Source organism: Cupriavidus consociatus (genome assembly GCF_017814975.1).
GTDB classification, from domain to species: domain Bacteria; phylum Pseudomonadota; class Gammaproteobacteria; order Burkholderiales; family Burkholderiaceae; genus Cupriavidus; species Cupriavidus consociatus.
In genome coordinates this window covers 1-112,040 of the sequence record NZ_JAGIQA010000012.1, presented here as the reverse complement: position 1 = coordinate 112,040, position 112,040 = coordinate 1, and the positions used below count along the sequence as shown (strand labels likewise).

Below are 112,040 nucleotides of genomic sequence, written 5' to 3'. Positions count from 1 at the left end.
CGCTTCGACGCGCGCAGGGCCATTGTCGAGGACCTGGATAAGCGGGGCCTGCTGGCCGAGGTCAAGAAGCACAAGCTGATGACCCCGCGCAGCGAGCGCACCGGCAGCGCGATCGAGCCGATGCTGACCGACCAGTGGTTCGTCGCCATGAGCAAGCCAGCGCCGGAAGGGACCTTCTACCCCGGCCGCTCCATCGCCGAGGTGGCGCTGGAAGCCGTGCAGAGTGGCGAGATCAAGCTGGTGCCCGAGAACTGGATCAGCACCTACAACCAGTGGCTGGGCAATATCCAGGACTGGTGTATTTCGCGCCAGCTGTGGTGGGGCCACCAGATCCCGGCGTGGTACGACGATGCCGGCAACTGCTTCGTCGGCCGCACCGAAGAGGAAGCGCTCGCCAAGGCGAAGGCCGCCGGCAGCACCGGCGCGCTGCGCCGCGAGGAAGACGTGCTCGACACCTGGTTCTCGTCGGCGCTGGTGCCCTTCTCCTCGCTGGGCTGGCCCGAGGAAACCCCGGAACTGAAGCACTTCCTGCCGTCGTCGGTGCTGGTCACCGGCTACGACATCATCTTCTTCTGGGTGGCGCGCATGGTCATGATGACCAAGCACTTCACCGGCAAGGTGCCCTTCCATACCGTCTACGTGCACGGCCTGGTGCGCGATTCGGAAGGCAAGAAGATGAGCAAGTCCGAGGGCAACACGCTCGACCCGGTGGACCTGATCGACGGCATCGACCTCGACACGCTGCTGAAAAAGCGCACCACCGGCCTGCGCCGCCCCAAGGACGCGCCCAAGATCGAGAAGAAGACGAAGAAGGAATTCCCGGAAGGCATTCCCGCCTTCGGCGCCGACGCGCTGCGCTTCACCTTCGCCTCGCTGGCGACGCTGGGCCGCAACATCAACTTCGACACTGGCCGCTGCGAGGGCTACCGCAACTTCTGCAACAAGCTGTGGAATGCGACCCGCTTCGTGCTGATGAATACCGAGGGCCATGACTGCGGCATGGGCCCGTGCAGCAACGACTGCGGCCCGGACGGCTACCTGCATTTCTCGCAGGCCGACCGCTGGATCGTGTCGCTGCTGCAGCGCGTGGAGGCCGACGTCGAAAAGGGCTTTGCCGAGTACCGCTTCGACAATATCGCCAACGCGATCTACAAGTTCGTCTGGGACGAGTACTGCGACTGGTACCTGGAACTGGCCAAGGTGCAGATCCAGACCGGCACCGAAGCCCAGCAGCGCGCGACCCGCCGCACGCTGCTGCGCGTGCTCGAGACCGTGCTGCGCCTGGCGCACCCGATCATCCCGTTTATCACCGAAGAGCTGTGGCAGAAGGTGGCCCCGCTGGCCGGCCGCGCCAACGGCGACGGCAGCGAGACCATCTCGCTGCAGTCCTACCCTCTGCCGGCCGTCGCCAAGATCGACGAGGACGCCGAGCAATGGGTCGCGCGCCTGAAGGAAGTGGTCGACGCATGCCGCAACCTGCGTGGCGAGATGAACATCTCGCCGGCCCAGCGCATCCCGCTCTATGCCGAAGGCGACAGCGAATTCCTGAAGGCGGCCAGCGCACATATCCAGGCGCTTGCGAAACTTTCCGAGGTGCGCGTCTTCGAAGACGAGAGCGCCCTGCAAGCCGAAGGCGCCGGCGCGCCGGTGGCCATCGCTGGCGGCAATCACCTGCTGCTGAAGATCGAGATCGACGTCGCCGCCGAGCGCGTGCGCCTGTCCAAGGAGATCGAGCGCATCGGGGGCGAGATCGGCAAGTGCCGCGGCAAGCTGTCCAACGAGAGCTTTGTCGCCAAGGCGCCGCCCGCGGTGGTGGCGCAGGAGACACAACGCCTCGCCGATTTCGAGCAAACGCTGGCCAAGCTGCAGGGCCAGCTGCAACGGTTGCCGGCCTGACCGGCAGCCGATGACGCCCCTGCCAGTCTGGTTTCCGTCCGGCGGCGTCGGACGAAACCGGACAGACGGCGCCGGTAATGGCTGGCAGGGTTATGAACCAGAATCTGAGAGGTACACCTGATATGGAAAATCGCGTCACCAAGGCCGTCTTCCCGGTCGCGGGCCTGGGCACCCGCTTCCTGCCAGCCACCAAGGCCAGCCCGAAGGAAATGCTGCCGGTGGTGGACAAGCCGCTGATCCAGTACGCCGTGGAAGAAGCCATGGCCGCCGGCATTACCGAGATGATTTTCGTCACCGGCCGCTCCAAGCGCGCCATCGAGGACCATTTCGACAAGGCCTTCGAGCTGGAAGTCGAGCTGGAAGCCAAGAACAAGCAGGCGCTGCTGGACGTGGTGCGCTCGATCAAGCCCGCCAACGTGGAGTGCTACTACGTGCGCCAGCCCGAGGCACTGGGCCTGGGCCACGCGGTGCTGTGCGCCGCCAAGCTGGTCGGCGACACCCCGTTCGCGGTCATGCTGGCCGACGACCTGATCGACGGCAACCCGCCGGTGATGAAGCAGATGGTGGATACCTACAACCACTACAACTGCTCGGTGCTGGGCGTCGAGGAAATCTCGCCGGAACAGAGCCGTTCCTACGGCGTGGTCGATGGCCGCGAGTGGGAGCCGGGCGTGATCAAGGTGTCGAGCATCGTCGAGAAGCCGGCGCCGGAAGACGCCCCGTCCAACCTGGGCGTGGTCGGCCGCTACATCCTGACGCCGCGCATCTTCGACCACCTGCGCGAGCTGAAGCCCGGCGCCGGCGGCGAGTTCCAGCTGACCGACGCGATCCAGTCGCTGCTCAATCAGGAACAGGTACTGGCGTACCGCTATCAGGGCCGCCGCTATGACTGCGGCAGCAAGCTGGGCTACCTGAAGGCGACCGTCGAGTTTGCGCTGAAGCACCCGGAAGTGGGCGCGGAGTTCAGCGCGTACCTGGAGTCGCGCGAACACCTGACGCGACCGAACAGCTGAGCGTTCGCTCCGCCCAAAACGAAAAAAAGCCGCTTAGTAGAGCGGCTTTTTCTTTGTTTTTCTTCGATCAGCGGCGGCGCATGTAGAACACGAACACCTTGTCGACTTCCGAATGCGACAGCAGCTCGTTGCCGGTCTGCTTGGCAAAGGCCTGGAAATCGCGCGTGGCACCGGGATCGGTCGCCAGCACTTTCAGCACTTCGCCGCTGACCATGTCGGCCAGCGCCTTCTTGGTGCGCAGGATCGGCAGCGGGCAGTTCAGGCCGCGCGCATCCACTTCTTTCTGGAACTCCATTCGTCTCTTCCTTCGGTTTCTGAGGCTGTTACCAGCGGTATTGTAGCGAAGCCCCGACCTGGCTGAAGTCATGCGGGCGGCGCGGGTCCGGAATATCCTCACCGGTCTGCCGGTCGAAGAAGCGCACCGGGTAGCCGCGCGCGGCCAGCCAGTCGGCCACGGCAAAGCCGGTGCCTGCCGACCACACGCGCACGTCCTCGGGCGCCACCAGCTTGTATTCGGCCAGCTCCTCGGACAGTTGGACGGTGCCGGTCGCCTTGACGTGATAGGCGATGATCAGCTCGTTCTTGCGCATGAACTCGTAGACGCCGATCAGCGAAACCGACTCGGTATCGAGGTTGGTTTCTTCCTTCAGTTCGCGCGCCACGCCCAGCTCGGGCGGCTCGTCGCGCTCCAGGAACCCCGTCACCAGCGCAAACATCTGCTGCGGCCAGGCGGCGTTGCGCGCCAGCAGCAGCTTGTCCTGGTACTCCACCACCGCGGCCAGCACAGGCAGCGGGTTGTTCCAGTGCACGAAGCCGCATTCATGCTGCACGCAGGCGTGGCGTTCGCGCCCGGACAGCGGCAGCACCTCGAGCGGCGCGCCGCACTGGGGGCAGAATCGGTATTGCATTTGGGGGCTCCTGTAGGTGTCTCGTTATCAGTATGATCGCGCTGCCGCGTTCAGGCACCCGTCGAGGCATCACATGCCGCGCGCATGTCGGCGGCGAGCGCCTCCACCGTCTGCGGCTGCAGGTCCCAGGAACACATGAAGCGGCAGCCACCGGCGCCGATGAAGGTATAGAAGCGCCAACCCTTTGCGCGCAGCGCCTCGATCGCCGGCAGCGGCAGCTCGGCGAAGACGGCGTTGGACTGCGTCGGGAACATGATGCGCACGCCGGGGATATCGGCAATGCACTGCTGCAGCCGTTGCGCCATCGCATTGGCGTGGCGCGCGTTGGCCAGCCAGACATCGTTCTCGAGCAGGCCCAGCCAGGGCGCCGAGATAAACCGCATCTTCGACGCCAGCTGCCCGGCCTGCTTGACGCGGTAGGCAAAATCCTCGGCGAGGCGGCGGTCGAAGAACACCACTGCCTCGCCCACCGGCAAGCCGTTCTTGGTGCCGCCAAAGCACAGCACGTCGACGCCGGCGCGCCAGGTGATCTCGGACGGATGCACGCCCAGCGACGCCACCGCATTGGCAAAGCGCGCGCCGTCCATATGCACGCGCAGTTGCCGGCGCTTGGCGATGGCGGCGATCGCGCGCACCTCCTCGACGGTGTAGACGGTGCCGACCTCGGTCGACTGCGTCAGCGACACCACCTTGGGCTTGGGGTAGTGGATGTCGGAGCGGCGCGTGACCAGTGCCTCGACCGCATCGGGCGTGAGCTTGCCGTTCTCGCCCGGCGCGGTCAGCAGCTTGGAACCGTTGGAAAAGAACTCCGGGCCGCCGCACTCGTCGGTCTCGATATGCGCCAGCTCGTGGCAGATCACCGAGTGGTACGACTGGCACAGCGCCGACAGCGCCAGCGAGTTGGCCGCCGTGCCGTTGAACACGAAGAAGACCTCGCAATCGGTCTGGAACAGGTCGCGGATGCGGTCGCACACCTTCTGCGTCCAGCTGTCGTCGCCATAGGCCTGCTCGTGGCCGCTGGCGTTGGCTTCCAGGAAATACTTGAGCGATTCCGGGCAGAAGCCGGCGTAGTTGTCGGAGGCGAAGTGCTGCATGGTGTTCAGTCGGGACGGCAAGGTGAGAACGCCGGGGGAGGACTCGGCGGATTACTTCTTGTCGGCCCAGAGTTCGCCGCCGGTGGCCCAGTTCTCGCGCTTGACGTCGGTGATGATGATGTCGACGGCCGAGGCCGAGCAGCCCAGCGTCTCGCAGGTGACGCGCGTCACTTCCTCGACGAACTTGCGCTTCTGATCGATGGTACGGCCCTCAAACATTTCGACGTGGAAAGTCGGCATGCAATGCTCCTTGTGATGATTGGTGTTCTGGAAAACCGCCACGGGACGTGGCAGTCAGTCCCGGTAGGAAGGATCGATTCTATCGAGTTTGCGCAGCAGCGCGGGCCACTCCATCACGCCCTCGACCGCGCCGTTGTCGAACAGTTGCTCGGATGTCTTGTGCGCGACCGCCTCATCCGGCTGCACCAGCGCGCCGCCTGCCTGCGCGGCGATCTGGATCTCGCAGGCCTTGATCAGCGTCGCCATCAGCACGTAGGCTTCGGCCACCGTGCGGCCCACGGTCAGCGTGCCATGGTTGCGCAGCAGCATGGCGGGGTGCTCGCCTAACGACGCGGTCAGCCGCCCGCCTTCGGCCGGGCTGAACGCCAGGCCCTCGTAGTCGTGACAGGCGATGCGGCCGTAAAAGCGCATCGCGTGCTGCGACAGCGGCAGCAGGCCGGCGGCCTGCGCCGACACCGCAATGCCTGCGGTGTTATGCAGGTGCATCACGCACATCGCGTCGGGCCGGGCCGCGTGCACGGCGGCATGCAGCGCGAAGCCGGTAACGTTGACCGGGTGCACTGTCTCGCCCACCACCTCGCCGCGGCCATTGATCTTGACCAGGTCGCCGGCGCGGATCTCGTCGAAGGCAAAGCCGAACGGGTTGATCAGGAAATGATCGGGCTCACCAGGCACGGTGGCCGAGATATGGGTGTAGATCAGGTCATCCCAGCCCTCGCGCGCGGCCAGCCGGTAGGCCGCGGCAAGGTCGACGCGCACGCGCTGCTCTTCGGCGGAGACAGGCTGCGGGGAGACGCCCGCGGCACGCGCGGGCTGCAAGGCAAAAGACATGGGGCTCGCTCCTGCGCCGCCCGGTCTCGCGTGCCGGGATCGATCCCGGCCTTCTGTGCTGCGCCACGGGCTGCGGCGCACGCGCGGCAGCCGCGATGCGTGGCGCGTCAGGCGGCAAAGGCGATATCGTAGCGCACCTTCACGATCCGCTCCGCGCGGGCGCCAGCGGCCAGGCGCGGCGCATCCAGGCGAACATCAGCGCGCCCACCAGCAGCGACGCCGCCGCGCATGCCAGCGAGCTGGCGAAGCCGCCCGTGCGCGCCACCAGCGCGGTCGCCAGCGGCGGACCGGCGATCTGGCCGAGGCCATACGACGCGGTCATCAGCCCCATCAGCCGCGGGGCGTGCGGCCCCCACAGGCGCCGGGCCTCGCGCATGGCGAAGGCCACCAGCGCGGTGAACGGCAGGCCGGCCAGCAGGCTGCTCAGCGCAAAGCCCGCCACCGTCGGCCATAGCACCGCGATCGCGACGCCGAGCGCCTGCATGCCGTAGGAGACCGTCAGCAGCGTGCGGCTGTCGTGCGCCATGCTCACCCGCGTCGCCAGCACCGCGCCGACCGCCACGCCGGCGCCGAAGATCGGCCAGAACAGGTCGGCCCAGACCGTGCCCGGCAGCGCTTCGCGCGCGATCACCGGCAGGAAGGTGGCGGTGATGATGTAGCCAAAGCCAGCCAGGCCGTAGGCCAGCGTCAGGGCCCAGGTCTGGGCGTCGAGCCGCGCGGCGGCACCGGCTGGCGGCGCGGCGTCAGGTGCTGGTTGCTGGCCGGCGTCTCCGGCGATCGGCGTGGCCACGAAAATGCGCCACACCAAAGCCACAAGCACCGCGGCCAGGACGGTGAAGGCCAGCCAGCCATGGTCGGCATGCCAGCCCGCGCCGACCATGCCGAAGGCGCCCAGGCCCGTGGCAACGATGCCAAGCCCCGGCCCGCAGAAGATCAATCCGCCCAGTTGCGGCTTGCCGAGTTCGGCGAGCCGCTGCAGGCACCAGCCGGCGGTATAGACCAGCACCACCGCGCTGGCCACGCCGGCGGCGAAGCGCCACAGCGACCATGCCGGCATGCCGCCCGGCAGCGCCATGCCCAGCGTCAGCAGCACCGTCGCCACCAGCCCCCAGCGCACCATGCGCAGGGCGTCCGGGCGGATAAACATGCACAGCGCGGCGCCGAGGAAATAGCCGATGTAGTTGACCGTCGCCAGCCAGCCGCCCTGATGCAGGTCGACGATGCCGTCGTGCAGCATCATCGGCAGCAAAGGCGTAAAGGCGAAACGGCCGATTCCCATCACCACCGCCAGCGACACCAGGCCGGCCATCGCCACCGCCCCCGCACCGGCGTGACGCGGCTGCACCGCCGCTATCGGGCTGGCGGCGCCGGCGGCGGCGTGGTCGGGGTCGAGACTGTGGAGCTTGGGCATGGCTGTGGCCGTGGCGGCAGCAGTTGCATTGCAGTCCCTGTATGCTACGCTGCGCAAACCATCCCGAAAAATGAATTATCAAGATGCAATGCATCCCGCGTCGAGATGGATGTCGGATTCACGCACCGGAGCCGCTGGCCATGGACCTTGCCGCACTTGAAATCTTCCGTGCCGTCGTCGAAGCCGGCGGTATCACCCGCGCGGCCGAGCGGCTGCACCGCGTGCAGTCAAACGTCACCACCCGCATCCGCCAGCTTGAGCAGTCGCTCGGTGTCGAGCTGTTCGTGCGCGATGGCCGGCGCATGGTGCTGACGCCGGCGGGACAGACCTTGTTCGACTACGCCTGCCGCATCCTGCAGCTGACCGAGGAAGCACGCCAGGCGGTGCTGCCGGCGCGTCCCAGCGGCCGCCTGCGCATCGCCTCGATGGAAAGCACCGCGGCCAGCCGGCTGCCCAATGTGCTGGCGGCGTACCACCAGGCATGGCCGGAAGTACAGCTGGAGCTGGTAACGCTGGCGACACGGCAGGCGCTCGATGCGCTGGCGCGCTTCGAGGTCGATTGCGCTTTTGTCGCCGAGCCGCTTTCCGAGCCCGGACTGGCGGCCATTCCTGCCTTCGAGGAAGAGCTGGTGGTGATCGCGCGTGCGGGCCATCGCCCGATCCACGCCTCCTCCGACCTGGAAGTGCCGACGCTGCTGGCGTTCGAGCCCGGCTGCAACTACCGCGCGCGGGTCGAGGCCTGGTATGCCGGCGGCGAAGCCGCGCCGCCGCCGCGCGTGCTGGAGCTGGGCTCCTACCATGCCATCGTCGCCTGTGCCGCGGCCGGCATCGGCGCCGCGATCGTGCCGCGTTCGGTGCTCAGCCTGTACCGGGACCTGCCCGCCATCAGCCAGCACAGCCTGGGGCGCGCCGGCCGCGTGCGCACCATGCTGGCCTGGCATCCGGCCATGGCCGGCGCCGCGCTGCATGCGCTGGTCGATATGCTGCGGGCGCACGCGCCCGGGCCGCGGGGCGAGGCCGAACTGGCCGCCTGAGCGGTCGGGCCGGCACACCGGCAGCATCGCCGCCATACAAGATGTGCCCGGTGGCCTACACTGAAAGTGGCGCCACCCCGGCACCCTGCGTGCCCCGCCCTTGCGATGAAACCTGTCACCGCGCCCATGTGGGCGATTCGGCTGCTGGCCGCCCTGGTGGTGGCATGCAGCGCTGCACTGGCCGTCGGCTTCGCCGCCCTGCTTGCGCGGGCCGCACCCGCCTCCGCTCCTGCGCCCGCCGCCACGGCCACCGCGCCGGTCTACGTGATCCCGCTCAAAGGCGCGGTCAGCCCGGCCAGCGCGAGCTTTATCCTGCGCGGCATGGCGCGCGCCCGCGAGGCTGGCGCGCAGCTGGTGGTACTGCAGATGGACACGCCGGGCGGGCTCGATGCCTCGATGCGCGAGATCATCCAGGCGGTCCTGGCGTCACCGGTGCCGGTGGCCAGCTACGTCTATCCGGGCGGCGCACGCGCGGCCAGCGCGGGCACCTACATCCTCTACGCCAGCCACATCGCGGCCATGGCGCCGGGCACCAACCTGGGCGCGGCCAGCCCGGTGCAGATCGGCATCGGCGGGCCGCAGAAGCCGGACGCCCTGCCGGGCGCGACGCCCGCCTCGGCGCCCTCCAGCGAACCTGCCGCGGCCGACACCATGGCCCGCAAGCAGATGCACGATGCCTCGGCCTATATCCGCGGCCTGGCCCAGTTGCGCGGGCGCAATGTCGAATGGGCCGAGCGCGCCGTGCGCGAAGCCGTCAGCCTGTCGGCCGACGAAGCACTGGCGCAGAAAGTGATCGACGTGGTCGCGCCAGACCTGCCGGCGCTGCTGCGCCAGGTCGAAGGCCGCAAGCTGGCCACCGCCGGCGGCAAGGCCAGCGAACTACGCACGCGCGATGCGCCGGTGGTGACGCTGGAACCTGACTGGCGCAACCGCTTCCTGGCCGTCATCACCGAGCCCAGCGTGGCGCTGATGCTGATGATGATCGGCATCTACGCGCTGATCTTCGAGTTCTCCACGCCGGGCATGGTGGTGCCCGGCATCGTCGGCGCGATCTGCCTGCTGCTGGCGCTGTTCGCGCTGCACATGCTGCCGGTCAACTATGCCGGGCTGGCGCTGGTGGTGCTCGGCATCGGCTGCATGGTCGCCGAGCTGTTCCTGCCGACCTTCGGCGCGCTGGGCGTCGGCGGCATCATCGCCTTTGCCTTCGGCGCGGTGATGCTGATCGACACCGACATGCCGGGCTTCGGCGTGCCGCTGTCGATGGTGGCGGCGCTGTCGGCGATGTCAGCGGTGTTCGTGTTCGGCATGTCGGCGCTGCTGCTGCGCTCGCGCAGGCGGCCGGTGGTCAGCGGCGCCGACACGCTGGTCGGCAGCTGCGGCGAACTGCTCGACGACGTGCCTGACGCACCCGGCCAGGAAGGCTGGGCCTCGGTGCGCGGCGAACGCTGGCGCGTGCGCAGCGCGAGTCCGCTGGCGCGCGGCACGCCGGTGGTGGTTACCGCGCGGCACGGGCTGGTGCTCGAAGTGGTTGCCGCGCCCTCTGCTGCTCAACCGACTCCAAAAAAGGGAGCGTGAACATGGCATTCGGATTCAGCTTCGGCGGATTGATCTTCCTGGTGGCGCTGCTCATCATCACGTCGTTCCGCGTGCTGCGCGAGTACGAACGCGGCGTGGTCTTCATGCTCGGCCGCTTCTGGAAGGTGAAGGGTCCGGGCCTGGTGCTGATCATTCCCGCCGTGCAGCAGATGGTGCGGGTGGACCTGCGCACGGTGGTGATGGACGTGCCGCCGCAGGACGTGATCTCGCACGACAACGTGTCGGTCAAGGTGAACGCGGTGGTGTATTTCCGCGTGGTTGATCCGGAGCTGGCGATCATCCAGGTGGCGAACTTCCTGGAGGCCACCAGCCAGCTTGCACAGACCACACTGCGTGCGGTGCTCGGCAAGCACGAACTGGACGAGATGCTGGCCGAACGGGAAAAGCTCAACCTCGATATCCAGAAGGTGCTGGATGCGCAGACCGATGCGTGGGGGATCAAGGTCTCGAACGTCGAGATCAAGCACGTCGACCTGAACGAGTCGATGGTGCGCGCGATCGCGCGGCAGGCCGAAGCCGAGCGCGAGCGGCGCGCCAAGGTGATCCACGCCGAGGGCGAGCTGCAGGCATCCGAGAAACTGCTGGAAGCGGCACAGATGCTGGCGCGGCAGCCGCAGGCGATGCAGCTGCGCTATATGCAGACGCTGACGCAGATCGCCGGGGACAAGAGCTCGACGATCGTGTTTCCGTTGCCGATGGATTTGTTGACGACGCTGCGGAGTGCCACGGGCAACACCGAGAAGTAGGAAAGCAGAAGGGGCGCCACTGGCGCCCCTCTTCATCGGCTTGCGGTACGGTCAGGCCATCAGACCTTCGCCGCCACCCACTCGCTGACACCCGCCAGCGCCTGCGGCAGCTTGGCCGGGTCGGTGCCGCCAGCCTGCGCCATGTCCGGACGGCCGCCGCCCTTGCCGCCTACCTGCTGGGCGACAAAGTTGACCAGCTCGCCGGCCTTGACCTTGCCGGTCGCATCGGCGGTGACGCCGGCGATCAGGCTGACCTTGCCGTCGGCCACGGCCGCCAGCACGATCGCCGCGCTCTGCAGCTTGTCCTTGAGCTTGTCCATGGTCTCGCGCAGCGTCTTGACGTCGGCGCCGTCGAGCTGGGCAGCCAGCACTTTCAGGCCCTTGATGTCGACGGCCTGCGCCGCCAGCTCATCGCCCTGCGAAGCCGCCAGCTTGCTCTTCAGGCGCTCCAGTTCCTTCTCCAGCGCGCGCACCTGGTCCTGCACCTGGCCGATACGCGGCACCAGCTCCGAAGGCTGGGCCTTCAGCACGGCGGCGGCTTCGTTCAGCCTGGCATCCAGGTTCTGCAGGTAGTGCAGCGCGTTGTCGCCGGTGATCGCTTCCACGCGGCGGATGCCGGCGGCCACGCCGCCTTCCACCACGATCTTGAACAGGCCGATGTCGCCGGTGCGGTGCACGTGGGTGCCGCCGCACAGTTCCTTCGAGGTGCCGATCGACAGCACGCGCACGTCGTCGGCGTACTTCTCGCCGAACAGTGCCATCGCGCCGCTCTTGACGGCATCGTCGAACGGCATGATCTCTGCGTGCGTATCGTCGTTGCGCAGGATCTCGGCGTTGACGATCTCTTCGACCCGGCGGATCTGGTCTTCGGTCAGCGCGGCGTTGTGCGAGAAGTCGAAGCGGGTCTTGTCCGCATCCACCAGCGAGCCCTTCTGCTGCACGTGCGAGCCCAGCACCTCGCGCAGGGCCTTGTGCATCAGGTGGGTGGCCGAGTGGTTGCGCACGGTGCGCGCGCGGCGCAGCGCGTCGACCTGAGGCTGCACGGTGTCGCCCACCTTCAGCGCGCCGCCTGCCAGCGTGCCCTGGTGACCGAACACGTCGGCCTGGACCTTGGTGGTGTCGGCCACGGCAAACACGGCACCATTGCCATTCGCGGCCTTCAGCACGCCCTGGTCGCCGGCCTGGCCGCCGGATTCCGCATAGAACGGGGTGTTGTCAAGCACCACCACGCCGGTCTGGCCCGGCTGCATGGCGTCTACGGCGGCGCCATCCACATACAGCGCGGTGACCGTTGCCTGCGGCAGTTCCAGCTTTTCATAGCCATGGAACACGGTCTTGTCGCCCGTGTACTCCAGGCCGGCAGCCATCTTGAACTTGCCGGCGGCACGCGCCTGCTCGCGCTGGCGGCTCATGGCGGCGTCGAAGGCGGCTTCATCCACGCCGATTTCCTGCTCGCGGCACACGTCCTGCGTCAGGTCCAGCGGGAAGCCGAAGGTGTCGTGCAGCTTGAAGGCCAGTTCGCCATCCAGCGTCTTGCCGCCCTTGAGCTTCAGCTCGGCCAGCGCAGCATCCAGGATCGACATGCCGTTCTCGATGGTCTCGAAGAAGCGCTCTTCTTCGGCCTTCAGCACTTCGGTCACGCGCGACTGCGCTTCGGCCAGTTCCGGATAGGCCTCGCCCATCTGCGCGACCAGGTCCGGCACCAGCTTGTGGAAGAACGGGGTCTTCTGGCCCAGCTTGTAGCCGTGGCGGATGGCGCGGCGCACGATGCGGCGCAGCACGTAGCCGCGGCCTTCGTTGCCGGGGATCACGCCGTCGACGATCAGGAACGAGCACGCGCGGATATGGTCGGCAATGACCTTCAGCGAGTTCTGGTTCAGGTTGTCGATATGCGTTTCGCGCGCAGCGGCCTTGATCAGCGCCTGGAACAGGTCGATCTCATAGTTGCTGTGCACGTGCTGCAGCACCGCGGCGATGCGCTCCAGGCCCATGCCGGTGTCCACGCACGGCTTGGGCAGCGGCGTCATGTTGCCCTGCTCGTCACGGTTGAACTGCATGAACACCAGGTTCCAGATCTCGATGTAGCGGTCGCCGTCTTCCTCCGGCGATCCCGGCGGGCCGCCCCACACGTCCGGGCCGTGGTCGTAGAAGATTTCCGAGCACGGGCCGCACGGGCCGGTGTCGGCCATCTGCCAGAAGTTGTCCGACGCGTAGCGCGCGCCCTTGTTGTCGCCGATGCGCACGATGCGCTCGGTCGGCACGCCCACTTCCCTGGCCCAGATGTCGTAGGCCTCGTCGTCTTCCGCGTAGACCGTCACCCACAGCTTCTCCGCCGGCAGCTGGTAGGTCTTGGTCAGCAGTTCCCAGGCGTACTGGATGGCTTCGCGCTTGAAGTAGTCACCAAACGAGAAATTGCCCAGCATCTCGAAGAACGTGTGGTGGCGCGCGGTGTAGCCCACGTTCTCCAGGTCGTTGTGCTTGCCGCCGGCGCGTACCGAACGCTGCGACGAGGTCGCGCGGGTGTACGGGCGCTTGTCGGTGCCCAGGAACACGTCCTTGAACTGCACCATGCCGGAATTGGTGAACAGCAGCGTCGGGTCGTTCGCCGGCACCAGGCTGGACGAGCGGACCACGGTATGGCCCTTCGATTCGAAGAACTGGAGGAACTTGCTGCGAATGTCTGAGACTTTCATGGGATGGCGGACGCTGCTGCGGCTGGGCCGGGCGCGACGAGTCAGTTTTGGATTTGCAAACCGTTGATTATACGGGCAAGCCAGTCCCAACAGGACATGCCGGGCAGTGCAGGCGCCACGCCCCGGCAGCGGCCGGCTATCGCCCAAATCAAATATCAAGAAGTGGCCTTAGCATCACCCTGCGGCTTGCCTCGCCGGGCCCGGGTGATACAGTGCAGGCACCCCGCGCCGGCCCCCCGCGGCGCCGGCAGCCGGTTTTCCGATCCTTCCCCGCACCACCTCAGAATTTCTTCTATCGCCATGGGAGCTTTAAGCCATCTCCGCGTGCTCGACCTGACCCGCGTCCTCGCCGGTCCCTGGTGCGCCCAGAACCTTGCCGACTTCGGCGCCGATGTGATCAAGATCGAGCGCCCCGGCGCCGGCGACGACACCCGCACCTGGGGCCCGCCCTGGCTCAAGGACGAAGACGGCCGCGACACCGCCGAGGCCGCCTACTACCTGGCCGCCAACCGCAACAAGCGCTCTGTCACCTGCGACATCAGCACGCCCGAGGGCCAGCAGATCGTGCGCGACCTGGCCGCGCAGAGCGACGTGGTGCTGGAGAACTACAAGGTCGGGCAGCTGAAGAAATATGGCCTGGACTACGACTCCCTCAGGCAGGTCAGGCCCGACCTGATCTACTGCTCGGTCACCGGCTTCGGCCAGACCGGCCCGTACGCCGCGCGCCCCGGCTATGACTTCATCATCCAGGGCATGGGCGGCTTCATGAGCCTGACCGGCGAGCGCGACGACCTGCCCGGCGGCGGCCCGCAGAAGGCCGGCGTGGCGATTTCCGACCTGATGACGGGCCAGTACGCCACCATCGCCGTGCTGGCGGCGCTGGCGCACCGCGACCGCACCGGCGAGGGCCAGTACATCGACATGGCGCTGCTCGACGTACAGGTGGCCATGCTCGCCAACATGAACACCAACTACCTGGCCAGCGGCGAGGCACCGCGCCGCTGGGGCAATGCGCACCCCAATATCGTGCCCTACCAGACCTTCCAGGCCGCCGACGGCTGGATCATCGTCGCGGTGGGCAACGACGGGCAGTTCCGCAAGTTCGTCACCGACGGCGGCCGGCCCGAGCTGGCCGATGACCCGCGCTTCGCCAGGAACCCGCAGCGCGTGGCCAACCGCGACATCCTGGTGCCGATCCTGGCCGAGATGGTGCGCCCGCGCACCCGCGCGCAATGGATCCGCGACCTGGAGGCAGCGGGCGTGCCGTGCGGCCCCATCAACACGCTCGACGACGTGTTCGAGGACGACCAGGTCAAGGCGCGCGGCCTGCGCGTGGACCTGCCGCACCCGAGCGCCGGCGAGGTCAAGCTGGTCGGCAGCCCGATCAAGATGAGCGCGACGCCGCCGCAGGCGCTGCGGCATCCGCCACTGCTGGGCGAGCACACCGACACGGTGCTGGCGGACACCCTGGGATACAGCGCCGGGCAGATCGCCGCACTTCGTGCAAAAGGTGTGCTGTAAGATTCTCCTCCTGCCTGCGGCAGGCCAGATGGTCCAGGCGCGGCGCAGGTGCTTTCCGGAAGTTCAGTCCCCACTGAAGTACTTTCCCCGGGGCCGCGCCACCCGCGCGGGCCCGGCGCAAAGCAAAGGAGAACCCATGCTGACCGACGCCATCCTGGCCTTCCTGCATTTCCTTGCGATCTTTGTCCTGATCACGCTGATGGCCGCCGAGGCCGTGGCGCTGCGCCCGGACCTCAGCCCGGCCACCGTGCGGCGCCTGTCGCTGTACGACCTGTTCTATTTCCTGTCGGCGATGCTGGCGCTGGCGACCGGCCTGCTGCGCCTGTTCTACGGCGCCAAGGGCGTCGACTTCTACCTGCACAACCCGTGGTTCCACGCCAAGATGGGCGTGTTCGTGCTGATCGCGCTGTGCTCGCTGCCGCCGACCTTTGCCATCGCGCGCTGGCGCAAGCAGGCGCGCAGGCTGCCCGATTACGTGCCGCCGCCGTCCGAGATCAAGGCGGCGCGGCGCTGGGTCATGATCGAATCGCACCTGGTGATCCTGCTGCCGCTGTGCGCCGTGATGATGGCGCGCGGCATCGGGGCCCGCTAAGAATCCCAATCCCTCTGTCATCCGCAACATGCTGAAGAAACTGCTTGCCGCCGCGCTGACCGCGGCGCTGATGCCCGCCGCCGCCGGCGCGGCCACCAACGCCTACCCCACCAAGCCCGTCCGCTTCGTGGTGCCCTATCCCGCCGGCGGCCCGCTCGACACCGTGGCGCGCGCCATCGGCGACAAGCTGCGCGACAGCCTGGGCCAGCCCGTGGTGGTGGAAAACAAGCCGGGCGCCGGCGGCAACCTGGGCGCGGACTACGTCGCCAAGCAGCCGGCCGACGGCTACACCATCGTCATGGGCGCGGTGGCCACGCATGCCATCAACCCGACGCTGTTCAGCAAGATGCCGTATGACCCGGTCAAGGACTTCGCGCCGATCACGCTGGTCGCCGACGTGCCCAACGTGCTGGTGATGCACCCCGGCAAGGCCGCCGAGCTGCGCATCGACAATGTGCGCGACCTGGTTGCCTACGCACGCAAGAATCCGGGCAAGCTTGACTATGCCTCGGGCGGCAACGGCAGCGCCGGGCACCTGTCGGGCGAGCTGTTCAAGAGCATGGCGAAGATCAGCATGGTCCATATCCCCTACAACGGCGCGTCGCCCGCGCAGCTGTCGGTGCTGTCGGGCCAGACCGACCTGATCTTCGACAACCTCGCTTCGGCGTCGGCCAATATCAAGGCAGGCAAGCTCAAGGCCTTCGCCGTGACCACCGCCGGCCGCGCGGCGGCATTCCCCGAACTGCCGACCATTGCCGAGGCCGGCAAGGGGCTGGGGCTGGAAGGCTTCGATATCTCGACCTGGTTCGGCGTGTTCGCGCCGGCCAATACGCCGCGCGACATTGTGGAGAAGCTGAACCACGAGATCGTGGCGATCCTGAAGACGGACGACATGAAGGCGCGCCTGGCCCGCATCGGCGCACAGCCGGCGCCGACCACGCCGGAGCAGTTCGCGGCGCTGATCCAGAAGGAACTGAAGAAGTATGCCCAGATCGTGAAGGTATCGGGGGCCAAGGTCGACTAAGGACAAGCACTCGCGGCGCCAACGGTTTGGGGTGCTCCCAGGCCGATCGAGCTGGCCCAAGCAAGGTGTTCTCCCTCTCCCCTAAGGGGAGAGGGTTGGGGTGAGGGGCGGTTCAGCTAGGAACCACATCCAGCAAGGCCAACGGCTTTAACCCACCGCCCTCAGCCTTTGACCCTCCTGCCCTCACCCCCTGCCCCTCTCCCGCACGCGGGAGAGGGGAGCAAACTGGCGCGGTCAAACGCGCTCGCGGCGCGCTTCCTCCCTGCGCCGCCGCACCCACAGCTTCCCGCCGGAATCCCCCTCCAGCCGCGGCAGCAGCAACCCCACCTGCACGATCTCCGCGCCCTCCATCCGCGTTACCGTCAGCGGCAGCCCCGCGATCTCGACGCTGTCGCCCTCCACCGGCGGCGACGTGAACACGCGCTGCATCGCCTTTTCCAGCGTCAGCGGCTCTTCCTCCGGTGTCAGCTCGCGCATGCCATAGAGCGCGGCCACGTCGCGCAGCGGTGCATCGCCCGATAGCAGGAAATCGTGCGACACCTCCTCCCAGGTGGGCGCCCGGCCCGGCGTCTGGAACAGCGCCGACAGCATCGGCAATGAAATGGTCGGCCCCAGCACGCAGACGGAGTCGCCAGCGCGCAATACGGTCTGGCCCGGCTCAGCCAGCGCGTCGTCGCGCGCCACCGTCAGCAGGCGGCTGCGCGGCGGCAGCTCGAGCTGGTCGGCGCGCACGTTTTCCACGGGCGCATTCGGCCCCACGCAGAACTGCATCACCTCCAGGATCGGCGCGCGCGTACCGCGCAACCGCGAACGCGCCACCGGCTCCGGATAGCCGGGCCGGCGCACGCGCGCCAGCCGCGCCGCGACCGACACGGTGGTGCCCTGGAACAGCAGGCTGGTCAGCACCACGGCAAAAGCGATGCGGAACAGCAAGCCGGCCTCGGGCGCCTGGCGCAGCAGCGGGAACAGCGCCAGCACGATCGGCACCGCGCCGCGCAGGCCCATCCACGCGATAAAGCCCATCTCGCGCGCATTGAAGCGGAACGGCAGCAGCGCCACCCATACCGCCACCGGGCGCGCCACCAACATCAGGAACGCGGCGACCGCCACCGCGGGCCCGGCCACTTCCAGGATCCGGTGCGGCGCCACCAGCAGGCCCAGCAGCAGGAACATCGCCGACTGCGCCAGCCAGGCCATGCCGTCCATTGCGCGCATGACGTCGGCGGTGACGGCGCGCTCGCGGTTGCCGATCAGCATGCCGGTCAGGTACACCGCCAGAAAGCCGCTGCCGCCGGCGGTCTGCACCAGCGCGAACACCATGGCCCCGCCTGCGCACAGCAGAATCGCCTGCAGGCCTTCGGCCACGTGGATGCGCTCCAGCACATGCGCCAGGCAATATCCCAGCGCCAACCCGAGCGCACCGCCCACGCCGAACTGCACCAGCAGCCTCGTCACCAGACCCAGCGGCGTCAGCCCCCCGGGTGCGGTGATCCATTCGATCAGCGTCAGCGTCAGGAAAATCGCCATCGGGTCGTTGATGCCCGACTCGATCTCCAGCACGCTCGCGACCCGGTCCTTGAGGCGGATGCCGCTGCTGTGCAGCATCGAGAAAACCGCCGCCGCATCGGTCGAGCCAACAATGGCGCCGAGCAGCAGCCCGAGCCGCCAGTCAATACCGAGCAGCCACGCCGCGAACACGCCCACCAGTCCCGCCGTCACCAGCACGCCAACGGTCGCCAGCGACAGCGACGGCTTGAGCGCAACGCGGAAGGTGGCGAAGCGCGTGCGCAGGCCGCCGTCGAGCAGGATCACCGCCAGCGCCAGGTTGCCGACCAGGAAGCTGAGCCAGGTGTCGTTGAAGCGGATGCCGCCCGGGCCGTCCACGCCGGCCAGCATGCCGACCGCCAGGAACACCAGCAGGAACGGCACGCCGAAGCGTGCCGAGAACGCCCCCAGCACGATGCCCAGCGACATCACGATGCCGCCGATCAGGATGACGTGGTCGATGCTTTCCAAACGGCTCCTTGCGTCAAGTTGAGGCTCCTGCCGCAACCTTTCAAACCTTACAAGGCTCTCAGGCCGGTGCTGCGCGAAAAGCCATTGTGCGTAGGCGCGGGCTGCTCCAGATGATAGCGCAGCACTCCTGCCGCCTCGCCCGCCAGCCCGCCTCCAGACTGGCTTTGCGGAACGCGCCAGTGCCCTTTTAGGCGCCATCTCACTAGGGGATACCCGAACCATGACCCAGTTTGCAGACATCTGAAAGGTAGCTGAAAGGTCGCCCCCTTAACTTCCACCCTGCCCGCAGGAGGGCCCTTCGCTGCAGACCGCATTGATGCGATGCAACAAAGGGTCAACCGCAGATTTCAAGCGTCTTTTCGAGGAGATTCACTTTGCGCATACGTAGCCAAAAGGACTTCGCCTCCGGCCTGATGTTCATCCTGGTCGGATTCGGCTTTTCCTGGGTCGCACGCGGCTATTCCATGGGAACCGCCGCAAAAATGGGACCGGGATACTTCCCGTTCTGGCTCGGTATCGTGCTCGCCCTGCTGGGCGTGCTGGTGCTGTGGGGTTCGCTGTCTTCCAAGATGGAAGAGGATCAGCTGGCCCGCTGGGACATCAAGACGTTGCTGTGGATCCTCGGTGCGGTGGTGCTGTTCGGCCTGCTGCTGAAGCCGCTGGGCATGGTGCTGTCGGTGCTGGTGCTGGTGCTGGTGTCGTCGATGGCCAGCCACGAGTTCAGCTGGAAGGGCGCCATCCTCAACTCGATCATCCTGGTCATCATCAGCCTGGGTGCGTTCGTGTACGGCATCAACCTGCAGATGCCGGTGTGGCCGGCTTTCCTGGCAAGCTAAGGAGGCCGCCAACATGGAACTACTCACTAACCTGGGCCTGGGCTTCTCCACCGCCCTGACCTTCCAGAACCTGGCCTACGCCTTCCTGGGCTGCGTGCTGGGTACCCTGATCGGCGTGCTGCCGGGCCTGGGGCCGCTGGCCACCATCGCCATGCTGCTGCCGGTGACCTACACGCTGCCCCCGGTGGCCGCGCTGATCATGCTGGCCGGCATCTACTACGGCGCCCAGTACGGCGGTTCGACCACCGCCATCCTGGTGAACCTGCCGGGTGAATCGTCGTCGGTGGTGACAACCATCGATGGCTACCAGATGGCAAGACGAGGGCGAGCGGGGGTGGCGCTGGCGACAGCGGGCCTGGGCTCGTTCTTCGCCGGCTGCGTGGCCACCCTGATCCTGGCCGCCTTCGCCGCGCCGCTGTCGGAACTGGCGTTCAAGTTCGGCCCCGCCGAGTACTTCTCGCTGATGGTGCTGGGCCTGATCGGCGCCGTGGTGCTGGCTTCGGGTTCGCTGGTCAAGGCGATCGCCATGATCGTGCTGGGCCTGCTGCTGGGCCTGGTGGGTACCGACGTCAACTCGGGCGCCGCGCGCTTCTCGTTCGACGTGCCGGAACTGACCGACGGCCTGAACTTCGTCTCGGTGGCAATGGGCATCTTCGGCTTTGCTGAAATCATCGCCAACCTGGAGCAGAAGGAAGCCCGCGAGACCTTCACCGACCACATCACCAACCTGTTCCCGACCAAGGCTGACTTCAAGCGCATGATCCCCGCCGTGCTGCGTGGCACCGTGCTGGGTTCGGCGCTGGGCATCCTGCCGGGCGGCGGCGCTTCGCTGGCCTCGTTCGCTGCGTACTCGCTGGAGAAGAAGACCTCCAAGTACCCGCAGGAATTCGGCAAGGGCGCGATCGAAGGCGTGGCCGGTCCGGAATCGGCCAACAACGCCGCGGCGCAGACCTCGTTCATCCCGCTGCTGACGCTGGGCATTCCGCCCAACGCGGTGATGGCGCTGATGGTGGGTGCGATGACCATCCACAACATCCAGCCCGGCCCGCAGGTGATGTCGAGCAACCCGGCGCTGTTCTGGGGCCTGATCGCCTCGATGTGGATCGGCAACTTCATGCTGATCGTGCTGAACCTGCCGCTGATCGGCATCTGGGTGAAGCTGCTGAAGGTGCCTTACCGCTACCTGTATCCGGCCATCCTGACCTTCTGCTGCATCGGCGTGTACTCGGTCCAGAACACCACCTTCGACGTGTTCCAGACCGCGGCCTTCGGCGTGGTCGGCTACCTGTTCCTGAAGCTGCGCTGCGAACCGGCACCGCTGCTGCTGGGCTTCGTGCTGGGGCCGATGATGGAAGAGAACTTCCGCCGCTCGCTGCTGCTGTCGCGTGGTGACTTCAGCGTGTTCGTGACGCGTCCGCTGTCGATGGGCCTGCTGATCGCCGCCGCCGTGCTGGTGGCCATCGTGGCGATGCCGTCGATCAAGGCCAAGCGCGAAGAAGCGTTCCAGGAAGAATAAGCAGGACTTGCCGCCAGCCTGCGGGCTGGCACGCAATGCAACACTGAGGGCACCGCAAGGTGCCCTTTTTTTGTTGCCGGGAATGGACACGTCGACACGCCTCCACCCGGCCCGCAGCGACCTATAGTATTAGCACCCGGACAACTGTCGCGATGAGCGCGTCGGAGGTTTGAGATCATGACCATGGCTAATACGCTGGCGAAATGCCTGAGCACCAAGCACAGCCAGTTCGACACCGTTCGGCACCCTTACAGCCTGAGCAGCATGGCCACTGCACACGCTGCACACATTCCCGGAGACCGTCTGGCCAAGACAGTCCTGCTGGAAGACGACAGCGGCTATGTCGCTGCGGTGATTCCTTCCACGCACCACCTGAGACTGGCGGAGATCCGCGAGCAGACCGGACGCAACCTGTCGCTGGCGCACGAGGATGGCGTGCGCGAAGTGTTCAGGGACTGCGACCACGGCGCGATCCCGCCGGTCGCCATGGCGTATGGCACGCAGACCTGGCTGGACGACAGCCTGCTGACGCATGCGGACGTCTATTTCGAAGCTGGCGACCACCAGGAACTGGTGCACATGAGCACCGACCAGTTCATGGAACTGATGGCCGATGCAAAGCGCGGACACTTCGCGCACAGGATGATGTAGGGCAAAGCTGCACCGTGGCGGCCGGCGCATGCCGGCCGTCTTTTTTTGCGCTGCCCGTTGATGACGGCGCGCATGCTCGGGCCCCCGCCACGGCATCGCACCGTAACGGGGTTCCGCGCTGCCGCTCAGGCAACAGGGGTCAATCCAGCAGGTCGAAGCGGTCGAGGTTCATCACCTTGGCCCAGGCCGCGACGAAATCCCTGACGAATTTTTCCTGCGCATCCTCGCTGGCGTAGACCTCGCAAAGCGCGCGCAACTGCGAGTGCGAACCGAACACCAGGTCGACACGCGTGGCGGTCCACTTCTTGTCGCCGGTCTTGCGGTCGCGCCCTTCGAACAGCTCGCGCTCGTCCGACAGCGGCTTCCATTCCAGACGCATGTCGAGCAGGTTGCGGAAGTAGTCGTTGGTCAGCGTTTCCGGCCGGTCGGTGAACACGCCATGTGCATCGGGCCCGGTATGGACGTTCAGCACGCGCAGGCCACCGATCAGCGCCGTCATCTCGGGCGCCGTCAGCGTCAGCAGTTGCGCCTTGTCGATCAGCAGGTGCTCCGGCGGGATGCTGTACTTCGCCTTGACGAAGTTGCGGAAACCGTCCGCCTTCGGCTCGAGCGCGGCCATCACGTCCACGTCGGTCTGTTCCTGCGACGCATCGGTGCGGCCCGGCGAGAACGGCACGGTAACCTTGTGGCCAGCTTTCTGCGCCGCCTGCTCGATGGCCGCGCCGCCTGCCAGCACGATCAGGTCCGCCAGCGAGATTTTCTTGCCGCCGGATTGCGCGCCATTGAATTCCGCCTGGATGCCTTCGAGGAGCTTGAGCACCTTGCCCAGTTGTTCCGGCTCATTCGCGGCCCAGTCCTTCTGCGGCGCCAGCCGGATGCGCGCGCCATTGGCGCCGCCCCGCTTGTCCGAACCGCGGAAGCTCGATGCCGACGCCCACGCGGTCTGCACCAGCTGCGACAGCGGCAGGCCTGACGCCAGCACCTTTTGCTTCAGCGCGGCAACATCCTGATCATTGACCAGCGGATGGTCGACCTCCGGCACCGGGTCTTGCCACAGCAGTTCTTCCTTCGGAACTTCCGGGCCGAGATAGCGCGCGCGCGGTCCCATGTCGCGGTGGGTCAGCTTGAACCAGGCGCGGGCGAAGGCCTCAGTGAGCTGGTCGGGATGCTCGAGGAAACGCCGCGAGATCTTCTCGTACACGGGGTCGAAGCGCAGCGACAGGTCCGTGGTCAGCATCGTCGGACGCAGCTTCTTCGACGGATCGAACGCATGCGGGATGGTTTCGCCGCCATTCTTGGCCACCCACTGGTTGGCGCCCGCAGGGCTCTTGGTCGGCTCCCAGTCATGGCCGAACAGGTTTTCCAGGTAGCTGTTGCCCCACTGCGTCGGCGTCTTGCTCCAGGTGACCTCAAGCCCGCTGGTGATGCTATCGGCGCCCTTGCCGGTCTGGAAGCTGCTAGACCAGCCCAGGCCCTGTTGTTCGAGATCCGCGCCTTCCGGTTCGGCCCCGACATTGTCCGCCGGTCCGGCACCGTGCGTCTTGCCGAAGGCATGCCCGCCGGCGATCAGCGCGACGGTTTCCTCGTCGTCCATGGCCATGCGCGCGAAGGTCTCGCGGATGTCGTGCGCCGCGGCAAGCGGGTCCGGGTTGCCTTCCGGTCCTTCCGGGTTCACGTAGATCAGGCCCATCTGCACGGCGGCCAGCGGGTTTTCCAGGTGGCGGCCGTGGTCAGTGCGGCTGGCCTCGGCGCCATGCATGTCCTCGTCGGCAACCAGCACGCCGGCGTCGTCGTACTTGCCCGCGGCACCCTTGCCGTAGCGCACGTCGCCGCCGAGCCAGGTTTTTTCATCGCCCCAGTACACGTCGCCGTCAGGTTCCCAGGTGTCTTCGCGGCCACCACCGAAGCCAAAGGTCTTGAAACCCATGGTCTCCAGTGCAACGTTGCCGGTCAGCACCAGCAGGTCGGCCCACGAGATGTTCTGGCCGTACTTCTGCTTGATCGGCCATAGCAGCCGGCGCGCCTTGTCCAGGCTGACGTTGTCCGGCCAGCTGTTGAGCGGCGCGAAACGCTGCTGGCCACGCCCGGCGCCGCCGCGGCCATCGCCGATGCGATAGGTGCCGGCGGCGTGCCACGCCATGCGGATAAACAGTGGCCCATAGTGGCCGAAGTCGGCCGGCCACCAGTCCTGCGAGTCGGTCATCAGCGCCGCGAGATCCTTCTTCACCGCGGCCAGGTCAAGATCCCTGAACGCTTTGCGGTAGTTGAAGTCCGGGCCCAGCGGGTTGGACTTGCCGGAATGCTGGCTGAGCAGGTCGAGCCGCAACTGCTTTGGCCACCACTCGCGATTGGTTGTACCGCCGCCGGCGGTATGCGTGAAGGGACACTTTGCTTCGTTGGACATACGTTCTCTCCTTATGGGGACGTACTGCATACGCCTGCCGCGACGGCGTCAGCGGTCGCTCGATTGCGTGTTATTGCCCGACAGCTGCCTGACTTCGAAGATCCCGCTCCGGCACTACCCCGCCGGATTTTCGTGCAACGCAAGCCGGCTGGTTGCTGCCGGTGCGCGGACGCGCGCGAGTGCGCACCGGCGTGACGATCCGGGCGCGCGCAGGGCGAAGCCGCGCTGTCTGACCTCCGCGGCGGGTGTCCGCAACCAAAATATATGCACAGCCCGGCCCGAGGAGAATGCGATTCTGTCTATCTGGCCGATAGACCGCGCTTATAGCGCTGGCGCGACCTGCATCAGGCGCCAAACAATTCGCTGCACGCCGCCCGCACCGCTGCCGTCACCTGCCCGCGCCCGTGGTCGCGCCGCTCCAGCATGCCGATGTGGCGCATGACCGGCTCGCCGTTGACCAGCAGCGGCAGGATGCGCAGCGCCTCGTCGTCGTGCCAGCGCGCGCGCCGCAGCAGTGGCACCACGGTCACGCCCACCTCCTGGCGCACCAGCTCGACCAGCGCCTCGATGGCGTTCAGCTCCAGAAACTCGTTGACCTTCACGTGCGCGCGGCGTAGCGCGCGCTCGATCAGCACGCCGGTGCGCTGGCTGCGGTCGAAGCGCAGGTAGGGATTCTGGGCAAGCGCCTCGCGCGCGTCACGGCCGGGACTGCCGCGCGCCGCGATCGCCACCAGCGGCTCCTGGTACAGCGGCGTCCAGCGCAGCGTGCCGGGGATTCGCGAGGCACCTTCCACCAGGATCGCCGCATCGAGTTCGCCGGCCTCGACCTGTGCCGCCAGCTCGATCGACTTGGCGCCGACGAGGCGCACGTCGAGTGCCGGGTAGGTGCGCTTCATGCGGGCCACCGCGTGCGACAGGCCGCCCATCACCGACACCACCGCGCCCACGGCCACGGCGCCAGCCATGGCCTGGTCCGATGCCAGCGGCAGTCGCATCTCGTCGTACAGCGCGAGCAGGCGCCGCGCCTGCGGCAGCAGCGCCCGGCCATCGGCATTGAGCACCGCGACCCGGCCGTTGCGGTCGAACAGTTCGCGCCGCAGCTCGCTTTCCAGCGCGCGCATCTGCAGGCTGACAGCCGCCTGGGTCAGCGCCACCTGGCCGGCGGCTGCGGCGAAGGAGCCTTGTTCGGCAACGGCAACGAAGGTACGGAAGAATCGGATAGTGCTCATCGCCGCACGTACGGATAGGTTGCAGGGCCGCGCCGATACTTAAATTTTTCTTGTGTCATCGGCAAGAAATATTAGCTTTCTTTGTGACCGGCGGCACGGAATAATTAAGCGGGCTCATCAATCCGATCAATTCCTTGCCCGCCTTTCGCCTGACTCCGGAGACAAGCATGAAATCCTGGCTGCGCCTTGCCGGCATCGCCGCTGCCTGCGGCATGTTCCTGGCCGCCACGCCCGCACTGGCCGACAACTATCCCGGCAAGCCGATCCGCCTGATCGTGCCCTTCCCGGCAAGCGGCGCGACCGACCTGCTGGCGCGCGCCATCGCGCAGAAGGTCGGCACCGACATCGGGCAGCAGATCGTGGTGGACAACCGCCCGGGCGCCGGCGGCGCGATCGGCTCCGACATGGCGGCCAAGGCCGCGCCGGACGGCTACACGCTGCTGATCGCGACCACCAGCACGCACTCGATCGGCCCGTACATCAACACCCGCCTGCCGTACAACACCGAGACCGACTTCACCCCGGTCGGCCAGGTGGCGATCGCCACCAACGTGCTGGTGGTGCCTAACAGTTTGCCGGTCAAGAACGTGCGCGAGCTCGTCGACTACGCCAAGAAGCACCCCGGCGAGCTCAACTACGCCTCCAGCGGCAATGGCACCGTGGTGCACCTGACGGCCGAGGCGTTCAAGGCACAGGCCGGCGTGTTCATCACCCATATCCCGTACCGCGGCACCGCGCTGGCCGTGCCCGACCTGATCTCGGGCAAGGTGCAGGTGCTGTTCGACAGCATCGTCTCGGGCCTGCCGCATGTGAAGGACGGCAAGCTCAAGGCGCTGGCGGTGACCAGCGCGAAGCGCTCGCCGCTGGCACCGGAGATCCCCACGGCCGGCGAATCGGGGCTGCCCGGCTTTGAGTCCGATACGTGGTTCGGCATCTACGGGCCCAAGGGGATGCCAGCGGATATCGTCAATCGCCTGAATGCCGAGTTCAACAAGGCCATCCAGTCGCCCGAGGTCAAGGAACGCCTGGGCAAGCTGGGCGCCGAGCCGGTCGGCGGCACGCCGGCGCAGTTTGCCGCCATGGTGAAAAAGGACAGTGCGCGCTGGGGCAAGCTGATCAAGGATCGCAAGATCACGGCAGAATAACCGGCAGAACAACGGCGTCGCGAGCGCCAATGTGGCCGGCGCCGACAGGCGCCCGGCCGCTTCCCGAAACGACAGACAAAGCCATGCAGAATTTCAACTGGACCAACCCCTACCCCTCCGTGCGCATCCCGCTGTTTGCGCGCAACGTGGTGTCCACCTCGCACCCGCTGGCCGCTCAGGCCGGCCTGCGCATGCTGCTCAAGGGCGGCAATGCCGTCGATGCCGCCATCGCCGCGGCGGCCGCCATCACCATCGTCGAGCCGGTATCGTGCGGCCTGGGCAGCGATGCCTTCGCCATCCTGTGGGACGGCAAGGAACTGCACGGCCTGAACTCCTCCGGCGTGGCCCCGGCCGCCTGGAACCCGGAGTACTTCAAGAACAAGTACGGCACCGACGCCAACGGGCTGGCCAACCGCCCGATCCGCGGCTGGGATTCGGTCACCGTGCCCGGCGTGATCGCGGGCTGGGCGGCGATGCATGAGCGCTTCGGCAAGCTGCCCTTCGCCGACCTGATGGAACCGGCCATCGAGATCGCCGAGCGCGGCTACGCGGTGCCGCCAGTGGTGGCGCACAAGTGGGCCGCCGCGGTGCCCGAGCTGAAGGACCAGCCGGGCTATGCCGAGACCTTCATGCCCAAAGGCCGCGCGCCGCTGGTCGGCGAGAAGTTCACGATGAAGGCCGCCGCCGAGACGCTGCGCAAGATCGGCGAGACGCGCGGCCGCGCCTACTACGAAGGCGAAATCGCCGAGAAGATCGCCGCGTTCAGCAAGCAGTGCGGCGGCGCGATGACGCTGGACGACCTGCGCAACTACCGTCCCGACTGGGTCAAGCCGATCAGCAAGAGCTACCGCGGCTACGAGTTGCACGAGATCCCGCCCAACGGCCAGGGCATTGCCGCGCTGGTTGCGCTGGGCATCCTCGGCCAGTTCGACATGGCCTCGATCCCGGTCGACTCCGTTGATTCGCAGCACCTGCAGATCGAAGCGATGAAGCTGGCCTTCGCCGACCTGTACCGCTACGTGGCCGACCCGCGCAGCATGGAGGTCACGCCGGAACAAATGCTGGATGATGCCTACCTGAAATCGCGCGCCAAACTCATCGACATGCAGCGCGCCACGCATTTCAACTTCGGCATGCCCAAGGTGGGCGGCACCATCTACCTGACCGCCGCCGACGAGAACGGCATGATGGTCTCGTTCATCCAGTCGAACTACATGGGCTTCGGCTCGGGCGTGGTGGTGCCGGGTACCGGCATCAGCCTGCAGAACCGCGGCGTCGGCTTCTCGATGGATCCCAGGTCGGCCAACGTGGTGGCCGGCGGCAAGCGCCCGTTCCACACCATCATCCCGGCCTTCCTGACCAAGGACGGCCATCCGGTGATGAGCTTCGGCGTGATGGGCGGCGACATGCAGCCGCAGGGCCACCTGCAAACGGTGGTGCGCATGCTGGACTACAACCAGCAGCCGCAGGCCGCATGCTGCGCGCCGCGCTGGAAGGTCAACCGCGATTTCACGCTGGACGTGGAAGGCACGATGGATCCGGCCACGGTCGAGGGGCTGAAGGCGCGCGGGCACCAGTTGAAGTCGGTGGACGATCCTTACATGGACTTTGGCTCGGGCCAGTTCATCTGGCGCCTGTCGGACGATCCGGAGCAAGGGTACGTAGCGGCCAGCGACAGCCGGCGCGACGGGCAGGCGGTGGGGTTCTGAACCTGCCGGCCTGAGCTGCCAACGACATGCAGAACGCCCCGAAAGGGGCGTTTTTGCTATCGCCTCCGCATCGCGCAACTGGCCCGCTCGCGATCGGGGCAACTGTGCATGGCGCCAGCGCGACGGCTCCGTACACTGGCACCAACAAGTCTCCGGAGCCCGCACCATGCCCACCTACGCCTTCCGCCTGCTCAACGTCTTTGCCGAATCCACCTTCGGCGGCAATCCCCTGTGCGTGTTCGAGGACGCGCGCGGCCTGGACGAGGCCACCATGCAGGCGCTGGCGCTGCAGTTCAACCTGTCGGAGACCACCTTTATCTTGCCGTCCGACAACGCCAGCGCAAAGGTTCGCATCTTCACCCCCGGCTATGAGATGCGTTTCGCCGGCCATCCCACGCTGGGCACCGCGCACGTGGTCCGCGAACTGGCCGGCACCGGCGATGCGCTGACACTGGAATTCCTCGCCGGCGTGGTGCCCGTGACGGCGCAGGACGATGTCTGGACCTTCACCGCACCGCACAGCGGCGAGCCGAAGGTCGCGCCGGCCGGCCTCCCCGATGCCGACATGGCCGCCCTGCTCGGCCTGCACGAAAGCGACCTGCTGATTTCGCCGATGTGGGTCGACACCGGCGCCGACCAGCTGCTGGTGGCCGTGCGCAGCACCGATGCCGTGCGGCGCGCCAATCCCGACAGCGCGCGGCTCGACATCTGGCCGCAGAGCAGCCTCGGCCGCAAGACCGCGTACGTGTTCGCCCTCGATCCCGAGCAGCCGGGCGGCATACTGTCGCGCTATTTCTTCACCAAGCAGGGCGGCGGCGTGGCCGAGGATCCCGGCACGGGCTCGGCCTGCGCCAACCTGGGTGGCTGGCTGCTCGCCACCAGCCGCGCGCTGCCGGCGGAATACATTATCGACCAGGGCGAGGCCGTCGGCCGCCCGTGCCGGCTGCGCCTGTCGGTCGGCTCGGACGGCGCGATCCGCGTGGGCGGGCGCGTGCTCGAGATCGGCCGCGGCACCGTGACACTCTGAGGGCCCTGCGCAGCCCTGCCGGCTGCGCTACATTGTCGGCTTGCCCCGCCAATCTCCCCGCACATCGCCCCGATCCGCCATGTCCTCGCACGCCATCACCTCCCTGGCCGAACTGGAAGCGCTCTACGCCCAGCCCGCGGCGCCGTCGCTGTCAAAGGAAATCGACTACCTGCACCCGCACTACCGCGCCTTTATCGAGGCCGCACCGTTCTGCCTGCTGTCGACCGTCGCCGCCGACTGGGCCGAATGCTCGCCGCGGGGCGACACGCCCGGTTTCGTGCAGGTGCTGGACGAGCGTACGCTGCTGCTGCCCGACCGGCGCGGCAACAACCGCATCGACAGCCTGCGCAATATCGTGGCCGATCCGCGCGTGGGCCTGCTGTTCGTGATCCCCGGGGTCAACGAGACCATCCGCGTCAACGGCACCGCGCGGATCAGCGTCGACCCTGCGCTGATCGCGCGCTGTGTGGTCGACGGCAAGGCGCCGACCACGGTGCTGGTGGTCACGGTGCAGTCGGTGTTCTTCCAGTGCGCCCGCGCGCTGATCCGCTCGCGCCTGTGGGCCGAGGATGCGCAGGTGGCGCGGCAGACGCTGCCGAGCAACGGCGAGATCCTGGCCACGCTGAGCGAGAACGCCATCGACGGCGCCGCCTACGACCGCGAACTGCCCGAGCGGCAGCGCAACACGCTTTACTAACGCGGCAGCCACTCCGGCGCGTGGGTGCCGAGCGGCTCGGACGGCAGCGTCCAGCGCGCCGGCGTCTCGGACAGCTGCGCCGCGTGGCGCACCACGGTCAGCATGCCGAAGCCGGACGGCACGGCTTCGAGCCGGTCAGCGACATCGTCGATCTTCTGCTCGGGCGCCTTCAGCCCTTCCGGCATCCGCCCCAGCCCGCGCAGCCACTGCCCCACCTGCGCCAGCGACACGCGCACGTGCCAGCTGCCGCCTTCCACCGCGCGCCGGTGCAGCGCGGCCATCGCACCGAATGCCAGCAGGTAGCCCGCGGCATGGTCCAGCACCTGTGCCGGCAACGGGCGCGGCGTGTCGCTGCCGGCCGCTTCGGCCTCGGCCTGGTTGAAGCCGGTGGCGGTCTGCACCAGCGAATCGAAGCCGCGCTTGTGTGCCCACGGTCCGACGTGGCCATACGCGCTCAGCGACACATAGACGATGCCCGGACGCGCCCGCGCCGCGGCTTCCGGGCCCACGCCCAGCTCGGCCAGGCCGCCGGGCCGGTAGCCCTGCACTATCACGTCCGCACCGTGCAGCAGCTTGTGCAGCGTGCGCTTGTCGTCGGGGTCGCGCAGGTCGAGCTGGCAGCTGCGCTTGCCGCGCCCGGTGTCGATCACCAGCGGCGCGATCGACGGCAGGTGCGCGGCGGTGACAAGCAGCACGTCTGCACCATGCGCGGCCAGCGTGCGCCCGGCGACAGGGCCGGCGATGATGCGGGTGAAGTCGAGCACGCGCACGCCAGACAGCGGCCGCGCATCGGCGGATGCGGACGGTGCGGGCGGTGATAATGGCTGTGGCGGCGCATCGCCGATGCGTTCCAGCGTCACCGGCGGCAGGCCGCGCAGCGCAGCGGCCTGCGGATGGCGGTCCCATTCGTCGAAGCTGCGCAGGGCGGCAACCACCAGGCCGGCGTCGGACGCGGCGGTTTCGAAAGTCTCGGCCTCCCATTTTTCCAGCGCCGCCTGCACCGCCGCCTTGTCATAGGCACAGCCCAGCAAGCGCAGCACGCCGTCCCGGTGATGCGGGAAATTGGTGTGCAGCCGGACCCAGCGTCCGTCGCCGCAGCGGTAGACGCCGGCGATCTTGTCCCACAGCTCCGGCGCGGGACCGCCGTCTACACGCAGGTAGCGCTCGCTGCGAAACTCGGTGATCGCGTGGCGCATGTCGACGCTGACGTCCTGCCAGCGGCCGCTGCGGCATTGCCACAGCGTGGCGGCGGCCAGCGCGGAAGCGGCCAGGCTGGCCTGCGCCGCGGTCCCCACGGCAAAGCTTGAAGGCAGCACCGGCTCGGCGCCGTCCAGGCGCAGGTGAGCCAGTGCCTCGTCGGGCAGGCCGGCATCGCGCCACAGCGCGGCAACGACATCGTGGGGCATGGGCGGCACTTGTGCCGCATCGGTATGGGCGTTCATGGGCGTTCCTGCTGCGATGAAGGACTGGCGGCCGTGGCCGGCCGGCACGGGTCTCCATGCTACTCCGACACGTCACTTTCGGTGCGGCCAACCTTCACTCGCAATGGACCAGACCAGAAATGAGCCGATGCTCACCGCGTGCGGCGCCGCCGGCACGGTAAAATCCCGGTATTGGCATTCCGCCACGCAATCTGACGACCCGTCCGGCCACCGTATCGATCCATTCCGTCGATCCATCCGGCCGGCCAACCGGCGCCACCATGAGCCACGACAACAAGCCTACCGACAGCACCCCAGCCGCCTCCAACTTCCTGCGGAGCATCATCGACCAGGACCTCGCCGCCGGCACCTACGCCGGCCGCCAGGACAAGCAAGGCGAGCCGCTGCCGACCGTCATCACCCGCTTCCCGCCGGAGCCCAACGGCTACCTGCATATCGGCCATGCCAAGAGCATCTGCCTGAACTTCGGGCTGGCGCGCGACTATGGCGGCCGCTGCCACCTGCGCTTCGACGACACCAACCCGGTCAAGGAAGACACCGAATACGTCGATTCGATCATCGACGCCGTGCACTGGCTCGGCTTTTCCTGGGACAGCGAAGGCAAGGACGGCCAGAAGCAGCCGCACCTGTACTACGCCAGCGACTACTTCGATCAGCTCTACGCCTTTGCCGAGACGCTGATCGAGCGTGGCGCCGCCTACGTGGACAGCCAGTCAGCCGAGCAGATCGCCGCCAGCCGCGGCAACTTCTCCGAGCCGGGCAAGCCCTCGCCCTACCGCAACCGCACTGTCGAGGAAAACCTGCAGCTGTTCCGCGACATGCGGGCGGACAAGTACGGCGACGGCGAGCACGTGCTGCGCGCGAAGATCGACATGACCGCCCCCAACATCGTGATGCGCGATCCCGTGCTCTACCGCATCCGCCACGCGCATCACCACCGCACGGGCGACAAGTGGTGCATCTATCCGATGTACGACTTCACCCACTGCATCTCGGATGCGCTGGAGAACATCTCGCACTCGCTGTGCACGCTGGAGTTCGAAAACAACCGCCCGCTCTATGACTGGGTGCTGGAGCACCTGCGTGACGCCGGCGTGTTCCGCGACCCGCTGCCGCACCAGTATGAGTTCGCGCGGCTGAACCTCACCTACGCCATCACCAGCAAGCGCCGGCTCAAGCAGCTGGTCGACGAGAACCGTGTCGATGGCTGGGACGACCCGCGCATGCCCACGCTGGTCGGCGTGCGCCGCCGCGGCTATACGCCGGAATCGATCCAGCTGTTCTGCGACCGCGTCGGCGTGGCCAAGGCCGACAGCTGGATCGACATGAGCACGCTCGAAGGCTCGGTGCGCGACGACCTGGACGGCCGGGCCGCGCGTGGCGTGGCCGTGCTGGACCCGCTCAAGCTGATCATCGACAACTACCCCGAGGGCCAGAGCGAGGAGTGCTCGGCCCCGGTCCATCCGAAGAAGCCGGAACTGGGCAAGCGTGTGTTCCCGCTGTCACGCGAGCTGTGGATCGAGCGCGAGGACTTCAACGAGACCCCGCCCAAGGGCTATTTCCGCCTGTTCCCGGGCAACAGGGTGCGGCTGAAGTACGGCTACGTGATCGAATGCACCAGCGTGGACAAGGACGCTGACGGCAACGTCATCGCCGTGCGTGCCAACTACCTGCCCGATACCAAGAGCGGCACGCCGGGCGCCGACAGCGTCAAGGTCAAGGGCGTGATCCACTGGGTCAGCGCCGCGCATGGCTACGAGGCCGAGGTGCGCCTGTACGACCGCCTGTTCAACGACCCCAACCCGGACGCCGGCGGCAAGAACTTCCTGGATGCGCTCAACCCCGATTCCAAGAAGGTGGTCACCGCCTACCTGGAGCCGGGCCTGCGCGAGGCGCAGCCGGAAGACCGCTTCCAGTTCGAACGCCACGGCTACTTCGTCGCGGACCGCAATGACTCACAGCCGGGCAAGCCGGTCTTCAACCGCATCGTCGGGTTGAAGGACAGCTGGGGCAAGTGATGGGCAAATCAACTCCGGTACAGACCATCACCTTCCCGCTAGAGGGCGAATTCATTGCCCTCAACGACCTGCTCAAGCTGGCTGGCGTGTGCGACAGCGGCGGCGCCGGCAAGGCGCTGGTCGCCGCCGGCGAAGTCTCGGTGGACGGCGCGCATGAATCGCGCAAGACTGCGAAGATTCGCGCCGGGCAGGTGGTAGGCCTGGCGGGCATCGAGATACGCGTGGTCGCCGCCTGATCGCGCTACGGCCGTGGCGGCCGACCCGGCTGCTGCGGCACTGCAACGGAAAGGACCGAAACCATGCCGATCGCGTTCTGGTGCGTCTTGCTCGCCGGCGTGCTGCCGCTGGCCACGGTAGCCATCGCCAAGCGCAGCGGGCCGGGTTTCGATAACCATGACCCGCGCGGCTGGCTCGACCGGCAGTCTGGCCGGGCGCGCCGCGCCGACATGGCGCATCGCAATCACTTCGAGGCCTTCCCGTTCTTTGCCGCGGCGGTGCTCACCGCCAGCTACCTGCAGGCGCCGCAGGCGCGCATCGACGAGCTGTCGATGGTCTTCATCCTCACCCGCCTCCTCTACACCGTGTGCTACCTGACCGATCGGGCCACGCTGCGCTCGCTGTGCTGGACCATCGGATACCTGTCGGTAGTGGGGATCTTCCTGCTGCCGGTGTTCGTGCACTGAGCCATGGCGGCACCCGCCCCACTCCTGGCCGCTGTTGCGGTCGCACTGCTTGGCAGCGCCGGCGTCAGGGCTGCGCCGGTCGAGTATGTCCTCGACCCCGTCCACACCTCGGTCTATTTCGGCGCCAGCCATTTCGAGCGCAGCTCGGTGCGCGGGCGCTTCGGCAAGATCGACGGCCGCATCGTCTACGACGCCGACAGCGGCGCCGGCGCGGTCGACGTGACCGTCGACCTGGCCTCGGTCGATACCGGCAACCGCACGCTCGACGGCGTGCTGCGTTCGGCACAATTCTTCGATATCGCGCAATTTCCGCTGGCGCGGCTGCGTGCCGATCGCTTTATCAGCGACGGCGGCCGGCTCGTGGCGGTGGAAGGCGAGCTGAGCCTGCACGGCGTCACCCGTCCGGTCCGGCTGCAGGCCGAGCGCTTCCGTTGCGGCGAAGTCACGGTGTTCGGCGTGACGCGGCAGGTGTGCGGCGGCGACTTCCGTGCCGAAGTGCCGCGCAGTGCCTTTGGCATGACCCGCTTCGTGCCCGACGCGGGCGACATCGTGACGCTCCATGTGGCGATCGAGGCATCGCCGGCGAGCAGTCCCGCGCGCTAGCCTAACGCGTCACCTGCCGGACAGATTTCTCTTGTAGAATCAGCGCTTTGCCAAATCCCTGCCACGCCGCCGCGTGTGCGGCAACGCGAGACAGAGACCATGTTCGAGATCCATTCCGGCGACATCGTCGCGGCCGCCCTGGCCGCCGCTGGCGCCTGCGTGCTGTGCAGCATTCCGGGCGAATTCCTGCGCCGCTTCCCGCTGTGGGCGGTGCGCACCTATGGCCGCGGCGCCCTGCTGATGCCGTTCCTGGCCATGATGGTCGGCACCTGGCTGTTCCGCCTCGGCGTGGCCGGCCAGCTCGATACCGACGCCGGCCAGGCGCTGGTGGTGGCAGCCGGCTTTCTGACCACCCTGCTGCTGTCGGCGCTGCTGCGCTTCTACCTGAAGGAATACCGCAAGCGCTGAGGCGTCCCCGGCCGGCCGTTTGTGCCGGCTGGCCCACCTTGTCCTGCCCACGCGCGTACGGCGGCGCCGCCGAATCGCGTATGATGCGGCCTTTCGCGTTCCGCGCCGCCGGCCGGACGCAGCCGCACACCTCACTTCATGGCGCTCAAGTCCACCATCTTCAAAGCCGAGCTGGCCGTCTCCGACATGGACCGCCCCTACTACGGCAGCCACAGCCTCACTATCGCCCAGCATCCGTCCGAGAATGACGCGCGCATGATGGTGCGCGTGCTCGCCTTCGCCTGCGAAGCCACCGAGACGCTGGCCTTTACCCGCGGCCTGGACGAGCCCGACGAGCCCGACCTGTGGGACAAGCGCCTGACCGGCGACATCGCCCACTGGGTCGAGCTGGGCCAGCCCGACGAAGCGCGCCTGAAGCGCGCCGCCGCCCGCGCCGAGCGCGTGACCGTCTACACGTACAGCGGCGCCAGCGCGCGCGAGTGGTGGAAGGGCATGGCGGGCAAGGCCGGCAAGCTGCGCAACGTCACCGTCTACAATGTCCCGACGGAAGCGGTCGACGCGCTCGCCGCGCTGGCACAGCGCGCGATGCGCCTGTCGGTCACGATCCAGGATGGCGATATCTGGGTCGCCGACGACGACCGCAACGTGCAACTGCAACTGGACGTGCTGCAGCGCGCCCAGGATTGAACGAGGCGGCCACCGCCGCGCTCCCGATTCACCTCGACTGGTCCCTGCCAGTTTTCATCGGAAGGAAATCACCATGCAAACCACGCCCTCTGGCCTGCAATACGAAGACACCACCGTCGGCTCCGGCGCCGAAGCCACCGCCGGCAAGCACGTCACCGTGCACTACACCGGCTGGCTGTACGAGAACGGCCAGGCCGGCCGCAAGTTCGATTCGAGCAAGGACCGCAACGACCCGTTCGTGTTCCCGCTGGGCGCCGGCCACGTGATCCGCGGCTGGGACGAAGGCGTGCAGGGCATGAAGGTGGGCGGCGTGCGCCGCCTGGTGATCCCGGCCGACCTCGGCTACGGTGCGCGCGGCGCCGGCGGCGTGATCCCGCCGAACGCGACGCTGCTGTTTGAAGTGGAACTGCTGGCGGTCTGATCGCCGCCGCGTCGCTCCCGCGTGGGCGGGAGCGACAATAAGGGGCGCGCGCCGCGCGCCTCGGTACCGGACTCAGAAACCGATGGCGGCGTTGCCGACATCGACGCGGACCTTGTCGCGGTCCAGCAGCCGCGCCGCATGGCGCGCATAGTCCTGGGCCCAGGCAGGATCGCCGGAGAAGCGCGATTCTCCGGAAAACTTGGCGACGTTCAGGATCTTGTCGATCACCAGCACCTTGCCGACCGGGCTCGACGCCTGGCAATCCAGCTCGGTGTACTCCCGGTCGAACCAGCGCCACGCCGCATCCTCGCCGACCGCGGCCAGCTCGTCCGTGCCGATCGTGAACTCATACTCCTTGCCGCTGCCGAACACCACCGTAAGCGTACGCGCCATCGCAGCTTCCTCCTGGTTGGATTGAGGCTCCCATTGTAAAGACTGCCCGCCACCGCGGGCCAGCAAAACGCCCCGGGCTGACCGAGGACAAGCATGCGCGGGCGCGCATCGGTCCCGCCATCACGCCGGGTGGCAAGGCCGCTACGCGGCGGCGACCGTTGCCTAACGCCCACACCGATGCCGCCGACTCAGGCATTTCCGGGAAAAACTGGCACTTATGTCATTTCCCGCACCTGCCCGGGACGCTGCTTTGATTTATGCTTGCAGCATGGCCATTACGCGACAGGACCTCGAATCCGACCGGCTGCGCACCTCGCTGTGCAGTACCCCGGTCGCGTCCTCGCTGTTGCCCGAGCACGTGCTGGAGCAGTCCCTCTGCGACGCGCTGGCATGCAAGCCCGAAGATCCCGCCCTCGGTGGCGATGTCTGGGTATTCGGCTATGGCTCGCTGATCTGGAACCCGATGGTGGTGCACACCGAGCGCCGGCGCGCGACCGTGCATGGCTACCACCGTGGCTTCTATCTCTACTCCCGCATCAACCGCGGCACCTGGGACAACCCGGGGCTGGTACTGGGCCTGGATCGCGGTGGCTGCTGCCACGGCATGGTGTTCCGCATCCCCAGCCACGTGGTCGAACAGGAATTCCGCGTGCTGTGGCGCCGCGAAATGCTGACCGGGGCCTACCACCCGCGCTGGCTGCGCATCCGCACCGGCGCCGGTGGCCATGGTGAGGGAGATTGGGAGCCTGAGCAACGCGCCCTGGCCTTTGTCATGAACCGCGCGCACGAGTCCTACGCCGGCCGGCTGCCTGACACCAGCGTGGTCGAGCGGCTACGCCACGCCGCCGGGCTGTACGGCCCGGCGCGCGAATACCTGCAGCAAACCCTGCTGGGGCTGGCCACCAACGGCGTCGATGACCCCTATCTGGGCCGGCTGTGGCGCCAGCTCCAGGCGGACGATGCCGCCGATGCCGAAAGCGCTGCCGGCAGGGCGGGCACCGCCGGCACCCGCACGGACGACACTCCGCCCTTGCCGGCCCGGCCTCGCGAAACCGTCTGAGCCCAGGAGTTCCCGCCATGACGCCCCCCGCCGCCCGCAGCCGCAGACAGGTACTCAACGAGATGCTGGGCCTGATGGGCTTGCTGGTCGGGGGCAGCCTGCTGGCGGCACAGGGCGGCCAGACTCTGGCGGCACGACCCGGGGCCGGCGCCGCGAGCCAGCCCGGCGCCGCGCGGCAGCGCGGCACGGCGCGCGCACCGCTGCGCAACGATGGCCTGAGCGCACTCGACCGCAACCTGATCACCGCCGCCGGCATCGGCGACCAGGACATGGTGGCGCGCCTGCTGGCCGCGGGCGCCACCGCGCGCGCCGCCGACGAACGCGGACGCAGCGCGCTGCTGGCCGCCGTGCAAAGCCGCCACGTCGAAGTCGCGCGGATGCTGATGCTGGCCGGCGCGGACGTGAACCACAAGGACGCCGACGCCAACAGCCCCTTCCTGCTCGCCGCCGCCAGTGGCCAGGCCGAGATCGTACGGCTGGCGCTGGCGCATGGCGCGGACCTGGCCAGCACCGACCGCTACGACGGCACCGCGCTGATCGGCGCGAGCCAGCAGGGCCATGTGGAAGTGGTGAAGCTACTGCTGAAAGCAGGCATTGCCGTCGACCACGTCAACAATCTTGGCTGGACGGCTCTGCTTGAGGCGGTGGTGCTGGGCGATGGCAGCACGCGCTACGAGGAAACGGTGCAGCTGCTGCTGGATGCCGGCGCCGACGCCAACCTGGCCGACCGCGAAGGCGTGACGCCGACCCGCCACGCCCGCGAGCGGGGGTACAAGACGATGGTGAAGATGCTGATGCGGGTGCGGGGACATTGAGCCTTGCCCGGAGCGGTCGCATGCCAATTGGGTGCTCCCTCTCCCGCGCGCGGGAGAGGGTTGGGGTGAGGGCCGGGGGCCGGGGGCCGGCCGGAGCCACCATGCTGGAGAAAACCGTTGGCCTTGCTTTTTTTGGTTCCTCGCTAATCCCCCCCTCACCCCGACCCTCTCCCCGTGAGGGGAGAGGGAGAACACCTTGCTGAGGCTAGTTCGAGCGGCTTTGGTGGACCCGAAACCGTTGGCTTCGTTTTTCGTCCTAGACGCCAGCCCGCGCGTTCTCGCTCTCCTGCAGTTGCCGCCACATCACCTTGCCCGTTCCCGACTTGGGCAGCGCATCCACGAACTCCACTACCCGCGGATATTTGTACGCGGCCATGTTTTCCTTGGCCCAATCGATGATCTCATCCGGCGTGGTCTTGCCCCTGGCATGGGCGCGCAGCACCACCACCGCCTTGACGGTCTCGCCGCGATATGGGTCGCGTGTGCCGATGATGCAGGCCTCCTGCACGTCGGGATGCTTGTACAGCAGGTTCTCCACCTCGGCCGGCCATACCTTGAAGCCCGACGCGTTGATCATGCGCTTGAGGCGGTCGGTGATGAAGTAGTAGCCCTCCTCGTCCATGCGCCCGAGGTCGCCAGTGCGGAAAAAGGTCTTGCCCTCGAATTCGATGAAGGCCTCGCGCGTGGCGTCTTCCTTGCCCCAGTAGCCCTTAAACACCTGCGGGCCGCTGACGATGATCTCGCCGATCTCGTTGGGCGGCAGTTCCTTGAGCGTGACGGGGTCGATCACGCGCGCGTCGGTGTTGAAGGTCGGCACGCCCAGGCACTGCAGCTTGGGCCGGTCCGACGGGTTGCTGTGCGTCGGCGCCATGGTCTCGGACAGGCCGTAGCCTTCCAGGTAGTGCAGCCCGAACTGCTCGCGCAGGCGCTCGGCCACGGCCTGCGGCATGGCCGCGCCGCCGCCGCCGATATAGCGCAGGCTCGACAGGTCGAACTGGGCCAGGTTGGGGCTGGCCAGGAAGTCGATCACCATGGTCGGGATATTGGTCCAGTGCGTGACCTGGTAGCGCGAGATCAGGCGGCCGGCCACCTCGCGGTCCCAGCGCGGCAGCATCACCACGGTGGCGCCGCTGTAGATCGGGCCGTTCATGCCGTACTGCATGCCGGTGACATGGAACAGCGGCAGCACCGACAGGATCACCGACTCGGCGCCCGAGCCCGACCAGGTCGCGCCGCCGACGATGTTGTGCATGACCGAGCGATGCGTATGGATGCAGCCCTTGGGGAAGCCGGTGGTGCCGGAGGTGTAAGGCATCACCGCCATATCGTCAGGCCCGGCGGTATGCGGCCCCGGCTGCAGGCCGGCGCCCAGCGCCTCGGCCCATGCGGTCGCGCCGGCGGGCAGCGCGTGCGGCGTGGTCAGCCACGCGGGGGGCGCGTCTTCAGGATGCTCGTGCGTGGGCGGCAGCGCGTCGGCGTACTGCGTCACCAGCAGGTGCTGCAGGCGCTCGGCCGGCGCCAGTTCCGCCACGGCCTGGTCCACGCCGGCGGCCAGGTCGGCCGTGCAGATTGCCACGCGCGCCTGCGCGTCGGTGACGTAGTGCTTGAATTCCTCGGCGCGGTTCATCGGGTTGACCGGCACCACTACGGCGTCGGCGCGCAGGATCGCGTAGTAGCTGACGATGAACTGCGGGCAGTTCTGCATGTACAGCAGCACCCGTTCGCCCTTCTTCACGCCCGCCTTCTGCTGCAGCCAGCCGGCCAGCGCGGTGGCCTGCGCTTCCAGTTCACGGAAGGTGATGGCGTTGCTGAAATAGCGGACCGCCGCCTTGTCGGCATAGCGCAGCGCCGACACTTCCAGGTTGTACCAGAGCGACGTCTCGGGCAGCACGATGGCGGTCGGCAGGCGCTTTGGCCAGAACTGGAAATGCGGGCGGGCTGGGTTCTGCATGAAACGTCTCCTGTGCGTCGGTCTTCGGACCGGGTCTGTCGGTATGGCCAAGGACTATAACTGAACGATCGTTCTATTTTCAACCGCTGACTTTCCCGAACGCCGGCGAGCAGCTACGCAGGGCGACTATGGGCAGCCGTTGTATTTGGCGCCTTCGCCCTCACAATAGAGGGATCTCCGCCTCTTTCCAGGATTGTTCATGAGCGACGTCAACCTGCAGAATTTCGAGACCGAAGTGATCGATGCATCGCACCAGGCGCCGGTGCTGGTCGATTTCTGGGCACCCTGGTGCGGCCCCTGCCGCACGCTGGGCCCGATGCTGGAACGGCTGGAGGCGGAAGCTGAAGGCAGCTGGAAACTGGTGAAGGTCAATGTCGACGAGAACCAGGAACTGGCCGCGCATTTCGGCGTGCGCAGCATTCCCCATGTGGTGGCGATCGCCGACGGCCAGGCCGTAGACCAGTTCATCGGCGTGCTGCCGGAATCGGGACTGCGCGAGTTCCTGGGCCGGCTGGCGCCGGGCCAGGCCAGGTCGCCGCTGGCGGAGGCGCAGGAACTGGCCGCCGCCGGCAACCGCGACGGCGCCGAGACGCTGTTCGCCGAAGCGATTGGCGCGGATCCGGAATCCGATACTGCGCGGCTGGCCTATATCGGCTTCTTGCTGGACGGCAATGCCGTCGACCGGGCCCGGGCTGAATTCGCCGGGCTGTCGCCGCGTGCCGAGCAGGAAGACGGCTACGGCGCACTGCGCACGCGCATCGAAGCCATGGAGAACGCCGCCGGCCTGCCCGACGAGGCCACCCTTGCCGGCCGCATCGACGCCGATCCGCGCGACCTCGCGGCGCGGCTGGACTTGGCGCGGCTGATGATCGCGCGCCAGCAATACGAGCCGGCGCTGGAGCAACTGCTGGCAATCGTGCGCACCGACCGCGGCTTCGAGGACGATATCGGCCGCAAGACCATGCTGTCGGTATTCGAGATGCTGGCCGACCGGCCCGAAGTGGTGTCGCGCTGGCGCCGCCAGCTGAGCACGTCGCTGAACTGAACGGGGAGCCGATCGCCATGTCCACACCCCTCCTGGTCGATTTCAGGACCGAACGCGCCCCGACCCACGATCGTCCGCGGCCCGACCGGCTGGTGTCGGGCAATCCCGACCGCACCACATGGACGCACTACAGCGCCGAACACGGCGATTTCGATTGCGGCATCTGGGCCTGCGAGCCCGGCGCGTGGCGCATCGCCTTCCCGGCGGGCAAGGAAGAGTTCTTCCATGTGATCAGCGGGCGCATCCGCATCAGCGACGAATCCGGCCAGGCCAGCGAGTTCGGCCCGGGCGATGCCTGCGTGATCCCGGCGGGCTTTACCGGCCTGTTCCAGGTGCTGGAGCCGGTGCGCAAGTATTTCGTGGTGATCGACCGCGACGCGGCGCGGCCTGCCTGAGCCCAGGCGGGGTTCAGGCCGCCGCGGCCGGCCCTTCCACCAGCGTGAAGCCGTTCTCGCGCATATGCTCGACCATCATCGCGTCCATCGACTTGACGTGATGGTCGAACCAGCCTGACAGCTCGGACACCAGCCGGCGGCCCAGCCCGAATTCGCCGTCGGTATGAACCTTGTCGCGCACGGCGACGGCCACGGCCAGCACCTGCTGGTGCTCGCCCGCGTGGCAATGGCGCGGGCCGAAGCCCATCGCCTCCATCCACTGTTCTTCCTGCGCGAAATGGTGGCGCGTATGGTCGATCCACTCGTCCATCGCGGCCAGGAAGCCGGCATCCTCCGCACTGGCCACCGCGGCCAGCAATTGCACGAACTCGGCGTGGGTGGCATCGGTGACCGGTTCGCCGAGATGGAGGTCTTCGGGCAGGCCGGCGGAGGAGAGCTGGTCTTTGGCGTCCATGGGAAGCGACCTCAATCGAGAGGGAAATCTTTTGGGAAACGGCAAGGATACCGAATCGCCGCGGCCTGGACCTGATCTTGCGCAAGCCGGGCGGGTATGCTGTGGGGTATGCGCCCCGCCAGCCACCTGAATCGCCCATGCCACGACTGATCTTCTTCTGCGGCCACGCCGGCACCGGCAAGACCAGCCTCGCTCACCGCCTGATCGGCCCGCTGATGCAGGCCACCGGTGAGCCCTTCTGCCTGCTCGACAAGGACACGCTGTACGGCCGCTACAGTGCCGCGGCCATGGCCGCCATCACCGGTGATCCCAACGACCGCGACAGCCCGGCCTACCTCGACAACCTGCGCGACCCCGAATACCAGGGCCTGCTCGATACCGCGCGGGAAAACCTGGCGCTGGGCATCAGCGTACTGGTGATCGGCCCGCTGTCGCGCGAGATCCGCGCCCACCTGCTGAACGATCCGGAATGGCTGCAGGTGCCGCAAGCCACCACCGTCCGCATCGTCTGGGTACATCTGCCCGAGGACGAGGCGCACGCGCGCATCATCCGGCGCGGCAACCCCAACGACGCCTACAAGCTGCAGCACTGGGACACTTACCGCACGCGGCGCTTCATGCCGACCGCGGACGAATATCCCGAACTGATCTTCTTCGACAACCTGGCCCCGGGCGAGGCCGAGGTCGACGGCCTGCTGCGCGCATTGAGCGCCTGAACGTTGCGCACCTGATCGTTGTGCAACCTTAGCCGCGCGCAATCGCGCCGATCGCTGCCGACGCCGCCACGAAGCCGAACACGGCCGTCACCGCCACCGACGAGCCGAAGCCCGCACAGGCCAGTCCCTGCGGCCCGCTCGCAACCGGATGGCCGGCGTGTCCATCGTGCGGCGGCGCCTCGTCGATCTCGCAGGCCTGCTGCTCGGGCTCCGGATACTGCAGCGGCTCGTCGGAATAGACCGCGGCAATGCCGAACTTCTTCTTGGGGTCGCGGGTGAAGCCCCACTGCTTGCGCAGCCCCGCGCGCACCTTGGACAGCAGCGGATCCTGGATCGTGCGCGCCAGGTCGTCGATGCGCACGCGCGTCGGATCGAGCTGGCCGCCGGCGCCGCCGCAGGTGATCACCGGCACGCCTTGGCGGCGCGCCCAGCCCAGCATTTCGGTCTTGACGCGCACGGCGTCGATCGCGTCGATCACATAGTCATAGCCGGCGCCGAGCAGCTCGGGCACGTTGTCCGTGGTGACGAAGTCGTCGACCTGCGTCACCCGGCAGCGCGGATTGATGGCGACGATGCGCTCGGCCATGGCCTCGACCTTGGCGCGCCCGTAGGCATCGCCCAGCGCGTGGATCTGCCGGTTGGTATTGGAAAGCGCGATATGGTCGAGGTCGATCAGCGTGATGCCGCCGACCGCGTTGCGCGCCAGTGCCTCGGCGGCCCAGCTGCCTACGCCGCCGATTCCGACCACGCACACATGGGCGGCTTCCAGCCGCGCCAGCCCCGCAGCGCCATACAGCCGCGCCACCCCGCCGAAGCGGCGGTGATAGTCGTCGTCGGCCGGGCTTTCATGGGTCAGCGGCTCGGGCAGGCCAGGCAGATGGCCGGGGAGGTCGCCGGGCAAGGGGTGTGCGGCATCGTTCATGCTGGGGGCTCGGAGCGTGGGGACGAGGCGGCCGCGGCCGCGAGCTGCGCCGGTGGAAAAATCCGGCATTATCCGGCGGCGATGTCAGCCAATCCCCGACAAAGACGGGAAGCGCGCAACTATACAATAGACCTGCAGTGGTCCGTTCGCCGCCCCACGCAAGCCCAGGGAAGCCCAGGGAAGCCCAGGGAAGCCTTTGAGGGCCGGCCGGTACCAGCGGACCTGCCCCGCCATAGAGGAGCCCGCCTCATGCCCGTGCGCCGCAAGGTCGTCCTGTGGAGTGTGCTGACGCCGCTCGCGTTGATCGCGCTGCTGGTGATCCTGTTCCTGACCTTCGACTGGAACCGCGTCAAGCCCTGGCTCAACGACAAGGTTTCCGAGGCCATCGGCCGTCCCTTTGCCATCAACGGCGACCTTACCGTGACCTGGCGCCGCGGCGAGGGCGAGACCGGCTGGCATACGCTGGTGCCGTGGCCGCGCCTGTCGGCTCGCGACATCACCATCGCCAATACCGACTGGGCCAGCCAACCCAACCTCGCCACCGTACGCGAACTGATCTTCGTACTGCGCCCAATCCCGCTGCTGGCTCACCAGATCGCCGTGCCCACCATCGTCGTCGACAGCCCGGCGGTATGGCTGGAGCGGCTGGCCGATTCGCGCAACAACTGGACACTCGAGTTCGGCCCCAAGAAAGGCCCGTCGAAATGGGAACTGGATATCGGCGAGATAGTGCTGGCGCGCGGCAACCTGGCGCTGTCCGACCAGTTCAAGAAGATCGAGTTGCAGGCCCAGCTCGACACCATCGGCGACAACCCGCTTTATGAGAAGGCGCGCGACGGCGCACTGGTCGGACCGCAGGCGTCCGCGGTGCCGCCCGGGCCGCCCGCCAGCGGGGCGGCGGCATCCGCGCCATCCCCGCGATCCGCGTCGGCTCCGTCCGTGTCGGGGCCGTCCGCGTCGGCCCCGTCCGCATCGGGACCACCAGCCTCGGCCACCGCCGGCAACGACCGCTACGGCTTGCGCTGGAAAGCCACCGGCCGCTACAACGACGCCACCATCAATGCCAGCGGCAAGGCAGGGACCGTGCTGAGCCTGCGCAATACCGATGTGCCCTTCCCCTTCCTGGCCGATGTGCGCGTGGGCACCACGCGCGCGCTCATAGAAGGCACCGTGACCAATCCCGCCCACCTGGCCGCGGTCGACGTCCACCTCACGCTGGCGGGCGACAGCATGGCCAAGCTGTACGCGCTCACCGGCGTGGTGCTGCCGTCGACGCCGCCTTATGAAACCCGCGGCCGCCTGATGGCCACGCTGCGCAAGGAAGGCTCGATCTACGAGTACCAGAAGTTCACCGGCCGTGTCGGCGGCAGCGACCTGTCCGGCACGCTGACCTTCACCAAGCGCGAGCCGCGTCCGCTGCTGGCCGGGACCCTGCAGTCGAACCAGCTGCGCTTTGTCGACCTGGCGCCGCTGATCGGCGCCGACGCCGAGCCCGGGCGCCCGGCCAAGGACAGTCCGGTTCGGCAGCCGCCTGACAAGGCACTCCCGGTGGCGCCGTTCCGCACCGAGCGCTGGGACAAGATCGATGCCGACGTGCACTTTACCGGCAAGCGCATCATCCGCGACGCGGAGCTGCCCATCACCAACCTGGTCACCCGCCTGAAGCTGCAGGATGGGGTGCTGCGGCTCGATCCGCTCAACTTCGGCGTGGCGGGCGGCAACCTGGTGTCGACCGTGCGCCTGGACGGCAAGCGCGAGCCGATGGGCGCGGTGATCGACATGACCGCGCGCCACATGAAGCTCAAGCAGCTGTTTCCCACCATCGACCTGATGCGCGCCAGCATCGGTGAACTGAACGGCAGCGCCAAGCTGACGGCCACCGGCAATTCGGTCGGGGCACTGCTGGGCTCGTCCAATGGCGAGGCCAAGCTGCTGGTGGAGAACGGCACGGTCAGCAAGTTCATCCTGGAAGCGATCGGCCTGAATGTGGGCAGCCTGGTGGTCAACAAGCTGTTCGGCGACAGGCCGGTGCAGATCAACTGCGGCGTCAGCGACTTTGCCTTTACCAATGGCATCGCACGCGCGCGCACCTTCGTGCTCGATACCGACGATGCCGTCATCGTGACCACCGGCGGCATCGACCTGCGCAACGAGCGGCTGGCGCTGACGATCCATCCGGACTCCAAGGGCGTGCGCATCTTTTCGCTGCGTTCGCCGCTATACGTGGGCGGGACCCTGAAGAAGCCGACCGTCAGCCCCGACATCGGCGTGCTGGCGCTGCGCGCAGGCGGCGCGCTGTCGCTGGCGCTGCTGGCGCCGGTCGCCACCGCGGTGCTGCCGCTGGTGGACTTGTCGCCCGGCGGCGACAGCAGCAAATGCGGCGCGCTGCTGGCTGACCTGCGCAAGCGCCCGGTCGCGCCGCCACCCGGCAAGACCTATAGGGATCCGAAGGCAGGCGGCACCGCGGGCATGACCGCCGGCAAGCCGATTCCGCCGGAAACGCCTGGCACCGCCGCACAGGCCGAGGCGCAGGCCGGCCGCCCCGCACGCGTGGAGCGGCCGCCCGAGCGCGAAGCGCGCAAGCCATTGCGCCCGGACAACGACGCGGCGCTGTACAAGGGCGGTTAAGCCGCCCGGCACCCCCGGCGCCTCGCCGGGATTGTCGCCGCCCGGCGACATGTCTGCAGTTGTCTGAAGCGAAACCGCAACACTTCCGCTCGCTGCGACTTCCTGTCGCAGATTGCCGTTGTAACTCGCCCACGCGCGGCGCATAATTAAACGGCCATTTACAAGAAGTTTAAGCATGGCAAGCATCGGATGCGATGCGGTTCGTCCGTTTGCATCCTTCGGAAGGCGCGGCTGTGGCCGCCCTTTGTTTCCGCTTGTTTTCGTTTTGTTATCCGCCTCGGCACGGCCCCGGCCACGCATGAGCGCGGTTCCACGACACCACTCGCCCGCCCCCATGTCGCTGCCGCACGCTGCCGTCCCGCCGATCACCTGGCTGATCGCGCTGACGGTGTGCAACCACGTGGCATTCAACGCCAGCCGCGTGGTGGTGTCGCTGTTCGCGATTTCCCTCAAGGCTTCCACCGTCACGCTCGGCGTGCTGATGTCGCTGTATGCGCTGCTGCCGATGCTGCTGGCCATCCGCGCCGGCAAGCGCATCGACGAGATCGGCCCGCGCAAGCCGATGACCGCCGGCTCGCTGATGGTAGTGGCCGGCACGCTGCTGCCCGCGGTGTGGCATGAACTGGATGCGCTGTACCTGTCGTGCGCGCTGATCGGCGTGGGCTTCATGCTGGTCCAGGTGGCAATGCAGCTGCTGATCGGCCAGGTCTCGACCAACGACACGCGGCTGCGCAACTACACCTGGCATGCGCTCGGGCTGTCGGTGTCGGGTACGCTGGGGCCGGTGGCGATGGGCTACGTCATCGAGCATGCCGGTTTCCGCCCCGCCTTTGCCGTGCTGGTCGCGGTGGCGCTGGTCGGCCAGGCCGGCCTGCAGTGGGTGCGCCCGCGCCTGCCGGCGCAGGGTGGCAATGCCAGCCGCATTGCCATCGAGGACGGCAGCCGCCGTTCGACCCTTGACCTGCTGCAGTATCCCGAGCTGCGCGCCGTCTTTATTGCCAGCGCGGTGCTGTCGGCGGCATGGGACCTGCATGCCTTCCTGATCCCGATCCAGGGCTCGCGCATCGGGCTGTCGCCGTCATCGATCGGCTGGGTGCTGGGCGCCTTTGCCATGGCGACCCTGATCATCCGCGTGGCGATGCCGATCGTGTCGCGCCGCCTGTCGGAGTGGAAGATCATCCGCACCGCGCTGCTGGTGGGGGCGCTGGCCTACCTGGTCTACCCGTTCGTCACGCACTTCTGGCTGATGTGCGGGCTGGCCTTCGTGCTCGGGCTGGCGCTGGGCAGCGCGCAGCCCAATGTCATGAACATCCTGCACACGGTATCGCCGCACGGCCGCGCCGGCGAGGCGCTGGGGCTGCGCTCGGCGGTGCTCAATACCAGCCAGGTGGTATGGCCGCTGACCTTCGGCGTGGTCGGCACGGCGCTGGGCATGCTGCCGATCTTCCTGTCGATGGCCGGCGCCATGGGCGCGGCCGGATACTACTCGCGGCGCCAGGGACGCAGGACGCTGCCACCGGCGTGAACCCCTACCTGTTGTGACGCCGCCGGCACGCCTTGCCGACGCGCAAATGCGGCCCGCGAAGCATTCGCTATACTCGAATCAGCCGGACCTGCGCCCTCGCCCCCGGGCTCGCCGCGCATCCCGACCGATTCTCCGATGATTGCGACATGACTCAACTCGCCGACCTCCGCCGTACCTATGTCCTGGGCTCGCTGTCCGAAACCGACGTGGCCCCCGATCCGATGAGCCAGTTCAAGCGCTGGTTCGACGAGGCGGTCACGGCCAAGCTGCCCGAACCCAATGCCATGACGCTGGCCACCGTCAGCGGCGATGGCCAGCCCTCGGCACGCATCGTGCTGCTCAAGGGCATTGACGACCGCGGTTTCACCTTCTTCACCAACTACGAGAGCCGCAAAGGGCTGGACCTGGCGGCAAACCCGCGCGCCGCGCTGCTGTTCCACTGGGTGCAGCTGGAGCGCCAGGTGCGCGTGGAAGGCATTGTTGAAAAAGTTGCCGACGACGAGAGCGACGTCTATTTCGCCTCGCGCCCCCTCGGCTCGCGCGTGGGCGCGTGGGCTTCCGAACAAAGCCGCGAAGTGCCCGGCCGCGACGTGCTGGAGCAGCGCGAGCAGGAATACCGCAGCAAGTTCGGCGACAACCCGCCGCGCCCGCCGCACTGGGGCGGCTACCGGCTGGTGCCGACCGCACTGGAGTTCTGGCAGGGGCGTCCGTCGCGCCTGCATGACCGCATCGTCTATCGCGTCCACCCAGGCGGAGCCTGGCAGATCGTGCGCCTGTCGCCCTGACGCGCTGGCCACCGGAGGTCCGAACGGGTCTGTCCCGGGGGCTTCCCGAGGGTGCGCTGCACTGCCCGCGGAATTCGACTAAAGTGGGACTGGCGTCGCTTGGTGAATTTTACGCAAGCGCTCGCGACGGACTCGGGTCAAGGCTCGGGGCAGTACCTGCCTTGTCCGGAGGATCGGTCGAGCGCGTGCCGCAACCATCGGGAGGTAAAGCGCATGTTTTTCAAGCAAGCCCTGGAAAAGCAACTCGACAGCTGGATCGCCGACCTGCGTGACAATGCCAACCTGCCGGTCTGCTTGCGCCTGTGGAATGGCACCGAATATGCCCTTGGCCATTTCGACAAGCCGCAGGTCACGCTGACCGTGCGCGAGGCCGCGGCACTGCCGCTGCTGCTGACGCCGAGCCTCGACAACCTGGGCGAGGCCTACGTGCAGGGCAAGATCGATTTCGACGGGCGGCTGGCCGACATCATCAAGGTGGGCTACGGCATGTCGGCGGCCGCCAGGCGGCGGGCCGGCGGCGCGCTGGCCAGGGTGGCGCAGCATTTCTCGCACACCAAGCAGGAAGACAGGGAATCGATCCAGTATCACTACGATGTCTCCAACGACTTCTACAAGCTCTGGCTCGATCCCAACATGGTGTATTCGTGCGCCTATTTCGAGAACGGCGACGAGGACCTGGCCACTGCGCAGCTCAAGAAGATCGACCATATCCTGACCAAGATCCAGCTGCAGCCGGGGCAGACGCTGCTGGATATCGGTTGCGGCTGGGGCGCGCTGGTGCTGCGCGCCGCGCAGAAATACGGGGCGCGCTGCGTGGGCATCACGCTGTCGCAGAACCAGTTCGAGCTGGCCACCGAGCGCGTCAAGGCGGCAGGACTGTCCGACCGCATCGAGATCCGGCTGCAGGATTACCGCGACACCACCGGCGCCTTCGACCGCATCACCAGCGTCGGCATGTTCGAGCATGTGGGCAAGGAAAACCTGCCCGGGTACTTCCGCCGCATGCGCGAACTGCTGGCCGATGACGGCTACGCGATGAACCACGGCATCACCTCGCCCGATCCCGACAACGGCCAGACGCCGATGGACGGCGCTGAGTTCATGGACCGCTACGTGTTCCCGCAAGGAGAACTGCCGCACATCGGGCTGGTACTGAAGACACTGGAGCAAGGCGGCCTGGAAGCGTTCGACGTGGAACTGCTGCGCCGCCACTACGCGCAGACGCTGCGCCACTGGGCCGATAATTTCGAGGCGAAGGGCGAAACCATCCGTGATATGGTTGGCGAGAAGAAGTACCGCATCTGGCGCGTCTACCTGGCCGGCTGCTCGCATGCCTTCGAGACCGACAAGATGTCGATCTACCAGGTGGTCTGCCACAAGGCCGGGCTGTCGTCGGGCACGGTGCCGTGGTCGCGCCGCTATATCTATGGGCAGCCCATCGGGCGCAACGACTGAACGATACCAAACCGATTGACCGATTGACCGAAGACCTGTTTAGCGGGCTGCCCGTGCCCGCCCCGCAACAAGCCCCCGCCCCTCCCGCTAAGTCTGTCCGCACCCAGGGCGTGCAACCCGCGCCGGTGGACGAGGCACTGCGCGCACTGTCGGCGCGCCTGCCCGCCAACCTTTATTTGGGCACCTCGTCGTGGGCATACCCCGGCTGGAACAAGCTGGTCTATGACGGCGAGTACGGCGACAGCATGCTGTCGCGCAAGGGGCTGGCCGCGTACTCGCGCCATCCGCTGCTGCGCGCGGCCGGGATCGATCGCGGCTTCTACGGGCCGATCCCGCTGGCGGACTACCTCTCCTACGCGGCGCAAGTGCCGGACGGCTTCCGTTTCGTGGTCAAGGCGCCAGCCAGCGTCTGCGACGCCTGGCTGCGCGGTACGGACGGCGCCGGCCGGCTCGCCAATGCGGCATTCCTGGATGCGGAGATCGCGGTGCGCGACTTCATCGCCCCGGCGACCGCCGGCCTCGGCGGCAAATGCGGGCCGCTGCTGTTCCAGCTGTCGCCGATGGGCAGGCTGGCGGACAGCGGCGTATTCCTGGAGCGGCTCGACGCGTTCCTGCGTGCGCTGCCGCCGCTGGACCCGTCCATCACGCCGCATGCCTGCTATGCCGTCGAGCTGCGCGACCCTGCGCTGCTGACACCGCGCTACATCAAGCTGCTGCGACGCCACGGCGCGCGCTTCTGCCTGTCGGCGCGCGACCGGCTGCCGGCGGTGCCGCGCCAGGCGGCTGCGCAGGCCTTGATGGACGAAGCCGGCCCCGGGCCGCTGCTGCTGCGCTGGATGCTGCATGCGGGCCGGCCGTACGCGTATGCCGAGAAGCTTTACACGCCGTTCGACCGCACCGTCGATGACGATCCGGGCACGCGCGACGCCATCGCTGACGTCGTGGCGCCTACCCTGCGCGCCGGCCAGCCTGCCATCGTCATCGTCAGCAACAATGCCGAGGGCTGCGCGCCGCTGAGCATCGTGCGGCTGGCCGAGGCCATCGCCGCACGGCTGTAGGCGTCCGCTACACCCGCAGCTTGGCGGCGAACTGCTTGCGGAACTTGGCCAGCTTGGGCGAGATCACGAAGGCGCAGTAGCCCTGGCTCGGGTGGTCCTGGAAGTAGTTCTGGTGGCCCTCTTCCGCGCGCCAGTATGGCTGCTCGGGCTCGACCTGGGTGACGATCGGCGCGTCGAAGACCTTGGCCGCGGCCAGCTCGCGCATCACGTACTCGGCGACGGCGCGCTGCGCTTCCGAGTGCGTGAAGATCACCGAGCGGTACTGCGGCCCGACGTCGTTGCCCTGCCGGTCCGGCGTGGTCGGATCGTGGATGGCAAAGAAGATCTCGACGATCTCGCGGAAAGTGATCACGGAGGGGTCGAAAGTGACGCGCACCACTTCGGCATGGCCGGTATCGCCTTCGCACACCTGCTGGTAGGTCGGGTGATCCACATGGCCGCCGGTATAGCCCGACTCCACCGCGACTACCCCCTTGACCTGCTGGTAGACCGCCTCCAGGCACCAGAAGCACCCGCCGCCCAGCGTGGCCGTATCCAATCGATGTTCCATGTGCGCCGCTCCCTTGCCTGATGTATGCCTATGTAATTGGTTGTCCGGTGTCACGGACCTCAAGCATAAGCGCAGACGGGCGCGCGCGCATCGGCCATGCGGCCGGACTGCCGTGTCAGCCGGATTGGCGTTGCGATTCCAGCAGCGCCCGCAGCTGGGGCTTCATCACCTTGCCCAGCGCGCTGCGCGGCAGGTCATCGAGCAGCACCACCTCCCGCGGCAGCTTGAAGCGGGCGATACGGGCGGCCAGCGCCTCGCGTACTGGCGCCTGGGCCAGCGGCGCGCGGTCGGCGCCCGGCGCCGGCACGATCACCGCCACCGGCACCTCGCCCCAGCGCCCATCGGTTACCCCCACCACCGCGCACTCCTGCACCCCGGGCAGGCCGAGCAGCACGTTTTCAATCTCTGCCGGATAGATGTTTTCGCCGCCGGAAATGATCATGTCCTTGCTCCGGCCAACCACCTCGATGCAGCCGTCGGCATCGCGGTGGGCCAGGTCGCCGGAGCGGAACCAGCCGCCAGGCAGGCCATCGTCGGGCTCGTTCCAGTATCCGGCCATGACGTTGGCGCCCCGCACCCACAATTCGCCGACTTCGCCCTGCGCCACCTCGGCGCCATCGGGGCCAGCCAGCCGCACTGTCACCTCCGGCACCGGCCAGCCGGCATGGCCGGGCCGCGCCATGGCGTGTTCCAGCTTCAGCACCACCGACACCGGCCCGGTCTCGGTCGCGCCATAGACCTGGCCGAGCGGCACGCCACGCGCGTGGAACGCGTCGATATACGACCGGGGGATCGTCGAGGAACCGGCCATCACGCCGCGCAGCGTCGACAGGTCGGCGCCATCCCAGCCGGGATGCTCCAGCACCGCGCGCAGCGTGGCCGGCACCATCAGCGACAGGCTCGGGCGCGCTTGCGCGACCGACGCCAGCCACGCGCCGGGCGCGAAGCGGTCATGCAGCGTCACCTGCGCACCGGCCAGCAGCGCCGGCAGCGTCTGGATGCACAGGCCGCCGACATGGAACGCCGGCAACACCGACAGCACGTGGTCGGCCTGCGTCATGCCGTGCGCCCACCAGCTGGCCCGCGCATTGGCCAGCAGCCCGGCCTGGGTATGCACGGCGCCCTTGGGCTTGCCGGTGGTGCCCGAGGTATAGGCCAGCAACAGGGGCGCGTCGCCGGCAACGTGCGGAAAGCTGGCGACGGCCGGCGCCGGGTGGCCGATGATCCGTTCCAGATGCGCCAGCCGGCACAGGCCGTCGGCTGCTTCCAGCGCCAGCGCGGCATGCGCGTCATCGTGAAACAGCAGCGCCAGCCGCGCATGGCCGACGATGGCGCGCAGCTCGGCCGCGGCGAGCCGGTAGTTCAGCGGCACGAACATTGCCCCGACCCGCGCGCAGGCGAACAGCAGCACCAGCTGCAATTCATGGTTCAGGCACAGCGTGCCGACGCGGTCGCCCGGGCGGATGCTCCATGTCGCCACCAGGTGGGCGCTGGCGCGCTCCATGCGGCGCCACAGCTTGCCGTAGCTGAAGGTGCGGCCGAGGTAATGCAGCGCGAGCCGCTGCGGCGCCGCTTCGGCGTGCGCCCACAGCATGGCCGGCAGCGCGCCGAGTCCGGCGGCACCGGGACGCGAGGGCCCAAGGCGGGCGCCGCTCATTCGTCGCGCTCGCCGGATTCGTACAGCGTTTCGCGGCCCATGCGGTCCAGGATCAGCTCGGCGGTCCACGGCAGCATCAGCGCGCCGCAGCGCGAATCGCGGTACAGGCGCTCCAGCGGCAGGTCCTTGAGCATCGACTGCCCGCCGCAGGTACGGATCGCCAGCCGCGCGATATCGTTGGCGCCTTCCATCACGGTGTAGTGCGCGGCGTACAGGCGCAGGCGCTCGTCCTTGGACGGGTTGGGCCTGGCCTCGTGGATCACGCGCCAGAAGATCGAGCGCATGCTCTCCAGCTGGATGCGCATCTGCGCCACTGCGATCTGCTTGGTCGGGTACATGCGGCGCTTGACCGGCGGCTGGCCCGGCACCTCGCCGCGCAGGTACTGCACGGTGAAGTCATAGGCGGCCTGCGCCACGCCGAGATAGGTCGGCGACAGCGTGAAGAACATCGCTGGCCAGGTCTGCGCGGCGCGGTAGTAGACGCCGCGCGGCATCAGCTGCTCCTGGTCGGGCACGAACACGTCCTTGAGCAGCAGCGTGCGCGAGACCGTGCCGCGCATGCCCATCGGGTCCCATTCCCCGGTGACGGTGAGGCCGTCGGCCTTGCCCGGCACGGCGATATAGAGGGTATCGCGCATGTCGGGATGCTGGTCGCCGCGATCCTCGGTGCAGAGGATGCCGTAGTAGTCGGCGGCGCCAGACAGCGAGGCGAAGATCTTGCGGCCGTTCAGCACCCAGCCGCCTTCGACCTTGCGCGCGGTGGTGCCGAACGGCGCCTTGCCGGCGGCCGCGGCCGAGCCTTCGGAGAAAGGCTGCGCGTAGACCGCGCCGTCGCGCACCACGCGCGCGAAATGCAGGGCGCGGCGGGTCTCGTGCTCGGCGCGCTGTCCGGGCGTCATCTCGATGCCATCGGACAGCGTGCCGGTCCACATGGTCGAGCAGATATGCATGTTGTACGTCAGCGCCGTCGCGCCGCAGAAGCGGCCGATCTCGGCGCCCACCATGCAATAGGTGGCGAAGTCCGCGCCTTCGCCGCCGAACGCTTCCGGCACGCATAGCGCCAGCAGGCCGGTTTCGCGCAGATCATCGTAGTTGGCGAAAGGAAAGCTGGCTTCGCGGTCCCAGGTGGCGGCGCGCGCGGCGAAGCGTTCGCGGCCCAGGCGGTTGGCCAGCGCCAGCAGGCGCGCCTGGCGCGGGGTGAAATCCGCCGTACCGACGGCAGGAATGAAGTCGAGCTGGCCGGAAGGCATGTCGCGGTCTCCTTGGCGCCGGTCGATTTGACCCGGGCCGTTGATTCTGGTTTTCAGGGACTTCAGGACCGGCATGCGCGTCAGCGCACCGGGAAATGCCGCTGGAGGAAAGCGAGTACGGGAGCGTTGAAGGCCGCCGGCCGCTCCATGCAGGCCAGATGGCCGACATCGGGCAGGCAGTGGTATTCGGCGCCGGGGATGCGCTGCGCCATGCGCTGCATGACTTCGGGCGAGGCGTTGGTGTCGTGCTGGCCGGCCAGCGCCAGCACCGGCACGGCGATGTGCGGCAGTGCGTCGCGCAGGTTGAAGCGCACCAGCGCACCCAGCGCGGCGCGGTAGGTGGGCGCGGACACGGCCGCCATCACGCTCGTAGCGTTGGCCACCGCGGGCGCCTCGGCATCCGGCGCCACCATCGTGCGCACCAGTCCCACCGCCATCTCGGCCATGGTCTTGCCAGCGTCCAGCGGCGCGGTGCGCGCGGCGACGAACTCGCGCTGCCACGGCCCGTCGCCCTTGCCGAATGCGGGCGAGGTGCCGGACAGCACCATGCCGTCCACCAGCGCCGGCGTGGCGGCATACGCCTGCTGCGCCACCATGCCGCCCATGCTGTGGCCGAGCAGCACCACGCGCCGGCCGGCTTCTCGCTCGGCCTGCAGCAGCGGCGCCAGCGCGCGTGCCAGGCCGTCGAAGTCATAGGGATCGATCATGGCGCTGTCGCCATAGCCGGGCATGTCCCACGCCAGCGCGCGGTAGCCCGCCTGCGCCAGCGCTTCGCCCTGCGCCGGCCACGCGGCCTTGCCGCCGCCGATGCCGTGCAGCATCACCACTGCCACCGGGCCCTCGCCCCACTCCAGCGTGGCGATGCCATTGGGGTGCTTATGGAGGGTGGGCACGCTCATGCCGGCACCTCCACCAGCTGGCCTGCCTCGACTTCATTGCGGCCGTCGAGCGAGACCGTGCAGTTGCGCAGCGGCAGGTCGAAATGGCCCAGCGTGTGACGGTCCGCGACCTCGTTGGCGCCCGTGGAGAACAGGAAGTTGCCGCCGAACGCGCGCAGCTCGGTGCCGTTGCAGTCGCGCTTGTCGTAGAAGGCGAGCGCGTCCCAGCGCGCCGCCCGGTTCAGGCCCCAGCCGACGTGCGAGACCGCGTAGGCGTCGCGCGTGCCCTCGCGATCGGCCCAGGCCTGGTAATAGCCGCGCATCATGTCGGCGTCGACGCCCTGCCCTTCGACGGCGACGATGTAGTCGTCCTCGATATGGCAGACCACGGTGTCGCGCAGGTAAGTCTTGAAGGTCAGGTTGACGTCGCCCGGTGCCAGCACCAGCGTGCCGTTGACCTGGCGGCTTGCCGGGAACGCCAGGCACAGCCCACCCGGCCAGTGCGAGACCTGTCCCGGCTTGTTGCAGAAGCCCCAGACGCCGCCCACGCGGGCGTCGGCCAGGCCGATGCGCAACTCGGTGCCCGCGGCGGAATGCACGCGCATTTCCTTCGCGCCGCGCAGGCGCTTCATCGCGGCGCGCACCGTGCCTTCCAGCGCCGGGTCGGGCTGGCAGCGTTCGAGGATCTCCGGGTGTTCGTTGCTGACCATCAGCATGCGCGGCAGCACGCCGTCGGCGCCGCGCAGGATCAGCGGCAACTCGGGGGCGTGCAGCAGGCCTTCGACGGTGCAGTCGAGCACCAGGTGGCAGCGGGACAGCGCGGCGACGACCGGAGCGAGGTTTTGCAGCGCATCGCTGGCGCCCGTCGAGCGCACCGGAGCCGGCGCACTGAGTGCCGGCGTCGGCACCTGGATCCGTACTGGCGTGGCGCCCAGCGACTGCACCGCCAGCTCGGCCAAGGCCACGTTGACAGGGCGGGATTGCGACTCCGTTACAATTCCAACGACTTCCGCGCCCTGCAGGGCACAGAGTTCCAGGGTGCGGCGGAATGCCGCCAGCCAGCGGTGTTCGATCTGCTCGATGAGCATGTCTTGCCTCCTGCTTGTTATCGTGGCGGCATGCGCCGCGCTGTTTTTTGCGCCTCGACCGGCACCGCTGCAGGGCGGCGTGCCAGCGGACTTGGTTGAAGTCCCTGGCGCGAATAATATATATGAAATTTCATGAACTCCAGTGGAGCCCCCATGGGCATGCCTGAGGCCCAGCCACGGATCACCAAGGTTGCCGCCGCACCGGACTTCGATGCGCAGCACTTCCGCCGCACGCTGTCGCAATTCGCGACCGGCGTGACGGTGATCACCACGCGCGCCAGCGCCGAATCGGTCGCGGCCGGCGCGCCGCCGTTCATCGGCATCACCGCCAGTTCGTTCAACTCGGTGTCGCTGGATCCGCCGCTGGTGCTGTGGAGCATGGCCACGCGCGCCAATAGCCTGCCGATGTTCCGCGACGGCACCCACTACATCATCAATGTGCTGTCGGCATCGCAACTGGACCTGTGCCAGCGCTTCGCCACGCTGAAGGGCGATCGCTTCGCGGGCGTCGACTACCGACTGTCGGCCACCGGCCTGCCGATCCTGGCCAACGCGCTGGCGTGGTTCGAATGCCATAACCGCAGCCGCTACGACGAGGGCGACCATGTGATCTTCGTCGGCGAGGTCGAGCGCTGCGGCGTGCTCGACGGCCCCGACGGCCCGCTGGTATTCCAGGGCGGCCAGTTCTCCACCACGAGCCCGCTCGAACCCTGAGCGCCTGCGGCCCGATCATGGCGGACCAGCCTTTCGTCGACGGCTACCTGGCCTACCTTCTGGCCCGCGCCAGCCATCTGATTTCCGGGGAATTCCACCGCGAGGTCGAGGCCCGCGGGCTGTCCGTGCCGGAATGGCGCGTACTGGCGACGCTGGCCGACCGCGCCGACTGCACCATCGGCGCGCTGGCCGAAATCACGCTCACCAAGCAGCCCACGCTGACCAAGCTGGTCGACCGCATGGCCGCCGAGGGGCTGGTCAGGCGTACCGCCGGCACCACCGACCGCCGCCATGCGCTGATCTCGATCACGCCGCACGGGCTGGCGCTGGCCCAACCGCTGCTGGAGCGCGCCGCGCAGCATGAGCGCGCGGTGCTGAACGATTTCGGCCCCGATCAAGGGGCGCAGCTCAAGGAAACGCTGCGGCAGTTGATCGCGCTGCACACGCAGCGCTAGGTGCCTTCCCCTGCCGCCTTCAGGATTGCCAGCGGCGAGCTGTCGGTCTTGATCCGCTGCAGCACGATGTTCGAGCGGATATCCATCACGCCCTTGGTGCGGTACAGCCGGTTCACGATGAAGTCCGAGTAGTGCTTCAGGTTGCGCGCCTGCACGCGCAGGATGTAGTTGCTGTCGCCGGTGATGATGTAGGCGGACAGCACTTCGGGCCAGGACTGCACCGCGGCGATAAAAGTGTCGTGCCAGCCTTCCACGTCGTGGCGCATCGACACCTGCACGATGGCCTCCAGCTCCAGCCCGAGCTGCTCGGCATCGAACCAGGCGCGGTAGCCGCCGATCACCCCCGACTCTTCCAGCAGCCGCACGCGGCGCAGGCATGCCGAAGGAGAAAGCGCCACCCGGTCGGCAAGGTCCTGGTTGCTGATGCGGCCGTTCTCCTGCAGGCACGCGAGAATGCGCAAATCGATGGGATCGAGGGTCATTCGAATTTCCTGCGATGAATGGTTGGATATTCGAATTTTATGCGAAAGATGACGTGCCGGACCGCTCATTTCGCAAGCCTCTTCCCGGGGAATTTGTCTAATATGCCGACATCGAGGCAGACAAAAGACGGCACCGCCGCCCCATTCCATGACCGCCCCCAGACAAGACCCGCGCCGGCTGTGGGACATCAGCCCGCCGCTGTCACCGGCCACCCCGGTGTGGCCCGGCGATACACCGTTCCAGCAAGCGTCCGCGTGGCAGATGGACGAACACTGCCCGGTGAATGTCGGCCGCATCACGCTGTCGCCGCACACCGGCGCCCACGCCGACGCGCCGCTGCACTACGCCGCCGATGGCGCACCGATCGGCGACGTGCCGCTGGCCCCCTACCTCGGCACCTGCCGGGTGATCCATTGCATCGGCGCAGCGCCGGTGGTGGAGCCCCGCCATATCGGACACGCGCTGCTGGACCTGCCGCCGCGCGTGCTGCTGCGCACCTACCGGCAGGCGCCGCTGGCGCAATGGGATCCCGCTTTCTGCGCCGTCGCCGCCGACACCATCGCGCTGCTCGCATCGCACGGGGTGCAACTAGTCGGCATCGACACCCCTTCCCTCGATCCGCAGGAATCCAAGACCATGGACGCGCACCGCGCCGTGCGCCGGCATGGGCTGGCAATCCTGGAAGGCATCGTGCTGGACGACGTCGCCGAAGGCGACTACGAACTGATCGCGCTGCCGCTGCGCCTTGCCGGGCTCGATGCCAGCCCGGTGCGCGCCGTGCTGCGCAGCCTGGACTGAACGCCTCGGAATTTCACCGCAAACCCATATCAAGACATGACGACCATTGACCGCGAGCACTGTCTACGGCTCGACCAGCAAGACCCGCTGCGCCTCCTGCGCGAGCAGTTCGCCCTGCCCGAGGGCGTGATCTACCTCGACGGCAACTCGCTCGGCGCCCGCCCGCGCGCCGCCGCCGCGCGCGCCGCCCAGGTGGTGGCCGAGGAATGGGGCGATGGCCTGATCCGCAGCTGGAACACCGCCGGCTGGTTCGAACTGCCGCAGCGGCTGGGCAACAAGCTCGCCCCGCTGGTCGGCGCCGGCGAGAATGAAGTGGTGGTGACCGACACCACCTCGATCAACCTGTTCAAGGTGCTCGCCGCCGCGTTGCGCGTGCAGCAGACGCGCGATCCGGCGCGCAAGGTGATCGTCTCAGAATCCAGCAACTTCCCGACCGACCTCTATATCGCCCAGGGCCTGGCCGACCTGCTGCAGCAGGGCTACTCGCTGCGCCTGGTCGACTCGCCGGCCGAGATCGACGCCGCCGTCGGCGCCGATACCGCGGTGCTGATGCTGACGCACGTCAACTACAAGAGCGGCGAGATGCTCGACATGGCCGCGCTCACCGAACTGGCCCATGCCCGCGGCGCGCTGACCGTGTGGGACCTGTGCCACTCGGCCGGCGCCGTGCCGGTCAACCTGAAGGCATCCGGCGCCGACTACGCCATCGGCTGCACCTACAAGTACCTGAACGGCGGCCCGGGCTCGCCCGCGTTCGTGTGGGTCGCGCCGGCGCTGCGCGATGCGTTCTGGCAGCCGCTGTCAGGCTGGTGGGGCCATGCCGCGCCGTTCGCGATGGAGCCGCAGTACCGCCCGGTCGAAGGCGTACGCCGCTTCCTGTGCGGCACGCAGCCGGTCACGTCGCTGGCGATGGTCGAATGCGGGCTGGACATCTATGCCCAGACCAGCATGCAAGTGCTGCGCGCCAAGTCGCTGCTTCTGACCGACCTCTTTATCGAACTGGTGGAAGCACGCTGCGGCCAGCATCCGCTTACCCTGGTCACGCCGCGCGAGCACGCGCGCCGCGGCAGCCAGGTCAGCTGGGAGCATCCGGAAGGCTATGCAGTGGTGCAGGCCCTGATCGAGCGCGGCGTCATCGGCGACTACCGCGAGCCACGCATCGCGCGCTTCGGCTTCACGCCGCTGTACACCAGCTTCACCGAAGTCTGGGATGCGGTGGAAATCCTGCGCGATGTGCTGGACAGCGGCACGTATCGCGATGCGCGCTTCCAGGTGCGCGGCCAGGTGACCTGATCGGGAGTTCCATCATGAGTGAAATCAAGGGATGCCCTTTCTCGGGCGCGGCGAGCGTATCGCAAACAGCATCGCAAACGGCATCGCAAACGGCATCGCAAACGGCATCGCAGGGCGAAGGCTGGCATGGCGCGCAGATGGATTTCGCCAAGGACATGAGCTATGGCGATTATCTGGGCCTGGACCAGATCCTGAGCGCGCAGCACCCGCTGTCGCCGGACCATAACGAGATGCTGTTTATCGTGCAGCACCAGACCACCGAGCTGTGGATGAAGCTGATGCTGCATGAGCTGCGCGCGGCGCGGGAATCGGTCAAGACCGACAGCTTGCCGCCGGCATTCAAGATGCTGACGCGCGTATCGCGGATCATGGACCAGCTGGTGCAGGCGTGGAACGTGCTGGCGACGATGACACCGCCGGAGTATTCGGCGATGCGGCCTTACCTCGGGATGTCATCTGGCTTCCAGTCGTACCAGTATCGGGAAATCGAATTCATCCTCGGCAACAAGAACGCGGCCATGTTGAAGCCGCATGCGCATCGGGCCGAGCATCTGGCGCTGGTGGAGACAGCTCTGAAAACTCCGTCTCTTTATGATGAAGCGATCCGGCTGATGGCGCGGCGTGGTTTTGCCATTGATGCGGACTGCGTCGAGCGCGACTGGACGCAGCCTACAGCCTACAACGCTTCCGTTGAGGCGGCCTGGCTGGAGGTCTATCGCAATCCTTCCGCGCATTGGGAACTGTATGAACTTGGCGAGAAGTTCGTCGACCTGGAGGATTCGTTCCGGCAATGGCGGTTCCGGCATGTGACTACGGTTGAGCGCGTGATCGGGTTCAAGCGTGGCACTGGCGGCACCGAGGGCGTCGGCTATTTGCGGAAGATGCTGGATGTGGTGTTGTTTCCGGAGCTTTGGAAGTTGAGGACGGATCTTTGAAGCCCGTCCCTGCCCGCCTGTTTGCTCCCCTCTCCCGCTTGCGGGAGAGGGGCTGAGGGTGAGGGCCGGCGCCACCACGAAGTAGAGCCAGTCGTCGGGCCGCCCTCAAACCCCATTTGACAACCTCCCAGCCAGCGCCACCAGCGCCGGCGCCAGCGTCCGGTGGAAAACCTCTTCCTCCACCGCGCCATAAGAAGCACTGCAACTCAACATATGCAGATCCTTCTCCCCGACGGGCCGGAACGCCACCGCGCAAGCATGAATCGCCGGATGCCAATCCCGGAATGACGACGCATAGCCCCGCTGCTGCGCATCGGCCAGCGCTACCCGCATCGCCTCTTCCTGCTGCTTCCATTGTTCCGGGAACGCCTGGCTGAACTCGGCCAGCACCCGATCCCGTCGCGGCGCAGGCAGCGCAGCCAGATAGGCCCGTCCCATCGAACTGGACACCAGCGACAGCCGCGATCCCACCCCCAGGCCCAGCATCACGCCAGCGTCATTGCGGATCGATTCGAGGTAAATCACCTCCATCCGCTCACGCTTGCCAAGCGATACCGACACGCCGTACGACTGCGCGAACGCCAGCATATGCGGCCGCGCCAGCGTCACCACGTCGGAAGCCGACAGGTACGCGTATCCCAGCGCCAGCACCCCGGCATCGAGCGCGTACTTGCCCAGGCTTTCGTCATAGCGCAGGTAACCCAGCTGCACCAGCGTGCCGGCCAGCCGGCTGACCGTGGCTTTGGGAAATCCGGTGCGACGCACGAAATCCTGATTGCCAAGCATCGCTTCGCCGGTACGAAAACAGCGCAGCAGTTCGAGCCCGCGCGCCAGCGCGGTGACAAAATTGGGATCGCTCTCCCGCACAGGCGTCGGTGCGCCGTTCGAAAGTGACGGACTGTTCAAGATGTGCTCCTCTCAGGTCTGCGGTTGTCCGCTCATCGCACAAGGCATAGGTGGCTTGGGGTTTTGCCTGTTGCATGGCAGACCCGTTGCGATATACTAATTCAACGGAACACAGTTCCGCAATGCGGAACCAAAAAATCCTCCGCCAACGATCACCGAACCACACTCCGGAAGCACCCGCGCCAGACGCCCGCTTCCGCCGCGCCACCGAAGGAGACCTGCATGGCTGCCAACGCCGAATTCCACTGGGCCGATCCCCTGCTGCTCGACCAGCAACTGACCGCCGACGAACGCGCCGTGCGTGACGCCTCCGCGGCGTACTGCCAGGACAAGCTGATGCCGCGCGTGCTGCAGTCGTTCCGCAACGAGAAGACCGACGTCGAGATCTTTCGCGAGATGGGTGAACTGGGCCTGCTCGGCCCGACCATCCCCGAGCAATACGGCGGCCCCGGCCTGAACTACGTCAGCTATGGCCTGATCGCCCGTGAAGTGGAGCGCGTCGATTCGGGCTACCGCTCGATGATGAGCGTGCAGTCGTCGCTGGTGATGGTGCCGATCTATGAATTCGGCACCGAAGCGCAGAAGCAAAAATACCTGCCCAAGCTGGCCACCGGCGAATGGATCGGCTGCTTCGGCCTGACCGAGCCGAACCACGGCTCCGACCCGGGCTCGATGGTGACCCGCGCCAAGAAGGTCGACGGCGGCTACGAGCTGACCGGCGCCAAGATGTGGATCACCAACTCGCCGATCGCCGACGTGTTCGTGGTGTGGGCCAAGCTGGCGGGCGAAGACGGCAAGGAAGACATCCGCGGCTTCATCCTCGAAAAGGGCTGGAAGGGCCTGAGCGCGCCGGCCATCCACGGCAAGGTCGGCCTGCGTACGTCGATCACCGGCGAAATCGTCCTCGATCAGGTCTTCGTGCCGGAAGAAAACATCATGCCGGGCGTGAAGGGCCTGAAGGGCCCGTTCACCTGCCTGAACTCGGCCCGCTACGGCATCGCCTGGGGCGCGCTGGGCGCCGCCGAGTTCTGCTGGCACACCGCCCGCCAGTACACGCTGGACCGCAAGCAGTTCGGCCGCCCGCTGGCCCAGACGCAGCTGGTGCAGAAAAAGCTGGCCGACATGCAGACGGAGATCACGCTGGGCCTGCAAGGCTGCCTGCGCCTGGGCCGCATGAAGGACGAAGGCACCGCCGCGGTGGAAATCACCTCGATCATGAAGCGCAATTCGTGTGGCAAGTCGCTGGACATCGCCCGCGTGGCCCGCGACATGCTCGGCGGCAACGGCATCTCGGATGAATTCGGCGTGATCCGCCACGTGGTGAACCTGGAAGTGGTCAACACCTACGAAGGCACGCACGACATCCACGCGCTGATCCTGGGCCGCGCGCAGACCGGCCTCCAGGCATTCTTCTGAAGCCTCCGGAACCACGCCCTGACGGACAGGAACTCCTGAAATGAAAAAAGCCCGGCTGCAGAGCCGGGCCAAGCACACTACCAAGGAGACGGCGAGGCTGCCCCCGTCGATAAAACACCTGTTCCGGACGCCGGCCCCGCAATATGCGGGGCCGCGTTCATTTGGCCGTCATGCCTTGTCGGGTTGCGGCGTCAGCCGCAGGTACGGCCGCACGGCCGTGTAGCCCTTCGGGAATTTCTCGCGGATCACGGCCTCGTCCTTCAGCGAGGGCACGATCACCACATCGTCGCCGTGCTGCCAGTTGCCGGGCGTGGCCACACTATGGCTGTCGGTCAGCTGCAGCGAGTCGATGACGCGCAGGATCTCGTTGAAATTGCGCCCCGTGCTGGCCGGGTAGGTGATGATCAGGCGCACCTTCTTCTTCGGATCGATGATGAACAGCGAGCGCACCGTCAGGGTCTCGCTGGCGTTCGGATGGATCATGTCGTACAGCTGCGAGACCTTGCGGTCGCCGTCGGCCAGGATCGGGAAATTGACCGTGGTCGACTGGGTCTCGTTGATGTCGCGGATCCAGCCGTGGTGCGATTCCACGCCATCGACCGACAGTGCGATCGCCTTCACGCCGCGACGCGCGAACTCGTCCTTCAGCTTTGCCGTCAGGCCCAGTTCGGTGGTGCACACCGGCGTGTAGTCGGCCGGGTGCGAGAACAGCACGCCCCAGCCGTCACCGAGCCACTCGTGGAAGCGGATGCGGCCTTCACTCGAATCCTGCTCGAAGTCCGGGGCGATATCGCCGAGACGCAATGCCATGTTCAGATTCTCCTGATTTCGAAGTGGAACCAGAGTATCCCGATTGATATCCAACCCAAACGAATATAAAGTCACTACAAAATCACTCGTAGTCATATAGACATTTTCTGACAGTCTTTTCGCGCGCTTTCGGGCATGCTGGCAATGGCCTCGCCGATACAGGCGATGAGGCGCGTGGCCTTGAAACCACCGTCGCTCGCCACATATGCTAAGTATCAGACAGACAATGCCGTTAGCCTCGGAGCGTAGAAAATGTCAGAATCCGCACAAACCGAACCAACCGCCCGCAAACAGGAGAAACTGATGAGCGATGTCAAGACCGTACTGTCCGACGCCGAGGAGCTGCTGAAGCAAGCCGCTTCGACCACCGGCGAAAAAGCCGCCGAACTGCGCGAGCGCGGCATGGGTCTGCTCAAGCAAGCCAAGGAAAAAGCCCAGGACCTGCAGGATGCCGTCGTGACCAAGAGCAAGGCGGCAGCTCGTGCCACCGACGACTACGTGCACGACCACCCGTGGCGCGCCGTGGGCGTGGCGGCTGGCGTGGGCCTGCTGATCGGTCTGCTGCTGAACCGCAAGTAAGCGGCTGTAGTCCCGGTGCGGCGCCAGGCGTCGCACCAGAGCGGCAACCCGCGCGAGGCACGGGTTGCCAGAGGCCCGGGGGCCCGCACAGCGGCGCCCGGCCCCGTCCGCAGAAAGGCACGCACGGCCATGCCGGCGTGCCGCTTTCACGCCGGAGCCGCCGAGCGAATCCATGAGCGAATCCACCCCTTCTCCCAAATTGCTGGAATCCGTGCGCAACCTCCTCAACTCGCTGGTTGCCATGGTCCAGACCCGCCTGGAGCTTGCCAGCGTCGAATTCGCCGAGGAACGCACGCGCCTGATGAAGGTCGCCCTGCTGGCCTGCTTCGGGCTGGTGTTCTTCGGCATTGCGCTGGTCACCTTTACCGCGCTCGTCGCCATCCTGTTCTGGAACAGCTACGGCTGGCAGGCGCTGGGCGTGCTGGTGGTCGTCTACCTGCTGCTGTGCGCCGGCTGCCTCGCGTACGCACGCAACCTGGTGCGCAACGCCCCGCCGATGTTCGAGGCCACGCTCGCCGAAATCGACAAAGACCGGGAGATCCTGCGCCGATGACCACCCTGGAACCCGAAGAAGGCGCGACCGAGCGCAACCGCCGCGAGCACGCGCGGCCCGTCCGCTTCACGCAGGAAGTCCGTTTGCCGCTGGAGGTGCGCAAGGAACTGCTGCTCACGCGCGCGGCGCTGGAACGCCACGACTGCCTGCAGGCGCTGCACCAGGTACGCGGCGGCGCGCGCCGGCTGGGAAACTTTGCCAGCTGGCTGCCGCGCATTGCGCGGCCCGGCTCGCTGATGAAGGTCGCGGGCGTCACCAAGGACTACCCGCTGCTGAGCACCGCCGTCACGCTGGCGCTGCCGCTGCTTCGGCGCACGCCGCTACTGCGCTGGACCTGGAAGCTGTCCAAGGTCGGCCTGGCGGCCGGCGCGGCGTACTGGGTCTACAACACCTGGCGTGACGCCAAACGGCAGGCGATCCCTCCTGCCACCGCACCTGCCACCATGCCGGACACCACCGGCGCGGCTACGCCAGACGCGCCTCCCGTCGATACCGGCTTCCGCGACCCGCTCGTTCGCTGAACCGCGCGCTTGCGCTCAGGCCGTCCGCGCCGCCGCGGCCGGCACCATTGCGGCCAGGCCGGACGGGGCGAACGGCTGCGGCAGGCCGATATGGAAACCCTGCACCGCGTCGACGCCGAGTTCGCGCAGCCGCTCCAGCATGGCCTCGCTCTCGACGAATTCGGCGATGGTTTTCATGCCCATGGCCTGGCCAATGCGCTGGATCACCTCCACCATCACCAGGTTGACCGGATCGGCCAGCATCTCGCGCACGAAGCTGCCGTCGATCTTCAGGTACGCCGCCGGCAAGTGCTTCAGGTAGGTAAACGACGACATGCCTGCGCCGAAATCATCCAGCGCGAAACTGCAGCCGAGCTGCTGCAACTGCTGGATGAATGATCCCGCCTGCGCGAGGTTGGCGATCGCCGCCGTTTCCGTGATCTCGAAGCAGATGCCGTCCAGCGCGATGCCGGCGCACTGCGCCTGCTCGCGCACAAACTCGGGGAAGTGGATATCCGCCAGCGACGAGCCCGACAGGTTGATGGCGCAGGTGGCGATCTCCCCCTGGCGGCCCGCCAGCGCGCGGAAGGCGGTCTCGACCACCCAGCGGTCGATCATCGGCATCAGGTTGTAGCGCTCGCATGCCGGCACGAACGCCATCGGCGGCACCAGCCGGCCGCGCTCGTCCAGCATGCGCAGCAGCAGTTCGATATGGCGCCCTGGGGCCCGCGCCTCGGCGTCCGGCTGCGCCGGCACGATCTCCTGCGCGTACAGGCAGAAGCGCCCCGCCGCCAGCGCGTCGTGCACGCGGCTGACCCATTCCATCTCACCGTGCCGTGCCTGAACCACATTGTCCCGGGGATGGTAGACCTGCACGCGGTTGCGCCCGCCCTCCTTGGCCACGTAGCAGGCCGCGTCGGCCGCGCTGAGCGCTTCGGCGACGCTGCCGGTCTGGGCATCCAGCAAGATCAGGCCGATGCTCACGCCCAGCGCGAAGGTGCGCTGCCGGTGCGCGAAGCGGAAGCAGGCAATGGCGTGCCGCAGGGCCTCTGCCACGCGCTCGCCGTCGCTGGTGGCGCAATGCTCGAGCAGCACGCCGAACTCATCGCCGCCAAGGCGCGCCAGCGTATCGCTACGGCGCAGCTGGCTGCGCATGACCTCGGCCATCTGGCGGATCAGCTCGTCGCCGGCGGCATGGCCGCAGGTGTCGTTGACCACCTTGAACTGGTCGAGGTCCAGGTACATCAGCATATGGGAGACACCTTGCGCATGCGCCCGCGTGATCGCGGCGTCGACGCGGCGCTCGAACTCGGCGCGGTTGACCAGCCCGGTCAGGCTGTCGTGGCTGGCCTCGTAGGCCAGCCGCGTGGCATGCGCGCGTTCCTGGCTGACATCGTGCAGCACCACCACCACGCCGATCGCGTGCGCGGCACGGTCGCGGATCAGTGCCACCGAGGGCTTGACCGCGAGCGCCTGGCCGGAATACCCCGATGCAGCGCGCTGCACCAGTTGTGCCGACTGGCTGTGCCAACGCTGCCTGAGCGCGAGCGTGACGATATCGGACAGCGGCGCCAGGCTGTCCTCGTCGCGCAGCATGCACACCTTGCCCAGCGGCTGCCCGAGGGCATCGGCCTCGCGCCAGCCGGTCAGCACCTCGGCAGCGGGATTGAGCGACTGCACGCGACCCCACACGTCGGTGGTCACCACCGCGTCGCCGATTGCCTGCAGCGTGACCTGGGCACGCTCCTTTTCCGCAAACAGCTGGGCTTCGTAACGCTTGTTGTCCGAGATATCCGTCAGCGAGCCTGCCATGCGCGATCGCCGCCGCGCGGCGGCGCGGACCAGCCGGCCGCGTGCGCGCACCCACAGGTAGCCGCCGTCGCGCTTGCGCAGCCGGAACTCGGTGTCATACGGCTCGCCGCTGCGCAGATGCCAAGCTAGCTTGGATTCGAAGGCTTCAATGTCCGACGGATGCAGCAGGCCGAGCACGGTCTCACGCGCATGCGGCAACTCGCTTGCGCCGTAGCCCAGCATCTGTGCGCATCGCGGGGAAAAATACAGCTCGCCGCTGCCGAGATGCCAGTCCCACAGGCCGTCGTTGCTGCCCTCCACCGCCAGCTGCAGTTGCTCTTCGCGCTGGGACAGCGCCTCGCGCAGCCGCCGCTCGCGCCGCAGCGGGCCGTGCGACAGCAGGATCGCCGACATCAGCAGCAAGGTTGCCGCCACCGCGCTGCCGGTGGTCAACAGCCTCGTCACCCGGCGCGACGCCTGTCCAAGGTGTTCCGAAAACGCACGTTCCAGAGGGGTCAGCCGCGCATCGATCTGCGCGATCCGGCGCAGCACGGGCGCGACGCAATCGTCGTCGCAACCGGGCCGGTCGACCAAACGGCGCAGTGCGAGCGCCTGCTCGTGCAACGCGGCGATCTCTTCGTCGCCGGCGGCCCACACGCGGATCGCGGCATCGACCTCGTGGATATGGCGGAAATTGCGGTAAAGCCGGACCATCCGCGGGATGTCTTCCGGGTGGTTGCCGCCTGCGAGCAGCCCTTCGCGCACGCGTTCCAGGTCCGGCTCGTCGCGGTCGAGCTCCAGCCGGGCGCGATGATCGCCGAGCGGAATCGCAATGGCGGCCAGATAGGCGGTGAAATCCGCAGGATTGCGGTCTTCGCCGTAGCGCAACAGATGCAGCACCGCATTCTTCTGGCCCTTGGACCACTGGCTCTCGCCGGCGACGAACGCGCGCGCGGCCGACAACAGGTCAAGGCTGGCGATGCTGAACAACGCCAGTGCGACCACAACCGGAACGAACGGCCAGATGAGGCGCAGCACGTGGCCACTGGCCGGTAACGATTCACCCGCTTGCCGCATATGGAATCCTGCCGGTGGTGGCCCGGCTCAATTCATTCTGTGTCTCCCGCCGCGCCTGCCATGGCCGGTCCGCTGCTCATTCTCATGTGGATAAGACAACAAGTCTCTAACTCGATCTGGTTAAACCAATGATTTCGCGGGCTTTTTGCGCTGGAATCTGCACGCCGGCGGCTGCGGCGGCATCGCCTGGGGTGTGCGCAACGCGAGGAGACGGAGACCGCATCCCCTGGAGGATGCGTTTCGCGACCTGAAAACGACGAAGGCCTGCGCATTGCGCAGGCCTTCGTGTACTTCGAATGCTGGTGGGTCGTGCGTGACTCGAACACGCGACCAACGGATTAAAAGTCCGCTGCTCTACCGACTGAGCTAACGACCCGAAAAAACAGAACCGCGATTATAGTGACACAGTTTCCGGACTGTCAAGCGTTCGTCATTCACACCATGCGTTCCAGCCGCCACATCTGGTAGCGGAACGCCAGCACCGCACCCAGAAGGATGCCGGCCAGCGCGATAAAGGACCCGATTGCCAGCGTCGACACGCCCGACAGGCCCTGCCCCACCGTGCAGCCCAGCGCGGTCACGCCGCCCGCCCCCATCAGGATACCGCCGACCATATGGTTGGCCACGTCCTCGGCATTGCCGAAGCCTTCCCAGCGGAACGTGCGCGTGGCCAGCGCATAGACCGCCGCGCCGGCGATTACGCCGAACACGCTGACGATGCCGATGGTCAGCACCTTGCTCTTGTCGCTGAACATCATCAGCCAGTCGAGCGTATAGGCGTAAGGCGCGACGAAGCTCAGGCTTTCCATGCGGCCCGAGTTGGTCGACACGAACAGTTCTTCGAGCGTATTCGGATCCTCGGCGACGTAGCCCAGTTGGCCGGACACGTACCACATCGCCACGATGATCAGGCCCACGCCAACGCCGCCGAGCAGGTTGTCGAACGAGCGGAAGCCGCGGCCCGCGAGCGCCCACACCACCAGCACGCCGCCCAGCAGCAGCCCCAGCCCAAGCTGCAACGCGCCACGCGCCACGCCGGTTCCTTGCGCCAGCACCGACGGCAGGTCCTGCGTGGTCTGCAGCGTGACCGCCACCGCGTCGACGGTATTGACGCGCACCACGCCGAACAGGCCGCGCAGCGTCATATACGCCGACAGCCCCAGGAACACGAACACCACCAGCGACTTCAGGTTGCCGGCGCCGATGCGCACCAGCGTCTTGCTGCCGCAGCCCGATGCCAGCACCATGCCGAAGCCGAACATCAGCCCGCCCGCCAGCGCCGACAGCCAGCCCAGCTTGCTGGCGGTGTAGATGGTCTTGGTCGGATCGACCACGCCAGTCCAGGCCAGCACGCCGGTGCCGATCATGGCCACGCCAATCGCCAGGCCCCACATGCGCGCACGGGTCCAGTCGCCCATGTTGACCACGTCGGAGACCGCGCCCATGGTGCAGAAGTGCGTGCGCTGCAGCACCGCGCCGAACAGGAAGGTCAGGACGAACGTGCTCAGCAGCACGGTGCGCGAGAGCGCGGCAAGGTCAATTTCAGGCATGTCGTTGGGAGGAGACGGCTTCTGGCGGCGTTCGGTTCGAAAGTTCAGGCGGCGCCCTGGTATCGGGTCGGGTCGGGCACGCCGGCGGCCTCGAAGCCGGCGCGGCGGATGCGGCACGAGTCGCACACGCCGCAGGCGCGGCCGTCGTCGTCGGCCTGGTAGCACGACACCGTCAGGCTGTAGTCCACGCCCAGGCCGATGCCGGCGCAGATGATCTCGGCCTTGGTCATGTCGATGATGGGCGCGTGCACGCGGAAGCGGTCGCCCTCGACGCCCGCCTTGGTGGCGAGGTTGGCCAGGGTTTCGTAGGCGGTGACGTACTCAGGCCGGCAATCGGGATAGCCAGAGTAGTCCACCGCATTGGCGCCGAAGAAAAGGTCGCGCCCGCCCACGGCCTCGGCCCAGCCGAGTGCCAGCGACAGCATGATGGTGTTGCGCGCCGGCACATAGGTGACGGGAATGCCTCCGGTGGCGCCGTCGGTGGGCACTTCCAGCGTGTCGTCGGTCAGCGCCGAACCGCCGAAGCGGCGCAGGTCGAGGTCGACGATTTCGTGGCGGCTGGCGCCCAGCGCCGCGGCCACGCGCTTCGCGGCCTCCAGTTCAGAAGAATGGCGCTGGCCATAGCGCATCGACAGCGCATAGGTCTCGAAACCCTGGGCGCGGGCCATGGCAAGTACGGTGGCGGAGTCGAGTCCGCCGGAAAGCAGGACGATGGCGCGTTTGGTCATGGTGCGGGGGCGCGTCGGGGGCGGCGCGCAAGAACATTCAGGCGAATCACATATTCTAGCGCGACAAACGAAAAAGGCCCGCCGAAGCGAGCCTTGCAGCAGCAGGCGGCGCGCCGCCGCCGACGCTTACTTCAGCGTCTTCAGCCGGTTGCTCGCCGCCTGCGCGCCTTCGGTGCCCGGATACTTGGCCACCACCTGCTCCAGCGTCTTGCGCGCGGCCGCCTTCTGGCCGGACTCGAGCTGGTTGTTGGCAATGGCGATCATCGCGTCCGGCACCTTGGGATGCGTCGGGTTGGCGTTGACCATGTTCTGCAGCACGAAGGTGGACCCCTTGTAGTCACGCTGCGCATACAGCGAGTTGCCGAGCCAGTACTGCGCCAGCGGCAGGTACGGGCTCTGCGGGTACTTCTTCACGAACGACGAGAATGAACTCCCGGCGCTCTTGAAGTCGCCCGCCTGGAACTGCTTGAGCGCAGCATCGTATTCGGGCTTTTCGCCCGGCTGCGACACGCCTTCGCGGCCCTCGACCGTGACCTGTTGCGGCTCGAATTTCTTCAGGCGCGCATCGAGGTCGGCGTAGTAGTCCTTCTGCTGCTTCTGCAGCGTGTCCACCGTGTTCTGCAGCACTTCGTTCTGGCCGCGCAGTCGCGCCACTTCCTGGCGCATGCCTTCGAGCTGGTTCTGCATGTCGAGCGTGGTGCGGCTGTTCTGCTCGATGCGCTGCGTGGCGGTCGCCTGGAAACCATTGAACTGGTCGCGCAGGCCGATGACCGCCTTGCGTGCCTCGTCATCGTCGAACACACCGGCATGCGCCTGCGTGAGCGGCAGCATGCCGCCGCCGGCGACGGCGGCAAGCCACAACAGGGTGGATACGCGTGCTTTCATGGAGGGTCAGTCCGCAGATCAGTAGTTGATGTCCGCGCGGCGGTTTTCCGCCCACGAGGCTTCATCGTGGCCGGTGGCCTTGGGCTTTTCCTTGCCCAGGCTCACGGCTTCCATCTGGCCGTCGGGCACGCCCATCGAGGCCAGCGAACGGCGCACGGCTTCGGCGCGCTTCTGGCCCAGCGCCAGGTTGTACTCACTGGTGCCACGCTCGTCGGTGTTGCCCTGGATCAGGATCTTGCGGCCCTTGTTGCCGCCCAGGTACTTGGCGTGCTCGGTCAGCATGCCCTGGTAGTCGGACTTGACCGTGTAGCTGTCGAAGTCGAAGTACACGCTGCGCTTGGCCAGCGGGCTGTTCGGGTCGTTCAGCGGATCGGCGGCGGTCACCGGCGTGACGGCACGCGGGTCAGCACCCGTGCCGGCCTTGCCGGCGCCGGCGTTGGCGGTGTCGTCCAGCTTGACGCCGGAGCTGCAGGCACCCAGGGCCAGCAGTGCGGCGACGGCAAGGGCTTTGCTCATCAGTTGGGGCATAGTGAATGACTCCTGTTATTGCATGAAAGGACCCCAGGACGGCTCGCGAACATCGCCGGACTGGAGGGACAGAACCTGCCGGGTACGCCCGTCAGTGGACACCGCCGCCAGCACCGCGCGACCGCCCACGCGGGTGGCATAGAGAATGTACTTGCCGTTGGCGGCAAAGCTCGGGGCTTCGTCGTTGGCCGTATCCGTCAGCGACGTCACGTCGCCGTTGCTCAGGTCCTGCAGTTGCAGCTTGAAGCCGCCCGCGCGCGAGATGTATGCCAGGTACTTGCCGTCCGGCGAGATGCGCGGGCTCACGTTGTAGCTGCCCTTGAAGGTGACACGTTGCGCACCGCCGGCTTCTTCGCCGCCGGCGGGCATGCGATAGACCTGCGGCGCACCGCCGCGGTCGCTGGTGAAGTAGATGCTGCGGCCATCGGGCGAGTACTGCGGCTCGGTGTCGATGGCGCTGCTGCGCGACAGGCGGCGGATGCCAGAACCGTCGGCGTTCACCTGGTAGATCTGGGTATTGCCGTCGCGCGACAGCGCCAGCGCCAGGCGCTGGCCGTCAGGCGACCACGACGGCGCGCTGTTGTTGCCCTTCTGGTTCGACACCAGCGTGCGCTTGCCGCTGGCCAGGTCGTGCACGTACACCACCGGCTTCTTGGCTTCGAACGAGACATAGGCCACGCGGCGGCCGTCCGGCGACCACGACGGCGAAATGATCGGCTCGTTGCTGCTCAGCGCAACCTGCGAGTTCTGGCCGTCCGAGTCCGAGATCAGCAGCTGGTACTTGCCGCCCACCTTGGACACGTACGACAGGCGCGTGGCAAACACGCCGCGCTCGCCCAGCAGCTTTTCATAGATGTAGTCGGCGATCTTGTGCGCGGTCACGCGCAGCTGGCCCTGGTTGACGGTGAAGGCCAGCCCGCCCAGGCTCTGGCCCTTGACCGTGTCGTACAGGCGGAAACGCACCTCGTACTGGCCGCCGCCGGCCGGGGTCACGCTGCCGGCGACGAAGGCGTCGGCGCCGCGCGACTTCCAGCTGCCCAGGTCGACATTGGCGGATTCCGCCACCGTGGCGCCGCCCGGGTCGACATTGCGCAGGCGGCCGCTGCGCGCCAGGTCGGCGCGAATGATCGCGGTCAGGTTCTGCGGGGCCTGGGCCTCGCCCTGGAAATTGGCGGTGGCGACCGGGATCTGGCTGGAGCCGACCCCGGAGATTTCAACGTTGAGCTGCGCGTGCGCGGCGCCGGCGGCCACGGTCAGCGCGGCGGCCAGCCACGCCATCAGCGCGCGGCGTCCCGCCCGGCGGGCGGCTCGTTGGTTTGCATGTTGCCGCCTCTCGGACAGCCAGTTGGGGGCCCAAAGCTTTCGCATGCTGCTCCTCAGTCGATTTCAAGATTCGTCGGGCACGGCAGGAATCAGGCAGACGGCAACACGGGCAGGACCGCGCATGGCGCATCCCCGTTGTGCGTGCGGTCTGCACACTGCCGGCTGCGTCAGGCAACCTGCCATCGTAGCGATGGGACTGAAAGCCGGCGATGAAGGTTGCATTATGTTGCAAATCATGGCGTGCCGGTCACTCAGTCCTTCGGCCGGAAGGTGATGGTAAAGCTGGCCGGCGCCTTGCCGTCCTCGTCGCGCGGCAGCGGGTCGGAACGTTCGACCGCGCGCAGCACGGCGTTGTCCCACGACGAATTGCCGCTGGACTTGGACAGCCGCGCCGACATCAGCGAGCCGTCAGGCGCCAGTCGCACCGATACCACCGCGCTCGGGTTGCCCGGCACGTCTTCCGTGAACACGATGTTCGGCTTCACCCGGCGGCGCACGCGGTCGGCATAACCTGGCGACGCCTTGCCGCCACCCCCGGCGCCCGCGCCGGTCGTGCTGCCCACGCCACCGCCACCGGCGCCGCCGCCGGCCAGCGCCTGCAGGCGCGCCAGCTCGCTCTTGCGCTGTGCATTGGCAGCCGCCTCCGACTGCGCCTTGGCCTTGGCATCGGCCTGTGCCTTGGCCTTGGCCTCGGCCTGGGCCTTCGCCTTGGCGTCGGCCTGCGCCCTGGCCTTGGCGTCTGCGGCTTCCTTGCGTTCGCGCTCGGCCTGTTCCTTGCGATCCTGCTCCTGCTGTGCGGCTTTTTTCTTCGCGTCTTCCTTGCGCTGCGCTTCCTTGCGTTCGGCTTCCTTGCGTTCGGCTTCCTTGCGTTCGGCTTCCTTGCGTTCAGCCTCTTTGCGCTCGGCTTCCTTGCGCGCCGCGTCCTTGCGAGCCTCTTCCTTCCGGGCCTCTTCCTTGCGCGCCTCTTCCTTGCGCACGGCCTCCTTGCGGGCGGTTTCCTTGCGCTCGGCTTCCTCGCGCGCGGCAGCCTCGGCCTGGCGCTTCTTCTTTTCGAGCGCGATGTCGGCGTCTTCCTCGACCTTGCTCTTCACCTGCGGCGCCGGCGGCGCGGGCACGGGGCGCGGCTGCACCACCGGCTCGGGTTCGCGCGGCGGCGGTGGCGGCGCGGTGGCGGCGGGGATCTCTTCCCACAGCTCGGCCTCGGCGCCGACCGGCGTGCTGCTCTGCCAGTGCACGCCGTAATACAGCACGATGCCCAGCAGCAGGTGCATGACGAGCGCGAGCACGAAGGAACGCATGGTTCCCCGCTCTTTCACCGGCTGGTAGGGATAGGCGGCGACGGTATTCATCGGGCGCAACGGCAATCGCAATGGCTGTCAGTCGGGCGCATCAATGCGGCTTCAATACGGGTTCAACGCGTCAGGAAGTCTTGGACTTGACCATCAGGCCCACGCGCTTGATGCCGTCGGCCTTCAGGACCGACATGACATCGAGCACGGCTTCGTACTTCACCGAACGGTCGGCGGCGATCACCACCGGCTGGTCCGGGTTCTCGTTCTGGCGCTGGTGCACGAAATCGAGCAGGCCCTGCTTGTCGAGCTTGCGCTCGAAGGCATTGCCGGCGTTGTCCTTGCCGCGCGCGGTCAGGTCGCCATTCTCGTGCACAGTGACGACGATCGGCGGCGCCTTCTGCTGCGGCGTGGCGTTGGCCACGGTGGGCAAGTCCACAGTGGCGGGGCTCACGATCGGCGCTGCCACCATGAAGATGACCAGCAGCACGAGCATGACGTCGATATAAGGCACGACGTTGATGTCGGCGCTTGCCCGGCGGCGCGAACCGCCGCGGCGCTGAATGGCTGCCATTGCAGGACTCCTGGAAACGACTGGAGCCCGGGCCGGTCACCCGGACTGCCTGTCTTGGATTCGGTTAGCGGGTCTGCCGTTGCAGGATGTTCAGGAACTCTTCCATGAAGCTTTCGAAACGGATCGCGAGGCGGTCGATTTCGGTGGCGTAGCGGTTATAGGCGATCACCGCCGGGATCGCCGCGAACAGGCCGATCGCGGTGGCCACCAGCGCTTCGGCAATGCCGGGAGCTACCGATGCCAGCGTGGCCTGCTGGACATTCGACAGGCCGCGGAACGCGTTCATGATCCCCCACACCGTGCCGAACAGGCCGATGTACGGGCTGACCGAGCCCACCGAGGCCAGGAACGGCAGGTGCGACTCGAGCACATCCATCTCACGCTGGTAGGCGGCGCGCATGGCACGGCGGGCGGCGTCGAGCAGCGCACCGGAATCGTTGCCGCGCTCGCGCGCCTTCAGGAACTCGCCCATGCCGGATTCGAAGATCCGCTCGAGCGCGCCAGTGTTGTGACGGTTGTTGACGGCGCTGTTATAAAGCGCCTGCAGGTCGCCGCCAGCCCAGAAGTCGCGCTCGAACCCCTCGGTCTGGGTGCGCGCCGAGCGCAGCGCGAGGTGCTTGCGGAAGATATAGGTCCACGAAAACAGCGACATGACGAGCAACAGCACCATGACGGCCTGTGCCAGCAGGCTGGCGTGGAGCACCAGCGTTACGATCGACATGTCTTGCGTGACGGTCACGGGATTCATCGGGCGGACTTGATGGTAGCTAGGACGGGGGCGGGAATTGGAGCGGGACGGAAAGTGCTTCGATCGACACACCCGACGCGGATGGCGCCAGATGCAAGCATCAGTTCGTCACGCCAGGCTTTCTGCGTGAACTGGACCGAGGCCGGGCCGACCCGGTCGATACGCGTGCGGATCTCGAGCTGGTCGTCGAGGCGGGCGGGCGCATTGTAGTCCACCGCCGTGCTACGGACGATAAAGACCACGCCGGCTTCGTCGGCCAGCGCCTGCTGCTCGATACCGAGCGAACGCAGCCACTCGGTGCGGGCCCGTTCGAAGAACTTGAGGTAGTTGGCGTAGAAGACTACGCCGCCCGCGTCGGTGTCTTCCCAGTACACCCGCAGGGTCCAGACAAAGTTTGTCATGGCCGCGATTGTAACGGAGAGAGAATGCGGTTTCGTGTAAACCCGCAGTACGAGTTTGCAACAGCAAGTTGCTGGCCAGCCCTTGACCAGCCTTGGCTGGCGGGTTGACGGCTTGCGGCGGGCGCACTCTACGCGCTACACTGCGCGCAACCATTCCATCTTGCGCGACTGGCGAAGTCAGTGGGCACTACCACGAGGAAGCGCAAGTTCTCTGGCGTGTTGTTTCACACGCCTGCCGCTCGCCTGGGCAGCGAATGGGAAGCAGGGTGCGCCCTGCGCCGACGGCTGCAAAGTGCCGCCAGCGCCGGTCGCCGCTAGCCTTCCCCGCGCGCCCTAACCGATGCTCCCGATGCTTGAATCGGATTCCCTTTTTTCAGACGAGTCTCGCCATGTTCGAACGCAGCCGTTTCACGATCGACCAGATCGACCCTGAGGTCTTTGCCGCCATCCAGAAGGAAAACCAGCGCCAGGAAGACCACATCGAGCTGATCGCCTCCGAAAACTACACCTCGCCGGCCGTGATGGCCGCGCAGGGTTCGCAACTGACCAACAAGTACGCCGAGGGCTATCCCGGCAAGCGCTACTACGGTGGCTGCGAATTTGTCGACATGGTCGAGCAGCTGGCCATCGACCGCGTCAAGCAGCTGTTCGGCGCCGAGGCCGCCAACGTGCAGCCCAACTCGGGCTCGCAGGCCAACCAGGGCGTGTACTTCGCCATGCTCAAGCCGGGCGACACCATCATGGGCATGAGCCTGGCCGAAGGCGGCCACCTGACCCACGGCATGGCGCTGAACATGAGCGGCAAGTGGTTCAACGTGGTCAGCTACGGCCTGAACGCGCAGGAAGACATCGACTACGACGCGCTGGAAAAGCTCGCGCAAGAGAAGAAGCCCAAGCTGATCATCGCCGGCGCCTCCGCCTTCGCGCTGCGCATCGACTTCGAGCGCATCGGCCGCGTCGCCAAGTCGATCGGTGCCTATTTCATGGTCGACATGGCCCACTATGCCGGCCTGATCGCCGCGGGCGTCTACCCGAACCCGGTGCCGCACGCCGACTTCGTCACCACCACCACGCACAAGAGCCTGCGCGGCCCGCGCGGCGGCGTGATCCTGATGAAGGCCGAGCATGAGAAGGCCATCAACTCGGCGATCTTCCCCGGCATCCAGGGCGGCCCGCTGATGCACGTGATCGCCGGCAAGGCGGTGGCGTTCAAGGAAGCGCTGACCCCCGAGTTCAAGGAATACCAGCAGCAAGTGGTGAAGAACGCCGCCGTGCTGGCCGAGACCCTGATCGCGCGCGGCCTGCGCATCGTCTCGGGCCGCACCGAAAGCCACGTGATGCTGGTCGACCTGCGCGCCAAGCACATCACCGGCAAGGACGCCGAGCGCATCCTGGGCGAGGCGCACATCACCGTCAACAAGAACGCCATTCCGAACGATCCGGAAAAGCCGTTCGTGACCTCGGGCATCCGCCTGGGCTCGCCGGCCATGACCACGCGCGGCTTCAAGGAAGAAGAAGCCCGCATCGTCGGCAACCTGATCGCCGACGTGCTGGAGAACCCGCACGACGCCGCCAACATCGCCAGCGTGCGCGAGCAGGTGGCTGCCCTGACCAAGCGTTTCCCGGTCTACGGCTGATGCTTCCGGGCCACCCGCGAGGGTGGCCGGCAGCCCCGCAAGCCGTGCCCTGCCACATGAAGCAGGCGGTCCGGCTTGCGGGCCTCGCCAACCCGCCCCGCCTCCGCGGTACACCCACCCGGAACAAGCGGCGGAATTCAACTGAAGGTGGTCCGGCATGAAATGCCCCTTTTGCGGTCATTCCAATACCCAGGTGCTCGACACGCGCATGTCGGAAGACGGCGATGCCGTGCGCCGGCGCCGGCGCTGCGAGTCCTGCGACCGCCGCTTCACCACCTATGAGCGGATCGAGCTGTTCTTTCCCGCCATCGTCAAGAAAAACGGTTCGCGCGTCGACTACGCGCGCGCCAAGCTGAAGGATTCGATGCGCCTGGCGTTGCGCAAGCGCCCGGTTTCGGCCGAGGCCATCGATGAAGCCATCACCCGCATCGAGGAAAGACTGCTGTCGCTGGGCGAGAAGGAAATCCCCAGCAGCCAGGTCGGCGAGCTGGTGATGCGCGAGCTGCGCAAGCTCGACAAGATCGCGTATATCCGCTTTGCGTCGGTGTACCGGAGTTTCGAGGATGTTTCCGAGTTCTCCGATGTGCTCGCCGAAGTGACCGCGGGCAACAGCAAGCGCTGAGCGCCCTGCCCTACCGTCAACGTTCCCAGCAGTCCTGCAAATACGCGGCGGGATTCGCCCCGACCGCGTTCAGCCGCGTGCCGGCCTGGTCCAGCAGGTAGGTGCCACAGGCATCCGCCGCATCGACCGGCACGGCCTGCAGCACATAGCCGTTCGCCGTCAGCGAATTGGCCACCAGCGAGAGGTTGTAGCGCACCCGGTTGCTGTCGCGCGGCGAAGTGCGGAACGCCGCCGGCAAGGCGAACGCCGCCCCGGCGCTGTCCTGGTCGTAGCGGCCATTGACCGAGCGGAAGCGCTCCAGCTGCTGCGCCGCCTCGGTCATCATGCCGCGCGCATCGGTACGGTAGCCGCGCCGCACGTGCTCGGTGTAGTTGGGGATGGCGATGGCGACGAGGATGCCGAGGATCGATACCGCGACCATCAGCTCGATCAGCGTCATGCCGCCAGTGGTCGGCACGCGGCGGCGGCTATGGAACCCGTTCATTGGGAGATCTGCCTCCATGACAGCCGGTTGCGGGCGATATTGCCCTTTTCCACCACGCTGATGACATCGCCGGTAGTGGCGCTGGCGACCTTGAGGTGGTCGCTGCCGCCACCACCGCCCCCCGTAAAGATGGTCGAGCCGAAGTTGCCCTGCTGCGCGATGCCCGATACCACCAGCAGCTTGTCGTTGACCTTCATGTTGTCGTCGCCGTCGACCTTGCCGTCGCCGTTGACATCGAGCACCGGGTACGGCAGCGCGGCGCCGGTCAGCGCGGCAAAGTCGAGCAGGTTGGAACTGATGCCGCCGACGCACTCGTCGGTCGATGGCGTCAGCGTGGTGACGACCAGCCGTTCCGCGTCCGTCTTCGGCTTGACCACCACGCGCTCGCCCTGCGTCAGCAGGTCGATGTACCAGCCGCGCCGCGTGGTGTAGTCGACCGTATTGCTGCTGAGGGTTAGCACCGGACGCGACACCCCATCCACGACCGTCGAACCCTGGGTCAGTGTCTGCGCGCGCAGGTCGCTACGCGTTGCCGCGGCGGTATTGTTGTCCCACACGCCGTAGACCGAGTTGTAGCCGGTGGCCGCGGTATCGGCGGCATCATAAAAGCGGCCGGTGCCGAAGGTCAGCAGGAAGCCTTTGTGCGGATCCCTGGGATTGACCAGCGCGGTCGGCGCGGCAGTGATCGGCTGGGCCACGCCCGCCGCGCTTTGCGCGGTGAACAGCGGCGCGCCCTGCGTGGTGCCCATGCGGGCGCTCCACGCCGCCGGGTTGTCGCCGGAGAGATCGAATTTCCACAACCGGCCTTTCAGGTCGCCGGCATAGACCGCCTGGATGGTGAGGTTGTCGTCGTAGACCACTTCCGGACTGCCCAGTCCGTTGTTGTTGCCGCTGGCGGCGGTCTCCTTCGCATCGGCGTAGATCTTCCGGATGCCATTGCTGCCAAAGGGGTTGGCCAGGTCGACGATATACAAGACCGCCTTGCCGGTGCTGCTCTCGTAGCCGTTGCCGAAGATCGCCACCCATTTGCCGTTGTTGACGCGGCCGATCACCGGCGTGCCGATGGTGTAGCCCAGGTCGTTGTCGGCGGCGATCTCCCACATGACCTTTTTCTCGTCGAAGGTCGACGGGTCGGTCACGTCGAGCGCGAACATGCCCTTGCCGCCGGCGCCCATGCCCCCGACCAGCACCGTGCGCCAGCTGGCCGTGCTTTCCGTGCCGCGCCGGATGAATACGTCGCCGGCGGCTGGCGTGGCATCGACAAGGAAGCGGTGGACGTATTCCGGCGAGGCCAGCGCCTTGACCGAATTGGTGCCGACGATCGCCTGGTTGGGCAGGTAGGCAAACTTCTCCACGCCGGTCAGCGCGTCGAAGCCATGCAGCATGCCGTCGTTGGCGCCCACATAGATCATCGCGCGGCGGTTGGTGCGGTTGTTGGCGAGGAAGGCGAAATAGCTGCTGCCGCCGTCTCCGTTCAGGTAGTCATAGCCGGCATCCGCTGCCTTCACGTAGATCGGCGAGGAATTGACGATGTCGCCCAGCACGTTGGACACCGAACCGCCGGCGCCGTTGTCGGTCACGCGGTCGCGGTACTTGCCGCCATTGCGCTTTTCCAGCGTGGTGTCGCCGCGCAGGTAGGCGACGATGGCCTTGTCGCCGCCCAGCGCGGTCTTCTGCGCGGTGGTCAGCGAGGCGTCGCTGTCGCTGGTCCACTGGAATGGCTTGCCGGCCGGGGCGGTACCCGCCGACCACGTATAGATCTTGCGCGATGCCGCAGCCGGCATCTTCTGGTAGGCATTCCAGTTAAGGGCGGTGAAGGCGCGGTCCGTGGCGTTATAGCTTTGCGACAGCAGTTCGCCAGTCCATGCTCCGGAGCGGAAGCGCGTCAGGAACAGCGCGGTGTCGGTGTTCAGCGTGGTCGAATTGGTCGCCGCCGACGAGGACGAGCCGCTGCGCGAGGCGATCTGCGTCAGCGCGTTGTTCAGCGCCGCGGCAAGCCCGGCGGCATCGCCCGCGCTGTAGTTGTCGGCGCGCGTGTTGACCGCGGCATGCCAGAGGTCGTCGATCTTGTTCTGGTCGCTGCCGGACGGCCTGGGCCAGCTGATGGTGCCTCCCTTCAGCTTGGCCAGGATGGCGTCGAGCACGTCGCTGCGCGTGGCATTGGTGTTGGCCGGCTTGTTGGCCGGGTCGGACTCGAGAGAGCCCTTCACGCCAAGCCCCAGCGTAAAGGTGACCAGGTGCTGCCAGAAGGCTTCGTCGCGCGAGTTGGTGGGGACGCGGTTTTCAGCGGTGCGCAGGTCATTGACCCAGTACTTCATCGCGACGTCGGCAAGGGAATTGGAATAGCCATCCTTGTAGGGCGCGGCCGGCTGGTACTGGTAGGCCGTTCCCGAAACCGGCGAAATCTTCGAGCCCTTGGTGCTGTCCACATCGCCAACCGAGGTGCTGTCGCTGTAATAGCCGTCGGTGGAGAGGATGTGGTAGCTGGCGCGGCAGGCGCTCTCCCTGGTGCCGCCCGGCTCGACCCACGGCTGGGCGTTGTTCTGGAAATACTTGCCCACGGTGTCCATGCCGCCCAGCAGCGGCGTGCCATTGGCGCCGAGGTCGAGGCTGTAGAAGTCCTGGTAGAACTGCGTCTTGTTGGCGGTGTTGAACGGCGCCACTGCGCGTCGGATGCCGGTATAGCTGGACGAGCCGGAGCGGGTATTGTCATTGATGGTGGTGAAGCCGACGCGGATCGCTTCGTTCTGCCCCGCGAAGGCCTGGCCTACCGCGGCGCGCATGGCCAGGATGCGCGAGCGGTAATACTGGAACCAGTTGGCGAAGTTCTGGATTTCTTCGTCATAGGTGCAGATCGCCGATGCTGCGCAGTCAATGCGCTTGCCGTTATGCGGAAACGTCGACCCGGACCGGATCTCATAGCGCTTGAAGCATTTCAGGCTCGACGTGCTGCCGTTGCAGCCGCTGAGCGTACTGTCGTACCGATAATAGATGGCCGGATAGAACGTTACCCGTTTTTCGCTGAAGCCCTTGCCATCGTCATCCAGCCAGTACGCCTTGACGGTGTTGTCGGCGGTCAGGTCGATCGAGCCGTTGTTTGGCAGCATCGGGTTGTACCAGGCCTGCTTTGGCGACGCCTTGGCCAGCTTGCCGGAAGGATCGAACCAAGCGCCGTAGGTGACGTCCGGGTTGTAGTACGACACATTCAGTGCCGCGGTCCGGTAGCGTGCTGCCGCCAGCGAGGTGCTGCTGAAATTGACGACCGACGCGCTGGCGTCCTTGTAGTAGGTGCCGTCGGTCGAATAGACCTGGCCGCCGGAGGGCAACGGAAAGGTGTAGATCAGCCAGTTGCCGCGGTCGGGCGTCAGGTCCCAGCTGGATTCGGTGCCGTTTGGCGACAGGCTTTCCGGCGTGATCTCGAACATCATCGAGCCGGAATCGTCGAGCGTGAACATCACGTTGGGCGCCACCGAGGTGCTGAAGATCAGCGGCTGCTGCGACACCGCCGCACCGCCGGCGGCCGGCAACAGCGCGATCGCGACCGCCATCGTCGCTGCGACGCCCTGGCGAAGCCTCCTGTTGAAGCCTGTCATTGCCGTACCTCCGACTGGAGCGTGACCTGCGTGCCGGGATTGATGCCGGTGCCCAGCGCTGTCACCCGGTAATGGATATTGATCGGCATGCCGGTCTGTGGATTCCTGACCTTGGATGGCTTGCGGATCTCTTCGATAAAGCAGCGCGGCGCCGCGGCGGCTTCGCGCAGCGTGACGCCTTCGCTGGCGGGAATGACGATCACGTTGGTGTTGGGCTCGGCGTTCACGCCGGTATCCCAGTTGGACGGCACCTCCCAGAACTGGCGGCCGCCGGCATCGAGATAGCCCAGCTTGAGCTGGCCGCTGCTGTCGACCGGCGGCCTGGCTGCGCTGACGATCGCGCTCATGTCCTTGCGGTACATGCGGTTGAACAGCGCGGCCGGCTGCCCGGTGATCACCACCGCTTCGCAAAAGCGCAGCCCCAGCTCCGCCGCCTGGAACGCGACCTGATGGTCGCGGTTGTTGCCCGCGAGGCGTTCGTCGAACAGGCTGCCGCGCATGCTCCATACGGTCAGCAGCGACACCACCGCGAGGATCACCAGCGCGACCACCAGCACCACGCCGCGCGCGCGGCGCCTGCGCAGCGGCGGCCTGCTCCCTTGTCTGCCCATGCGCTGGCTCATCTATCCCACCCGGTTGCGCAGTGCGAAGCTGCTGGTAAAGCGCCGGCGCAGGCGGCCGTCGGCAATGTTCTGCACGTTGTCGGCACAGTCGCGGTAAGTCGTGGCGACATCCGCGTTGACCGGGCTGGGATCCGCCACCAGCAGGCATACTCGAACGCTGACCACGCGGCTCCAGTCGGCCGCCGCCAGCGCGCTGGCCGGCTGGTATTGCGTGACGTTGGCGGAGTCGGCGTCCTGCGCCACGCCGTAGCTCAGCTGCAGGTCCTGGACGTTCTCCAGGATCGGCTCGGCCCGCGACGCGGCCATGGTCGCGCCATCCGAGCCGCGGCACATCAGCGTGTTGCCGGTCACGTAGAAGGCGTTTTCGGCGATGCCACGTGCCACCGGGACGGCGCGTCCGTTGCAGTCGGTGGCGCTGGCCAGCGAGCCGTCGATGCGCTGGTAGCGCACCGTGATCGCATCGGCATTGGCGGTCGCGGGTGCCACGCACGCGCCCGTGCCGACATCGGCAAGTCCGCCTTCGCAACCAAGCACGGGCGCGCCATCGAACGTGACCGGACGCGCGCTCAGCAGCGAAAGGTCAACGCGGCCAAGCCCGGCCAATCGCAACTGGTCGCCGATGACCGACAGGGCCCAGCGTGCGCCGTCATCGGCGCTGCGCAAGCCTTCCTGCGTGCGCGTGCTGCGCTGCGTGGTCAGGTACAACGCGGTGATCGACCCCAGCAGCAGCAGGCTGAGCACCAGCGCAATCATGATTTCCACCAGCGAGCGTCCGCGGCTCGCGATGCGGCGCCGGATCAGGGCCGGAGCGTGACAGTCGCGCATGTGACTCCCCTGGGGTCAAACCCGGCCAGCGTGGCGAAATAAGCGTTGGCCGCCGCGGAGCAATCCACGGCGGCAAGGTTCGATGCGGGATCCTTCCAGTACAGCTCCAGCCGGTAGCTGACAAAGCCCGCTGGCACCGTACCGGCCGGTGCCGCGACCGCGGGCGAAGTCCATGCCGCGACGCCAGCGCCGGGCAGTTGCGCCGACAGCGCTCGCCACCATTGCGAGACGTCCCAGGCGGCATACTCCGCCCCATTGCACGCGACCCGGCTGCAGTCCTTCGCGGGCGCGACGGGAGGCTGCACCGCCAGGGCATCCAGGTAGGCGTTGGAGCCTTCGGGCACGCCTTCGGCCAGCCCGGACGCATTGGCGCGGATGCGCTCGGACAGGTCGGTGGCGGCGTCGACGATGGTGTAGCGCACGCTGGCCCCGGAGCGGTAGCGCAGCGACGCCGCCTGTAGCGACATCATGCCGATCAGGACGATCGCGACCAGCACCATGGTGATCAGCACCTCGATCAGGGTTGCGCCGCGCTGGCGCACGGCAGACCGGCTCAACTGCATGCCGCCGTCCTCTGGTCGACGCGCCCGGCATGCGACACGCAGATATTCAGCACGCGCTCATCCGATCCGGACGGCGCCACGCGCAAGGCCAGCGCGCCATCGGCCGCCAGGAAGCCGCGCGCACTGACCTGGATCGCCTGCACCGGCGCCGCCAGCAGCACCGACAAGCCGCCATTGCCGGCATCGCGCATGCGGATGATCTCTTCGCCGGCCGCACGTACCTGGTCGTTGTTGGTGTCCTGGAACAGGATCCAGCGGCCGCCCCAGTCAGCCTGCGCATCCTGCGCGCAGACGGTGCTGGTCGCCGTGGTCGCCCGGCAGATCGTCACCGGCACGTTGCGGCGAATCGCTTCGCTTCGCGCCAGCGAGAACAGGCCCGCCACCTCGGCTGCCGCCGCATCGGCGCGCGCGCGCTCGAGGAAACGCTGGAACGATGGCATGGCGATCGAAGTCGTGATCGCGATCAGCGCGATCACGACCATCAGTTCGATCAGCGTAAAGCCGGACGAAGGGCGCGGGCGCGCCACGTGTGGAGCGCGCACGCCATCGATGCCCGCGCGGTACAAGCGGGCAAACGGCGAGCGCCTTCCACACCCGGCTGCGCGGGTGCGAATGGGACTGCCCATCTCAGCGCAGCCGGCTGACTGGCAAGCCTTGCTGCCAAGCTCGTGGAACGACCCTGCTCATGATGACCCCCGGAAAATTCCGCTCTGGCGAGGGTGCCTCTCTGCGGAAGCACGCCATTGCCACACCCGACTGCGTTCTTTTGATTTTGTCAGCCTGCCATGGCGGCAGGCCTGAGCCGGAAGACAGTGGATCAAATTCCGGCCGAAGCGATACCCCGCCATAGTGGGGAATTCAATATGAGGTGTCAATAGCACTTGGCAAGGAGATGATTCTCATTTGTCGCTGGCGGACAACGCTGGGATGGATGGCCGGCGACCGGTTCTCCGTGGTCTTACCAATTTTTGCGCATTCATATCGGGCGTCTACAAACCGCATTGCGGCGGCGGGATACGGTGGAGGTCCCGAAACGCCCTGACGCCGCGCGCCATGCATCCTCCCTTCGCCCTGCCCTGCCGCCTCCATCGTTACCTACCTCATTGCTTTCCTCGTTGCCTGTCTGGTTGCTTTCCTCTACTTCGCACCGTGCGCGGCTACATCCTGTTCGAATCGCTCTGCGGACTCGCGCTCTTCACCGCCGGCCTGGCTTCGCTCGTGATCCTGGGGCCGACGGGACTCGGCTGGCAGCGAGCGCTGGACCAGGCTAGCCTTGACACGCGCAGCACGGCAGAGTTGGCCGAACTGGCGCCATGGCCGGCCGGATTACCGCTGAACCGCGTCGGCGCGGGGCTGCCATGAGAACGCTTCCGATGCGCCGCAAGGGCCTCGGCTTTTCGTTGACCGAAGCCATGGTCGGCCTGGCGCTCGGGCTGATCGTCGCCGCCGTCGCCACGGCAGCATGGCAGGTGGCACTGTCCGCCTATCGCAGCGCGGCGGAGCGCGTACTGCTGGAAGAGCGCGGCCAGCGCGCGCTCGCCATCCTGGCTGCGCTGCTGCGCCAGTCCGGCTGGCATGCCGGCCCGCTCGGCGCATCAGCACCGCCCGCCGTCAGCGGCGCCGACGACTGCGGGCAGCCAGGCATCGCCGAGGTGCCGACGTGCACCCGCCACGGCGTCGCGCACAGCGATGTCCTGCTGGTGCGGTTCAGCGGCCAGGGGCAGCCCGGCGATCCGAGCCAGCCTGACGAGACGATGATCGATTGCAGCGGGTATCCGCTGGCGGCACAGATGGCTGGGGCCGACAGCGCCACGGATTTTGTCGCGGCAAACATGCTCTATATTGCCGCCGCCACGGACGGCGAGCCGCAACTGCTGTGCCGCTACCCGTCCCGCCGCAATGGCCAGGTCGACGGACAGGGCTGGACTTCGGGGGCACTGCTCCGCGGCGTCGCATCGATGCAACTGCGCTTCGGGGTAGACATGGACGGCGACCGCCAGCCCGATGCGTTCCTGCCTGCCGCACGGGTCCAGGCCATGGGAGCGCACGCATGGCATCGCGTGCTGGCGGTGCAGATCGCGCTTGCGCTCCAGGGCGAGCAGCGCGGCGTTCCCCGTGATGCTGCCGTGACGGCGCGCGCTGACGATGCACTGGCCGACCTGCAGGCAGCACCGGTCGACACGCACCGCGCCAACCGGCGCGTGTTCGCCACGACGGTCCGCCTGCGCAACGCCCCGCGCTGCGAGGAGACGCTATGCTGAGGCCGCACGCCATGACGCAGGCCGGCGGCATCACGCTGCTGTTCGCGGCAACGATGCTGCTGCTGGTCGCCGCCACCGCGGCGGCCATGCTGCAAATGCTTCTGGCAGGCCGGCAACTGGCGCTCGCCGGCCGCGATCGCGAGATGGCGTTCCGGGCTGCAGAAGCCGCCCTGCTCGAGGCGGAGGAGGAACTGCTCGCCGCCGCCGGCGGAAGTGACGACCGCTTCGGCCAGTGGCCAGCCCCTGGCGAATGCGGCCGCGGCGCGCAGGCAGCGCTGTGCAACACTGCGCATGCACGCACGCCAGTATGGCAGCCGTGGCTTAATGGCCTCGCTGCCGACCTGGAGATTGGCGTGCCGGCAAGCGGCATTGCCGTCGTGCCGGAAGCCGCCTTGCCGCCAGCTTTTGCAGGTTCGTACACGGCGCCGCGCTACGTTGCCGAGCTGCTCGACGACGGCCCCATGCTCGACGAAGGCCGGCCGGCCTTGCCACGGCTGCGCATCACCGCCGTCGGCTTCGGCCGCTCGCCCGCGGTACGCGCCGTCGTACAGAGCATCGTGCAGCCATGAAAGTACGCGCCGCCCTACTTGCCTGCGTGCTCGCGCTGCTGCCTGTCCTGGCGGTTGCGGCGGGCACCGGCAGCGCTGCCGGCCAGCTCCCGCTCGCCTACCAGATCGGATCCGGAGCAAAACCCTGGACTGGCCGGTTGCGCGCAGTCGGCTGGCAAGCCTCGCTCGCCGGCACCGGCGATGATCGCCAGCCGGTGTCGGGCTTGTGGGAAGCGGGTGCCTTGCTGGATGCCAGGCAACCCGCATCGCGCAGCATCTACACCTCGCTGCCGGCCGCCCTGCTCCAGCCGGAGCGGCTGGTGGCACTCCAATGGCCCGACCTCGACGATTCCATGCGCGAGCGACTCGACATCCAGCAACTGGCCTGGCTGCGCGGCGACAATGCCGATCCCGCACTGCGCCCGCGCGAGACGCGACTGGCCAGCGCGCGTGGCGCGCGCGTACTGGTGGTCGCGCCACCGGCGTGGCAGCCGGGAAAGCCTGGCCATGCTTCCTTCCGCGTGCGCCATGCACAGCGGCCACATATGGCATGGCTCGGCACCGTCGATGGCCAGCTGCACGGCTTCAATGCCGTCACCGGCGAGGAGCTTGCCGTCTACCTGCCACGCACGCTGCTGCCGCTCGCCGCCGCCATGGTGGCGTCCACGGCACCGGTTGCGCCCAACCCCTGCCCCCGCCCGGAAAGCACCGACGCCGTCGTGGGCGGTGCCTGGCGCACGCTGGTGCTGTGCGCGTTCCGCGGCGGGCCGGAGGACATCGCCGGGGTGTTTGCATTGGACATCACAGAACCAGACGCCGCGCCACCATTGCGGTTGCTGTGGGAACAGGCGGCCACGCCGGCGTTGCCACTTGCCGGCATCGGGCCGGTTCGCGCGGCCGCGCTGGGCGACGGCCAGACGCGGCGCTGGCATGCCATCGCACTGCTGGCGCCGCCGGCGGAACCCGGGCTCGCGCTGCTGCCGCTCGACACGCCGGCGTCCTCATGGCGCATGCTGCACGTGGCCACTCAAGGCTGCGACGGCAAGCCATCGACGGCCGCGCTGCGCGCCGTGACTGTGGCAATGGCGTTTGACGGCACTGCGCTGGCCGCGTACGCCACGGATGCTGACGGCCAGCTGTGGCGTTTTGCGCTGGGCGATGTTTTGCGGCAGCAGTCCGCGCCGCCGGCCACCTGTCTGTACCGCCTGCGCGGCGGGGCCGGCTTCGCCGAGCCGGCCCCGCCGGTGGTGCTGGGTACGCCGGCGCAACCACTGGTGGTCTATGCGGCCGGCAACGAACTGGCCGCCATAGCCGAGGGCAACCATGCCGCCAGCCAGCCGGCCAGCATCGAAGTGCGCGCTCAAGGCGCCGGTTTTGTCCTCCAGGTCGCACCAGGCCAGGGCCCTTCGGCGCAAACGGCGGGTTGGCACCTCGTCCTGCCCGATGCCAATGAACAGGTCGAGCGCATCAGCCTGGCCTCGCCGGGCTACCTCGTCTTCATGACACGGCTGCCGGACGGCAGGCAGCGGACCTACCTGGTGCTGGGTGCCACGGGCGAGTCAGTCGGCCGCAACACGGACGGCGCGCCGATGCTTCCCTTCGTCACCGGGCAAATCAGCGAAGACTCGCCGATCCTCACTCGTGAGGCCCTGCCGGGAATGACACCCCAGGCCGGCAGTGCCGGCCGCGAGGTGCATGAACTGGCGCTATGGGCAGTGGAGAACGGCGTGACAACGCGCCTTGCGCACGTGGTAGCAAGCCGTCGCACAGGCCGGCTGGCATGGCGCGAACTGGCGGGCCCGGCGAAGGAGACCGCACCATGAGTCCGCGCGGCTTCTCCCTGATCGAGCTGATGGCCGTGGTGGTGATCGCCGCGCTGCTGGCCGCGCTTGCCGTGCCCGCCTGGCACGAGCATCTCCGGCGCGGCTGGCGCGCCCAGGCGCGCGCCGAACTGGCCTCGGCCTTGCTGGAGCTGGAACGGCACGCCGCAGCAACCATGAGCTTCGCCAGGCAGCCCGGAGACGACACCGTGGCGGGCGACTGGCCGCGCCCGGTGCCCGCGACTGGCCAGGCACGCCATGTCATGTCGGCAACGCCCTGCCCGGCGGCAAGCCTGGATGCGTGCGTCGAACTGCGCGCCACGCCGCGCCAGCCCGACCGCCAGTGCGGCGTGCTGATCCTGCGCAGCACCGGCCAGTGGCTGTCGTGGCCCGAGAACGCCGACCGGCCCGGACCGTTGCCGGCGGATTGCTGAGATGCCGCGCGTTCCTCGCTGCCCCGGCATGAGCCTGGCCGAGCTGCTGGCCTGCCTCGCCATCCTGGCGGTGCTGGCCGCCATGGCCTTTCCATCCTTCAGCGCACTGCTGGCGCGCCAGGCGGTGGACCAGGCCGCCGATCGGCTTGCCGCCTCGCTGGCGCTGGCGCGCTCCACTGCGATGGCCCGCCGCATCGAAGTGACGCTGCAGCCCCTGGACGGGCAGCCCGGCCTGGACCACGGCTGGCAACTGCTGGCCGGACCCGGCCCGGATACGACACCGCTGGCGGTGGTCGAGTCCGCGGTGTCCTGCCTGCGCGTGGCGCTGCGGCAGACCGGCCGTGACAGCCATACGGTGCGATTCACAGCTGTGGGATACTCTCGGTCTGAACAAGGCGGCTTCCAGACCGCCACCTTCGCGCTTAGCTGCCGCGGGGCGCAGCGCCAGGTGCGCCTTGGCGCCCAGGGCCGCATCCGGCTCTGCACGCCGGGCCGCGACAGCGATTGCGATGCGGCGGACGGCCCCGAGCCGCCGTAACCCTGGAACCCCGGACAGACTCTCCTCCCATCCACAGCAAACCGGCCACGAGCTACAGGCGCCATGTTTTCCGATACCGACCACGCCGCCATGCAACAGGCCCTCGCGCTCGCGGCGCGGGGCATGTTCACCACCACGCCCAATCCGCGCGTCGGCTGCGTGCTGGTCAAGGACGGCCAGGTCATCGGCCAGGGCTACACCCAGCCGGCCGGACAGGACCATGCCGAAATCCAGGCGATGAAAGACGCGCTGTCGCGCGGGCTGGATCCGGACGGCGCCACCGCCTACGTCACGCTCGAGCCGTGCAGCCACTTCGGCCGTACGCCGCCATGCGCCGATGCGCTGGTGCGCGCGGGGGTGGCGCGGGTGGTGGCGGCCATGGAAGATCCCAACCCCTCGGTCTCCGGACGCGGCCTGCAGCGGCTGCGCGATGCCGGCATCGACGTGCGCTGCGGCCTGCTGGAAAAGGAAGCGCGCGATCTCAACATTGGCTTCGTGTCGCGCATGACGCGCGGGCTGCCGTGGGTGCGGGTCAAGGTGGCGGCGTCGATGGACGGCGGCACCGCGCTGCATGACGGCACCAGCCAGTGGATCACCGGCCAGGCGGCGCGCGACGACGGCCATGCCTGGCGCGCGCGCGCCTGCGCGATCCTGACCGGCATCGGCACGGTCCGCGATGACGACCCGGCGCTGACCGTGCGCGCCCTCGCCACTCCGCGGCAGCCGCAGCGGGTCCTGGTCGATTCGCGACTGGAAGTGCCGCTCGACGCAAAGATCCTGGCCCCGGACGCCGGCGAATTCGCCAAGCCCGTGCTGGTGTTCTGCGCCGTGGAAAACCCCGAACGCCAGAGGGCGCTGGTAGCGCGCGGCGCCGAAGTCGTGGTCCTGCCCAACCCGCACGGCAAGGTCGAGCTGCCCCGGATGCTGCAGGAGCTCGGCCGGCGCGGCATCAACGAATTGCACGTCGAAGCGGGCTTCAAGCTCAACGGCTCGCTGGTGCGCGAACACTGCGCCGACGAGCTGCTGATCTACCTGGCGCCCAAACTGCTCGGCGACGCGCAGGGCATGTTCAACCTGCCGCCGCTGGCGCGGCTGCAGGATGCCGCGCAATTCCGCTGGCATGAAATCCGGCAGATCGGCGACGACCTGCGGCTGATCGCGCGCCGCAACGACGCCTGACCGGCAAACCCAGATTGACCAAGACAGAAGACACCACCATGTTCACAGGCATTGTCGCGGCCGTCGGCCGCATCGAAACCGTAACCCCGCTGGGTGCCGCCGATGCCGGCGTGCGCCTGCATATCGCCGCCGGCGGCCTGGACCTGTCCGATGTGATCATCGGCGACAGCATTGCGATCCAGGGCGCGTGCATGACGGTGATCGCCATGGGCGCTGACAGCTTCGACGTCGAGGTCTCGCGCGAGTCGCTCGACAAGACCGTCGGCCTGGAGCTCGCCGGCCGCGTCAACCTGGAGAAGGCGCTGCGGCTGGCCGATCGTCTCGGCGGCCACCTGGTCTCGGGGCACGTCGACGGGCTGGGCGAAGTGATGCATTTCGCGCCCGTCGGTGAATCGCACGAACTGCGCATCCGCGCGCCGCGCGAGCTGGCCCGCTACCTGGCCTACAAGGGCTCGGTGGTGGTCAACGGCGTCTCGCTGACGGTCAACCGCGTCAGCGACGAAGCCGACGGCTGCGTGTTCTCGATCAACCTGATCCCGCACACGGTCGAGGTCACAACGCTGCAGGAACTCAAGCCCGGCGCCCGCGTGAACCTGGAAATCGACCTGATCGCGCGCTACGTGGAGCGGATGCTGTCAGCCGCTGACGCCGCCAAGTAGGCCCGCGCCGCCGCGGCACTTTCCCGTGGCGCGGCCGCCCGCACCGCCTGCCTTGGCGTACAATAGCGGGCTTGACTGGGCATCCTGCCGGGCGTATATGCCCTGGCGGGCCCGGCCCGACGCCCCGCCTCAGTCCGGCCGCCTTCCGACGCGGCCACCGTTCCCGTCCGCCTTATTCGCGGCATTTCGCTCGTTTCGCCTCAATTTGCCGTCCAGCACGCCATGACAATCGCCCGTACCGAAGACATCATTGCCGACATCCGTGCCGGCCGCATGGTCATCCTTGTTGACGAGGAAGATCGCGAGAATGAAGGCGACCTGGTGCTGGCTGCCGACTTCGTCACTCCGGAAGCGATCAACTTCATGGCCAAGCACGGCCGCGGCCTGATCTGCCTGACGCTGACCGCCGAGCGCTGCCGCCAGCTGGACCTGCACCCCATGGTCACCCGCAACGGCACCCAGCACGGCACCAACTTCACGGTGTCGATCGAGGCCGCCGAAGGCGTGACCACCGGCATCTCGGCCGCCGACCGTGCCCGCACCGTACAAGCCGCGGTGGCTCGCGATGCCAAGGCGGCCGACCTGGTCCAGCCCGGCCATATCTTCCCGCTGACGGCCCAGCCCGGCGGCGTGCTGATCCGCGCCGGCCATACCGAGGCCGGTTGCGACCTGGGCGCGCTGGCCGGCCTGACGCCCGCCGCCGTGATCTGCGAGATCATGAAGGACGACGGCACCATGGCGCGCCTGCCCGACCTGATCGAGTTCGCCCGGGAGCACGACCTGAAGATCGGCACCATTGCCGACCTGATCCATTACCGCAGCCGCACCGAGAGCATCATCGAGCGTGTCGGCGAACGCGATATGCAGACGCCGTACGGCACCTTCCGCAGCATCGCCTACCGCGACAAGCCGACCGGCCAGGCTCACCTGGCACTGGTGCGCGGGACGCCGGCGCCGGACAAGGAAACGCTGGTGCGCGTGCATGAGCCCTTCTCCGTGCTGGACCTGCTGGAAGTGAAGTCGACAACGCATTCGTGGAGCATCCCCGCGGCGATGCAGGCCATCGACCAGGCCGACAGCGGCGTGATCGTGCTGCTGAACTGCGGCGACACCGTCGAGCAGCTGTTCACGCAGTTCACGGCACTGGACGCGCCGCAGACCCGCCCCCGCCGCAAGCCGGACCTGCGCACCTATGGAATGGGCGCGCAGATCCTCAAGGATGTCGGCGTCGGCAAGATGCGCGTGCTGGCCGCCCGGCAGCGCATGCCCAGCATGACCGGCTTCGACCTGGAAGTGACGGGTTACCAGCCCATGAATGGCCAGGCCGACTAAGCCTTCCCGGACTAAGCTTCCCCCAATACCCCGGCCGCGGCGCCAAGCCGCCGCGGCGGCCCCGAAAACTGGAGAACTGAACAATGGATCACGGCTTCTACCCCAGCAACCTCGACGGTGAAGGCCTGCGTATCGGCATCGTGCAGGCCCGCTTCAACGAGCCGGTCTGCGCCGAACTGCTCGAAGCCTGCGTGGCCGAGCTGGAAAAGCTCGGCGTCGAAGGCGAGGACACCCTGGTGGTGACCGTGCCCGGCGCGCTGGAAGTGCCGCTGGCACTGCAGAAGATGGCCGAGAGCGGCCAGTTCGACGCGCTGGTCGCGCTCGGCGCGGTGGTGCGCGGCGAGACCTACCACTTCGAGCTGGTCTCGAACGAATCCGGCGCCGGCATCACCCGCGTCGGCCTGGATTTCAACGTGCCGGTCGCCAACGGCATCCTGACCGTCGATACTGACGAGCAGGCCCATGCCCGCACCCGCGAAAAGGGCCGCGACTGCGCCCGCGCCGCGGTGGAAATGGCCAACCTGGTCGATGCGCTGGACTCGCTGCGCGGCCAGGAAGACGATGAGGACGATGATGAGTGATACGTCCAACGCCCCCGAGAATGCGGGCGGCAATGACGGCGGCAAGCCCGCCGGCAATAACGCCGGCAACAAGCCCGCGGCCCGCACCGAAGCCAAGGCGCCGCCCAAGAGCGCGCGCCGCCGCTCGCGCGAGCTGGCGCTGCAGGGCCTGTACCAATGGCTGCTGAACCGCAACGACATCGGCGCGATCCAGGCCCACCTGCATGACGCGCAAGGCTTCAACAAGGCCGACCGCGAGCACTTCGACGCGCTGCTCAACGGCGCCGTGCGCGAAGAGGCCCGCCTGACCGCCGCGTTCGAGCCGTTCCTGGACCGCACCGTGGACGAGTTGTCGCCGGTGGAGCGCGCCGCGCTGCTGGTCGGCAGCTACGAGCTGGTGCACTGCATCGACATCCCGTACAAGGTCGTGATCAACGAAGCGGTCGAGCTGACCAAGACCTTCGGCGGCGTCGAAGGCTACAAGTACGTCAACGGCGTGCTGGACAAGCTCGCCGCCCAGGTGCGCGCGGCCGAGGTCGCGGCGCGCCGCTAAGGCGGGCACCGGCTGGTTTCCACGCCGGCCAGGACCTGACGAAACACCCGCCGCGGCGGGTGTTTTCGTTTAAACGTATTTTTTTCTGCTGATCGGGCTCCGCCCGCCTCTCCCTCTCGCCATGGACATGCAACGTCTTGCCACCGCCGCCCGCGTCGCCAACATCAATGCCTTCCACGTGATGGAACTGGCCAAGCAGGCCGCCGAGCTTGAGCGCGCCGGCCGCCATATCGTGCACATGGGCATCGGCGAGCCGGACTTCACCGCCGCCGAGCCAGTGGTGCGCGCGGCCGAGGCGGCGATGCGCCGCGGCGTCACGCAATACACCGGCGCGCTCGGCATCCACCCGCTGCGCGAGGCTATCGCCGGCTATTACAAGACCGCCTACGGCCTGGACATCCCGGCGCGCCGCGTGATCGTCACGGCGGGCGCTTCCGGCGCGCTGCTGCTGGCGTGCGCGGTGCTGGTCGAGATTGGCGCCGAAGTGCTGATGCCCGATCCCAGCTACCCGTGCAACCGCCACTTCGTCGCCGCCTTCGACGGCGCTGCGCGCATGATCCCGAGCGGCCCGGCTGAGCGCTTCCAGCTCACGGCCGCACAGGTCGAGGCCAACTGGAGCGCGCAGACCCGCGGCGTGCTGCTGGCCACGCCCTCCAATCCGACCGGCACCTCGATCCTGCCCGATGAGCTCGGCCGCATCCTGCAGGCGGTGCGCGCTCGCAACGGCTTCGCCATCGTCGACGAGATCTACCAGGGCCTGTCGTACGACGCGGCGCCGGTCTCGGCACTGAGCCTGGACGACAACGTGGTCACGGTGAACAGCTTCTCCAAGTATTTCAACATGACCGGCTGGCGGCTGGGCTGGCTGGTGGTGCCGGACGCGCTGGTCGAGGCCTTCGAAAAGGTCGCCCAGAACCTCTTTATCTGCGCCTCCGCCGTGGCCCAGTACGCGGCGCTCGCCTGCTTCACCCCCGAGGCGCTGGCCATCTACGACGAGCGCAAGGCCGAGTTCCGCCGCCGCCGCGACCTGATCGTGCCGGCGCTGGAGGCACTGGGCCTGCGCGTGCCGGTGCGCCCGGACGGCGCCTTCTACGTCTATGCCGACTGCCGCGGCGTCAACCACCCGGCCGCCGGCGACGCCGACCGGCTGACGCAGGCGATGCTGCAAGATGCGGGTGTGGTGATGGTGCCGGGGCAGGATTTCGGGCCGCATACCGCCAGCGACTACATCCGCATCTCGTATGCGACCTCGCGCGAGAACATCGAGGAAGCGATGACCCGGCTGGCGAGGCTGTTCCGCTGAGTCGCCAGCAGGCACCCAAGGGCGCCTGGCACACAAGAAAAAGCACCCCGCGGGGTGCTTTTTCATTCAGGGCCAGTCGCAAGCCTCAGGCGTTGTTCGAGCCGTTGCTGGCTTCCAGCTTCTCGGTCGGCGCGGCATGCTCGGCCGGAGCCTTGCCGTTGTCGCCCGCCTTGCCGTTGTCGGCCGGCGCCGCGCGCACGCCGATCAGCTGGCGCAGGCGGGCACGCTCGGCCAGCACCTTGGCGCCGTAGCCGCCATCGGTCGCCGTGGTGGCGCCGACGTAGTACTTCAGGCCGCCCTCGATCGAGCCGGCGCGGGCGATGCAGTCCTTCAGCACCAGCGCACCGATCTTGATATTGGCGTACGGGTTCAGCGCCGCGGCGACGCCGCCCACAGCCTCGTACTTGTCCTGGTGGACCTTGGTCATGACCTGCATCAGGCCCTGCGCGCCCACGCCGCTCTCGGCGTAAGGGTTGAAACTGGACTCGATCGCAATCACGCCCAGGATCAGCAGCGGGTCGATGCCGACCTCGCGGCCGGTCAGGTAGGCTGCCTTGACCAGTTGCGCGGTGGCCTGTGCCGCCACGCGGTACTTGCGGGCGATGTAGCCGGCCACGGCCGCCTGCTCGCGCGCGGTGCCGAGCGTGGCGGTATTGCGGGCGTCCGCCGCCACGCGCGTGACCGGGATCCGCTCGGCCAGGTGCGCGACTGACGGCACCTTGGCATTCGCCGCAAGGCCATACTCGTCCACGCCCGAAACCGTCGGCAGGCCGCCCTTGCCGCGTACCAGGCGAGCAGCCGCGGCGTCGGCCGACAGGGCCGGCACGGCTGCGCTGGCCACGGCCGGCGTGGCTTCCGCCGTCGGCATGGCGGCGGCGACCAGCACCGCCGGTGCTTCGTCGCCGGCCAGCAGTGCCGCCAGCGTGGTGCGCCATTCCTGGCTCAGCCACAGCGACACCGCCGAGACGACCGCTACCACGCCAAGGCTGTTCAGCGCGTACTTCAGCGTTGCGCGGCCACCGCGCAAGGCGCGGCCCGCGACCGGATGCGCGAGACGGACTTGCAATGCCCGACTCACTCCGGGTACCGGCTGCCGGAGGCGAACCTGCAAGGCGCGTCCGATGCCGGGAAGATGAAGGGTTTTCCAACCGCTCATGCTTACCTCCATCCGTTGCCCGCTTCGCATGCCAGACTGCGGCATACGCCCGATCTCAACGTACTCAAGTAAGGATGCCGCGCCGTCTAGCAGTGACAGCCAAGCATCTGTTGGCAGGCGCTCCCCATGCGCCCAACTGGAAACAGGGTCGACTCTGGGGGAGCCCACCCTGCCACGACTAATCTCGACAAACGCAAAACGCTCCGGCTCCCTGCCGGAGGCAACCGCCTCGGCCCGCTATTGCATCGGGCCGGTAACCTCGGTCTGTTCGATCTGACTGGAGCGAATCGTGCGATCCCCCCGCACTTTTTCTATGTGCACCCCTTGACACAAGGGTGAAATCTATGTTGCGACGCAACACTCCATCAGCAAGACCGGATTGTAGGAACGGTGTTATACCTCGTCAAGAATAAGAATAACGATTCACACTACTTTTGGTTATTTGTAACAAGCCTTATCTTGTCGTGCCCGCATCACTCGCGGACCCGCAAACGTAGTCCTGGCCTAGCCTTTCCGACTTTGACGCCTCGCTTGCGACGACAAAAAACTTACAATTTCCCCCACCCCGATTTGCTGATTTTTTTGCCGGGGCGCCGGTGTATGTGTATCGTCACCGACTTGGATGCCGCCTTGCGCCGGCCGCACACGGCCCGCGCCAAACCGAATTCACTATGCAATACAAAGACTTGCGCGACTTTATCGACCAACTCGAGCAGATGGGCGAACTTCGCCGCGTCTCCCGTCCGGTTTCGCCCGACCTGGAAATGACAGAGGTCTGCGACCGGCTGCTGCGTGCCGGCGGCCCCGCCGTACTCTTCGAGCGGCCCGCCGGCGCTGGGGCCGGTGACGGTATCTATAGCGTCCCGGTACTCGCCAATCTGTTCGGTACGACACACAGGGTGGCGCTCGGCATGGGCGCCGAATCGATGGAAGACCTGCGCGACATCGGCCGCGTCCTGTCAGCCCTGAAGGAACCTGAGCCGCCGCGCGGGCTGCGCGAAGCCGGCAAGCTGTTTACGCTCGCCAAATCTGTGTGGGATATGGCACCAAAGCGCGTCAGCAGCCCGGCTTGCCAGGAGGTGGTCTGGGAGGGCAATGACGTCGACCTGGCGCGCCTGCCGATCCAGACCTGCTGGCCCGGCGACGCCGCGCCGCTGATCACCTGGGGCCTGGTTGTCACCAAGGGCCCGCACAAGAAGCGCCAGAACCTGGGCATCTACCGCCAGCAGGTGATCGGCCGCAACCAGGTCATCATGCGCTGGCTGGCGCACCGCGGCGGCGCGCTCGACTTCCGCGAGCATGCGCTGGCCAACCCCGGCAAGCCGTTCCCGATCGCGGTGGCGCTGGGCGCCGACCCGGCCACCATCCTGGGCGCGGTGACGCCGGTGCCCGATACGCTGTCCGAGTACCAGTTCGCCGGCCTGCTGCGCGGCAGCCGCACCGCGCTGGCCGGCTGCGTGACGCCGACCCTGTCCGAACTGAGCGTGCCCGCATCGGCCGAGATCGTGCTGGAAGGCCATATCCAGCCGGACCCGAACCACCCGTCCGGCTACCAGCATGCGCTGGAAGGCCCGTTCGGCGACCACACCGGCTACTACAACGAGCAGGACTGGTTCCCGGTGTTCACTATTGACCGCATCACCATGCGGCGCGACCCGATCTACCACTCCACTTACACCGGGAAGCCGCCCGACGAGCCTGCCGTGCTGGGGGTGGCGCTGAACGAGGTGTTCGTGCCGCTGCTGCAGAAGCAGTTCCCGGAAATCACCGACTTCTACCTGCCGCCGGAAGGCTGCAGCTACCGCATGGCACTGGTGCGGATGAAAAAGCAGTACGCCGGCCATGCCAAGCGCGTGATGTTCGGGGTATGGAGCTTCCTGCGCCAGTTCATGTACACGAAGTTCATCGTCGTGGTCGACGACGATGTCGACGTGCGCGACTGGAAGGAAGTGATCTGGGCCATCACCACGCGCGTCGACCCCAGCCGCGACACGGTGCTGGTCGACAACACGCCGATCGACTACCTCGACTTCGCCTCGCCGGTGTCGGGCCTGGGTTCCAAGATGGGCATCGACGCCACCGACAAGTGGCCCGGCGAGACCACGCGCGAATGGGGTACGCCGATCTCCATGGACGCGGCGGTCAAGGCCAGGGTCGACACCATGTGGGAAAGCCTGTTCGACCGGCCGGCGGGCACCTGACCGGCAACCGTCTCCATCCCCGGCTATGATGTCACGCTGATGCCTGGGTGCCGCCCCAGGCGCCCGGGATTCCCATCGCCCATCATCCGATACCCGCGACAGACGGGCCCAAGGAGGAGACATGAGCAGCACTGCCCCATTGACCGAAGGGAACCTGATGTGGACGCCGTCCGAGGCGTTCCGCGACAGCAGCCAGATCGCCGCCTTCATGCGCTGGCTGCGCGCCGAGCGCGGCCTCGCCTTTGATGGCTACGACGGCCTGTGGCAATGGTCGGTTACCGAGCTGGAAGCCTTCTGGGACGCAGTGCGCGCCTACTTCGACGTCCGTTTCGACACGCCCGCGGCGCAGGTGCTGGACCGGCGCACCATGCCGGACGCGCGCTGGTTCGAGGGCGCCACGCTGAACTATGCGCAGCAGGTGTTCCGTCACGCCGGCACGGGCGCGGCGCGCGAGCGCACCGCCATCCGTTACGCGGGCGAGGCGCAGCCGCTGGCTGAACTCAGCTGGGCCACGCTCGAAGCGCAGGTCGCCTCGCTGGCGTATGCGCTGCGCCAGATGGGCGTGCAGCGCGGCGACCGTGTCGCCGGCTACCTGCCCAATATCCCCGCCACCATCGTCGCCTTCCTGGCCACCGCCAGCCTGGGTGCGGTCTGGTCCGGCTGCGCGCCCGACATGGGCCAGGTGGCGGTGATCGACCGCTTCCGCCAGATCGAGCCGAAGGTGCTGATCGCTGTCGACGGCTACCGCTACGGCGGCAAGGCCTACGACCGCGCGCCGGTGCTGGCGGACCTGGTATCCGCCCTGCCCTCGCTGACCGACCTCGTGCTGGTGCCGCAAGTCGGCGCCAGCGTTCCGGCGCTTTCCGGCGTACGCACCCAGGCATGGCCTGACGTGCTCGCGCACGACGTGCCGCTGGCAATCGAGCCGGTGCCATTCGACCATCCGCTGTGGATCGTCTATTCGTCCGGCACCACCGGCATGCCCAAGCCGATCGTGCATGGCCACGGCGGCATCGTCATCGAGCAGCTCAAGCTGATGGCGTTTCACAACAACCTCGGTGCGGATGACGTCTTCCACTGGTACAGCAGCAGCGGCTGGATCATGTGGAACGCGCAGGTTGCCGGCCTGCTCCTCGGCACCACCATCGCAATCTATGACGGCAACCCGGCCTGGCCCGATGCCGGCGTGCTGTGGCGCTTTGTCGACGATGCCGGCGTGACGATGTTCGGGGCCGGCGCGGCGTTCTTCACCAACTGCATGAAGGCGGGCATCGAGCCGGCGCGCATCGCTGACCTGTCGCGGCTGCGCGGCCTGGGCTCGACCGGCTCGCCGCTGCCGGTCGAGGCCTACGACTGGATCTACCGCCATGTGCGCGACGACATCTGGCTGGTGCCCATGTCGGGCGGCACCGACTTTGCCGGCTCGTTCGTGGCGGGCTGCCCGCTGCTGCCGGTCTATTCGGGCGAGATGCAGTGCCGCTGCCTGGGCGCCAAGGTGCAGGCGTTCGACGACAACGGGCAGGCGCTGATCGACCAGGTCGGCGAGCTGGTCTGCACCGAGCCGATGCCGTCGATGCCGCTCTTCCTGTGGGGTGATGCCGACGGCAAGCGCTACCGCGACAGCTATTTCGACACCTATCCCGGCGCCTGGCGGCATGGCGACTGGATCAGGATCACACCGCGCGGCGGCGCGGTGATCTACGGGCGTTCGGACGCCACCATCAACCGCCACGGCATCCGCATGGGCACCAGCGAGCTGTACCGCGTGGTGGAAGACCTGCCGGAAGTGCTCGACAGCATGGTGGTCGATCTGGAATACCTGGGCCGCGAATCCTATATGCCGCTGTTTGTGGTGCTGCGCGAAGGGCTTGTGCTCGACGAAGCCCTGCGCGACACCCTGCGCACGCGCATCCGCGAGGCGCTGTCATCGCGCCACGTACCCAACGAGATCGTGCAGGTGCCGGGCGTGCCGCGCACGCTGTCGGGCAAGAAGATGGAAGTGCCGATCAAGAAGCTGCTGCTCGGCCACGCGCCGGCCAGCATCGCCAACCGCGATGCCATGGCCAACCCCGATACGCTCGACTGGTACTTCGACTACGCCGCGCGTTTCCTGCAGGCGCGGCAGGCCGAGTCGGCCACGGCATCTGCCTGACAGGCAGCGGCAGGCAGCGGCAGGCAGCGGCGGCGGCCGCTAGAATTCGACGTCCAGTTCGCTGATCTCGTCGGGTTCGGCGCGCGCCGCCGCGATCCACTCCTGCAGTTCCGGCAACGCCAGGATCTGCTTGCAGTAGGAAACCGGCTCCGGGTCGAGCATCACGCCGTAGGTGACAAAGCGCGTCACCACCGGCGCGTACATGGCGTCGGCCATGGTGCGCGAGCCAAACAGGAAGGGTCCGCCGTAGCGCGTCAGGCACTCGGTCCAGATTGCCGTGATGCGGTCGATGTCCGCCTGCGCGCGCGACCACACCTTCATTCCCGGGAAATTCCCCTTCAGGTTCATCGGCAGCGCCGAGCGCATCGCTGCAAACCCGGAGTGCATCTCGCCGCAGATGGCGCGGCAGTGCGCGCGCGCGGCGCGGTCCTCGGGCAGCAGGCCGGCCTTGGGACGGATCTCGTTCAGGTATTCGGCGATGGCGAGCGTGTCCCATACCGTCACGCCCTGATGGCGCAGGCAGGGCACCAGGATCGACGGCGACAGCAACAGGATTTCGGCGCGGGCGGCAGCGTCGTCGGGCGGGACCAGCACTTCCTCGAACTCCAGACCGGCAAATCGCGCCAGCAGCCAGCCGCGCAGCGACCACGACGAATAGGTCTTGCTGCTGATGGTGAGTGTGGTCTTGCTCATCACGCCTCCTTAGCGGCGCACTTGGACGGTGCACCGTGCGGCACCATGCGGCACCATGCGGCACCAGTCTGATGCCTGCGCCCCGGCACACATCACGAGACGATGCCACGCCGGTGCGGCGGGCGCAGCTTGCACAACTTTGGGCCTGCATCGCTACCTTGCGCGTGGCACCGCGCAAAGCGCATGCCAGGCGCGCGCAAATGGCATATATATTGCGGCAGGGGGACACCAGAACGGGAGCCCAGCCATGCTGTATTACGCGTACCAGGCCTACGCGGACATCATACTGCCGGCATGCACGCTGGCGGAACTGGCCGCGGCAACGCTGGCCGCCCATCCCAGGGCGAGCGGCTTCGATACCATACGCACGCTGCGCGCCGCGTGCGAGATCGTCGCGCTCGGGCGCCTGACGCACCATCGGCCCGACTTCGGCATCGACAGCGCGATGGTCGCCGGCCAGCCGGTGCCGGTCACCGAGGAAGTGGTGCTGCGCACGCCGTTCTGCTCGCTGCTGCACTTCCGCCGCCAGGGCATCGGCGGCCAGCCGCGCGTGCTGCTGGTCGCGCCGATGTCCGGCCACTTTGCCACCTTGTTGCGCGGCACTGTGCAGACCATGCTGGCCGACCACGACGTCTATATCACCGACTGGCACAATCCGCGCGATATCCCGCTGGTGGCCGGACGCTTCGGCTTCGATGAATTCGTGCACCACCTGATCCACTTCCTGCAGGCGCTCGGCGGCGGCACGCACGTCGTGGCGGTGTGCCAGCCTACCGTGGCCGCCCTGGCGGCGGCGGCCATCATGGCCGAGGACGGCGATCCCGCCCAGCCGCCCAGCCTGACCCTGATGGCCGGCCCGATCGACGCGCGCGTCAACCCGACCAGGGTCAACGAACTCGCGACAAGCCAGCCGATCGACTGGTTCGAGCGCACGCTGATCGGCATGGTGCCGCTGCGCTTCGCCGGCGGCATGCGGCGCGTTTACCCTGGCCATGTGCAGTTGCTGGCATTCATGAGCATGAACCTGGAGCGCCATGAGCAGGCATTGCGCGAGCTCTACGCGTATCGCGAGCGCGGCGAGCACGACAAGGCCGACGCCATCCGCGACTTCTATATCGAATACTTCGCCACCATGGACCTGACGGCAGAGTTCTACCTGGAAACCGTCAGCCTGGTATTCCAGCGTTTCCTGCTGGCGCAGGGGCTGCTCGACGTTGCCGGACGCCGCGTGTGCACGCGCGCCATCCGCCGCACCGCGCTGCTCACGGTCGAGGGCGAGCGCGACGACATCTGCGCCATCGGCCAGACCATGGCCGCGCAGGACCTCTGCCCGAGCCTGCCGCCTTATATGCGCATGCATCACGTGCAGACCGGGGTCGGCCATTATGGCGTGTTCAACGGCAAGCGCTGGGAGGCGCAGGTGTACCCGCTGGTGCGCAACACCATCTACACGAGCAACTGAGCCTTCGGCCTGCCCACGGCCTGGCATCGCGCTGGCTTATCATGGCGGCTGCTCGCGCCGGCGTGGCGCCCAGGACCAACATGCCATTGCTTCCGACTCAAGACTTTCAGGGCCAGTCGCTGGTCCGGATCGGCGACGCCGACGACTTCCTGCTGCTCGCCCCGCAATATGGCGGGCGCCTGGTGCGCTGGGTGCACCGCGGCGACGACATTCTCTACTGGCCCGACAACGCAGACTGGAGCCGTCCGGCCAAGGTGCGCGGGGGCAATCCGCTGCTGTTCCCGTTTATCGGCCGGCACTTCGTGGATGGCGCCGCCGGGCAGTGGCGCGACCGGCAAGGCGCCGTGCACACGCTGGCCCAGCATGGCTTTGCGCGCGACCTGCCATTCGAGGTCGGAGCCATCGATGCAGCCGGTTCGATCACCATGACGCTGCGCGACAGCGCCCAGACGCGGCCGGGCTTCCCCTATGACTTCGTGTTCGACGTGGTGTACGCGCTGCTGCCCGACGGGATGGAGGTGACGCTGCGCACCACCAACACCGGGAACCAGCCGCTGCCCTGCTATCCCGGCCACCACTTCTACTTTGCGCTGCCGCAGGCGCAGCGTGCCGCGTCGACGCTGGCCTTACCACCGGCCGATCGCGTGCGCCAGTTGCCCGACGGCGCGCCGGGCCCGGCCGAAGCGGGCGAGCCCGCCTACCGGCTCGACGATCCGCACCTGCAGGACACCTACCACGTCTTCCGCGGCGCTGCCGGCGCCATGCTGTCGATGCCGGCGCGCACCGTCGCCTTCGAACTCGAAGTTGCCGACAGCGTGCGCTGGCACGCGGTTACCACTTGGTCGGAAAGCGAACAGTCTGATTTCTATTGCGTGGAACCGTGGGTGGGACTGCCCGACGCGGTCCACCACGGGCAGGGACTGCGCTGGCTGGCACCGGGCGAGTCGGAAAGCGCCGTGTGCCGCCTGCGCGTGTCTGGCTGAGCCGGAACGCCCGGGCGGCGGCTCAGTGCTCGAAATCCAGCCCGCCGATCAGGATGGCCGGATCCGTCTGCGACAGCGAGCCAAAATCGATGCCACGCGGCTCCTGCCACGCGCGCAGCTTGCCCGGCAGCGCCGCCAGATAACCGGCAAAGCGCGCCTCACCACCGGCGGCAAACAGACGCTGCACCTCCAGCCCGTCCCACGCCAGTGTGACATCGAGCGGATGCGCATGGCGCCGCAATTCCGCCGGCCCGTCCCCCGTCATGCGCAGGCGCGGCGGGCGGTTCGGGGCCTCGGCGGGCAAGGCATGCAGCTGCACGCGCCGGTGCTGCCTGCCGATGGCATCCACGATGCGGGGCAGGCATTCCGCTTCAAAGCGGGCGTAGAAGTCCGTGGTCAAGGTGGGGGCGTCCTGACGTTGCGAGTCGTAGGCGCCGGTGGCCTTACGGGGGCTCGCCGGCGGTGCCAGCCACTATACGCCGCCGCGCACCGCAGCGGACGAAGCTTAGCCCCGGCGACAACGCCCAGCGCCATTCTCCGGACGTATAGTCGCCATGCCCGCCTTGCACTTCGGTCTCCGATTGATTTGCCTTTGCGGTATGCTGCTCATTTCGGCATTAGCGCCCTGGCTTTCCTTGTGCTCCAAATGTGAGACTTGGGCGCCGCACGGCAGTGCGTCTTGTAGGCGGCGCGAGGGTTTCAAGAATGCCGATGAACCGTCGCATGGAAGGGGAGACCGACAGGATGGCTGTCATCGCCATGGTGGGAACCGTTTTTTACTTTTGGAGGTTTGCAAGCCGGCGGGCGGCAATTCTGTTGGTAGCGTTCCTCGCCATAGGCTTCGTAGCGTTCTGGACCAACGGTAACGGCAGGCAGTGCGACGGCAAGACTTGGTTCTGTGACCTCGTTCCAGACAGCGCCAAGGTAGTAGTTGCTGCACCCCAAGAGCCTGAGCCATGTCCCGTGGAAGAGCCGATTACCACCCGAGTATTCCAGAGCGACGCGGCCGACGCTGAATTCCACCGCCTGATTCAGAACGGCGTTTGCCAGCAGATTGCAATAGACCGGGTCGCAAAAGGCTGGAAGGCACCATACGATCCAGAATACGAGTCATTGCTTCGCAAGTGACTTATATAAGGCCGGTCCGTCCGGCGACGGGCAAATGCGATGAGAGAGCACAGGCATACCTCAAGGCAGAGGCTGAACTCTGCCTCAATGACCAGTATCAGTACGTAGCCTCCAATCTTGCCAATACGTCCGGCATGGACCGGCCGCGGAATCATGCTAGAATCCGCTCCCAGTTAGCCAAGGCGGGCGTCGTATAATGGCTATTACCTTAGCTTCCCAAGCTAAAGACGTGGGTTCGATTCCCATCGCCCGCTCCACCTCAAGTCGAGACAAGCCGCCTTTGCCACCGTTGACACTGTTACGGTGATCTGCCCGGCGGCTTTTTTGTTGCCATGCTTCCCCAAGACCTCAGCACCGGACCGACGCCGGCTGATGACGCCACGCCGGTCGATAACGCCCAGCAGCCGTCCGCCCCTTCCCCTGCCGATCCCGAAGGCGTCGCGCATCCGCGCCGCATCCGCTCATTCGTGCGCCGTGCCGGGCGGACGTCGACCGGTCAGCAGCGCGCTATCGACGAAGTCGGCCCGCGCATGCTGGTGCCGTACGCGCCGCAGCCGCTGGACTGGGAAGCCACATTTGGCCGCCAGGCGCCGTCGATCCTGGAGATCGGCTTCGGCATGGGCGAGACCACCGCGCATATCGCTGGCTTGCGGCCGCAGGACAACTTCCTGGGCTGCGAGGTGCATGAGCCTGGCGTTGGCGCCCTGCTCAAGCTGATCGACGAGCGCGGCCTGGACAATGTCCGCATCCTGCAGCACGACGCGGTCGAGGTCGTCGCCCATATGCTGACCGACGACAGCCTGGACGGCGTGCATATCTATTTCCCGGATCCGTGGCACAAGAAGCGCCATAACAAGCGCCGGCTGGTGCAACCGCCGCTGGTCAAGCTGCTGGCGGCGCGGCTGAAGCCGGGTGGCTATATCCATTGCGCGACCGACTGGGAAGAGTACGCGCACCAGATGGTCGAAGTGCTGGCGGGCGAGCCGTTGCTCGAAAACACCTCCAGCGCGCCGGGCGGCTTTGCCGAGCGGCCGGACTACCGGCCGGTGACCAAGTTCGAGCGGCGCGGCGTGCGGCTCGGGCATGGCGTGTGGGACGTGGTGTTCCGCAAGCCTGCCTGAACGCGGTCGCAGGGCACAAACAAACAAAAAAGCGTGGCAAGTGCCACGCTTTTTTGTTGTCCGGATGTTCTCCCCGCTTATGCGTGCCAGGACACCAGGCCGGAGTAAGCCGTGAACAACACCACGATGCCGAACGCAATGCGATACCACGCAAACGGCTTGAAATCGTGCGTGGCAACAAAACGCAGCAGCCAGCGCACGCACAGGAACGCGGACAGGAAGGCAAAGACAAAGCCGACCGCGAAGATGCCGAGGTCGTCGGCATTCAGCAGCGCGCGCGCCTTGTACAGTTCATAGACGGTCGCACCGAAGATCACCGGGATCGCCAGGAAGAACGAGAACTCGGTCGCCACCTTGCGCGACAGCCCGAACAGCATGCCGCCGATAATGGTGGCGCCCGAGCGCGAGGTGCCAGGCACCAGCGCAAAGCACTGCGCCAGGCCCACCTTGAGGGCATCGCCCCAGTTCAGGTCGTCGACCGATTCGATGCGCGGCGCGCCCGCCTTGGCCGCTTCCAGCAGCGCATTGCCCTGTGGATGCGAGACCGTGCCGCGGCGCGCGTCACGCCATTCGGCCAGCAGGATCACCACGCCGCCGACAATAAAGGCCAGCGCCACCGAGATCGGGTTGAACAAGTGGGCCTTGATCCATTTGCCGAAGATAAAGGCCAGGATGATCGCCGGCGCGGAGGCGATCACGACATTGATGGCAAAGCGCTGCGCCTTCGGCTCCGAACCCAGGCCGCGCACCACGCTGCCGATGCGTGCGCGGAATTCCCAGCAGACCGCCAGGATGGCGCCGAACTGGATCACGATCTCGAAGATCTTGCCCTTCTCGTCGTTGAAGTCGAGCAGTTGGCCCGCCAGGATCAGGTGGCCGGTACTCGAGATGGGAAGGAACTCGGTCAGTCCTTCGACAATGCCGAGGATCACGGCTTTCAGGGCAAGTGCGATGTCCATGCGGAATGGAGAAACGTTGTCATCGGCGTTGCCCGGCATGCGCCGGACCGCCTGGATTGTTGTTCGAGCGCCCGGATACCCGAAGGCAGATCAGGGACGGTTGACCTTGACGTTGATGCCGTCAGGCAAAACAGTGATTGTACCGGGCTCGACTTGCGTGCCGGCAACCCGCAACTGGTCTTCGCGGAAGGTATAGAGCGGATAGCCCTGCAGCAGCTGCTCGGCCAGGATGCCGCCCAGCGCGTTGAACTGACGCGAAAACTGTGCAGGCATGCCCTGCACGTCGAAGCGCTGCACCTCGGGGTCCTGCAGCACCACCGAGCGCGTGAGCGCGTCGTAGCGCAGCCCGCTGTCCAGCGCGAAGCGCCCCGTCAGCGCCTGGCGGAAGAACAGCTTGTTGTCGATGACGGCATCGAACTGTACGTTGACGCGGTTGCGCACCGAGTCCAGCGTCAGCTGCGGATTGGTGAGCTGGATATCGAACAGCTCCATATAGCGCTTGTTGAACGGGAACTTGCGCTCCAGCGCAGCCTGCAGCTGGCTTTGCGAGAACGTGTACTCGTTGCGGAACGCGCCGCAGGCGGCGAGGCCGGCGGCCAGCGCGGCCGCGCCAGCGACGGCCAGCCAGCGCCGTCGGGAAGTCCGGATCATGTTGCCTCCGATTTCAGGAGTTGAGGGCGGGCGTACCGGCATGGTGGCCGGCGTCACCCGCGCTAGCCGGGCCGGACAGGCGTGGCCTGCGGCGCGGTCAGGATTTCGAGTCGGGTCAGCCAGTGCAGCGCGGCTTCGCGCGAGTCGCCGCACATTTCCGCCGAAGGCTTCAGGCCGGCGCAGAACGCCGGCCGGTCAGGGCGGCCGAACACCGCGCAACGCATGTCGGGCAGCAGCTGCGCGCACGGCACGCCCGCTGGCTTGCCGTCAGGCATGCCCGGCAGGGCCGAGGCGATCGACGGGGCAATGCAACAGGCGCCGCAGCCAGCGCGGCAGGAAAGGTGTGACCGGCAACTCATCGCAATGGTTCAAGGGTGCGGCGGCGTGCCCAGGCAAGCCAGGCGGCTGACATCAAGGCGCCATTGTGCCCCAAGGGCCGCCATCGGCCTGTAAGAAAAGGAAAGCGCCGCGTGCGCGGTCGGTGCGCCATATGCGCCACTGGCATCACATGTCTCGGATTCGCCTCGGTGTGTACCCTAGCCCGCCCCGGCCGCGCTTGACCCTCATGGGGTGCTACCCTACATTACTGACCCACAAGTTATTAACATTCCGCCCCGCCCCACCGTGCCCCGCAGTCCTCGCAAGACCTTCGTGAAAACTCCCGCCGATCCGCACAAGGACGCCGATGTACCGCGCTGGAGCCGGCGCAAGGCCGCGCGCCCGCAGGAACTGGTGGCGGCGGCGCTCGACCTGTTCGTGGAGCGCGGCTACGCGGCCACGCGCCTGGAAGACGTGGCGGCGGCCGCGGGTGTGTCCAAGGGCACGGTCTACCTGTACTTTGCCAACAAGGAAGAGCTGTTCAAGTCCGTGGTGCGCGCAAACCTGGTCCCGGCCCTGTCGCGCGGCACCGAGCTGGTCGACCGCTACGAGGGCAGCACGCCGGAACTGCTTCGCGAACTGCTGCGCGGCTGGTGGGGCCTGATCGGCGCCACGCCGGTGGCGGGGCTGACCAAGCTGATCATGGCCGAGTCGGCCAACTTTCCGGACATCGCCCGTTTCTATAACGAAGAGGTGGTGGTGCCGGGCGACGAGCTGTTCGCCAGGGTGCTGGCGCGCGGCGCGGCGCGCGGCGAATTCCGCCCGATGCCGGCCAACCCCACCACCACGCTGATTTGCGCCCCGCTGATGTTCCTGATGCTGTGGCAGCGGTCACTGCGTGCCACCTCTGGAAAAGACCTCGACCCCGAGATCTTCCTTGACCAACTGCTCGACACACTGCTGTTCGGCCTGACCACTGGCGAGGCGCGCGAGCGCCCGCTGCCCCCGCAGCAAGGCCCCTACATATGGGAGCGCATCCGCGACGAGATGCTGGCGCAACGCGCCGAGGATGCGGATAGCAGCGCGGACGGCGATGCCGCCAACGACCCGGGCGCGCGTCCGGCGGAACCAATATGAAACGAAAGACCCTGCTGATCGCCATGGCCTGCGCCCTCGTGGTGCTGAGCGCCGTGGCCGCCGTGCGCAAGGCCGGCAGCGCGCGCCAGCCGCAGCCGCCCGCACAGGCCGCAGCGAACGTGGTGGAATTCCTGCAGACCGATCTCATCAACGTGGGCCGGCAGGACCTGCAGGTGTCGCTGCCGCTGTCGGGCAGCCTGCGCGCGCTGAACCAGGCGTCGGTCAAGGCCAAGGTCTCGGGCGAGGTACAGCAGGTGCTGGTGCGCGAAGGCGAACCGGTGCGCGCCGGCCAGGTGATCGCGCGCATCGACCCGACCGAATACGAGGCCAGGTTGGCGCAGGCCCGCGGGCAGATGCTGGCGATGCAGGGCCAGTTCCAGAATTCGCGCCAGACCTGGGAGCGCAACCGCGAGCTGGTCGGCAAGGGCTTTATCTCGAAGACCGCGTTCGACAAATTCCAGTCCGACCTCGACGTGGCCCGCGCCAATCTCGATGCCGCCCAGGGCGGCCTGGCGGTGGCGCAGAAGGCGCTGGCCGACACCGTGGTCAAAGCCCCGCTCGACGGCATGGTCGCCGCGCGCGCGGTGCAGCCGGGCGAGAAGGTGTCGCCCGATACGCGCCTGGTCGACGTGGTCGACCTGCGCGTGCTGGAACTGGAGGCGCCGGTGCCCATGGCCGACGTGGCGCGCGCCAGCGTCGGCCAGGCGGTCGAGCTCGACGTGGAAGGCCCCGGGCGCTTTACCGGCAAGCTGGTGCGGATCAACCCGGCCGTCATGCAGGGCACGCGCAGCATCATGGTCTATGTCCGCGTGGAGAACCGCGACACCAGGCTGCGCGCCGGCATGTTCGCGCGCGGCGCACTGGTGCTGGGCCAGCGCTCCGGCGTGGTGGCCGTGCCCGCTTCGGCAGTACGCATGGAAGGCGAGCGTGCCTTCGTCTACGCCATCGACAAGGACGTGCTGGCCGAGCGCCCGGTGCAGCTGGGCGTGCGCGATGAAGGCAGCGGGCTGGTGGAGATCGTCTCCGGCCTCGACGCCGGCACCGAGATCGTGCGCAGCAACCTCGGCACGCTGCGCAGCGGCAGCCAGGTGCGGCGCGTGAAGGCCTGACGACGTAAAGGCCTGACGTTTAGCGACGAAACGGAACGCGCCCATGTGGTTCACTCGCCTGTCCATTCGCAACCCCGTGCTGGCCACCATGATGATGATGGCCTTCATCGTGGTCGGGCTGTTCTCTTACCAGCGCCTGCCGGTCGATCAGTTTCCCGACATCACCTTCCCGGTGGTCGTGGTGCAGACCGAATACCCGGGCGCCGCGCCGGAATCGGTCGAATCCGACGTCACGCGCAAGGTCGAGGAGATCGTCAACACCATCTCCGGCATCGACGAGATTTTCTCGCACTCGTACCAGGGCACCTCGGTCGTCGTCATCAAGTTCGACTTGAGCGTCGATGTCGGCCAGGCCGCGCAGGACGTGCGCGACAAGATCGCGCT

General features: G+C 67.4%; 109 protein-coding genes, 2 tRNA genes and 1 riboswitch (1 of these 112 running past the window's edge). Of the genes, 65 read left to right on the top strand and 46 right to left on the bottom strand.

Features of this window, described 5'->3' with window-relative positions:
• Positions 1–1,896, top strand: partial view of a valine--tRNA ligase gene (locus tag J8I82_RS17895; protein WP_209759840.1) — the 3' portion only. 972 nt of this gene lie to the left of the window's left edge; the window shows 1,896 of its 2,868 coding nt (coding positions 973–2,868); its start codon lies beyond the left edge, outside the window; it ends in the stop codon at positions 1,894–1,896.
• A 122-nt stretch (positions 1,897–2,018) separates the two neighbouring features.
• Positions 2,019–2,909, top strand: a complete 891-nt coding sequence (gene galU / locus J8I82_RS17890; RefSeq protein ID WP_209759838.1) for a UTP--glucose-1-phosphate uridylyltransferase GalU — start codon at positions 2,019–2,021, stop codon at positions 2,907–2,909.
• 67 nt (positions 2,910–2,976) lie between these two features.
• On the opposite strand, the gene J8I82_RS17885 is transcribed toward galU, so the two are convergent.
• From J8I82_RS17885 to J8I82_RS17860, 6 genes are all read right to left on the bottom strand, one after another.
• The gene (locus tag J8I82_RS17885; RefSeq protein WP_209759836.1) at positions 2,977–3,204 is read right to left on the bottom strand and encodes a sulfurtransferase TusA family protein; all 228 of its coding nucleotides are present in this window, start codon (positions 3,202–3,204) and stop codon (positions 2,977–2,979) included.
• A gap of 28 nt (positions 3,205–3,232) precedes the next feature.
• Complete coding sequence (locus J8I82_RS17880) at positions 3,233–3,817, bottom strand: NUDIX domain-containing protein (protein ID WP_209759834.1); 585 nt, start codon at positions 3,815–3,817, stop codon at positions 3,233–3,235.
• 50 nt (positions 3,818–3,867) lie between these two features.
• On the bottom strand, positions 3,868–4,911 hold the full coding sequence (locus J8I82_RS17875; RefSeq protein WP_209759832.1) for a threonine aldolase family protein: 1,044 nt from the start codon (positions 4,909–4,911) through the stop codon (positions 3,868–3,870).
• A 51-nt stretch (positions 4,912–4,962) separates the two neighbouring features.
• Positions 4,963–5,151 carry a 4-oxalocrotonate tautomerase gene (locus tag J8I82_RS17870; protein ID WP_029045525.1) on the bottom strand — a complete coding sequence of 63 codons (189 nt, stop codon included), beginning with the start codon at positions 5,149–5,151 and terminating at the stop codon, positions 4,963–4,965.
• A gap of 54 nt (positions 5,152–5,205) precedes the next feature.
• Positions 5,206–5,982 (bottom strand): class II aldolase/adducin family protein, encoded by a 777-nt coding sequence (locus J8I82_RS17865; RefSeq protein ID WP_209759830.1) that lies wholly within the window; start codon positions 5,980–5,982, stop codon positions 5,206–5,208.
• 139 nt (positions 5,983–6,121) lie between these two features.
• Positions 6,122–7,393 (bottom strand): YbfB/YjiJ family MFS transporter, encoded by a 1,272-nt coding sequence (locus J8I82_RS17860; RefSeq protein WP_209759829.1) that lies wholly within the window; start codon positions 7,391–7,393, stop codon positions 6,122–6,124.
• A 140-nt stretch (positions 7,394–7,533) separates the two neighbouring features.
• On the opposite strand from J8I82_RS17860, the gene J8I82_RS17855 reads away from it, so the two are divergent.
• From J8I82_RS17855 to J8I82_RS17845, 3 genes are all read left to right on the top strand, one after another.
• On the top strand, positions 7,534–8,427 hold the full coding sequence (locus tag J8I82_RS17855; protein ID WP_209759827.1) for a LysR family transcriptional regulator: 894 nt from the start codon (positions 7,534–7,536) through the stop codon (positions 8,425–8,427).
• A gap of 105 nt (positions 8,428–8,532) precedes the next feature.
• Positions 8,533–10,002, top strand: a complete 1,470-nt coding sequence (locus J8I82_RS17850) for an NfeD family protein (RefSeq protein WP_209759825.1) — start codon at positions 8,533–8,535, stop codon at positions 10,000–10,002.
• Between the two features lie 2 nt (positions 10,003–10,004).
• Positions 10,005–10,769: a slipin family protein gene (locus J8I82_RS17845; RefSeq protein WP_209759823.1), complete on the top strand. Its 765-nt coding sequence runs from the start codon at positions 10,005–10,007 to the stop codon at positions 10,767–10,769.
• A 59-nt stretch (positions 10,770–10,828) separates the two neighbouring features.
• Here the strand turns inward: J8I82_RS17845 and alaS are convergent, their stop codons facing one another.
• Complete coding sequence (alaS, locus tag J8I82_RS17840) at positions 10,829–13,462, bottom strand: alanine--tRNA ligase (protein WP_209759820.1); 2,634 nt, start codon at positions 13,460–13,462, stop codon at positions 10,829–10,831.
• 300 nt (positions 13,463–13,762) lie between these two features.
• Between alaS and J8I82_RS17835 the strand changes: the two genes are divergently transcribed.
• The 3 genes from J8I82_RS17835 (at position 13,763) to J8I82_RS17825 (ending at position 16,599) form a co-directional block, all read left to right on the top strand.
• Positions 13,763–14,983, top strand: coding sequence for a CaiB/BaiF CoA transferase family protein (locus J8I82_RS17835; RefSeq protein ID WP_209759818.1), 1,221 nt, complete (start codon positions 13,763–13,765; stop codon positions 14,981–14,983).
• A gap of 136 nt (positions 14,984–15,119) precedes the next feature.
• Positions 15,120–15,575 (top strand): DUF2214 family protein, encoded by a 456-nt coding sequence (locus J8I82_RS17830; protein ID WP_209759816.1) that lies wholly within the window; start codon positions 15,120–15,122, stop codon positions 15,573–15,575.
• A gap of 28 nt (positions 15,576–15,603) precedes the next feature.
• Complete coding sequence (locus J8I82_RS17825; protein ID WP_209759814.1) at positions 15,604–16,599, top strand: tripartite tricarboxylate transporter substrate binding protein; 996 nt, start codon at positions 15,604–15,606, stop codon at positions 16,597–16,599.
• Between the two features lie 234 nt (positions 16,600–16,833).
• On the opposite strand, the gene J8I82_RS17820 is transcribed toward J8I82_RS17825, so the two are convergent.
• On the bottom strand, positions 16,834–18,615 hold the full coding sequence (locus J8I82_RS17820; RefSeq protein WP_209759812.1) for a potassium/proton antiporter: 1,782 nt from the start codon (positions 18,613–18,615) through the stop codon (positions 16,834–16,836).
• A 374-nt stretch (positions 18,616–18,989) separates the two neighbouring features.
• Between J8I82_RS17820 and J8I82_RS17815 the strand changes: the two genes are divergently transcribed.
• The 3 genes from J8I82_RS17815 (at position 18,990) to J8I82_RS17805 (ending at position 21,618) form a co-directional block, all read left to right on the top strand.
• A complete protein-coding gene (locus J8I82_RS17815) occupies positions 18,990–19,451 on the top strand; it encodes a tripartite tricarboxylate transporter TctB family protein (protein WP_209759810.1) in 462 nt (153 codons plus the stop codon).
• Between the two features lie 13 nt (positions 19,452–19,464).
• Positions 19,465–20,967: a tripartite tricarboxylate transporter permease gene (locus tag J8I82_RS17810; protein WP_209759808.1), complete on the top strand. Its 1,503-nt coding sequence runs from the start codon at positions 19,465–19,467 to the stop codon at positions 20,965–20,967.
• Positions 20,968–21,144: 177 nt separating this feature from the next.
• Positions 21,145–21,618, top strand: a complete 474-nt coding sequence (locus J8I82_RS17805) for an aminoacyl-tRNA deacylase (protein WP_209759806.1) — start codon at positions 21,145–21,147, stop codon at positions 21,616–21,618.
• Positions 21,619–21,757: 139 nt separating this feature from the next.
• Here J8I82_RS17805 and katG read toward each other — a convergent pair whose 3' ends face one another.
• Positions 21,758–24,022, bottom strand: coding sequence for a catalase/peroxidase HPI (katG, locus tag J8I82_RS17800; protein ID WP_209759804.1), 2,265 nt, complete (start codon positions 24,020–24,022; stop codon positions 21,758–21,760).
• Between the two features lie 344 nt (positions 24,023–24,366).
• Positions 24,367–25,251, bottom strand: a complete 885-nt coding sequence (locus tag J8I82_RS17795; protein ID WP_209759802.1) for a LysR substrate-binding domain-containing protein — start codon at positions 25,249–25,251, stop codon at positions 24,367–24,369.
• Positions 25,252–25,418: 167 nt separating this feature from the next.
• Between J8I82_RS17795 and J8I82_RS17790 the strand changes: the two genes are divergently transcribed.
• The 4 genes from J8I82_RS17790 (at position 25,419) to J8I82_RS17775 (ending at position 29,829) form a co-directional block, all read left to right on the top strand.
• Positions 25,419–26,396 carry a Bug family tripartite tricarboxylate transporter substrate binding protein gene (locus tag J8I82_RS17790; protein ID WP_209759800.1) on the top strand — a complete coding sequence of 326 codons (978 nt, stop codon included), beginning with the start codon at positions 25,419–25,421 and terminating at the stop codon, positions 26,394–26,396.
• 83 nt (positions 26,397–26,479) lie between these two features.
• Positions 26,480–28,105 carry a gamma-glutamyltransferase gene (gene ggt, locus J8I82_RS17785; RefSeq protein WP_209759798.1) on the top strand — a complete coding sequence of 542 codons (1,626 nt, stop codon included), beginning with the start codon at positions 26,480–26,482 and terminating at the stop codon, positions 28,103–28,105.
• A 166-nt stretch (positions 28,106–28,271) separates the two neighbouring features.
• Complete coding sequence (locus J8I82_RS17780; protein ID WP_209759797.1) at positions 28,272–29,132, top strand: PhzF family phenazine biosynthesis protein; 861 nt, start codon at positions 28,272–28,274, stop codon at positions 29,130–29,132.
• Positions 29,133–29,211: 79 nt separating this feature from the next.
• The gene (locus J8I82_RS17775) at positions 29,212–29,829 is read left to right on the top strand and encodes a pyridoxamine 5'-phosphate oxidase family protein (RefSeq protein WP_209759795.1); all 618 of its coding nucleotides are present in this window, start codon (positions 29,212–29,214) and stop codon (positions 29,827–29,829) included.
• Here the strand turns inward: J8I82_RS17775 and J8I82_RS17770 are convergent.
• Positions 29,826–31,271, bottom strand: a complete 1,446-nt coding sequence (locus tag J8I82_RS17770) for a CoA transferase (RefSeq protein WP_209759792.1) — start codon at positions 31,269–31,271, stop codon at positions 29,826–29,828. The genes J8I82_RS17775 and J8I82_RS17770 overlap by 4 nt on opposite strands.
• A gap of 260 nt (positions 31,272–31,531) precedes the next feature.
• On the opposite strand from J8I82_RS17770, the gene J8I82_RS17765 reads away from it, so the two are divergent.
• From J8I82_RS17765 to J8I82_RS17735, 7 genes are all read left to right on the top strand, one after another.
• Complete coding sequence (locus J8I82_RS17765) at positions 31,532–33,289, top strand: glutamine--tRNA ligase/YqeY domain fusion protein (protein ID WP_209759790.1); 1,758 nt, start codon at positions 31,532–31,534, stop codon at positions 33,287–33,289.
• Positions 33,289–33,525: an RNA-binding S4 domain-containing protein gene (locus tag J8I82_RS17760; protein ID WP_209759788.1), complete on the top strand. Its 237-nt coding sequence runs from the start codon at positions 33,289–33,291 to the stop codon at positions 33,523–33,525. The genes J8I82_RS17765 and J8I82_RS17760 overlap by 1 nt, the downstream gene beginning before the upstream one ends.
• A gap of 63 nt (positions 33,526–33,588) precedes the next feature.
• On the top strand, positions 33,589–33,972 hold the full coding sequence (locus J8I82_RS17755) for an MAPEG family protein (protein ID WP_209759785.1): 384 nt from the start codon (positions 33,589–33,591) through the stop codon (positions 33,970–33,972).
• Between the two features lie 3 nt (positions 33,973–33,975).
• On the top strand, positions 33,976–34,575 hold the full coding sequence (locus J8I82_RS17750; RefSeq protein ID WP_209759783.1) for a YceI family protein: 600 nt from the start codon (positions 33,976–33,978) through the stop codon (positions 34,573–34,575).
• Positions 34,576–34,674: 99 nt separating this feature from the next.
• On the top strand, positions 34,675–34,983 hold the full coding sequence (locus J8I82_RS17745; protein WP_209759781.1) for a hypothetical protein: 309 nt from the start codon (positions 34,675–34,677) through the stop codon (positions 34,981–34,983).
• 138 nt (positions 34,984–35,121) lie between these two features.
• Positions 35,122–35,670: a YaeQ family protein gene (locus J8I82_RS17740; RefSeq protein WP_063240456.1), complete on the top strand. Its 549-nt coding sequence runs from the start codon at positions 35,122–35,124 to the stop codon at positions 35,668–35,670.
• A gap of 73 nt (positions 35,671–35,743) precedes the next feature.
• Positions 35,744–36,091 carry an FKBP-type peptidyl-prolyl cis-trans isomerase gene (locus J8I82_RS17735; RefSeq protein WP_018008195.1) on the top strand — a complete coding sequence of 116 codons (348 nt, stop codon included), beginning with the start codon at positions 35,744–35,746 and terminating at the stop codon, positions 36,089–36,091.
• 72 nt (positions 36,092–36,163) lie between these two features.
• On the opposite strand, the gene J8I82_RS17730 is transcribed toward J8I82_RS17735, so the two are convergent.
• Positions 36,164–36,484, bottom strand: coding sequence for a hypothetical protein (locus tag J8I82_RS17730; RefSeq protein WP_209759779.1), 321 nt, complete (start codon positions 36,482–36,484; stop codon positions 36,164–36,166).
• A gap of 268 nt (positions 36,485–36,752) precedes the next feature.
• Between J8I82_RS17730 and J8I82_RS17725 the strand changes: the two genes are divergently transcribed.
• Together J8I82_RS17725 and J8I82_RS17720 are read left to right on the top strand one after the other, a co-directional pair.
• Positions 36,753–37,544, top strand: a complete 792-nt coding sequence (locus tag J8I82_RS17725) for a gamma-glutamylcyclotransferase (protein ID WP_245179860.1) — start codon at positions 36,753–36,755, stop codon at positions 37,542–37,544.
• A 17-nt stretch (positions 37,545–37,561) separates the two neighbouring features.
• Positions 37,562–38,359: an ankyrin repeat domain-containing protein gene (locus tag J8I82_RS17720; RefSeq protein ID WP_209759775.1), complete on the top strand. Its 798-nt coding sequence runs from the start codon at positions 37,562–37,564 to the stop codon at positions 38,357–38,359.
• A gap of 256 nt (positions 38,360–38,615) precedes the next feature.
• Here J8I82_RS17720 and J8I82_RS17715 read toward each other — a convergent pair whose 3' ends face one another.
• Positions 38,616–40,310, bottom strand: coding sequence for a long-chain fatty acid--CoA ligase (locus J8I82_RS17715; protein ID WP_209759773.1), 1,695 nt, complete (start codon positions 40,308–40,310; stop codon positions 38,616–38,618).
• Between the two features lie 199 nt (positions 40,311–40,509).
• On the opposite strand from J8I82_RS17715, the gene trxA reads away from it, so the two are divergent.
• Together trxA and J8I82_RS17705 are read left to right on the top strand one after the other, a co-directional pair.
• Complete coding sequence (gene trxA, locus J8I82_RS17710) at positions 40,510–41,355, top strand: thioredoxin (RefSeq protein WP_209759771.1); 846 nt, start codon at positions 40,510–40,512, stop codon at positions 41,353–41,355.
• A gap of 17 nt (positions 41,356–41,372) precedes the next feature.
• Entirely contained in the window at positions 41,373–41,750 is a 378-nt protein-coding gene (locus J8I82_RS17705; protein ID WP_209759769.1) for a cupin domain-containing protein, read from the top strand.
• A gap of 13 nt (positions 41,751–41,763) precedes the next feature.
• Here J8I82_RS17705 and J8I82_RS17700 read toward each other — a convergent pair whose 3' ends face one another.
• A complete protein-coding gene (locus tag J8I82_RS17700; RefSeq protein ID WP_209759767.1) occupies positions 41,764–42,204 on the bottom strand; it encodes a bacteriohemerythrin in 441 nt (146 codons plus the stop codon).
• Positions 42,205–42,341: 137 nt separating this feature from the next.
• On the opposite strand from J8I82_RS17700, the gene J8I82_RS17695 reads away from it, so the two are divergent.
• Positions 42,342–42,920, top strand: coding sequence for a P-loop nucleotide/nucleoside kinase family protein (locus tag J8I82_RS17695; protein ID WP_209759765.1), 579 nt, complete (start codon positions 42,342–42,344; stop codon positions 42,918–42,920).
• Between the two features lie 28 nt (positions 42,921–42,948).
• Here the strand turns inward: J8I82_RS17695 and tcdA are convergent, their stop codons facing one another.
• On the bottom strand, positions 42,949–43,842 hold the full coding sequence (tcdA, locus tag J8I82_RS17690; protein WP_209759763.1) for a tRNA cyclic N6-threonylcarbamoyladenosine(37) synthase TcdA: 894 nt from the start codon (positions 43,840–43,842) through the stop codon (positions 42,949–42,951).
• A 249-nt stretch (positions 43,843–44,091) separates the two neighbouring features.
• Here tcdA and J8I82_RS17685 point away from each other — a divergent pair, with 249 nt between their 5' ends.
• The 5 genes from J8I82_RS17685 (at position 44,092) to J8I82_RS17665 (ending at position 51,293) form a co-directional block, all read left to right on the top strand.
• Complete coding sequence (locus J8I82_RS17685; protein ID WP_209759761.1) at positions 44,092–46,470, top strand: AsmA family protein; 2,379 nt, start codon at positions 44,092–44,094, stop codon at positions 46,468–46,470.
• A 334-nt stretch (positions 46,471–46,804) separates the two neighbouring features.
• Positions 46,805–47,995: an MFS transporter gene (locus J8I82_RS17680; RefSeq protein ID WP_209760029.1), complete on the top strand. Its 1,191-nt coding sequence runs from the start codon at positions 46,805–46,807 to the stop codon at positions 47,993–47,995.
• Positions 47,996–48,141: 146 nt separating this feature from the next.
• Complete coding sequence (gene pdxH / locus J8I82_RS17675) at positions 48,142–48,780, top strand: pyridoxamine 5'-phosphate oxidase (protein WP_209759759.1); 639 nt, start codon at positions 48,142–48,144, stop codon at positions 48,778–48,780.
• A gap of 213 nt (positions 48,781–48,993) precedes the next feature.
• On the top strand, positions 48,994–50,235 hold the full coding sequence (locus J8I82_RS17670) for an SAM-dependent methyltransferase (protein ID WP_209759757.1): 1,242 nt from the start codon (positions 48,994–48,996) through the stop codon (positions 50,233–50,235).
• Positions 50,236–50,258: 23 nt separating this feature from the next.
• Positions 50,259–51,293, top strand: coding sequence for a DUF72 domain-containing protein (locus tag J8I82_RS17665; protein ID WP_209759755.1), 1,035 nt, complete (start codon positions 50,259–50,261; stop codon positions 51,291–51,293).
• Positions 51,294–51,300: 7 nt separating this feature from the next.
• Here the strand turns inward: J8I82_RS17665 and msrA are convergent, their stop codons facing one another.
• The 5 genes from msrA to J8I82_RS17640 form a co-directional block, all read right to left on the bottom strand.
• A complete protein-coding gene (gene msrA / locus J8I82_RS17660) occupies positions 51,301–51,843 on the bottom strand; it encodes a peptide-methionine (S)-S-oxide reductase MsrA (protein ID WP_209759753.1) in 543 nt (180 codons plus the stop codon).
• A 115-nt stretch (positions 51,844–51,958) separates the two neighbouring features.
• Positions 51,959–53,500, bottom strand: coding sequence for a class I adenylate-forming enzyme family protein (locus J8I82_RS17655; protein ID WP_209759751.1), 1,542 nt, complete (start codon positions 53,498–53,500; stop codon positions 51,959–51,961).
• Entirely contained in the window at positions 53,497–54,750 is a 1,254-nt protein-coding gene (locus tag J8I82_RS17650; protein ID WP_209759749.1) for an acyl-CoA dehydrogenase family protein, read from the bottom strand. The genes J8I82_RS17655 and J8I82_RS17650 overlap by 4 nt, the downstream gene beginning before the upstream one ends.
• Before the next feature lie 80 nt (positions 54,751–54,830).
• The gene (locus tag J8I82_RS17645) at positions 54,831–55,649 is read right to left on the bottom strand and encodes an alpha/beta fold hydrolase (RefSeq protein WP_209759747.1); all 819 of its coding nucleotides are present in this window, start codon (positions 55,647–55,649) and stop codon (positions 54,831–54,833) included.
• The gene (locus J8I82_RS17640; RefSeq protein ID WP_209759745.1) at positions 55,646–56,716 is read right to left on the bottom strand and encodes a 2,5-dihydroxypyridine 5,6-dioxygenase NicX family protein; all 1,071 of its coding nucleotides are present in this window, start codon (positions 56,714–56,716) and stop codon (positions 55,646–55,648) included. Before J8I82_RS17640 ends, J8I82_RS17645 begins: the two co-directional genes overlap by 4 nt.
• Positions 56,717–56,869: 153 nt before the next feature.
• Here J8I82_RS17640 and J8I82_RS17635 point away from each other — a divergent pair, with 153 nt between their 5' ends.
• Positions 56,870–57,430 carry a flavin reductase family protein gene (locus J8I82_RS17635; RefSeq protein ID WP_209760027.1) on the top strand — a complete coding sequence of 187 codons (561 nt, stop codon included), beginning with the start codon at positions 56,870–56,872 and terminating at the stop codon, positions 57,428–57,430.
• A gap of 17 nt (positions 57,431–57,447) precedes the next feature.
• Entirely contained in the window at positions 57,448–57,885 is a 438-nt protein-coding gene (locus J8I82_RS17630) for a MarR family winged helix-turn-helix transcriptional regulator (RefSeq protein ID WP_209759742.1), read from the top strand.
• On the opposite strand, the gene J8I82_RS17625 is transcribed toward J8I82_RS17630, so the two are convergent.
• Positions 57,882–58,367: an Lrp/AsnC family transcriptional regulator gene (locus tag J8I82_RS17625; RefSeq protein WP_209759741.1), complete on the bottom strand. Its 486-nt coding sequence runs from the start codon at positions 58,365–58,367 to the stop codon at positions 57,882–57,884. The two genes, J8I82_RS17630 and J8I82_RS17625, sit on opposite strands and share 4 nt — an antisense overlap.
• Positions 58,368–58,515: 148 nt before the next feature.
• On the opposite strand from J8I82_RS17625, the gene kynB reads away from it, so the two are divergent.
• Genes kynB through kynA form a run of 3 tightly spaced genes read left to right on the top strand, consistent with a single transcriptional unit; the run spans position 58,516 to position 61,394 of the window.
• A complete protein-coding gene (gene kynB / locus J8I82_RS17620) occupies positions 58,516–59,166 on the top strand; it encodes an arylformamidase (protein ID WP_209759739.1) in 651 nt (216 codons plus the stop codon).
• 36 nt (positions 59,167–59,202) lie between these two features.
• Positions 59,203–60,459, top strand: coding sequence for a kynureninase (gene kynU, locus J8I82_RS17615; protein ID WP_209759737.1), 1,257 nt, complete (start codon positions 59,203–59,205; stop codon positions 60,457–60,459).
• Between the two features lie 14 nt (positions 60,460–60,473).
• Entirely contained in the window at positions 60,474–61,394 is a 921-nt protein-coding gene (gene kynA / locus J8I82_RS17610; protein WP_209759735.1) for a tryptophan 2,3-dioxygenase, read from the top strand.
• 105 nt (positions 61,395–61,499) lie between these two features.
• On the opposite strand, the gene J8I82_RS17605 is transcribed toward kynA, so the two are convergent.
• Positions 61,500–62,300 carry an IclR family transcriptional regulator gene (locus tag J8I82_RS17605; protein ID WP_209759733.1) on the bottom strand — a complete coding sequence of 267 codons (801 nt, stop codon included), beginning with the start codon at positions 62,298–62,300 and terminating at the stop codon, positions 61,500–61,502.
• A 222-nt stretch (positions 62,301–62,522) separates the two neighbouring features.
• On the opposite strand from J8I82_RS17605, the gene J8I82_RS17600 reads away from it, so the two are divergent.
• Positions 62,523–63,716: an acyl-CoA dehydrogenase gene (locus tag J8I82_RS17600; protein WP_209759731.1), complete on the top strand. Its 1,194-nt coding sequence runs from the start codon at positions 62,523–62,525 to the stop codon at positions 63,714–63,716.
• A 168-nt stretch (positions 63,717–63,884) separates the two neighbouring features.
• Here J8I82_RS17600 and J8I82_RS17595 read toward each other — a convergent pair whose 3' ends face one another.
• Entirely contained in the window at positions 63,885–64,526 is a 642-nt protein-coding gene (locus tag J8I82_RS17595; RefSeq protein ID WP_209759729.1) for a peroxiredoxin, read from the bottom strand.
• A gap of 252 nt (positions 64,527–64,778) precedes the next feature.
• Here J8I82_RS17595 and J8I82_RS17590 point away from each other — a divergent pair, with 252 nt between their 5' ends.
• The 3 genes from J8I82_RS17590 (at position 64,779) to J8I82_RS17580 (ending at position 66,179) form a co-directional block, all read left to right on the top strand.
• Entirely contained in the window at positions 64,779–65,105 is a 327-nt protein-coding gene (locus J8I82_RS17590; RefSeq protein ID WP_010813729.1) for an ElaB/YgaM/YqjD family protein, read from the top strand.
• A gap of 172 nt (positions 65,106–65,277) precedes the next feature.
• Positions 65,278–65,658 carry a phage holin family protein gene (locus J8I82_RS17585; protein WP_209759728.1) on the top strand — a complete coding sequence of 127 codons (381 nt, stop codon included), beginning with the start codon at positions 65,278–65,280 and terminating at the stop codon, positions 65,656–65,658.
• Positions 65,655–66,179: a DUF3318 domain-containing protein gene (locus tag J8I82_RS17580; protein WP_209759726.1), complete on the top strand. Its 525-nt coding sequence runs from the start codon at positions 65,655–65,657 to the stop codon at positions 66,177–66,179. Before J8I82_RS17585 ends, J8I82_RS17580 begins: the two co-directional genes overlap by 4 nt.
• Positions 66,180–66,194: 15 nt before the next feature.
• Here J8I82_RS17580 and J8I82_RS17575 read toward each other — a convergent pair whose 3' ends face one another.
• The 11 genes from J8I82_RS17575 to ybgC all read right to left on the bottom strand — a co-directional run bounded on the left by J8I82_RS17575 (position 66,195) and on the right by ybgC (position 77,052).
• Positions 66,195–69,026, bottom strand: coding sequence for an EAL domain-containing protein (locus J8I82_RS17575; protein ID WP_209759724.1), 2,832 nt, complete (start codon positions 69,024–69,026; stop codon positions 66,195–66,197).
• Positions 69,027–69,326: 300 nt separating this feature from the next.
• Positions 69,327–69,402: transfer RNA gene (locus J8I82_RS17570), tRNA-Lys, on the bottom strand.
• A 58-nt stretch (positions 69,403–69,460) separates the two neighbouring features.
• Positions 69,461–70,576 carry a YeeE/YedE family protein gene (locus J8I82_RS17565; protein WP_209759722.1) on the bottom strand — a complete coding sequence of 372 codons (1,116 nt, stop codon included), beginning with the start codon at positions 70,574–70,576 and terminating at the stop codon, positions 69,461–69,463.
• Positions 70,577–70,620: 44 nt separating this feature from the next.
• A complete protein-coding gene (gene queC / locus J8I82_RS17560; RefSeq protein WP_209759720.1) occupies positions 70,621–71,304 on the bottom strand; it encodes a 7-cyano-7-deazaguanine synthase QueC in 684 nt (227 codons plus the stop codon).
• 126 nt (positions 71,305–71,430) lie between these two features.
• Positions 71,431–72,189, bottom strand: coding sequence for a tol-pal system protein YbgF (gene ybgF, locus J8I82_RS17555; protein WP_209759718.1), 759 nt, complete (start codon positions 72,187–72,189; stop codon positions 71,431–71,433).
• A gap of 18 nt (positions 72,190–72,207) precedes the next feature.
• Positions 72,208–72,717 (bottom strand): peptidoglycan-associated lipoprotein Pal, encoded by a 510-nt coding sequence (gene pal, locus J8I82_RS17550; RefSeq protein ID WP_209759716.1) that lies wholly within the window; start codon positions 72,715–72,717, stop codon positions 72,208–72,210.
• Between the two features lie 15 nt (positions 72,718–72,732).
• Positions 72,733–74,085, bottom strand: coding sequence for a Tol-Pal system beta propeller repeat protein TolB (tolB, locus tag J8I82_RS17545; RefSeq protein WP_209759714.1), 1,353 nt, complete (start codon positions 74,083–74,085; stop codon positions 72,733–72,735).
• Between the two features lie 206 nt (positions 74,086–74,291).
• A complete protein-coding gene (gene tolA / locus J8I82_RS17540; protein ID WP_209759712.1) occupies positions 74,292–75,389 on the bottom strand; it encodes a cell envelope integrity protein TolA in 1,098 nt (365 codons plus the stop codon).
• Between the two features lie 70 nt (positions 75,390–75,459).
• The gene (gene tolR, locus J8I82_RS17535; RefSeq protein ID WP_029045462.1) at positions 75,460–75,903 is read right to left on the bottom strand and encodes a protein TolR; all 444 of its coding nucleotides are present in this window, start codon (positions 75,901–75,903) and stop codon (positions 75,460–75,462) included.
• Between the two features lie 64 nt (positions 75,904–75,967).
• A complete protein-coding gene (gene tolQ / locus J8I82_RS17530; protein WP_209759710.1) occupies positions 75,968–76,651 on the bottom strand; it encodes a protein TolQ in 684 nt (227 codons plus the stop codon).
• The gene (ybgC, locus tag J8I82_RS17525; RefSeq protein WP_209759708.1) at positions 76,648–77,052 is read right to left on the bottom strand and encodes a tol-pal system-associated acyl-CoA thioesterase; all 405 of its coding nucleotides are present in this window, start codon (positions 77,050–77,052) and stop codon (positions 76,648–76,650) included. The genes tolQ and ybgC overlap by 4 nt, the downstream gene beginning before the upstream one ends.
• A 154-nt stretch (positions 77,053–77,206) precedes the next feature.
• A riboswitch (ZMP/ZTP riboswitch) is annotated at positions 77,207–77,308 on the top strand.
• A gap of 133 nt (positions 77,309–77,441) precedes the next feature.
• On the opposite strand from ybgC, the gene glyA reads away from it, so the two are divergent.
• Both glyA and nrdR read left to right on the top strand, forming a co-directional pair.
• Positions 77,442–78,689, top strand: coding sequence for a serine hydroxymethyltransferase (gene glyA, locus J8I82_RS17520; RefSeq protein WP_209759706.1), 1,248 nt, complete (start codon positions 77,442–77,444; stop codon positions 78,687–78,689).
• Between the two features lie 157 nt (positions 78,690–78,846).
• The gene (nrdR, locus tag J8I82_RS17515; RefSeq protein ID WP_133092423.1) at positions 78,847–79,311 is read left to right on the top strand and encodes a transcriptional regulator NrdR; all 465 of its coding nucleotides are present in this window, start codon (positions 78,847–78,849) and stop codon (positions 79,309–79,311) included.
• 16 nt (positions 79,312–79,327) lie between these two features.
• Here nrdR and J8I82_RS17510 read toward each other — a convergent pair whose 3' ends face one another.
• Genes J8I82_RS17510 through J8I82_RS17485 form a run of 6 tightly spaced genes read right to left on the bottom strand, consistent with a single transcriptional unit; the run spans position 79,328 to position 85,941 of the window.
• Positions 79,328–79,795 carry a type IV pilin protein gene (locus tag J8I82_RS17510; RefSeq protein WP_209759704.1) on the bottom strand — a complete coding sequence of 156 codons (468 nt, stop codon included), beginning with the start codon at positions 79,793–79,795 and terminating at the stop codon, positions 79,328–79,330.
• Complete coding sequence (locus J8I82_RS17505) at positions 79,792–83,388, bottom strand: pilus assembly protein (protein WP_209759702.1); 3,597 nt, start codon at positions 83,386–83,388, stop codon at positions 79,792–79,794. Before J8I82_RS17505 ends, J8I82_RS17510 begins: the two co-directional genes overlap by 4 nt.
• Positions 83,385–83,999 carry a pilus assembly PilX family protein gene (locus J8I82_RS17500; protein WP_209759701.1) on the bottom strand — a complete coding sequence of 205 codons (615 nt, stop codon included), beginning with the start codon at positions 83,997–83,999 and terminating at the stop codon, positions 83,385–83,387. The genes J8I82_RS17505 and J8I82_RS17500 overlap by 4 nt, the downstream gene beginning before the upstream one ends.
• A 12-nt stretch (positions 84,000–84,011) precedes the next feature.
• Complete coding sequence (locus J8I82_RS17495; RefSeq protein ID WP_209759699.1) at positions 84,012–84,836, bottom strand: PilW family protein; 825 nt, start codon at positions 84,834–84,836, stop codon at positions 84,012–84,014.
• Complete coding sequence (gene pilV, locus J8I82_RS17490) at positions 84,809–85,399, bottom strand: type IV pilus modification protein PilV (RefSeq protein WP_209759697.1); 591 nt, start codon at positions 85,397–85,399, stop codon at positions 84,809–84,811. The genes J8I82_RS17495 and pilV overlap by 28 nt, the downstream gene beginning before the upstream one ends.
• Positions 85,390–85,941 carry a GspH/FimT family pseudopilin gene (locus J8I82_RS17485; RefSeq protein ID WP_209759695.1) on the bottom strand — a complete coding sequence of 184 codons (552 nt, stop codon included), beginning with the start codon at positions 85,939–85,941 and terminating at the stop codon, positions 85,390–85,392. The genes pilV and J8I82_RS17485 overlap by 10 nt, the downstream gene beginning before the upstream one ends.
• A gap of 607 nt (positions 85,942–86,548) precedes the next feature.
• On the opposite strand from J8I82_RS17485, the gene J8I82_RS17480 reads away from it, so the two are divergent.
• From J8I82_RS17480 to J8I82_RS17425, 12 genes are all read left to right on the top strand, one after another.
• Entirely contained in the window at positions 86,549–86,761 is a 213-nt protein-coding gene (locus tag J8I82_RS17480) for a hypothetical protein (RefSeq protein ID WP_209759693.1), read from the top strand.
• Positions 86,758–87,660 carry a PilW family protein gene (locus tag J8I82_RS17475; RefSeq protein WP_245179858.1) on the top strand — a complete coding sequence of 301 codons (903 nt, stop codon included), beginning with the start codon at positions 86,758–86,760 and terminating at the stop codon, positions 87,658–87,660. Before J8I82_RS17480 ends, J8I82_RS17475 begins: the two co-directional genes overlap by 4 nt.
• Positions 87,654–88,229: a pilus assembly protein gene (locus J8I82_RS17470; RefSeq protein ID WP_209759691.1), complete on the top strand. Its 576-nt coding sequence runs from the start codon at positions 87,654–87,656 to the stop codon at positions 88,227–88,229. Before J8I82_RS17475 ends, J8I82_RS17470 begins: the two co-directional genes overlap by 7 nt.
• A complete protein-coding gene (locus J8I82_RS17465; protein ID WP_209759689.1) occupies positions 88,226–90,031 on the top strand; it encodes a pilus assembly protein in 1,806 nt (601 codons plus the stop codon). The genes J8I82_RS17470 and J8I82_RS17465 overlap by 4 nt, the downstream gene beginning before the upstream one ends.
• Positions 90,028–90,462 (top strand): type IV pilin protein, encoded by a 435-nt coding sequence (locus J8I82_RS17460; RefSeq protein ID WP_245179856.1) that lies wholly within the window; start codon positions 90,028–90,030, stop codon positions 90,460–90,462. The genes J8I82_RS17465 and J8I82_RS17460 overlap by 4 nt, the downstream gene beginning before the upstream one ends.
• Position 90,463: 1 nt before the next feature.
• Positions 90,464–91,000, top strand: coding sequence for a GspH/FimT family pseudopilin (locus tag J8I82_RS17455; protein WP_209759685.1), 537 nt, complete (start codon positions 90,464–90,466; stop codon positions 90,998–91,000).
• A 63-nt stretch (positions 91,001–91,063) separates the two neighbouring features.
• Complete coding sequence (gene ribD / locus J8I82_RS17450) at positions 91,064–92,179, top strand: bifunctional diaminohydroxyphosphoribosylaminopyrimidine deaminase/5-amino-6-(5-phosphoribosylamino)uracil reductase RibD (protein ID WP_209759683.1); 1,116 nt, start codon at positions 91,064–91,066, stop codon at positions 92,177–92,179.
• A 38-nt stretch (positions 92,180–92,217) separates the two neighbouring features.
• On the top strand, positions 92,218–92,838 hold the full coding sequence (locus tag J8I82_RS17445; protein ID WP_209759681.1) for a riboflavin synthase: 621 nt from the start codon (positions 92,218–92,220) through the stop codon (positions 92,836–92,838).
• A gap of 222 nt (positions 92,839–93,060) precedes the next feature.
• Positions 93,061–94,170 carry a bifunctional 3,4-dihydroxy-2-butanone-4-phosphate synthase/GTP cyclohydrolase II gene (gene ribBA, locus J8I82_RS17440; RefSeq protein ID WP_209759679.1) on the top strand — a complete coding sequence of 370 codons (1,110 nt, stop codon included), beginning with the start codon at positions 93,061–93,063 and terminating at the stop codon, positions 94,168–94,170.
• An 83-nt stretch (positions 94,171–94,253) separates the two neighbouring features.
• The gene (ribH, locus tag J8I82_RS17435) at positions 94,254–94,751 is read left to right on the top strand and encodes a 6,7-dimethyl-8-ribityllumazine synthase (protein ID WP_029045447.1); all 498 of its coding nucleotides are present in this window, start codon (positions 94,254–94,256) and stop codon (positions 94,749–94,751) included.
• The gene (gene nusB / locus J8I82_RS17430; RefSeq protein ID WP_209759677.1) at positions 94,744–95,283 is read left to right on the top strand and encodes a transcription antitermination factor NusB; all 540 of its coding nucleotides are present in this window, start codon (positions 94,744–94,746) and stop codon (positions 95,281–95,283) included. The genes ribH and nusB overlap by 8 nt, the downstream gene beginning before the upstream one ends.
• A 121-nt stretch (positions 95,284–95,404) precedes the next feature.
• On the top strand, positions 95,405–96,586 hold the full coding sequence (locus tag J8I82_RS17425; RefSeq protein ID WP_209759675.1) for a pyridoxal phosphate-dependent aminotransferase: 1,182 nt from the start codon (positions 95,405–95,407) through the stop codon (positions 96,584–96,586).
• An 85-nt stretch (positions 96,587–96,671) separates the two neighbouring features.
• Here the strand turns inward: J8I82_RS17425 and J8I82_RS17420 are convergent, their stop codons facing one another.
• Positions 96,672–97,742: a lytic transglycosylase domain-containing protein gene (locus J8I82_RS17420; RefSeq protein ID WP_209759673.1), complete on the bottom strand. Its 1,071-nt coding sequence runs from the start codon at positions 97,740–97,742 to the stop codon at positions 96,672–96,674.
• A gap of 671 nt (positions 97,743–98,413) precedes the next feature.
• On the opposite strand from J8I82_RS17420, the gene ubiD reads away from it, so the two are divergent.
• Both ubiD and J8I82_RS17410 read left to right on the top strand, forming a co-directional pair.
• Positions 98,414–99,943: a 4-hydroxy-3-polyprenylbenzoate decarboxylase gene (ubiD, locus tag J8I82_RS17415; protein ID WP_209759671.1), complete on the top strand. Its 1,530-nt coding sequence runs from the start codon at positions 98,414–98,416 to the stop codon at positions 99,941–99,943.
• A gap of 121 nt (positions 99,944–100,064) precedes the next feature.
• Positions 100,065–102,095, top strand: a complete 2,031-nt coding sequence (locus J8I82_RS17410; protein ID WP_209759669.1) for an acetoacetate--CoA ligase — start codon at positions 100,065–100,067, stop codon at positions 102,093–102,095.
• 39 nt (positions 102,096–102,134) lie between these two features.
• On the opposite strand, the gene J8I82_RS17405 is transcribed toward J8I82_RS17410, so the two are convergent.
• Positions 102,135–102,788: a glutathione S-transferase family protein gene (locus J8I82_RS17405; RefSeq protein ID WP_209759667.1), complete on the bottom strand. Its 654-nt coding sequence runs from the start codon at positions 102,786–102,788 to the stop codon at positions 102,135–102,137.
• A gap of 247 nt (positions 102,789–103,035) precedes the next feature.
• Here J8I82_RS17405 and J8I82_RS17400 point away from each other — a divergent pair, with 247 nt between their 5' ends.
• Both J8I82_RS17400 and J8I82_RS17395 read left to right on the top strand, forming a co-directional pair.
• Positions 103,036–104,250 (top strand): polyhydroxyalkanoate depolymerase, encoded by a 1,215-nt coding sequence (locus tag J8I82_RS17400; RefSeq protein WP_209759665.1) that lies wholly within the window; start codon positions 103,036–103,038, stop codon positions 104,248–104,250.
• Between the two features lie 80 nt (positions 104,251–104,330).
• Positions 104,331–105,233: an aldose epimerase family protein gene (locus J8I82_RS17395; RefSeq protein WP_209759663.1), complete on the top strand. Its 903-nt coding sequence runs from the start codon at positions 104,331–104,333 to the stop codon at positions 105,231–105,233.
• A 22-nt stretch (positions 105,234–105,255) separates the two neighbouring features.
• Here the strand turns inward: J8I82_RS17395 and J8I82_RS17390 are convergent, their stop codons facing one another.
• Positions 105,256–105,633, bottom strand: coding sequence for a DUF5594 family protein (locus J8I82_RS17390; protein ID WP_209759661.1), 378 nt, complete (start codon positions 105,631–105,633; stop codon positions 105,256–105,258).
• 311 nt (positions 105,634–105,944) lie between these two features.
• Here J8I82_RS17390 and J8I82_RS17385 point away from each other — a divergent pair, with 311 nt between their 5' ends.
• From J8I82_RS17385 to trmB, 3 genes are all read left to right on the top strand, one after another.
• Positions 105,945–106,361, top strand: coding sequence for a hypothetical protein (locus J8I82_RS17385; protein ID WP_209759659.1), 417 nt, complete (start codon positions 105,945–105,947; stop codon positions 106,359–106,361).
• A gap of 182 nt (positions 106,362–106,543) precedes the next feature.
• Positions 106,544–106,618: transfer RNA gene (locus tag J8I82_RS17380), tRNA-Gly, on the top strand.
• Between the two features lie 75 nt (positions 106,619–106,693).
• Positions 106,694–107,482 (top strand): tRNA (guanosine(46)-N7)-methyltransferase TrmB, encoded by a 789-nt coding sequence (gene trmB / locus J8I82_RS17375; protein WP_209759657.1) that lies wholly within the window; start codon positions 106,694–106,696, stop codon positions 107,480–107,482.
• A 77-nt stretch (positions 107,483–107,559) separates the two neighbouring features.
• Here trmB and J8I82_RS17370 read toward each other — a convergent pair whose 3' ends face one another.
• From J8I82_RS17370 to J8I82_RS17360, 3 genes are all read right to left on the bottom strand, one after another.
• Positions 107,560–108,441, bottom strand: a complete 882-nt coding sequence (locus tag J8I82_RS17370) for an undecaprenyl-diphosphate phosphatase (protein WP_209760023.1) — start codon at positions 108,439–108,441, stop codon at positions 107,560–107,562.
• 90 nt (positions 108,442–108,531) lie between these two features.
• Positions 108,532–109,092: a DUF1439 domain-containing protein gene (locus J8I82_RS17365; protein WP_209759655.1), complete on the bottom strand. Its 561-nt coding sequence runs from the start codon at positions 109,090–109,092 to the stop codon at positions 108,532–108,534.
• A gap of 62 nt (positions 109,093–109,154) precedes the next feature.
• Positions 109,155–109,451 carry a YkgJ family cysteine cluster protein gene (locus J8I82_RS17360; protein ID WP_209759653.1) on the bottom strand — a complete coding sequence of 99 codons (297 nt, stop codon included), beginning with the start codon at positions 109,449–109,451 and terminating at the stop codon, positions 109,155–109,157.
• 265 nt (positions 109,452–109,716) lie between these two features.
• On the opposite strand from J8I82_RS17360, the gene J8I82_RS17355 reads away from it, so the two are divergent.
• From J8I82_RS17355 to J8I82_RS17345, 3 genes are all read left to right on the top strand, one after another.
• Entirely contained in the window at positions 109,717–110,547 is an 831-nt protein-coding gene (locus tag J8I82_RS17355) for a TetR/AcrR family transcriptional regulator (RefSeq protein ID WP_209759651.1), read from the top strand.
• On the top strand, positions 110,544–111,656 hold the full coding sequence (locus tag J8I82_RS17350; RefSeq protein WP_209759649.1) for an efflux RND transporter periplasmic adaptor subunit: 1,113 nt from the start codon (positions 110,544–110,546) through the stop codon (positions 111,654–111,656). Before J8I82_RS17355 ends, J8I82_RS17350 begins: the two co-directional genes overlap by 4 nt.
• A 43-nt stretch (positions 111,657–111,699) precedes the next feature.
• On the top strand, positions 111,700–112,040 hold a 341-nt coding region (locus J8I82_RS17345), incomplete at its 3' end, for an efflux RND transporter permease subunit (protein ID WP_209759647.1).

Coding starts and splice junctions, on each gene's coding strand:
- galU (WP_209759838.1), top strand. CDS start 2,019: ATGGAAAATCGCGTCACCAAGGCCGTCTTCCCGGTCGCGGGCCTGGGC.
- J8I82_RS17885 (WP_209759836.1), bottom strand. CDS start 3,204: ATGGAGTTCCAGAAAGAAGTGGATGCGCGCGGCCTGAACTGCCCGCTG.
- J8I82_RS17880 (WP_209759834.1), bottom strand. CDS start 3,817: ATGCAATACCGATTCTGCCCCCAGTGCGGCGCGCCGCTCGAGGTGCTG.
- J8I82_RS17875 (WP_209759832.1), bottom strand. CDS start 4,911: ATGCAGCACTTCGCCTCCGACAACTACGCCGGCTTCTGCCCGGAATCG.
- J8I82_RS17870 (WP_029045525.1), bottom strand. CDS start 5,151: ATGCCGACTTTCCACGTCGAAATGTTTGAGGGCCGTACCATCGATCAG.
- J8I82_RS17865 (WP_209759830.1), bottom strand. CDS start 5,982: ATGTCTTTTGCCTTGCAGCCCGCGCGTGCCGCGGGCGTCTCCCCGCAG.
- J8I82_RS17860 (WP_209759829.1), bottom strand. CDS start 7,393: ATGCCCAAGCTCCACAGTCTCGACCCCGACCACGCCGCCGCCGGCGCC.
- J8I82_RS17855 (WP_209759827.1), top strand. CDS start 7,534: ATGGACCTTGCCGCACTTGAAATCTTCCGTGCCGTCGTCGAAGCCGGC.
- J8I82_RS17850 (WP_209759825.1), top strand. CDS start 8,533: ATGAAACCTGTCACCGCGCCCATGTGGGCGATTCGGCTGCTGGCCGCC.
- J8I82_RS17845 (WP_209759823.1), top strand. CDS start 10,005: ATGGCATTCGGATTCAGCTTCGGCGGATTGATCTTCCTGGTGGCGCTG.
- alaS (WP_209759820.1), bottom strand. CDS start 13,462: ATGAAAGTCTCAGACATTCGCAGCAAGTTCCTCCAGTTCTTCGAATCG.
- J8I82_RS17835 (WP_209759818.1), top strand. CDS start 13,763: ATGGGAGCTTTAAGCCATCTCCGCGTGCTCGACCTGACCCGCGTCCTC.
- J8I82_RS17830 (WP_209759816.1), top strand. CDS start 15,120: ATGCTGACCGACGCCATCCTGGCCTTCCTGCATTTCCTTGCGATCTTT.
- J8I82_RS17825 (WP_209759814.1), top strand. CDS start 15,604: ATGCTGAAGAAACTGCTTGCCGCCGCGCTGACCGCGGCGCTGATGCCC.
- J8I82_RS17810 (WP_209759808.1), top strand. CDS start 19,465: ATGGAACTACTCACTAACCTGGGCCTGGGCTTCTCCACCGCCCTGACC.
- J8I82_RS17805 (WP_209759806.1), top strand. CDS start 21,145: ATGACCATGGCTAATACGCTGGCGAAATGCCTGAGCACCAAGCACAGC.
- katG (WP_209759804.1), bottom strand. CDS start 24,022: ATGTCCAACGAAGCAAAGTGTCCCTTCACGCATACCGCCGGCGGCGGT.
- J8I82_RS17795 (WP_209759802.1), bottom strand. CDS start 25,251: ATGAGCACTATCCGATTCTTCCGTACCTTCGTTGCCGTTGCCGAACAA.
- J8I82_RS17790 (WP_209759800.1), top strand. CDS start 25,419: ATGAAATCCTGGCTGCGCCTTGCCGGCATCGCCGCTGCCTGCGGCATG.
- ggt (WP_209759798.1), top strand. CDS start 26,480: ATGCAGAATTTCAACTGGACCAACCCCTACCCCTCCGTGCGCATCCCG.
- J8I82_RS17780 (WP_209759797.1), top strand. CDS start 28,272: ATGCCCACCTACGCCTTCCGCCTGCTCAACGTCTTTGCCGAATCCACC.
- J8I82_RS17775 (WP_209759795.1), top strand. CDS start 29,212: ATGTCCTCGCACGCCATCACCTCCCTGGCCGAACTGGAAGCGCTCTAC.
- J8I82_RS17770 (WP_209759792.1), bottom strand. CDS start 31,271: ATGAACGCCCATACCGATGCGGCACAAGTGCCGCCCATGCCCCACGAT.
- J8I82_RS17765 (WP_209759790.1), top strand. CDS start 31,532: ATGAGCCACGACAACAAGCCTACCGACAGCACCCCAGCCGCCTCCAAC.
- J8I82_RS17760 (WP_209759788.1), top strand. CDS start 33,289: ATGGGCAAATCAACTCCGGTACAGACCATCACCTTCCCGCTAGAGGGC.
- J8I82_RS17755 (WP_209759785.1), top strand. CDS start 33,589: ATGCCGATCGCGTTCTGGTGCGTCTTGCTCGCCGGCGTGCTGCCGCTG.
- J8I82_RS17750 (WP_209759783.1), top strand. CDS start 33,976: ATGGCGGCACCCGCCCCACTCCTGGCCGCTGTTGCGGTCGCACTGCTT.
- J8I82_RS17745 (WP_209759781.1), top strand. CDS start 34,675: ATGTTCGAGATCCATTCCGGCGACATCGTCGCGGCCGCCCTGGCCGCC.
- J8I82_RS17740 (WP_063240456.1), top strand. CDS start 35,122: ATGGCGCTCAAGTCCACCATCTTCAAAGCCGAGCTGGCCGTCTCCGAC.
- J8I82_RS17735 (WP_018008195.1), top strand. CDS start 35,744: ATGCAAACCACGCCCTCTGGCCTGCAATACGAAGACACCACCGTCGGC.
- J8I82_RS17730 (WP_209759779.1), bottom strand. CDS start 36,484: ATGGCGCGTACGCTTACGGTGGTGTTCGGCAGCGGCAAGGAGTATGAG.
- J8I82_RS17725 (WP_245179860.1), top strand. CDS start 36,753: ATGGCCATTACGCGACAGGACCTCGAATCCGACCGGCTGCGCACCTCG.
- J8I82_RS17720 (WP_209759775.1), top strand. CDS start 37,562: ATGACGCCCCCCGCCGCCCGCAGCCGCAGACAGGTACTCAACGAGATG.
- J8I82_RS17715 (WP_209759773.1), bottom strand. CDS start 40,310: ATGCAGAACCCAGCCCGCCCGCATTTCCAGTTCTGGCCAAAGCGCCTG.
- trxA (WP_209759771.1), top strand. CDS start 40,510: ATGAGCGACGTCAACCTGCAGAATTTCGAGACCGAAGTGATCGATGCA.
- J8I82_RS17705 (WP_209759769.1), top strand. CDS start 41,373: ATGTCCACACCCCTCCTGGTCGATTTCAGGACCGAACGCGCCCCGACC.
- J8I82_RS17700 (WP_209759767.1), bottom strand. CDS start 42,204: ATGGACGCCAAAGACCAGCTCTCCTCCGCCGGCCTGCCCGAAGACCTC.
- J8I82_RS17695 (WP_209759765.1), top strand. CDS start 42,342: ATGCCACGACTGATCTTCTTCTGCGGCCACGCCGGCACCGGCAAGACC.
- tcdA (WP_209759763.1), bottom strand. CDS start 43,842: ATGAACGATGCCGCACACCCCTTGCCCGGCGACCTCCCCGGCCATCTG.
- J8I82_RS17685 (WP_209759761.1), top strand. CDS start 44,092: ATGCCCGTGCGCCGCAAGGTCGTCCTGTGGAGTGTGCTGACGCCGCTC.
- J8I82_RS17680 (WP_209760029.1), top strand. CDS start 46,805: ATGTCGCTGCCGCACGCTGCCGTCCCGCCGATCACCTGGCTGATCGCG.
- pdxH (WP_209759759.1), top strand. CDS start 48,142: ATGACTCAACTCGCCGACCTCCGCCGTACCTATGTCCTGGGCTCGCTG.
- J8I82_RS17670 (WP_209759757.1), top strand. CDS start 48,994: ATGTTTTTCAAGCAAGCCCTGGAAAAGCAACTCGACAGCTGGATCGCC.
- msrA (WP_209759753.1), bottom strand. CDS start 51,843: ATGGAACATCGATTGGATACGGCCACGCTGGGCGGCGGGTGCTTCTGG.
- J8I82_RS17655 (WP_209759751.1), bottom strand. CDS start 53,500: ATGAGCGGCGCCCGCCTTGGGCCCTCGCGTCCCGGTGCCGCCGGACTC.
- J8I82_RS17650 (WP_209759749.1), bottom strand. CDS start 54,750: ATGCCTTCCGGCCAGCTCGACTTCATTCCTGCCGTCGGTACGGCGGAT.
- J8I82_RS17645 (WP_209759747.1), bottom strand. CDS start 55,649: ATGAGCGTGCCCACCCTCCATAAGCACCCCAATGGCATCGCCACGCTG.
- J8I82_RS17640 (WP_209759745.1), bottom strand. CDS start 56,716: ATGCTCATCGAGCAGATCGAACACCGCTGGCTGGCGGCATTCCGCCGC.
- J8I82_RS17635 (WP_209760027.1), top strand. CDS start 56,870: ATGGGCATGCCTGAGGCCCAGCCACGGATCACCAAGGTTGCCGCCGCA.
- J8I82_RS17630 (WP_209759742.1), top strand. CDS start 57,448: ATGGCGGACCAGCCTTTCGTCGACGGCTACCTGGCCTACCTTCTGGCC.
- J8I82_RS17625 (WP_209759741.1), bottom strand. CDS start 58,367: ATGACCCTCGATCCCATCGATTTGCGCATTCTCGCGTGCCTGCAGGAG.
- kynB (WP_209759739.1), top strand. CDS start 58,516: ATGACCGCCCCCAGACAAGACCCGCGCCGGCTGTGGGACATCAGCCCG.
- kynU (WP_209759737.1), top strand. CDS start 59,203: ATGACGACCATTGACCGCGAGCACTGTCTACGGCTCGACCAGCAAGAC.
- kynA (WP_209759735.1), top strand. CDS start 60,474: ATGAGTGAAATCAAGGGATGCCCTTTCTCGGGCGCGGCGAGCGTATCG.
- J8I82_RS17600 (WP_209759731.1), top strand. CDS start 62,523: ATGGCTGCCAACGCCGAATTCCACTGGGCCGATCCCCTGCTGCTCGAC.
- J8I82_RS17595 (WP_209759729.1), bottom strand. CDS start 64,526: ATGGCATTGCGTCTCGGCGATATCGCCCCGGACTTCGAGCAGGATTCG.
- J8I82_RS17590 (WP_010813729.1), top strand. CDS start 64,779: ATGTCAGAATCCGCACAAACCGAACCAACCGCCCGCAAACAGGAGAAA.
- J8I82_RS17585 (WP_209759728.1), top strand. CDS start 65,278: ATGAGCGAATCCACCCCTTCTCCCAAATTGCTGGAATCCGTGCGCAAC.
- J8I82_RS17580 (WP_209759726.1), top strand. CDS start 65,655: ATGACCACCCTGGAACCCGAAGAAGGCGCGACCGAGCGCAACCGCCGC.
- J8I82_RS17575 (WP_209759724.1), bottom strand. CDS start 69,026: ATGCGGCAAGCGGGTGAATCGTTACCGGCCAGTGGCCACGTGCTGCGC.
- J8I82_RS17565 (WP_209759722.1), bottom strand. CDS start 70,576: ATGCCTGAAATTGACCTTGCCGCGCTCTCGCGCACCGTGCTGCTGAGC.
- queC (WP_209759720.1), bottom strand. CDS start 71,304: ATGACCAAACGCGCCATCGTCCTGCTTTCCGGCGGACTCGACTCCGCC.
- ybgF (WP_209759718.1), bottom strand. CDS start 72,189: ATGAAAGCACGCGTATCCACCCTGTTGTGGCTTGCCGCCGTCGCCGGC.
- pal (WP_209759716.1), bottom strand. CDS start 72,717: ATGCCCCAACTGATGAGCAAAGCCCTTGCCGTCGCCGCACTGCTGGCC.
- tolB (WP_209759714.1), bottom strand. CDS start 74,085: ATGCGAAAGCTTTGGGCCCCCAACTGGCTGTCCGAGAGGCGGCAACAT.
- tolA (WP_209759712.1), bottom strand. CDS start 75,389: ATGAATACCGTCGCCGCCTATCCCTACCAGCCGGTGAAAGAGCGGGGA.
- tolR (WP_029045462.1), bottom strand. CDS start 75,903: ATGGCAGCCATTCAGCGCCGCGGCGGTTCGCGCCGCCGGGCAAGCGCC.
- tolQ (WP_209759710.1), bottom strand. CDS start 76,651: ATGAATCCCGTGACCGTCACGCAAGACATGTCGATCGTAACGCTGGTG.
- ybgC (WP_209759708.1), bottom strand. CDS start 77,052: ATGACAAACTTTGTCTGGACCCTGCGGGTGTACTGGGAAGACACCGAC.
- glyA (WP_209759706.1), top strand. CDS start 77,442: ATGTTCGAACGCAGCCGTTTCACGATCGACCAGATCGACCCTGAGGTC.
- nrdR (WP_133092423.1), top strand. CDS start 78,847: ATGAAATGCCCCTTTTGCGGTCATTCCAATACCCAGGTGCTCGACACG.
- J8I82_RS17510 (WP_209759704.1), bottom strand. CDS start 79,795: ATGAACGGGTTCCATAGCCGCCGCCGCGTGCCGACCACTGGCGGCATG.
- J8I82_RS17505 (WP_209759702.1), bottom strand. CDS start 83,388: ATGACAGGCTTCAACAGGAGGCTTCGCCAGGGCGTCGCAGCGACGATG.
- J8I82_RS17500 (WP_209759701.1), bottom strand. CDS start 83,999: ATGGGCAGACAAGGGAGCAGGCCGCCGCTGCGCAGGCGCCGCGCGCGC.
- J8I82_RS17495 (WP_209759699.1), bottom strand. CDS start 84,836: ATGCGCGACTGTCACGCTCCGGCCCTGATCCGGCGCCGCATCGCGAGC.
- pilV (WP_209759697.1), bottom strand. CDS start 85,399: ATGCAGTTGAGCCGGTCTGCCGTGCGCCAGCGCGGCGCAACCCTGATC.
- J8I82_RS17475 (WP_245179858.1), top strand. CDS start 86,758: ATGAGAACGCTTCCGATGCGCCGCAAGGGCCTCGGCTTTTCGTTGACC.
- J8I82_RS17470 (WP_209759691.1), top strand. CDS start 87,654: ATGCTGAGGCCGCACGCCATGACGCAGGCCGGCGGCATCACGCTGCTG.
- J8I82_RS17465 (WP_209759689.1), top strand. CDS start 88,226: ATGAAAGTACGCGCCGCCCTACTTGCCTGCGTGCTCGCGCTGCTGCCT.
- J8I82_RS17460 (WP_245179856.1), top strand. CDS start 90,028: ATGAGTCCGCGCGGCTTCTCCCTGATCGAGCTGATGGCCGTGGTGGTG.
- J8I82_RS17455 (WP_209759685.1), top strand. CDS start 90,464: ATGCCGCGCGTTCCTCGCTGCCCCGGCATGAGCCTGGCCGAGCTGCTG.
- ribD (WP_209759683.1), top strand. CDS start 91,064: ATGTTTTCCGATACCGACCACGCCGCCATGCAACAGGCCCTCGCGCTC.
- J8I82_RS17445 (WP_209759681.1), top strand. CDS start 92,218: ATGTTCACAGGCATTGTCGCGGCCGTCGGCCGCATCGAAACCGTAACC.
- ribBA (WP_209759679.1), top strand. CDS start 93,061: ATGACAATCGCCCGTACCGAAGACATCATTGCCGACATCCGTGCCGGC.
- ribH (WP_029045447.1), top strand. CDS start 94,254: ATGGATCACGGCTTCTACCCCAGCAACCTCGACGGTGAAGGCCTGCGT.
- nusB (WP_209759677.1), top strand. CDS start 94,744: ATGAGTGATACGTCCAACGCCCCCGAGAATGCGGGCGGCAATGACGGC.
- J8I82_RS17425 (WP_209759675.1), top strand. CDS start 95,405: ATGGACATGCAACGTCTTGCCACCGCCGCCCGCGTCGCCAACATCAAT.
- J8I82_RS17420 (WP_209759673.1), bottom strand. CDS start 97,742: ATGAGCGGTTGGAAAACCCTTCATCTTCCCGGCATCGGACGCGCCTTG.
- ubiD (WP_209759671.1), top strand. CDS start 98,414: ATGCAATACAAAGACTTGCGCGACTTTATCGACCAACTCGAGCAGATG.
- J8I82_RS17410 (WP_209759669.1), top strand. CDS start 100,065: ATGAGCAGCACTGCCCCATTGACCGAAGGGAACCTGATGTGGACGCCG.
- J8I82_RS17405 (WP_209759667.1), bottom strand. CDS start 102,788: ATGAGCAAGACCACACTCACCATCAGCAGCAAGACCTATTCGTCGTGG.
- J8I82_RS17400 (WP_209759665.1), top strand. CDS start 103,036: ATGCTGTATTACGCGTACCAGGCCTACGCGGACATCATACTGCCGGCA.
- J8I82_RS17395 (WP_209759663.1), top strand. CDS start 104,331: ATGCCATTGCTTCCGACTCAAGACTTTCAGGGCCAGTCGCTGGTCCGG.
- J8I82_RS17385 (WP_209759659.1), top strand. CDS start 105,945: ATGAACCGTCGCATGGAAGGGGAGACCGACAGGATGGCTGTCATCGCC.
- trmB (WP_209759657.1), top strand. CDS start 106,694: ATGCTTCCCCAAGACCTCAGCACCGGACCGACGCCGGCTGATGACGCC.
- J8I82_RS17370 (WP_209760023.1), bottom strand. CDS start 108,441: ATGGACATCGCACTTGCCCTGAAAGCCGTGATCCTCGGCATTGTCGAA.
- J8I82_RS17365 (WP_209759655.1), bottom strand. CDS start 109,092: ATGATCCGGACTTCCCGACGGCGCTGGCTGGCCGTCGCTGGCGCGGCC.
- J8I82_RS17360 (WP_209759653.1), bottom strand. CDS start 109,451: ATGAGTTGCCGGTCACACCTTTCCTGCCGCGCTGGCTGCGGCGCCTGT.
- J8I82_RS17350 (WP_209759649.1), top strand. CDS start 110,544: ATGAAACGAAAGACCCTGCTGATCGCCATGGCCTGCGCCCTCGTGGTG.